The organism is Candidatus Dormiibacterota bacterium, assembly GCA_035635555.1.
Lineage (GTDB): Bacteria > Acidobacteriota > Polarisedimenticolia > Gp22-AA2 > Gp22-AA2 > Gp22-AA3.
In genome coordinates, this window is the sequence record DASQAT010000018.1 from 1 (window position 1) to 88631 (window position 88631).

The window sequence follows — 88631 nt, forward strand, 5'->3', positions numbered from 1 at the left end:
CCTGTGTACGCATAACGCTAATTGTACTGAACTGTATAACCCAGTAAGAGTAGCGTGCGTGCTGTATATCTCAATAAAGGTAGATCGGCCTATCACAAGAAAGGCTGCGAACGCGTCACGGGAATGACAGCCAGGCGAGCATCGGCTGGGAAAGAGGTGCGCCCCACGGCCCTCGGCTTCACTGAAATACCCCAAGTCGTGACAGATCGCTGGGGTCAATATACCGCGAGCGGGGGACGAAGGAGCAATGGATCGAGGTCACGCGGCTGCTTCGGAACAGCGGGCGGCCCCGGGCGGCTACCTCATTCCTGCGACTTTGTTGAAGTAGGCGACGAAGGTCTTCATCCCGCCGCTCGCCTGGCGCCAGTCGTAGTTCTCGTTCGGCGCGTGGTAGCCGTGCTCGGGAAGGCTCAGGCCGATGAACACGATCGGGGCCTTCAGGTGCTTCTGCATGGTGACGACGGCGCCGATCGAGCCGCCCTCGCGGATGAAGGCGGGGGTCCTGCCGAAGCCGAAGTTCACCGCATCGCGGGCGGCGTCGGCGTAGGGGCCGGCGAAGGGGCCGAGGTAGGGGGCGAGGCCCGACTCCTCGATGACCTCCACATCCTTATTGATCTTCTTGACGGCGGTCTTCAGGAGGCCGAAGACCTTCTTGGGGTCCTGCTTCGGCACGAGGCGCATGCTGACCTTGGCCTCGGCCCAGGGCGGGACGACGGTCTTGACGCCGGGGCCGGTGTAGCCGCCGGCGATGCCGTGCACCTCGAAGGTGGGGCTGGCCCAGATGCGCAGCATGACGTCGCGAGGGTTGGTCGTGCGCAGCGACTTCAGCTCGTGGGCGGTCATGAACTTCTTCAGATTGAATCCGGACGCCAGGAACGACTTGACCTCGGCCGCGTTCGGCTTGACGACGTCTTTGTAGAAGCCGGGGATGAAGACCTTGCCGGTCGTGGCGTCGTACAGCTTCGAGATGACCTGCGCCAGCTCGCCGACGGGGTTGCGGGCGGCGCCGCCGGTGAGGCCGGAGTGGGCGTCCTTGCCGCCGGTGCGCAGCTGCAGCCGGGCCGGCTTCAGGCCGCGCAGGCCGTACGGGATCGCCGGGCGGTCGGTCGACAGCCAGATGGTGTCGGACACGAGGACCGAGTCGGTCGAAAGCAGAGGCAGGCGCTTCGTGACGAACTCCTCGAAGTGGGGGCTGCCGATCTCCTCTTCCAGCTCCCAGACGAAGCGGATGTTCAGCGGAATGCGGTTCTCGGCGGCGTACTTCGCGGCGAAGAGAGCGGTGATCCCGGGGCCCTTGTCATCCGTCGATCCGCGGCCGAAGTAGCGGCCGTCCTCCTTGCGGAAACGGAACGGATCCTGGCGCCACTCGGGCTCCTGCGCCGGCTGCACGTCCATGTGGTTGTAGACGGTCAGGGTCGGATGCGAGGCGCCGGTCCTGAAGTCTCCGACGACGACCGGGTTCCCGGAGGTCGGCACGACCTCGGCCGACGTCGCGCCGCACTCGCGCAACAGGGTGGCCGCGGCCTGGGCCCCGCGCTCGATGTCGGGCTTGTGGGCCGGGTCCATGCTGACGGTCGGGATCTCGACCATGTGGCCGAGGCGGTCCTCGAAGCGGCCGCGGATGCTCTGGACGTAGGTCTCGATCGTGCGGGGATCGGGGGTGGATCCGCTCATCGGTCGTGTCTCCTGTTGGGTCGGCGTCAGGCCAATACGGTGCGCAGAGTCCGGATGCGGCGGAGGGCCTCCTCGAGGTCGGGCATCTTCTTGGCGTAACACAGCCGGATCTGCTTCCGGCCGTCCTTCGGGTCGGGGTAGAACGACGAGCCGGGGATGACGGCGACCTTCGAGCGCTCGAGAATGACGCGCGCCGCCTCCTGGTCGTCCTTGAAGCCGATGTCCGAGAAATCGGCCAGCATGTAGTACGCCCCCTGCGGCGGGTACGGCGTCATCCCGGCCTCGCGGCAGGCGGCCACCGTCATGTCGCGCTTGACCTGGTAATCGCGGCGCATGTTCGTGTAGTACGACGCCGGAAGGTCGAACGCCGCGACCACACCGTGCTGCAGCGGGGATGGCGCGCACACATTGATCAGATCGTTGAGGATGGCGAGCTTCGCGGCAATCGGCCTGGGGGCTATGGTGTATCCCAGCCGCCAGCCGGTCATGGCGTACGTCTTGGAGAAGCCGCTGATGGTGATGGTGCGATCGGCCATCCCGGGAAGCGACCCGGGGCTGATGTGCTCGCGTCCGTCGTACAGGATGTACTCGTAGATCTCGTCGGTGATGCACAGGGCGTCGTGCTTCCTGCACAGGTCGGCGATGTGCGTCAGCTCGGCGCGCGTGAACACCTTGCCGCACGGGTTCGACGGCGTGTTCACCAGGATGAACTTGGTCTTGTTCGAGAACGCCGCCTCGAGAGCCGCAGCGTCGTACGACCAGTCGGGCGGCCTGAGCGTGACGTACTTGAGCGACGCCTGGCAGACCTTCAGGATGTTGAGGTGATAGCCGTAGAACGGCGAGAACAGGATCACTTCGTCGCCCGGGTCCACGAGCGCCAGGCAGGCGGCGACGAACGACCCCGTCGAACCGACGTTGACGATCACCTCCCCGTCGGCGTCGCACGGGACCTTGTTGTAGTCGCGGACTTTCTTCGCGATGCGGTGCCGCAGCTCGTCGATCCCGTCGAGCCGCGTGTAGATCGAGCGGTCCTCCTGGATCGCCTTGATCGCCGCCTGCTTGATCACCGGCTCGACCGGCTGGTCGCAGATCCCCTGGCCGAGATTGATCCCATCCACCCTGGTGCATTCCAGCGACATGCGGCGGATATCGGATTGCTGGAGCCCCTCGATCCGATCCGCGAACATCTTCTTCAAGGTCTGACCCCCGTGTGGACGCAGACGATCCCGCCGTTCATGGCGAGGTAGCCGACATTCGAGAAGCCCGCCTCCTCCATCGCGGTCTTGAACTCATGGGCGTCCGGAAACAGGGCGACCGAGTCGGTCAGGTAGCGATAGGCCGCCTCGCGCCCCGTGATGAGCCCGCCGATGCGCGGCAGGACGTTGAAGAAATAGTAGTTGTACACGGTCCACCACAGTTTCGACGGGGGGGTCGAGAACTCGAGTATACAGGCGCGGCCGCCCTGACGCAGCACCCGCAGCATCTCCTTCAGGCCGGCGCGGAAGTCGGGCACGTTCCTGATGCCGAAGGCGATCGTCACCGCGTCGAACGACCCGTCCCGAAAGGGGAGCGCCTCGGCGGGGGCGTTGACCAGCGTGACCGCGGCGGCGGCCGGCTTCTTCCGGGCGAGACCCAGCATCGTCCGGCTGAGGTCGGCCCCCACCACCCGCGCCGCCCGCCGCTGCCGCAGAATCTCGAGCGCCATGTCGCACGTTCCGCACGCCAGGTCGAGGACGACGGAACGAGGAGGCAGACCCGCCAGTTGCCGGATCGCCACCCGGCGCCAGTGCAGGTCGATGCCGAAGGAGATGACCCGGTTCGTCAGGTCGTACCTGGGTGCTATCGCGTCGAAGTTGTCGCGGATCTGGATGTTCCGCGGTGTCAGCGCATAGGGCGGCATGGGTGAGCGGGAATTATACCAGCAGACGGGGGGTGCTCAGTGCGCCGCGGAGGAGTCCCAGACGATCCGCCCGCCCGCGATCGTGGTGACCGCCTTGACGTCCTTGATGGCGCGCGGGTCGATGGAGAAGATGTCGGCGCTGAGGATCACCAGGTCGGCGAGCATGCCCGGTGCGATCGATCCCTTCTCCTTCTCCTGGAACTCGGCGTAAGCGGAGCCCTTGGTGTACGCCTCGACCGCCTCCTTCACGGTGATCTTCTGGTCCGGCACCCAGCCGTCCGGGTTCCTGCCGTCGAGCGTGGCGCGGGTGGCGGCCGCGTAGATCGTCTGCATCGGGTCGAGGGGGGCGACGCTCCAGTCGGTGCCGAACGCCAGGCGCACGCCGCGGTCGAGGAAGGTGCGGAAGGCGTAGGTCGTCCTGATCCGCTCGGGACCGATGCGCTTCTCGGCCCAGCGGCCGTCGTCGATGGCGTGGTACGGCTGCATCGAGGCGATCACGTGCAGGGCCGCGAAGCGCTCGAAGTCCTTCGGCGCCACATGCTGCGCGTGCTCGATACGGAAACGACGGTCGCGCTCGCCGTTCGACCGCGCCACGTCGGCATAGAGATCGAGGATCATCGAGATCCCCCGGTCGCCGATGGCGTGGACGCAGAGCTGCAGTCCGGCGGCGTCGGCCTTCGTCATGCGATCGCGCATCGCATCGAGCGGCTGCATCTCGTCCGACAGGAGCCCGCGCGTCGAGGGTGCGTCGAGGTACGGCTCGAAGAAGCAGGCCGTCGTCGATCCGAGCGAGCCGTCGGCATAGCCCTTCAGGGCGCCGAGCCGCAGCCAGGAGGATCCGAAGGCGCGGCGCAGACCGATCTTCGCCTGGTCCCTCCAGTCGGTCAGCGACGGGGCGGCGTAGATCCGCGTCGTCAGCTCGCCGCGCTCGAGGAGATCGGCGTACACCGAGATGTCGTCGTACTCGGGATTCATGTCCTGCACGGACGTGACACCGAGCGAGGCGGCGTGCGCGAGCGCCCGGCGCGCCGCCCGCAGGCGTTGCTCGCGCGAGAAGGGGGGAATGACCTTCGCGACGAGCGACATCGCCGCGTCCTTGAACAGCCCGTTCGGCTCGCCCCGCGCGTCCCGGACGATCTCGCCGCCGGCGGGATCGGGCGTCTTCGCAGTCACGCCGGAGAGCCTCAGGGCGACGGAGTTCGCCAGCGCCATGTGGCCGTCGTAACGGCTGAGGAAGACCGGTGTCGTAGGGGTCACGCGGTCGATGAGGGCGCGGTCGGGCAGCTTCGCCGGCGTCCAGTTCTGGTCGTCCCAGTTCCCCCCGAGGAGCCATTCCCCCTTCGGAGTGCGCGCGGCCCGCTCGGCGATCCGCTTCACGAACTCTTCCGTATCTTTCGTGTTCTTGAGGTCGAGGTTGTCGAGATCCATGCCGCCGCTGACGAAGTGCACGTGCGCGTCGTTGAACCCCGGGACGACCCGCCGTCCCCCCGCGTCGATGACATGGGTGGCGGGACCGCGCCACGCGGACACCTCGTCGCTCGCCCCCGCGGCCACGATGCGCTCGCCCAGGATGGCGACCGCCTCCGCCTCCGGATGGGCGGGATCACCCGTGAAGATCTTCGCGCCGGTGACGATCAGATCGGCCGCCGGCCGGGCCTGGAGGAGAGGGGTGGCCGGCAGAGACAGGCTCACGACCAGGAGAATCAGGGGAGGGCCGGCCCACATTCAGGCCGCCTGACCCGGATTTCCGCCGGGGCCGCGGCCGCCCGGCGACCCGGGACCGCCGCCGTGCCCGCCGCGCCGGCGGCGCCGCCTCCTTCGTCCCGGCCCGGCCGCTCCGCCCCCCTGCGCGTCCTGGCGCTGGCCGCCGGACGCGGGTGGGTGCGCGGCGCGGCCGGCGGAGGACGACCCGCCCTCCCCGTCCGCGTAGACGCGCGGCGAGTCGACGGCGTCCGCGTCTCCCGCCGCGGCCGACTCGTCCAGAACACCGCGTGCCGCCTCCTCTTCGAAGTGGGTCTTCAGGAGATAGCCGACGATCGCGAGCCTGTCGGCGTCGTCCAGGATTCCGCGCGCCATCGCCTCGTACTCGGCGCGCTCGTCCGGGGTGAGCCGCGCCGCCAGCTCCTTGAGCGTCTCCACGATCCGCCTCACTTTCCGGCGCGCCACTTCCTCATCGGAGGGCACGTCGATTTCGTAGGCCTTCAGATGGTTGGCCCGCACCAGCCGGTTGAAGTTCATGAGATCGAAGGCCGAGACGAGCGAGATCACGCGGCCGGTCTTGCCGATGCGGCCGGTGCGCCCCGCCCGGTGGATGTACTGGTCCGACGAGTCGGGGGTCGAGTAGATGAAGACGTGCGACAGGTCCTCGATGTCGATGCCGCGCGCCGCCACGTCGGTGGCGACCAGGTGCTTGAGCGCCTTGCTCTTGAAACGCCGCATGACCTGCTCGCGCTTCTTCTGCGGCAGGTCGGAGGAGATCATGGCGACGGGAAGACCGCGCAGGGCCAGGTACGAGTGCACGAGGCGCGTTTCGGCCTTGGTGTTGCAGAAGATCATCGAAGAGGCCGGCGTCTCGTATTCGATCAGACGATAGAGCGCCGCCGCCTTGTCCATGCGCGACAGGATGCAGAACAGGTGCTGCACGCCCGTGACGTAGAGGGCGTCCTGCGACAGCATCAGCCGATCCGGCTCGCGCTGATATTTGATGGCGATCGCCTCGATCGACGACGGGATGGTGGCCGAGAACATCAGGGTCTGCCGATCCTTCGGCACCTGGTCGAGGATCTGCTTGACCTCCTTCTCGAACCCCATGTCCAGCATCCGATCGGCCTCGTCCAGGACGAGGAAGCGCGTGGCGTCGAGACGGAGCGTCCTCTGGCCCAGGTGATCCAGGATGCGCCCGGGCGTCCCGACGACGACGTGCGCCCCCTGCTTGAGCCCGTCGATCTGCCGGGTCATCGAGTCACCGCCGTAGATCGCCAGGACCCTCACGCCCGAGCCCTGGCCGAGGCGGCCGAGCTCGTCCGCCACCTGCACGCTCAGCTCGCGCGTCGGGCAGAGGACGAGCGCCTGGACGCGCGGCATCGACGCGTCGACCTTCTCGACGATCGGAATGCCGAAGGCGGTCGTCTTGCCCGTGCCGGTGCGCGACTCGACGATCAGATCGCGGCCGGAGCGGGCGAGCGGGATGGAGCGTGCCTGCACCTCGGTCGCCTGGCCGTACCCCATCGCCTCGAGAGACTTCAGGACCGGAGCGGGGAGATCGAGCGACGTGAAGGGCACCGGCACGGCCGGAAAGGCCGATCGCTCCTGGCCCTCGAGACGCACCGGCGGCGCGGGCGGCGGCTCGCGCGGCGAGCCGCGCGGCCGGATCGCGACCACCCTCATCTGGCGGAGTTTCCCGGACTTCTTCGAAGGCTGATCCATCAGATGCCGAGCACCCCTCCGATGATCTGGCCGGTCGTCATCATGCAGACTCCCCGGGACGCCCAGCCCGCGACCAGGCGCTCTCCCTCGTCGGGCTTGATGGCCCGCGTCGCGTCCTGCACCAGGGCGACGCGGTAACGCTTCCTCACGAGGAGCCCCTCGATGGCGTACCGGTCGCACACGTCCAGGGCCACACCGTATACCACGATGCGGTCGGGACGCACAGCCTCGAGGACGGTGTCCACGTTCGGGTTGCTGAACACGTCGAAGCGCTGCTTGCGGAACAGGACTTCGCCCCCCCGGTCGAGGTGCCGCTTCACGCGCTGCTTCAGCGCCACCTTGTCCTCCGGACTGCTGTCGATGAAGAGGGGATCCTTCGGGCGAGTGGCCTCGACCTTCTCCTGACCCGGCGTGCCGGCGAGGCAGTGCGGCGGGAAGGTCTCCCGGAAGTCGGGCTGGTCCGAGATCTCACTGTCGTTCGCGGCATGGTAATCGACCGACCCGAGGAGCGGGAGGCGTTTCTCGCGCGCGAAGCCGGTCAGGGCCAAGAGATTCGGCAGGATCGCCTCGGCCCCCTGGATGTAGAGGTCCCCGTCCGGCATGATGAAATCACGCTGCGTGTCGACATCCCAGAAGACCGTTCGCGTCATGGCAGGGTCGGATTCTATTCTGGACGGGGGTCCCGGTCAAAATGAGGACGCCCGCCGTCCATCCCCGGATGCCCGGGAGGGTGAGACGGACGGCGGGCGATGGGGCATCGACGAAGAAGGATGGCCGGCTCTCCGTCAAGAGTCACGCCGCTTGCTGGGGGCGGCGAGACCGACCCCACTTCTCGATCTCCGAGGGGCCGCCTACTGCAATGTGCGTGCCTCGTGCCGCCCCGCGACGCGCAGTCGGGGTTCAGGCGCTGGCGTATCAACGAGATGCGCGAGTGGCGGAGTGACGATCGGTAGGATCTCGTACGAGTCTCAAGCGCCGTTTGAGACGGCTGCGGTCGCGGACCCACACCCACGGTCATGGCAAAGCGGGCGCCGGCGCGACGGTTCGTGGAAAGTCTCAAGCAGAAGACATCAAGGCGGGGGTTGAGACGAACGGAACTGGCTTACAGCACTACCGGGTAGATCTTGCGGTGGACGTGGGCGCGGTCGAGGGCCTTGCCGCTGCCGAAATCCCAATGGACGAGTGCTACGAACTGCTCCTCGACAAAGCAGCGCGCCATGATCATCGACAGGTCCTCGAGCGAGGGGACCGGCAGGCGTCGCGTCAGGCCCGCGAGGGCGTTCTGGCCCGGCAGGATGGAGACGAGCGCGGGGCGCTCGTCGAACAGGGTCGCCTCGAACTCCGGGAGATCGCGGCGCGTGTACGACGTCATGCCAGCCAGCGACAGGGCGGCGCGGCTCTCCCGGCCCTCGGTCCTTGGCGTCAGGCGGAAGCCGGTGTGCAGCGCGAAGTCGTCGAGCGGGTCGGGGCGCGGATCGGCCGGACGAGCGGCCGCGACGATAGGGAGCCGGAGCGGATGGCCGTCCCGTTCCACCGTGATCGTGGTCTTCTCCCCGATCGTCTGGTCGAGGACCGCGTCGAGCGCCTCGAAGACGTCGCCCGTGGCGACATCGCCCACGGTCACGACGCGGTCGCCGACCCGGACGCCGGCCTCGGCGGCGGGGCTGTCGGGGTAGACGCGTCGCACGCGCGCGCCGGCGTTCCTGTCCCAGCCCTTCCCTTCGCTCGCGGCCAGGAGCGGGTCGTCCATGAGCATTCCGATCCAGGGCCACTCCGCCTGCGGCGTTCCGAGCATCCGTTTCATGGCGCGCCGGGCATGGCGCGCCGGGATGAACAGGCCGGCGGCGTGCCGGTCGGTCCGCTGCGTCGCCTCCTCGGTGTAGGTGACGAGCAGGCTCGGGATGCCGACGAGGTGTCCGGCCGTGTCGAGGATGGCGCCGCCGGAATTACCCGGACCGATCGGCGCGTCGACTTCCGACCAGAACTCGAGCGGCCTGGCGCCGACTCTGACCCTGCGGTGCGTCCCCATCCTGGCCCAGGCGATCTGGGGGCCGCGATCTCCGAGATTGCCGAGGACGTACAGCCGCGTCCCGGGCGCCGGCAGGCCGTCCTCGGAGAACGGCACGGATCGAAGGCGGCCGCCGGAGGTCTTCAAGAGAGCCAGGTCGGAGGATTCGTCCACCGAGACGACGCTGGCGCTCAGGTCGCGGCCGTCCGCCGTCGCGATGTCCACGCGCGTGGCGCCCGCGACGACGTGAGCGTTGGTCAGGATGAGACCATCCTCCGAGACGACCACTCCCGATCCGGCGCCGAGTCCTTCCACCTGCTCGCGCAGGAAGCGGCCGCCGCGAAACACCGGCACTTTCACGACCTCGTGGACGCGCACGCTCACGACGGCGCCGAAGGCCGCCGTCACCGCCTCAGGGATCGACTCGACCCCCGGGGCGGACGGTGCGACGGTCATCGATGACGCGGCGAGAAGAGCGACGGAAGCGGACGTCAGGATGCGCATGCCGGTCGGGAATATAATTCCCGCTCCACCTCGATGCCCGTCCGATGGGAGGCTTGATGCGCTTTCCCGGCCTGCCGGTTCTCGTGGCGCTGGCGCTCGGTCCCGGTGTCGTCCTTTCGACTCCCCGGCCGGAGCGCATGGCGTCAGAGCCAGCGCCAGGAGCGGATCGGCCGGGGCGTCAGGGTTCCGCCGCGGCGGGCGCCATCGAGCTCGCAAGGCTTGGTGAGTTTCTGGACTGGGCCCATCCCGCGGGTGACGGCTGCGGGTCGCCTGCAGACCTCGCGATCGTCGAGACCTGGGACGGCGGCGTGCGCGCCAGTTACCGGATCGTCTGCGGCCCCTCGATCCGCGCGCTGGAGGGGGTCTTCCAGGTGCGCGAGCAGGTGCGCGACAAGGAGAGGGTCTGGCAGGTCTCCGGGGGCTTCGAGGCCGACGCTCCCCGGATCGATGCCGCGCTCGGGCCGCCCCGGGGCACCCCGGGCGCCGTGTCCGGGGCTGCCGGCGCCGGGCGCCCCGTTCCTCCTCCCGCCGGGCTCGCGCCGCCGCCCGCGAACACCGGCGCCCTGCCGCCGGATTCGCCGCTGCGCTTCGTCGCACCGCCGGAGGCGACGATCGAGACCCCGCCCGAGTTCCCCGAGGAGGCGGGCCGGGCGAGGCTCATCGGCGAGGCGCATGTCGAGCTGCTCGTGCAGATTTCCCCCGAGGGAGCGCCGCTAAGGGCGCGACCGCTGCGCGGACCCGATCCGGATCTCGGAATGCGACGCGCGGCGATCGACGCCGTGCTGCGCTGGCGGTTCGAGCCGGCGCTTCTCAGAGGCTCGCCGCTGACCTATTACAGGCCGGTCGAGCTGACCTTCGGCGGCCTTCCCCCGGAATCGCGGGACTGGGTGCACCGCGCCCTGTTTCACGTCGAGGCCATCGTCTCGGACGACGAGCTGGTGGTGCAGGAGGCCCTGCGCCGTGTGAAGGCGGGCGAGCCGTTCGCCTCGGTGGCGGAGCAGGCGATCGGGACCGGGCCGGAGCGCGGCGGCGACTGGGGGTTCGTGTCCGCGGCAGCCTTCCCCGCCGCCGTGCGCAAGGCGCTGCACGAGGCGCGCGTCGATGGCCTGGCCGGGCCGGTGGCCGCCGAGGGACGCTTCTATCTTCTTCTGAAGCGCGGCGAGCTGTACTACGCCTTCGATCCGCGGCCGGGTGGCGGGATGTCGTACGACATTCTGCACCGGAGGAACGCTCCGGAGGGGGAGTCTCTCAAGCAGGCCGTGGAGGGGGATATCGCGGATTACCTGGCCGAAAACCGGCGGCAGGCCTACCTGAACGAGGCGGCGCGCACGATGGGGATCAAGCAGGTGGAGACGGAGATCGGACAGCTCGAGATCCGCACCGACGTCCTGGACGAGGAGGAGACCAGGATCCTGGGCCAGGTGGTCGAGGCGACCGTCCGCGCCCACCAGCAATTCTGGGGACCGCTCGTGACCCTGCGCCCTTTCAGCCAGAAGGTGCAGGTGTACGCCTGGGCGCGCAAGGCCGATCACGATCGGATGCACCGCCTGTGGCTCGCGTCCGGCGGGAAGGGGGCATCCGGAGAGACGAGGCCCGCCGGGAGCGCCGGCGGCACCCCGTCCGGCTCCGAAGTATGGAGCTTCACCGGCGAGTACATTCCTGCGTCGCGCATCCTGTCGGTGCCGTGCGAGAGGATGTCGGGACACCTGCCGGTGCCGATCGTCATCCACGAAGCGATCCACATGCTCGACTACGAGAGGACGTACGGGCAGGGGGACCAGCCGTCGAAGTGGTTCGAGGAAGGGCTCGCGACCTACTTCGGGTTCTCGCAGATCGGGTCGCGGTTGAACATCGAGCCCGGGGCCATCCGCCGGTCCGGCACGATCCAGGCGGGGACGGTGCGGGTCCAGTTCGATCCGCGCACCCCCCTGCGGGAGTATATAAAGAGGATAGAAGGGGGCGAGCCGGTCCCCCTGCGCACTCTGCTCACCTCGAAGGCGGGCGACACGCTGTGGAGCGGGGACCGGGCGGTCCTGGCCTACGGCGCCTCGTGGACGCTCGTCCACTTCCTGATCCACGGTGCGAAGGGGGCGCACCGCCCCGCGTTCGAGGATTACGCCCGCGCGGAGGCGCAGGGAAAGGGGGGCTATGACACTTTCGTCCGTCTGTTCGGCCCCGACCTGGTCCCGCTCGAGGAGCAGTGGCACGAGTACGAGGACGATCTCTAGACCCGGGGGTCGGCGATGCACGAGGACCCGCAAGACGATTCCGGCGAGGACACCGAGCCCCCCTCGGAGGGATACGTCTGGGGATTCGCACGCCAGGAGCGCGAGCTGCCCGCGAAGGACTACCGCGCCCACATCCGTCTCCTCGACGAGGTCGAGGAGGAGGAGCTGGAACGGCTCGACCTGTCGCGCGCCGACGACTACATCCTCTGGGCGGCCGCGCAGGCGTTCGAGGAGATCGATCGCGACCAGGACGCCATCGCACTCCTGAAACGAATCGCCGACTCGACGGCGCGCCACCCCGCCCTCAACTATGCCGACATCTTTCTGCGCCTGTCGGAGCACCTGAAGGACCGCGGCGACTACGATGAAGCGGTCGCGGCGCTGGACAAGGCGGAAGGGATCGAACCGGACCTGCACGTCCCCTGCGACGAACGCCGGGCGGAGATCCTGGTCCTGCGCGGCCGGACCGGCGAGGGGCTGGCTCTGTTCCGGGAGACGGCGCGCGCCGCTCCCGGCGATCCCTGGGTGCCGCTGCGCGCCGGCTGGGCGCTCCTGGCCTCGGGGCGCTACGCCGAGATCCCGTCCTGGATCGAGGAGAGCGAGCGCGCCCTCAAGGACGTGAACGATGAAGAGGAGACCCGACTGGCGGCCGGCGAGATCGACCGTCTGCGGCAGGAGGCGGAGGGCCGGCTGGCCCGGCGCGAGCGCCTCGAGGCGTCAGGGGTGGGCCCGGTCGCGGGCCTCGAGCGGCTGAAGGACGAGATCCTGTCGGATCTCGACGCCGAGGAATCCCGGCTGACCGGAAATCCGCCCCGCACGGAAGACGCCCGCGCCCGGGCGGGCGAGCGCCTGGCCGCGCTGCACGCCCGCGCCTCGAAGGGGTGGGACGACGCGGTGGAGGCGCGTGACGAGACGCTCATCGCGGAATTCGACACTCTGCAATGGGACGTCGCCGGGCTGGCCGGTCGCTTCGCGATTCCGCTGCCGGGGGTCGATTAGGACCGGGTGTCGTCCCACCTACTGGTTGCGCTCCAGCTCCGAGTCGATGATCTCGGCGAAGGAGTTGACGTCGCGGGCGCCCACCATCGGGATGCCGTTGATGAAGAAGGTCGGGGTGCCGGTCACGCCGTACTTCTGACCATCGTCGAAGTCCTTCTGCACCTCATCCTTGAACTTGCCGCTCTCCAGGCAGGTCTTGAATTTGTCCTTGTCGATTCCGGAGATGGCGGCGGCGGTCTCGACCAGCTCCGGCTGCGTGAGCTTGGCCTGGTTGGCGAACATCGCGTTGTGCATCTCCCAGAACTTGCCCTGGTCCTTGGCGCACTCCGAGGCCTGGGCGGCGATGTTGGCGTTCGGGTGGAACTGCAGCGGATAGTCGCGATACACGAGGCGCACCTTGTCCCCGTATTTCTTCAGGACCTCCTCCACCGTCGTCTCGGCACGGCTGCAGTACGGGCACTGGTAATCCGAAAACTCGACGATCGTGACGGGGGCCTTGGCGGGGCCCTTCGCGGCATCGTTATCCACGGCGATCTCGATCCGCGGCGGCTCGAGCAGCGTCTTGACCCCGTACTTCTTGCGCAGCCCCTTCATGTAGTCACGCTGCGCGTCCGCGAGCTTCTGGTTCTTGAGCATGGCGGCGATCTGGGGCGCGAGCTGCTCCTTCGTCTGGGTCCCGAATTGCGGCTTGTGCTGTTCGTAGAAGCTGTCGATGTCGGCCTGCGGCGGGTCGGTCACCTTGTCCGTGACATCGGTCTTGAGCAGGTCGTCCTTGCCCACCTTCTTGGCGGCCGCCTCCTTCATCAGGACTTCGTTGTTCACCATCGCCTCGAGCGCTTGCCGGCGGGCATCGTACTCCTCCTGACGCACCCGGGTGAGAGCGCTGGCCGCCTGGACGTCGAGCTCCTGCAGCGTGATGGTCTTGTCGCCGATCATCGCCACGGGCGTGGTCGGGCTCAGCGAGGCGGCGGTCGCGGTTGTCTTCTTCGCGTCCTTGCCGCTCTCCTTGCTGGGATCGCCCGTGGCTGCGGTGCACGCGAAGGCCGCGCTGGCGCACACGACGGCGGCGAATGAAATGAGCCGTTTGCTGCGGGGTTGCATGACGCCTCCTTATAGACGTTATGGTTGTCCTGGAATCGGCGAAGATTCTACTCCCGGAAGGCCCGCCGGTAAAGTACAATGCCCTCCATCCAGAGCCATAGCCCAGGGAGGAGTGCGCGCCGATGAAGTACCGTCAGCCCGGCTACCGGGACCAGGACTACAAGGAAGAACGGGAAAAGCGGAAGCAGGATGACAAGGGTCCGCGCGGCCCGCGCGAGCCGCGCGGGATGGCGCGCGAGGCCCGCCTGGTCACGCGCTGCTATCAGTGCGGCCATCAGGAGCAGGCTCTCGACAGCGTTCCGACCGATGCTCTCTGCCCGAAGTGCCGTGCGGCCCGGCACTCCTGCCGCAACTGCGTGCACTTCGATCCGGGCGCGCGCTTCGAGTGCCGCCAGCCGATCCCGAAGCGCGTTCCCTCCAAGACCGCCGCCAACACCTGCGAGTTCTTCAAGCCCGAGACCGTCCTCGACGCCACCGGCCGCCGCATCGTCAGCCCGGGACCGGCCGCGCCAGCGGGTGAGAGAGTCAGCCCGGGGCGCGCCGCGTTCGAGGCGTTGTTCAAGAAGAAGTAATTCACCTGTCAGGTCAACACCCGAGATTACGCGCTGTGACGTCTCCGCGCGACGTGCGGGCCGCGAGTCGCGTCGGCGGCCCGAATGCGCTCCCGCGATGTGACCCTGCGACGTAACCTTCCTGCCGGGTGCTGGAGCGTCTCGCCGACGGCTCCCGATGCTCTAATCGCCACGATCGGAAAGGAGTCCATCATGCTCAATCGTCCTTCGGGTGGCATCGGCCTGACCGTCGTCACTTCGTGTGTGGTTGCGCTCGGCTTCCTGTCGGCAGATGCGGCACGCGCCGACTGTCCTGCCGGGCAGTCGAATCCGATCACGAGCGGCCGGGGCGACCTGCGGCCGCCGATCATCCTGGGCAATCTCGGGGCGGCGCCGCGGGCGTATTTCTATCTCCTGGGCTCGGGGAACATCAACAACAGCGGCTCATTGCCGGCGTCGGCCTGGCTGCACAACGTGGGCGACCTCGACGGAGACGGCCGCCCCGATTTCCGCATCGACGCTCCCGGAGACGGACCGGGTGGCTGGGGCGATCCACGGACCAACGGCTGCCCGTCGACGCTCGACCCGTCGCATCCGCCGCTCGTGATCGTCATCACGCACGAGAGGGAGGACCGGGACGGTGACGGCAAGTTCGACATCTTCGAAGACATCAATCACAACGGCGTGCTCGACCCGGGGGAGGATCGGGACGGGGACGGCCGCCTGACTCCGCCGGGCGGGTGCGAAGGGGCCCTGCGCGAGGACGTCGACTGCGACGGCCACGCGGACATGTTCTGGGAGGACGACAACGGCAACCACCAGCTCGATCCGGGCGAGGACCGGGATGGTGACGGCCGGCTCGATTACATCGACGAGGACGCCAACCACAACGGCGTGCTCGATCCGGGTGAGGACAGGAACGAAAACGGCCGTCTCGACACGTTCGATCCCAGTTTCCCGAACATCCACCCGTACATCGAGGACAGAAACGGGAATTTCACCCTCGATGACCGCTCCATCCCACGCAGCGACGATCCGGTGCCGCTCTACCCGTACGGCGAGCTGAGCCCGGCGCCGGGCGGGATCATCGTCGTCACGGTCGCATGGGACGGCACGGCGTACGACCTGTCGAACATCACGACGCCCACCCGCATCGTGCCTGGCGTGCAGGGGCGGTTCCTGGATGCGACGTCTCTCGATCGTCTGACCCCCGCGGTGTCGGGCGTCAGCAGGAAATCCGATGCGACCTGGCGGATGAGGTTCGACGTGCGCGGCACCGACCTGGCCGACGACCTGGGCGGCACGCGCGACATCTTCGATCGCTATTCGATCTCGGCGTTGACGCGACTGTCTCCGATGGACGCCCTTCTGGAGCGCTTCCTCTTCCTGGAGACCGGGACATCGCTCCTGACGATGCCGGCTGCCGGGAACGGCAGGGCGGGCGGATTCGCGTCGATCCTGCCGCGCGATCCGACGCGGCCCTTCCCGGTCCTCGGTCCGGTCGACGCCGGGCCGCTCGCCCCGGAGCAGGACGCACAGTTCGAAGCGGACGCGGCGCGCATCTTCCGGATCGACAACCTTCTCGATCAGGATGGCGACGGCGTGCCTCTCCCGCACGACATCTGCCCGGGAGTCGCGAATCCGGCGCAGGACGACGCCAACCACGACGGCCTTGGGGACGCCTGCGATCCTGCCCTGCTGTCACCCGGCTCCGTCGTGGATCGGTGGACGCAGGTCGCGGGTCCCGCGAGCCCGGGACCGCGCGACGGCGCTGCGGCTGCATTCGACGCGCGGCGCGGCGTGGCCGTCCTGTTCGGCGGATCGTCCGACGCCTCGACCTGGGAATTCAACGGCTCGACGTGGAGGCGAGTCGCAACTGCGGCGGCCCCCGCCCCCCGGCGCGGCCACGGCATGGTGTTCGACGCGGCGCGCGGCCGGGTCGTGCTGTTCGGCGGCGAACGTCGGTCCGACGGGACGCTCCTGAACGACCTCTGGACCTACGATGGGACTACCTGGCGCCTGGTGACGACCGCGGTCGCCCCTTCGCCGCGCGCCGAGTTCGGCCTCGCCTTCGATTCGACCCGGGGCCGCACGGTCATGTTCGGGGGCCGTTCGGCGCACGGAGCGCTGGGGGACACGTGGATGTTCGACGGCTCGGCGTGGCGGCTTCTGCCTTCGCCGCAATCGCCGGCAGCGCGCTTCCAGGCTCAGATGGCTTTCGACGGATTCCGCCAGGTCACGGTCCTGAACGGCGGCATCGATCCCGCGGCCGCGATCCCGCAGCTCAACGATACCTGGGAGTTCGACGGCGCTGCCTGGCAGCCTGCCGACACGCGCGGCAACGTCCCGCCGACCTGGAACGGCGTCCTGACCTTCGACCCGCCACGCCGCCGAATGGTCCTCTCAGGAGGCGTCACACGCGACCCGGCCCGCCTGTCCACGGGACTGGCGGTGATCCAGACGGCTGCCGCCCGTCTGTACGACGGCGTCTCATGGAGCGCCCTCGCCACTCTGGCCACGCTGCCGGCGCGCGCCGGACACGCGGCGGCGCAGGACCTCGTGCGCGGCGTCCTGCTGGTCCACGGAGGGCACGCCTCCGGTGCGCTGGCCGACTCGTGGACGCTCCGACAGGGGGGGGACGCGGACGGCGACGGTGTCGCCGACGCGAGCGACAACTGTCCTCTCGTGGCGAACCCCGCCCAGGATGATTTCGACGGCGACCGCAGCGGCGACGCTTGCGACAACTGTCCCAGCACGTTCAATCCCACGCAGCGCGATCTCGATCGGGACGGCCAGGGGGACGCCTGCGACGACGACCTCGACGGCGACGGCGTTCCGAACGGCAGCGACGCCTGCCCGGCCGCCTACGTCGCCGGCCGGCCTGCGGCCCAGATCGGGCAGGGTGGCGGGCCGGACAGCGACGGCGACGGGATCCCGGACGACTGCGACGTCTGCCCGCGCGATCCGGCGAACGATGCCGATCACGACGGCGTGTGCGGCGACCGCGACAACTGTCCCCTCGCCTTCAACCCGCTGCAGTCCGACGCCAATGGAGACGGCGCGGGAGACGCCTGCCAGCCCGTGGTCCGCATCGCCTCCGTCACCCTCATGCGTGACGGAACCCTGAACGCCCTGGTCGCCGCCGGCGATCCGGACGGCGACACGCTGCGAGGAACGGTCGAGGTGTTCGCGACCACGCGTCTCCTGAACGTCATCCCGCGCCTGTCGGAGGCCTGCTCCCTGGCCTTCCAGCCTGACGGAGTCGCGGGCGAAGGGATCGTCTACGCCGTCAACCCGGGGGCGCCGCCGTTCCTCGCCGACGTCGATTCGAACGTCGGGTGCTCGGACGGCCAGGCCGACTTCCTGATCGCCATCGGCACCTGCGCCGAGGCGCTGGTATCCGGCCTCTTCTCATCCGAGGCGGTCCTCGATCGCACGGCGCCATTCCAGGTCTGCGTGAGGCGCGTCTCCGACCCGGGGCACCTGTCCGAGTACACGCTCTTCAGCTACGACAGCGGCTCGGCGGCCCTCGGCCCGGTCGGACCGGCGGTCGTGTCGATGCCGTACGACCGCTCCCGCCTGCCGCGGTCGATCGATCTCACGTCCCTGCCCGGGCCCGGCACGTACATCCTCCGGATCACCGCGGACGACGGCGAAACACCCGCAGCCTCGGACCAGCGAGCCTTCCCATGGAGCGGGGAGAGGGTGCTGTACCTCAACCGTCCGCCGCGCCCCTAGGGGGGCACGGCGCCGTAGTTCGTTGAAGCGGCCTGGTGGTAGGATGAAGAGGTGTCCGCGTCCCTCCGTCCTGCCGCATCTCTTCTGGTCATCGCCTCGTTTCTCGTCGGGCAGACGGGCTGTCTGACGACCAGCGTGCCGCCGGTCGGTGCGGAGGGTCCCGCCTTCAAGCCGGCGAACGACGAGCGCCGGTTGTGGGACCAGGCGAAGGAGGAGGAGCGCAAGCTCCGCGACAAGGCGACGCTGTATCAGGACCCGCTCCTGGAGGACTACCTGAATCAGGTCGCGGGCCGCCTGGCGCCGCCCGAGGTGAAGGGGCAGGAGGCGATCCGTCTGCGGGTCCACGCGATCAAGGATCCGACCCTCAACGCCTTCACCTTTCCCACCGGCTCGATCTACGTGCACACGGGGCTCCTGGCGCGTCTGGAGAACGAGGCGCAGCTGGCGGTGGTCCTGGGCCACGAGGAGACGCACGCGACCCATCGCCACGCCCTCGAGTTCCAGCGCAGCGCGCGCAACAAGGCGATCGGGTTCTCCATCGCTTCGCTCGCCGCCAGCATCGTGATCGCCGAGCAGGCGGGGAAGAAGGCCGAGCGGGGGAACTGGGGCGGCGCCTACGTCCTGAGCCAGGTCGGCAACATCATCGCCGGGCTCGGTCTGCAGCTCGCGTACATGGCGGCGGTCAACGGCTTCGGCCGCGAGCTGGAGCGCGAGGCGGATGAGGTCGGCCTGGAGCGCACCGTGGCGGCGGGGTACGACCCGCGCCAGGGGCCGCGCGTCTTCGAGCTCCTGAAGGACGACCGCGGGGACGACTCCAGGATGGAGATCTTCTTCTTCGGAAGCCATCCCCGGCTGGATGAGAGGATCGCCGACATGAAGGAGATCCTGTCGACGCGCTACAGCGGCGTCGGCGGCGACGACCGCACGAAGGATACGCACGATTTCCAGATGCGCATGCGGGTCCTGGTGCGGGACGACGCGGCCGAGAACCTGCGCCTTGGGCGGCTCGGCAGCGCCGAGGCGGAGATCGGCAGGGTCCTCGACCTGACCCCGAACGATCCGGTCGCCCACTATCTGACGGGACAGGTCGCCGAGACGCGCGCGGCGGACGCGCAGGACCGTGCCGCAGCCGACAGCCAGCTGGACAAGGCCCTCGAGGCCTACGAGCAGGCGAGCCGCCTCGACCCGCGCTATGCCGATCCCTACCGCGCCATCGGCATCATCCGGTACAAGGCCGGCGAGAAGGACGAGGCGCTCACGGCGTTCCGCCGCTACCTGGAGCTGAAGCCGGACGCGCAGGACGCCCAGCAGGTCCGGGACTACATCCTCGAGCTCGAGCCGCGCTGAACCGTCGGCCGGAGGGCCTCCCCCCATGGACCTCGGACTCGAAGGCCAGGCGGTCCTCCTCACCGGCGCCAGCCGGGGGATCGGCCTGGCCGCGGCGCGCGCCTTCGCCCTGGAGGGAAGCCGCATAGCGCTGGTCGCGCGGGACGCAGCGAACCTGCGCGAGGCCGCGCGCGAAGTGCGGGAGATCCGTCGTCCCGGCTCCCCTCCGGCCACGGCGGCACCCGAGGTGATGGCGGTCGCGGCGGACGCGACGCGCGAGGAGGACGCGGCGCGCGCGGTGCGCGAGACGATCGCCCGCTTCGGGCGGGTCGATGTCCTGGTCACGCTGGTCGGCGGCTCGCGCGGCGACCCGGGGGTCGAGGCGCCGGAGGCCGACTGGGACGCGGTCGTCTCCGCCAACCTGCGTGCGGCCGTGACCATGACGAGGCTGGTCCTCCCCTCGATGAAAGAGCGGCGGAGCGGCGCCGTCGTCCACGTCACGTCGATCTTCGGGAGAGAGTGGGGAGGGGCCGCGTCCTACATGGCGGCCAAGGCGGGACTCATCGCCTACAGCAAGGCGTGCGCCCGGGAGCTGGCCCCCCACGGTATCAGGGTCAACAACGTCGCGCCGGGCTCGACCCTGTTCCCGGGCGGCTCGTGGGATCGCCGTCGCAAGGCCGACCCCGAAGGGATCGCGGCGTTCGTGGCGCGCGAGCTGCCCCTCGGGCGCTTCGGCCACCCGGACGAGGTGGCGGCCGCCATCCTGTTCCTGGCATCGAAGGCCGCTTCGCTGATCATCGGCGCCTGCCTGAACGTGGACGGCGGGCAGAGCCGCTCATTGATCTAGGGGGCTCTTTGCGAGGCATGAGACGAGGGTCCCTCGCCGTTCCGCTGGCGGTCCTGCTCCTGGCGACGACCGCGCGGGGCGAGGCCCGCGTCGAGCTCCCTCCTCACGACGACCGCTCCGTCTACGATCTCGCCGGCGTCGTCACTCAGGAAGACCGGCGGACCATGGAGCGGAGTCACCGCGACCTGCTCGAGAAGACGGGGGTCGCGATCGCCGTCGTCACCTTCCCCCGCCTGGAGGGGGAGGCGCTGGAGGATCTTCTGGCGCGGGCAGGGCCGGAGTGGGGGATCGGAAGGCAGCCCGAGGATCGCGGCATCGTCGTCGCCCTGGCGATGGAGGAGCATGGGGTCATCATCGCGACCGGTCACGGCGTCGAGGAGTTCCTTCCGGACACTCGCGTCCGCACGATCATCGATCGGTACATCCTTCCCCGGCTGCAGAGAAGCGACGTCTCGCACGCGATGCTGCATGCGAGCGCCGCCCTGGTCGCCGCCGCCTCCCAGCGGTATCAAAAGGAGATCGAGGCCCCCGCGGCCACCTCGGACTCGCGGAGGATGCCGGCGCGAAGCTGGTCCGCCTCGCTCGTCGTCATTCTGTTCTTCGTAGCGCTGGCGCTGCGCCCGATGGTTCTGCGTCTGTTCGAGAGGCGCTCTCAGTAGACGCCCTCGACGATCTTGCGGTTGGTGTCACCCCTGCCCAGACGCCAGATATAGGCGTCCACGATGAAGTGGTGGATGTTGATCACCGCGACGGACACCAGCCTTCCGTCGAAATAGTCGAACCCCATCGCGGCGTAAGTCTTCGGCAGAAGGATGAACAGGATGCATCCGAGCCCGAGGCTGATCCCGTAGAACCAGAGCGTGTGGAACAGCCTGCCATGCGTATTTCCGGGAAGCGACACCTGATCTTTGACGTCGAAGATGATGACGATCGCCAGGTACTGGAGCCCGTGAAAAATGGTCGCCCAGAGGAAGGCGCTCAGGGGGTCCAGCACGAAAAACCAGATGGCGTTGCTGAACACGGTCAGCAGGCTGATCAGGGGCATCGGCCCGCTTCTGGCCCGCCACACTTTGATGAACAGAAGGAAAGGCGCGACCACGCTGAGAGCCACGAGCGCCGTCCTGAGGGAGGGGAGCAGTCCGCTGATGGAAGGAAGGAGCTCGCCGATGGGCACCGGGAGACGGGAGCCGAGGAGGTTGCCGCCCATGTAGAACAACGGGATCATGCACACCCACCGAAGCAGCTTCTTGTCGGTGCTCTCGAGGTTGCACCCCGAGCGATAGCTGTACATGACCGCCAGTCCTTAGGCCTGGGCCGCGTAGTGGTACGGAGACCAGGTCAGATAAAGAGTGTCCAGAATCCTGCCCACGCGTCCCACGTAGACGACGCAGAGCGTCATGAGGATGATGACGATCGGCGGAACCACTTTCGACAGGAAGGGCATGGACCCGGCGGCGCCCGGCTTCGTGTACAGCCGCACGGTGGACGCCGCGAAGTGGGCCCCGTTGCTGAACAGGACGATCCCCGCCATGGCGGCCCCCGTCCCGAGAAGCTCCGACCGCATCGGGGTGAGGACGACGATCGCCGTGACGAACAGGCTCAAGCCGCCGCCGATCAGCAGGTAATCGAGCAGAGGATGGACAAAACAGCGTCCCGTCAGCGTCGTGAGAAGGCCTGGCGGGACGTGTTTCGGATTCTTCCGCTATCCGCGTCGCAGGGGGGGCTGGGGGCGCCCGCCTTTCTGACGCCTGTCGGCCAGCACGGCCAGGGACTCGAAGATGATCTGCAGCGCCAGGAAGAGAGTGACCCCGGACGGGTCGAGGGGAGGGGAGACCTCCACGATGTCCATGGCGCGCACCGGCAGGTGGCGTATCAGACCGCGTGTCAGCTCCAGAAGCTGCCGGCTCGACAGTCCCCCCGCGACCGGCGCCCCGGTGCCGGGGGCGCACGACGGGTCGGCCACGTCGATGTCGAGACTCAGGTAGATGTTGCCGACTCCGGCCAGTCTCTCGTGCGCGAGATCCACGATGGCGTCGACACCGGACCTCTCGATCACGCGCGCCGGCACGAAGCGGATCCCCTTCTCCTTCATGAAGTCGAGCTCGACCTGGTTGTAGGAGCGGGTCCCCAGGATCAGGAGGTGTTCCGGCTTCAGGCGGCTGCCGTCGAGCGCGCGCCGCATCGGACAGGCGCTCGACAGGGGCGATCCGTCGTACGTGTCGAACAGATCGGGATGGGCGTCGAGCAGGACCAGCCCGAACCCCTCCGGAAACTGGCGTCCGAATCCCCGGACCAGGGGGATGCTGACCGAATGGTCCCCGCCGATCGACAGGAGGAAGGTATCCCGTCCGGCCATGGCGCCGAGCTTGAGGATCTGGGCCGCCGCCTCTTCGACGCGCGAGAAGTACACCTGGCGCGCGCCGTCCCCCTGCAGGCCGTCGCCGGGCGCGACGTCGCCGGCGTCGCGGACCCGCAGGAGGCCCGGGTCGACCACATACCCTTCTTCGGAGATGGCCGGCGAGGTGGCGGAGATGTCGCGCAGCCGGCGGGGCGCTTCGGCCGCCCCGGCGCGCCAGCAGGCGGCGCCGTCGAACGGCACCCCCAGGATGACGACGTCGTGCGGGTACTCGAGGTCGGGAAGCGCCAGGCCCCCCCAGGGGTGACGGGTGATCATCGTCCGGATTCTACCAGCAGGGTAAGATGAGCGGTGACCGGAATCGGCGCCGATCTCTGGATCGGCGCGCGCGGGGAAAGGACATGGGTCAGGGCCCAGGAGCGGCTCCCGGTGATCGACGCGGGGCCGCGGCGTTCGCGTTCGGCCTCATCCTGGGGTCGAGCCTCGCGGCGTGCGACGCCCCTTCGCGCGCCCCCGCGTCCACCCCCGCGCGTGAGGCCGGTGCGGTCGAAGCGAGAGTCGAGTTCGCGGACCTCGATAAGATCCATGCGACCCTCCAAGGGCTGCGCGGACGGCCCCTGTTCGTCAACTTCTGGGCGACCTGGTGCGTGCCGTGCGTCGACGAGCTGCCCGCCCTGGCGGACCTGGCGCGCGAGGACGCCGTCGCGGGCGCCGGGTTTCTCGGCATCTCTCTCGACGCCTGGATCACGGGGAACGGCGCCGAGACGGAGGACAAGGTCAGGCAGGCCCTGGCCGGGTCCGGCGTTGGGTATCCCAACCTGATCTACCGGGGCGATCAGGACCCGTTGATCGAGGGGCTGGATCTTCCCGGCCCTATTCCGTATTCGGTCCTGTACGACGGGCAAGGGAAGCGGGTGGCGAGCTGGACGGGCCCGGCCGCCATAGAGGAGGTGCGACGGGCGATCGCCGCGGGGTTGCCGCGGACCCGGCCGACGGCTGCGGACCCGCCTCCGGCCGCGTCGGATCACCGGTGACGACCGCCTCGGAGGGCAAGGCGCGCGTCTGGGCTCTCAATCCGACACCTCCGGGCAGCGACCGGCGCGGCCGGTAGTGGGCGCGCCGCGCCGCCACGGTCGTGATCTCCAGCTCCGGGTAGCGCAGGGCGGTCAGCTTCCCGCCGTACACGCAGCCGGTGTCGATGTTCAGCGTCCTGCCGATCCATTCCGGCTCCACGACCGGCGTGTGCCCGTACACCACCAGGGCCTTCCCTGTATAGCCGGCGGCCCACTTCACCCTGACCGGAAGCCCGAATCGGTCGAGGCCGCCCGTTGTCTGGCCATGGATGGCGAAATGACGCGCTTCCGGGGACGTCTGTCCGAGATACTCGTCGGTGATCCCTGCGTGCGCCACGGCGAGGCGGCCGCGGTCCAGGACCAGGTGCGACGGCAGGCGCAGGAGAAACTCCTCGAACTCGTCGAGAAATCGCCGACGCGCGGCCGCGGGCAAGGCCTCGATCTGGCGGATCGTCCTGAACGTGCCGGGGCTCACGCTCCGGGTGCCGTCGTGGAGACAGCCGAGGAGCGCGATCTCGTGATTGCCCGGGACGCAGAAGGCGCTGCCCGCCGCGGTCATGCGCATGACGATGCGCGCCGCCCGCACGACGTGAGGTCCGCGGTCCACGAGGTCGCCGACGAACACGGCCCGCCGTCCCCCGGGGTGGCGGAACGGGGCGCCGGGCGCCGACCGGCGGTAGCCGAGCCGGAGGAGAAGCCGCTCGAGCTCGTCGGCGCAGCCGTGGATGTCGCCGATGACGTCGAACGGCCCCAGTTCCTTCCGGCGATTGCACGGTGCGGAGGTCGAAACTGCCACCTGGGTGCGGCGGGCCGCGGCGGCTCCGCGCACGACGTGCACTACCGCGAATCCCTCCGAGCGCAGCCGCGGGAGGCCTCGGGCGAGACGGCGCGCCTGGTCGACGATCACGGCGCGGCCGACGCGGCGCGCGCGCCTCCTGTCGTTGGCGACGCAGGTCTCGACCGGCAGGTCCAGGACGATCGCGATGGCCGGCACGTGACGACGCGCGGACAGGGCGACGAGCGCCCGGCGGGCCCGCGGTTCCACGCTCGTGGCATCGAACACGGTCAACAGGCCGCGCCGCAGGCGCTGTTCCGCCATCCGATGGGCCAGGAGGAAGGCCCCGGGGCTCACGCCCTGGTCGGCCTCGTCGCCCGCGAGCAGGAGGCGGCAGGCATCGGTGCTGACGATCTCGGCGGGGCGGAAGCTGCGCCGGCAGAAGCTGGACTTGCCGGACCCGGCGGGGCCGACCATGACGACGAGGCAGGGAGACGGGACCCTCAGAATCCTGGTCCGCGGCATGACGACTCCGCGAGCGACAGCGGCGCTCCTTGCTGCGCGCTCTCAGTACGCCAGCAGGTCCTTGATGGCCTGCGCGATCTGCTCGACGCTCGGAAGAACCGCGGCCTCGAGGTTCGGAGCGAACGGCACGAAGGAATCCCTCGCCCCGACCCTGCGCACGGGCGCGTCGAGATACTCGAAACCCCGGTCGGCGAGCACGGCCGCAATCTCGCCACCCATCCCCGCGAACAGCGGAGCCTCGTGCGCCACGAGGGCGCGACCGGTTTTGGCCAGCGAGGCCAGCACCGTTTCGGTGTCCAGCGGTGCGACCGTCCTCAGATCGATCACCTCGACCGAGGGTTCCCCGCCCGCCCCGGCGGCCACCTGGCTGATCGCCTGCTGCACCATGTGCACCGCGCGTCCCCAGGCGATCACGGTCAGGTCGTCCCCCGGCCGGATGATCCGCGCCTTGCCGAAGGGAATGACGTAATCGCGCCCCGGCTCCGGCGTCTTGGTGTACACCTGGCGGTACAGACCCTTGTGCTCGAAGAACAGGATCGGGTCGTCCATCCGGCAGGCGGCCTTGATGAGACCCTTGGCGTCGGCCGCGTTGCTGGGGTACGCCAGGTACCAGCCGGGCGTGTGGGCGTAGAGCGTCTCGGGCGACTGCGAGTGGAACGGGCCGCCCCGGATGTATCCGCCCACCGCCACGCGCACGACCATCGGGCAGGTCCAGCCCGAGGCGCTGCGCCAGCGGAGCGTCGAAATCTCGTTGCGCATTTGCATGTAGCCGGGGTAGGAGTAGTCGCCGAACTGGATCTCGACGACGGGCTTGTAGCCGCCGATCGCCATCCCCTGCGCAGCGCCGACGATGGTCGCCTCGGCGAGGGGGGAGTTCACCACGCGGCCCGGGAACGCCTCGGTCAGCCCTCGCGTCACGCCGAACACGCCCCCCTTGGGATCCTGGATGTCCTCGCCCCACATGACGATCTTCGGGTTGGCCTCCATCTCCTCGCGCAGCCCGTGATTGATCGCCTCGACCATCGTGATCGGCTTCTCGGACACGAAATCCGGCCCGGTCTCCTGCGTGATGACCCGATCCGCGCTGTAGATGTCGGCCGCCGCGGTCGATGCATCCGGGTAGGGAAGGGCGTCGATCCTCCGCGCCGCCTCCTCCACTTCGGCCTTGATGCGCGCCCGCCACTCCTCCACCTCCCGGTCGGTCAGGAGCCCCATCTCGCGTACGCGCAGCTCGCTGTGGGCCAGCGGGTCCTTGCGGCGCGCCTCCTCCATGTTCTTCGGGTCGCGGTACTTCGTCTGGTCGTCCGAGGACGAGTGGGAGTCGAGCCGGACGACCATCGCCTCGACGAACAGGGGACCCCGGCCCTCGCGCAGGTCCTGCACGAGCGGCTTCAGAGTGTTGTACATCTCGGTGAAACGGGTGCCGTCGACGCGCACCGATTTCATGCCGAATCCGGCCGCCACCTGGTAGATCTGCGAGTGCGTCTGCTGCTCCTGCGGCACGCTGATGGCGTAGCCGTTGTTCTGGATCAGGAACAGGACCGGCAGCCGGTCGTGCTGCGCCTTGTTGACCGCCTCGAAGAATTCCCCTTCGGACGTCGATCCCTCGCCACCCGAGACGTACACGATCTCGTCCTTCTGGTCCGCCTTGACCGCCATTCCCATCCCGACGGCGATCAGGAACTGCGTGCCGGTGCAGGCGGTCGGCGAGACGACGCGCAGGGCGCGGGAGGAGAAGTGCTCCGACATGTTCCGGCCGAGGGAATTGGTGTCCCCCTCGCGCGACAGCATCCCCTGGAAGATCTCGTCGAGCGGCATCCCCAGCCCGACCATGAGCGCCTTCTCGCGATAATAGGGGAAGAACCAGTCCCGTCCGGGCTGCAACAGCATGGAGACCGCGATCTGCACCTTCTCGTGCCCGCGCGCCGAGGCGTAGAACGAGCACTTGCCGGCGCGCACGAAGATGCGGCACTGCTCCTCGACGAAGTAGGCCCTGAGCATTTTCTCGTAGAGCTTGAGGAACAGGTCGGGGTTCACGCCGGGGGCCGCGGTCTTCGGGCGCGGGCGCTCCGCGGGCAATTTCCGCACAGCCATCTCGTACCTCCGAAACCCGGGATCGACCCGATCCTACATCTTCATACCGTGGAACGCCAGCCGGGGTGACGCCGCGGGTGCCAGGACGGGACTGGGAGGTCTTTCCCCCCGCTTCCTGACGGACGGTTGACGGCCGCGCCACGCTCGCGTGTCCCCTTCGTGGAAAGCCTTGCCGGTCGCGGGCTTGAACCTTGCCCGCGAACGATGCGGCCCATATATTCCGAGCGGTTCGCGGAGCAGGCTCGCATGTTCGAAAAGAAGAAGCGAAAATCGAAGAAGCAGGTCGACCGCGCAGACGGGCAGGTCGACGGCCAGGATGCCGCCGCGGCCGGAGAGGAATCGGCCGCCGGGGCGGCTCCCTCGGGCCCGCCGACGGGCGAGCCGGGCTCGCGCATCGGCCGTTACACCATCGAGTCGACGCTCGGCCAGGGGGGCATGGGCAAGGTCTACCTTGCCCGCGACCCCGTGATCGGCCGGAACGTCGCCCTCAAGGTCATCACCATCAGGCCGGATCTGTCCGACGAAGAGGCCGGGCAGTACCGCGAGCGGTTCCTGCGCGAGGCGCAGGCGGCGGGCGCCCTCATCCACCCGAACATCGTGGCGGTGCACGACATCGGGCAGGACCCCGCGACGCGGTGCCCCTACATCGTCATGGAGCACGTCCCGGGCCAGGATCTCAAGAAAGTGATCCTGTCCCGCGCGCCGCTGACCGGAGGGGACGCGGTCGCCATCGTCCAGCAGATCGCCGCGGCGCTCGATTACGCCCACCGGAGCGGCATCGTGCACCGGGACATCAAGCCCGCCAACGTCCTGATCACGGAGCAGGGGCGGGTGAAGATCACCGATTTCGGTGTGGCGCGGCTGGCGGGATCGGATCTGACGCGCTCCGATCAGTTCGTCGGCTCGCCCGGATTCATGTCGCCCGAGCAGCTCAAGGGAGGGCAGGTCGACGGCCGCTCCGATCTCTTCGCGCTGGGAGTCATTCTCCACCAGCTCCTGACTGGCAAGGCGCCGTTCGAGGGGGAGAGCGTCTCCGAGGTCCTGTACCGGATCTCCACGCAGCCGGCCGAGCCGCCCAGCGAGTCGAACAGCGATGTGTCGCCCGATTTCGATCCGATCCTCGAGAAGGCGCTCGCCAAGGATCCGGCGCAGCGCTACCAGACAGGCCAGGAGATGATTGCCGCGCTGGCGCCCCTGGCGCGGCAGGAGGCGCCGGACGCGGAGACGGGGAGCAACACCGCCGAGGAGGGCCAGGACCAGCCGTTCGTGGCGTCCCCCTGGTTCACCCTCACCAGCCAGTGGCGCCTGGGGGCGCTGGTGGCGTTCCTGGTGCTCGCCCTGATCGGCGTGAACTGGGGCATCGTCACCCTGTTCCACGGCCCGCTCGGGAACAGCGTCCTGCTCGACGAAAACCCCGGGAAGCGTTCGGTCTCGGAGAAGGCGCCCGTGACGGCGCGGGGTTCGGTCAGCATCGCGGGGACCTCGGTGCCGGTGGCGCCGGAACGCGCCGGAGGGTGGATCGGCAACCCGCGCCAGGCGATCGGCGCGGCGCGGGACGACCTGAAGACGGCGCGCCAGGAGATTGAGACGGCGGAGACGCTCCAGCCCGACAGGCCGATCAAGGCGATCTGCGCCATGACCTACGCGGGGCCGTCCGAGATGGGCCGCGTCGTCCAGGCGGCACGGCAGGCGCGCGCCGCCAAGTCGCAGAACGCCAGCCTCGTCCCGCTGGATCGCCCGAACGGAAGGATCAGGCTCGAGGTGAAGCACCGGATGAAGGGCGGGCGTCTGGTCGTGCTGGTGGACGGCAAGACGGTCCTGTCGAAGCCGTTCGAGGCTCAGAAGGGCAAGTCGGGGACCGTCACGCACGTCCTGTCCGTCCCCGCGGGCAGGCACGGCGTCGAGGTCCGGCTCCTCGAGGACAAGGGCGGGTTGCTCGTGAAGTCCAGGATCACCGGAACCGTCACGAAGAACGAGGTCGCGCTGCTCACGGGCGAGCAGCGCTCAACCGGGAAGAACAATCTCAGGCTCGACTGGCAGGACTCCCACTGATGGAGAGGACGATGAGGACACCGATGGATCGCGCCAAGGACCAGAACGCAAAGGTGCGCCGCTCGACCGGCGCGTGGCTGATTCGCAAGGAGCTGCCGGTCGGCCGCCCCAAGCCTCCGGCGCGCCCTCCCTCCCCCGGCGGGATCAACACACCCGGCGGCACCACCGGCGGCGGCATGATCTGCCCAGGAACGGATCGAACTCGTGGCACCGCCGCCGCGGGGGCCGTCGTGGCCGCGCGCGAGATCGGCAGGCGCCTGGCGGAGGGTGAGGCCGGAGCGCGCGCTCTCCTCGTGTCCGGCGCGGGCGCCGTCGACGAGACGGCCCTGGAGTCGCCGGCGCAGAGGGTCCTGAGCAAGCCGTCGGCCCTGGGCGGGAAATCGATCTACCTCACGGTGATCGAAGGAGATCTGAAGGGGAAGTCGTTCGACATCACCGGCATCGGAACGTACACGATCGGGCGCAAGGAATGCGACATCGTCCTGGACGACGACAAGGTGTCGCGCAAGCACGCTTCGGTCGTGATCATCCGCGAGCGGCAGTACGCCGTCCAGGACCTCGCCAGCAGGAACGGCACGTTCGTGAACGGCGTCCGTCTGACGCGCCGCAACGTGCAGCACAACGACCTGATCCGCGTCGGTAACACGACGCTGCGTTTCACGGTGTTCGACGGTCCGGTCCCGGTCGAGGCATGAGCGGAACCGGCCGCGACGCGGCGGAGTTGTCGGAATGAAGATCAAGGGGATCGAGACCCTGTCTCCGGACCAGCTGCGTCACGAGATCGAGAGAGGCGGCCGGTTCGTGATCTTCCAGTACTGCATCTCGATCGTCGTCCTCACCTTCAAGAGGGTCTCCGACATCCAGTTCATCAAGGGGGACGAGAGCGCGTTCCGCAAGGGCGCCGCCTACTCCCTCATTTCTCTCCTGTGCGGCTGGTGGGGCATTCCCTGGGGCCCCATCTGGACCGTCTCCACCCTCATCACCAACTGCCGTGGCGGCCGGGACGTGACGGCCGACGTCGTGCGGGCCCTCTCCTCGAAGGCCGCCTGACACCCGCCCACGAGAGCCGCGGCGGGCTCGCAGCGCGGTGCGGCTCATGCTCGCTCGCGAGGCGTAACGGGCGCTCGGGTCGGACGCATGGCGCGGCGAGAAATCGCCACACCGCGCTGCGAGCCCGCCGCGGCTCGTCGGGCCCGAGGTCGACCCACCGCGCGGAGGTCCCGCCCGTCGTTCCAAGCAAAAAGGGATCCGCAGCCAAGTCACTGCTCGCGACTGACGATCGCTGCCCTTCCGGGCTAGCTCGGAAGGAGTGGTCATTCGCATCGGTCCGCAACCGTGGGGGCGCTCGGGACGTGCGTGGCGGGCGCGCAGCGGGGTGTGGCGATTTCGAGCCGCGCCATGCGTGTGACATGGCAGCCCCTTATCCCGCGCGAGGGAGCATGAGCCACACCCCGCTGCGCGCCCGCCACGCGGTCCGGCTGAAGGTCTCCTGCGCGATACGGACCCTTGCACAGGCCGCCCCGCTCCTGTAGCCTTGGCGCTCCATGGCTGAAGCGAAGCGCGAGAACCGGCTGGCGCGGGAGACCAGCCCGTACCTGAGGCAGCACGCCCACAATCCGGTCGACTGGTACTCCTGGGGCGAGGAGGCGCTGCGGCGCGCCCGGGAGGAGGACCGGCCGATCTTCCTGTCCATCGGGTACTCCTCGTGTCACTGGTGCCACGTGATGGAGCGCGAGTCGTTCGAGGACGACAGCGTCGCCCTCCTGATGAACGAGCTGTTCGTGAACATCAAGGTGGATCGGGAGGAGAGGCCGGATCTCGACGAGATCTACATGGCCGCCACCCAGATGCTCACCGGACAGGGGGGCTGGCCGAACTCCGTGTTCCTCACGCCCGAGCTGAAGCCGTTCTTTGCCGGCACTTATTTCCCGCCGGCCTCGCGCTGGGGCCGGCCCGGCTTCGCGGACGTCCTGCGATCCGCCGCCGACGCCTATCGATCGAAGAAGGACGACGTGAGGCGCATGGCGGACGAGGTGGCGGCGCAGATCGCGCGCCTCTCCGAGATGACCCCCTCGGCGCAGCGGCTCACGCCGTCGGTCCTCAACCGGGCGTTCGGCGACCTGGCGGGACGGTTCGACAACGAGGAAGGGGGATTCGGCGGGGCGCCGAAATTTCCGCACAGCATGGACGTCTCCTTCCTGTTGCGCTACCACCGCCGCGCCGGCAACCCCGAAGCGCTGCGCATGGCCGTCCTCAGTCTCGAGAAGATGGCCCGCGGCGGCATTCACGATCAGCTCGGCGGCGGATTTCACCGCTACGCGGTGGACGCGAAGTGGCTCGTGCCGCATTTCGAAAAGATGCTGTATGACAACGCGCTCCTGTCGCGCGTCTACCTGGAGGCGGCGCAGGCGGTAGGACGCCTGGGGGTCTCGGCCGCGCTGCCGTCGGGCGGACCCGCGACCGCGGCGTTCTTCAAGGAGGTGGCGCGCGACACGTTCGAGTGGGTGCTGCGGGAGATGACCTCGCCCGAGGGCGGGTTCTACTCGAGTCTCGACGCCGACAGCGAGGGGGAGGAGGGGAAGTACTACGTCTGGACACCGCAGGAGATCGCGCAGGTGCTCGGCCAGCAGGAGGCCGCCCTGTTCTGCAACGTCTACGGGATCGTCCCGGGAGGGAACTTCGAGCAGGGCCGGAGCATCCCGCACCTGGCGCGGTCGATGGCGCAGGTCGGCTCCGACCTGCGCATGGAGGAGGGGGAGCTCCGGCTGCGCATGGCGTCGGCCCGCGCGAGACTCCTCAAGAGCCGGGAAGGACGCGTTCGTCCGGGGCGCGACGAGAAGATCCTGGCCGACTGGAACGGCCTGATGATCTCGGCGCTGGCGTTCGGATCGCGCGTTTTGGACGAACCACGCTGGGCCGACGCGGCGGGACGGGCCGCCCGACTGGTGCTCGATCGCATGGTGCGTGACGGCCGCCTGCTGCATTCCTTCATGGATCGGGAGGCGCGCCATCCCGCCTACCTGACCGATCACGCGTTTCTCCTGGCGGCGTTCCTCGATCTCTACGAGACGACGTTCGACGCCGCCTGGGTCGACGAGGCGCGCCTCATGGCCTCCCGCCTGGTCGATCGGTTCTGGGACGAACGCGGCGGCGGTTTCTATTTCACGGCGAGCGATCACGAGACGCTGATCGCGCGGACACGTGAAGGCAACGACGGCGCCGTTCCCGCCGGCGCCTCGGTCGCCGCCCTGGCCCTCCAGCGCCTGAGCGCTCTGACCGGCGACGCGTCGCTCCTGACGAAAGCCGGCGAGACGCTCCGCCTTTACCGCGACCGGATGGAGCGCTTCCCGTCCGCCTTCGGAATGATGCTGTGCGCCGCCGACCAGCACCTCGCCGGGACGCGCACGATCGTTCTCGCCGGACCCCGTCACGATCCCGGCGTGCGCGCGTTCCTGCAGGCGCTCCGTGACTCCTACGATCCGAACAGCGTTCTCGCCCTCGCCGATCCCGCGGTCGCGGGGGCGGAGCGGGCGCTCCCCGTTCTGGCTGGCAAGTCTCCCATCGAGGGACGATCCGCCGCGTACCTGTGCGAGGCCGGCACGTGTCGCGCGCCGGTGCTGTCGCCCGCCGAGCTGGAAATCTGATCTCCCCCGGACGCTTGGGGTCTTTACCCTAATCGCGTTCGGGGGGATTGACACCGACGAGATCCCCCCCCTAGAGTTTCTCAATCAGCACAGTCGTCCCCTTCAATTGGCGTCGGGCGGTCTGTGGCCGGGAAGGGCTGGCCCCATGGGTCAGGGCCTCGCTTTTGCAAGTCAGGTTTGCAAGCAGACCGTCCTGTCGTAGCACCTGTGAGGGGAGTGTGTATGGCGCGCGGCACTATTGCGAAGGTCGTTCGGGATCGCGGTTTCGGCTTCATCCGCGGGAACGACGGCAAGGAAGTGTTCTTTCACCGCTCGGGTCTCGTCGGGATGAACTTCGACGACCTCGAGCAGGGAACGATGGTCGATTTCGAGGTCGAAAAGGGCCCCAAGGGACTGCGCGCCGCGAACGTGCGCGGCGCCACGGGCGCCTGATCCGCGGAAGCGGAGTCGATCCGCTCAACGGCCGGCCAGGCGGCGTGTGAAGTCGCTGTAAGGCGCCTGGTCGCGCGTCACGCGAGCGAGGTTGAAGCCTCCCAGCGCGATTCGATACACGGCGAAGCGGCCCCCCCCGCTTCGCCTGTCCTTGCCCCCCGCCGGTCCCGCCACCAGCAGGATCGTCCGCTCATCGAGAACGACCGGCTCGGAGGCACCGTACGGCAGCGTGAGCGGGTCGGTGATCTGCCGCAGTCCGGCGCGCGCCCCCTCGCGACTCACCTGAAAGATCTGCGAGACACGACCCTCGGGCTCGCGGCCGAAGACGAAAGAACCGTCCGGGAGAGGCACCGGTCCGTGGTCCGCGAAGTCTCCGGTCCCGCCCGAATCCGGCGGGACGTGCGGCCGGGTCTCGGTGAGACAGACGGCGCCCGAATCGGGATCCGGGGCCTCCACGTCGGGAATCAGCCACACCCGCGGCGCACCCGTGCGGTCCGAGACGAAGACGACGGTGCGGCCGTCCGCGGTGCCCCAAGGCTCCGCGTCGTCCGCGGCGTGGCGCGTCAGCCGGCGCAGGTCGCCGCCATCGAGACGTATCGTGTAGAGATCGCGCCGGGAGTCTTTCGGCGCGCCGGCGTCGATGCCTGCGAATACGATACGGTTCCGACCCAGGGGAGCGGGCGCCGAGACCTCGGAGGGACCCGAGTCGGATGTCAGGCGCCGGACCCCGCCTCGAGGTGGAGCCAGATAGATCGCCGGGGTGCCGTCCCGGTCGGAGACGAAGACGACGCCGCCGTCGGGAAGGCGGGCCGGCATCGTGTCGGCGTGCGGGCTCGCCGACTCGGCGATCGCGACGGGCCGCGCGTTCCCCCGGTCGATCTCCTCGTAGATACGGTACGAGCCGCCCCGGTCCGAAACCAGAAGGACGCGAGCGTCCAGGCCGGGTGCGCTGGACGGTGCGCCACAGGCGGCGAGGAGAAGGAAGAGGGCCGACTGGTACCGGACGAGGAGGACGCGCGGCGCGGTCACCCCCCGTCGCCGGGCGCGGCAGCCCGCGAGGCGACAGTCCCCTTGATGACCAGACGGCGCAGGGCGCCCATCGGGATCGCCCCGTACGAAAGCACCGCGTCGTGGTAAGCGCGCAGGTCGAAGGCCGCGCCGCGCTCCGCCTGCGCGTCCCGGCGCAGCCGGCGCCAGGCCTGCCAGCCGACGAAGTACGTCGGGAGCTGGGTCGAGGACAGCTTGGCCCGCCGCAGCTTCCCCTCGGCCTCCGGTTTCTCCTGGAAGGTGTCCTTGATCATCAGATCGAGAGCCTCCTGATCGGTCATCCCGAGCGTATGCAGCTTCACGTCCAGGATGGCGTTCGCCAGGACCCGCAGCTCCTCCTTCCGGAACGTCAGCGCCATGCGCGGGTCGCCGCCGTCGTGGAAGCCCTGCTCCAGCATGGTCTCCTCGGCATACTGGGCCCAGCCTTCGATGTAGGCGTTGTTCCCGTAAACGCTGCGCAGGAGCCTGCGCCACTCCGGCTGCACGCGGTTGGCGTACTCGAGCTGCGTGTAGTGTCCCGGCAGCGCCTCGTGCAGCGACAGGAGCAGGAGCTTGTAGCGGTTGTACTCGCGCAGCTTCGCCTCGGCCTTCTCGGCGGGCCACGCGCCCGGGATCGGCGTGACGTAGTAGAGCGACTTCAAGGCCGGCTCGAGGGGCGGGGCGGCGTTCAGCCCGGCGACGCTGTAGATGCCCCGCAGGAACGGCGGGGTCTCGATAATCGACAAATTGTCATGCCGGGTCATCGTCAGGATCGCGTGCGATTCCAGGAATCCGGCGATCTCCTGGACGTCACGGCCGATCGCCTGGGAGAGCTGGTCGCGCGCCGGGTGCTCGCGCCCGATGCGATCGAGGGTCTCGCGCACGATGGTGTTCGCGCGCGCCTCCTGATCCTTCAGGGTCTTGTGACCGTCGTGTCCGGCATACCACTGGTCATGCAGCGGCGCCGCGAGCGCCAGCATCTCGGAACGGACGCGCCGCACGCCGTCCTCCGCCTCCTTCAGGACCGCTCCGGGGTCGAGGTCCTCCTGGAAGTAGGCGGCAAACTTCTCGCGGTAGAGCGCTCCGCCGAGCCGCCAGTCTCCGGTCGATCGCTTCTTGAGATCATCCGACAGGAATCGCCCCAGGCGGTCGACCGCCCGCAGCGCTTCCGCGCTCTTCGTCTCGAACTGCGCCCGGAGGGGAGAGCCCTTCTCGAACAGGGCCGGCAGGGCGTTCTGGATCACGTCCCGGTTGCCGTCGTTCTCCTCGATCGCGACCTCCGTGTAGATCGGGGCGCTGCTCTTGAGAGCCGCGATCGCCCCGTCGACGAAGGCGGGCAGCTTCTCGAGGCGGGCCAGGATGTCGGCCCCCCGGTCCGCCGCCGGGGCGTACTCGAACACGACCGGGAAGAACAGCGCCGTGCCGATCGACTCGACCGCGGTGGTGGGGTTCGTCTCCATCGACCGCACCCGCTCGAGATCGAGGAGGGCCAGGCGGCACTGCGCCGCGATGATGCCGCGGTCGATGCGCTCCTGCTCCGGCAGGGACTCCGCCGGAAACTCGCGGTCGAGCGCCTCGAGCGTGCCCCGGTAGTACCGCACTTTCCCGGCCGTGCCCTCCGCCGAGACGTCGTCCAGCTCACGGTCGAGATCGATCTCCCGGCCCGTCTCCGGGTCGCGGTGCCGGTGGAGGCCGGCGAGGGTGGCGGACGGAGGGGACAGGGCGAGCGAGTCGCCCGTGAACCGCGAGGCGAATTCGGCGAAGGAGGCCGCCGTCGCCCCGTTCCCGCCGCGCGTGCCCGGCACAGGCCGCTGCGCGCAAGCCGTCGCGACAAGGGTCAGGACGGCGAGCACCACGAGGCGGTGCGGGCGCCACGCGCCGGGGTTCCTGGAGCCGAAGACACTGCATGCGATCGTCATCGGAAGCCTCCGTTCGAATCGCGTATCTTAGCATCCGGAAATGCCCTCGTGTTCGGGGCCGGCGGGGCGGCGGCCCGCCCCGCCACTCGAGGACGTGAAGACAGAGCGCCAGGCGCGTTGACGAAGGCGACGAGCGCCGCTAGGATGGAGCCGGCCCGTGGAGGGGGAACACCTTGAGTGACGAGAAGAGGCTCGGCCACGCCGTTCGCATCCTGCGGGAGGCGTACGAGCGGCAGATGGCGGGACGGCTCGACGAGGCGGTCCGCCTGTACCAGGCCTCGATCGCCGAGTGCCCGACCGCCGAGGCCCACACGTTTCTGGGCTGGACCTACAGCCAGAAGGGGCGCTACGAGGACGCGATCGAGCAGTGCAAGATCGCCATCACGCTCGATCCCGGATTCGGCAACCCTTACAACGACATCGGCTCCTACCTGATCCACATGGGGCAGGTCGATCAGGCGATCCCGTGGCTGGAGCTGGCCAAGAAGGCGCCGCGCTACGAGCCGCGTCACTTTCCCTACCTGAATCTGTATCGCGCCTACTCGAAATTGGGAGAGCTCGACAAGGCGCAGCGCGAGCTGCAGCAGGCGCTGTTCATCCAGCAGTCGCTGGAGCAGCAGTCGGGTGTCGTGGAAGAGGACGCCGGCACGGGGCCGGTCAACTGAGTCGGCCGCGGGCGGGGTTCAGGGGAAGACACCCAGCTCCATGTAGCTGCGCGCCACCTTGCCGATGGCCACGGCGAAGGCGGCCGTGCGCAGGTCCTCGACGCGCGGGTCCTTGTCGAGGGCCTCGCGGATTTCCCGGTAGGCGTTCTGCATCGTCCCCTCCAGGCCGGAGTTGACCAGGTCCACCTCGTCGGCCCCCCTCAGCAGGTCGCGCCTCTGCTTGTCCGGCACCGGCTTCCCCGTGACCTGCTCGATGGTGGAGACGAGCTTGTCCCGGTAGATCTCGTCCAGACGCTTTTCCATGCGCCCGTAACGGATGTGGGACAGGTTCTTCGTCCACTCGAAGTAGGAGACGGTGACGCCACCGGCGTTCAGGTAGATGTCGGGGACGATCAGGACACCGCGCTTGATCAGCTTCTCGTCGGCCCCGACCGTCGTGGGGCCGTTGGCCGCCTCGGCGATCATCTTCGTCTTGATCCGGTCGACGTTGTCGAGCGCTATCTGATTCTCCAGGGCGGCGGGGACCAGGAGGTCGCACTCGATCTCCAGGACGTCGCGCGGCCCTCCCAAATCCCGGACGCCAGGGAACCCCTTCAGGCCGCCGGTCTTGTCGCGGTATTCCGACAGGTTCGCGATGTTCAGTCCGTCGGCGCTGAAGACACCGCCGGCCACGTCGCCGATCGCGATGATGCGGCAGCCGTCCTCCTCGGACAGGAACTTCGCGACGTGGTACCCGACGTTCCCGAACCCCTGGATCGCCACGCGCTTCCCTTCGAGGCCCCCGGTCAGACCGTGCTTCTTCATGTCGGCCTTGATCTTGAACGCCTCGCGGATGCCGTACTGCACGCCGCGACCGGTGGCTTCCTTGCGTCCGCGGATGCCCCCCTGCGTCACCGGCTTGCCGGTCACGCAGGCGAGCGAGTCGACCTGCCCCGACGTCAACGCCTCGTAGGTGTCGGCGATCCAGGCCATCTCCTGCTCGCCGGTCCCCAGGTCCGGCGCCGGCACGTTGATTCCGGGGCCGATGAAGTTCTTGCGCACGAGCTCGGCCGTGTAGCGGCGTGTGATGTGCTCCACCTGCTCGCGGGTGTATTTCTTGGGGCTGAAGCAGATGCCCCCCTTGGATCCTCCGAACGGCACGTCGACGATGGCGCACTTGTAGGTCATGAGCGCCGCGAGCGCCATGACCTCCTCCTGCGTCACCATCTCGCTGTAGCGGATGCCGCCCTTGGTCGGCTTGCGGTGCTGCGAATGTTCGGCGCGCCAGCCCTGGAAGAGCTCGTAGCGGTCCCCGATGCGCACCGGGAACTGCATGTAGTAGACCGCGTTGCAGGCCTTGATCTGGTCGAGCAGCCCTTTCGGGACGTCCAGGGTCGCGGCGGCTTTGTCGAACTGCCGCGACACGATGTTCCAGAGATTGAGATCCTCGCCTCCGCCCCTGCGGGAATTGTCCATCGCGTGCCTCCGCCCTCCGAAGTTCCGGCGCGGGGCGTATCCTTGCACAGGCGGCCTCCCGGGAACAAGGAGCACAAGACCCCATCGCGAGAGAGACCGCGCAGGCGGCGGTCGTGGCGGCTTCGCTATAATGTCGTCGTCTCGTCAGCCGGGCCCATAGCTCAGTCTGGTAAGAGCAGCTGACTCATAATCAGTTGGTCCCTGGTTCGAATCCAGGTGGGCCCACCTCAGAACCCCTGCGGGTGCAGGACTCTCGTCATGGCGGGGGAGGGCATGAGCAGGACAGGCGGTCTCTCCGAGGTCGCGTCAATCCGCCGCCTCATCCTCAAGCGTCCGCAGGACGCCTTCGTGGACGAGCGCCGGATCGAGGCGCAGTGGCGGGACCTCCGCTTCACCGCCCGCCCCGATCTCCGCAAGGCGGCCGCGGAGCACGAGCGTTTCGCCGAGCTCCTCTGCGGGTCCGGGGCCGAGATCCTGTTTCTGCCGCGCGACGACGAGACCGGCCTGGATTCGATCTACGTCCGCGACGCCGTCGTCGTGTCGGAGCGGGGCGCGATCCTGTGCAACATGGGGAAGGCGCAACGCCGCCACGAGCCCAGGGCCGCCGCCCGCTATTTCGAAGCGGCGGGAATCCCGATCGCGGGTCGCATCGAGGATGAAGGCAGGCTGGAAGGGGGAGATGTGGTCTTCCTCGACGCGAGGACGGTGGCGGTCGGTCAGGGATACCGGACGAATGGAGAGGGGATCCGCCAGCTCCGGGAGATCCTGGGGGGCGGGGTGGACGATCTGATCCCGGTGCCCCTGCCGCACTGGAGCGGTCCGGACGACGTACTCCATCTCATGTCGCTGCTGAGCCCGATCGACATCGATCTCGTCCTCGCGTACTCCCGGCTCCTGCCGGCTCCGTTCCGGCAGTGGCTGCTGACCCGCGGCACCGAGATTCTCGAAGTCCCCGACGAGGAGTTCGCCTCGATGGGCTGCAACGTCCTGGCCACGGCACCCGGCCGGTGCATCATGCTGCAGGGAAACCCCCGGACCAGGCGCCTGCTCGAGACAGCCGGGTGCGAGGTCACCGTGTACGAGGGGAGGGAGATCTCCCTGAAGGGATCGGGGGGGCCGACCTGCCTGACGCGGCCCCTCGTGAGAGAGTGAGAGAGAGCGCCGCGCGCCTCAGCGCAGCTGCTTCGTCTTCCAGTCCTTGAGGATCTGCCGCGAGGCGTTGTAGCCCGGCGCCCCGGTGACGCCCCCTCCGGGATGGACCCCGGCGCCGCACAGGTAGAGACCGCGCACGGGGGTGCGGTAGCGGGCCCAGCCTGGCACGGGGCGACCGAGGAAGAGCTGGCCCAGGTTCAGGTCGCCGTGGAAGATATTCCCCTCCGTCAACCCGAAGCGGCTCTCGAGGTCGACCGGCGACAGGATATCGCGCTCCAGAATCGACCGCTTGAAGCCGGGCGCGACCTCGTCGATGGTGTCGGTCACCCGGTCGGCGAGCCGGTCGCGCTCGGTCGCCCAGTCGCCGTTATTAAGATGATAGGGGGCGTACTGCACGAAGGCGGTCAGGACGGCCCGGCCCTCTGGGGCCAGGGTCGGGTCGATGTGGGTCGGCACCACGCAATCGACGTACGGCTCGCTCGAGGACATGCCGTGCTTGCACTCGTCCCAGGCCCGCTCGTGGTAATCGACGCCGTGGCACACCGTGAAGTCGGACTTCTCGGCGGGCGACAGGATTCCCTTCGGCCATTGGGTCAGGACGGGTGCCGTGGACAAGGCGAAGTTGATCTTGGCGCACGGGCCCGCCATCTTGATCCGCCGGACGTCCTCGAGGAAGCGCCCCTCGACCTGGCGCTCCTCCAGGAGCTTCAGGAAGGTGCGCTTGGGATCGGCGTTGCTGGCTACGGCCCGGGCGCGGATCTCCTCCCCTGACGCCAGTACGACACCCGTGGCCCGGCCGTTGGCCACCGTGATCCGCGCCACTTCGGCGCCGGTCCGTATGACGGCCCCGAACGAGCGGGCGGCCTTCGCGAGCGCCTCGCTGATCGTCCCCATCCCGCCGTGCACGTGCCCCATGTAACCCTGGGACACCTCGTCCCCTCCCGACATGCTGTGGAACATCAGGCCGGAGGCGGAGCAGGGGGTCATCGGTCCGTTGTGCGCCCCGAGGACGTTGGAGCAGCCGATCAGGTTCTTCACCTCGTCGGTCTCGAAGCGCGCGTCCACGAGGTCCACGACGCTGGCGGTCAGGAACTGCATCAGACGCCCCGCGTCCTCCTCGGTCAGCCTGCGCATGCGCAGGCCGAGACGGGCCAGGTCCTTGAGCGACGCCAGTCCGTGGTCGAGCGCCGGGGGCGGCTCCAGGAAGAACACCTCCAGATACGCCGCCAGCCTCTTGATCTCGGCGTCGAACTCGAGATAGGCGCGGGCGTCGCGCGCCGAGATCGCTTCGATCCCGGCCGCGGTCCTGCGGGCGTCCTGGTACATGAACAGCGGCCGGCCGCTGCGGCTGGGAACGAACAGGAGCGGGTCGCACGGCGTCATCCTCAGGCCGTACTTCGAAAGGCCCAGCTCGCGGATGACCTCCGGACGCATCATGCTGGCGATGTAGGCGGCGGTCGAGGCGCGGAATCCGGGCGCGATCTCCTCGGTGACGCAGGCGCCGCCGACCAGGCCGCGGCGCTCCAGGACGCAGACCTGGAGGCCGGCGCGGGCGAGGAACCCCGCGGTCACCAGACCGTTGTGTCCGCCGCCGATGACGACGACGTCGAACGCGTGGGGGGTGCCCGTGCCCGTCATTCTCAGGCCATGATCGGGTCGTCTTTGTACATCGATCGGAGGAGCTGTCCTCTGGCGAAGCGCTCGAAGGACAGGGGTGTGATGTCCAGGCTCGGCGTCCCGCTCAGGATCAGCTCCGCGATGAGGCGGCCGGTCACCGGGGCCTCCTTGAAACCGTGCCCCGAGAAGCCGTAGCAGAGGATCAGCCCCTCGACCCCGGGCGCGGTTCCCATCACCGGGTGGAAGTCGGGTGTCCCCTCGAGAAGTCCCGCCCACCCGCCCCTCGGCGTGCCGCTCGCCAGGCGCGGCATGGCGCGGGCCAGCCGGACCGAGACATCCTCGATGTAGCGATCGGAGGGTTGCGTGGGATAGGCGTCGGGGTCGAGGCTGCCCTTGAAGTAGGAGCTGCCTTCGGCGACGACCGTGTGGCCGGTCCCCTCGGGCCGGAAGGACAGGCCGTTGACGAAATCGTAGACGCTCGGCGTGTCGATAGGATACGTGTCGGGCGCCTGCACACGGATGACCGCCTCCTCGATCAGCTCGAGCCTGAGGGGAAGCTCGAGGCCGACCCACCGTCCGACCCGGTCGGCCCAGGGTCCGGCCGCGTTGACGACCGTGCGGGTCGCGATGGTCTCGTGAGGCGTGACGACGCCCGCGATCCGGCCGTTGTCCAGGACGAGACCGGTCGCCGGCGTGTTCTGGAGTATCGTCGCGCCCCTCTCCTTCGCGCGGCCGGCGAAGGCGACGGTCGAGCCGTAACCGTCGCCGTATCCGGCGTTCTCCTCGAACCCGAACCTGACGGCGCCCTCGGTGTTCAAGCCCGGCACGCGCTCCCGCGCCTCGGTCTCGTCGATCAGGCGCGTGGGCACGCCGTGCCTCCGCCCGAGGGCGATATTGTGCTCGAGCGCCTCCACGTCCTTGTCCGTGACCATGTAGACGAGACCGCACTGCACCCAGCCGGAGTGTCCGCCCACGACGGCGTCGAACGTCGCGAAGAAGTCGCGCCCCTGCCGGGCGATCTCGGTGACGAGATCGGTCGAGTAGTGCTGCCGGATCATCCCGCCGGTGCGACCGCTGCAGCCGGACGCCAGGGTGTCCTTCTCGAGGACCACGACGTCCGTTCCGGCGCTTCGGGTCAGGTGATAGGCGATGGACGCCCCCTGGATCCCGCCGCCGATGATGACCACGTCCGCCGTGCGCGCCATGCCGTCCGCTCCGTGGGATTCGGAGAGGATACCATGCGTTTTGCTATGTCAATCAGGGTTTCAGGATGTGGCCCTCGGACCGGGCCACGCAGGCGGCGACGGTCACGTCTCCCGTCACATTCAGGACCGTGCGGCACATGTCGAGGATTCGATCGACACCGAGGATGATGCCGATCGCGTGCGCCGGGATTCCGATGGTCACCAGCAGCGCCATGACGAGGGGAAGCGATCCGCCGGGCACGCCGGCCGTGCCGATGCCGGAGAGGATCGACAGCAGGACCACGGTGACCTGCGCGCCGACCGACAGGTGGATGCCGTAGAACTGCGCCAGGAACAGGACGGTGACGCCCTCGTAGAGCGCGGTGCCGTTCTGGTTGAGGGTCGACCCCAGGGTCAGAACGAAACCGCCGATCGATCGGGGGATCCCCAGCTCCTCTTCGGCCACGCGCAGAGTCACGGGGAGCGTCGCGTTGCTGGAGGACGTGGAGAAGGCGGTGAGCACGACGTCCTCGATCCGCCTGAAGAACCGCCATGGTGAGAGGCGGGCCACGAACCGGATCAGGAGGGAGTAGGTCACCGCCTGGTGCAGCGCAAGACCGAGGAGGACGGTGACGACGTACAGACCGAGGAGGGTCACTGATTTGGGGCCGAGGCGCGCCGTGATGGTGAACAGGAGCGCCGCCACGCCGAGCGGCGCCAGACGCATGGCCAGTCCGATGACCTTCAGGACCACCTCGTAGACGGCCCGCAGCCAGGCCAGAAGCGGTTCGACGGCGGTGCGGTCGATGAGGGTCACCGCGACGCCGATCACCAGGGCGAACACCATGACCGCGATCATGTCGCCGCGAAAGGCGTTGACCATCGCTTCGACGGGGTTTTCGGGAATGAGATCGAGAGCGATCTGCAGGCCCGTCTTCGGCTGGGGAGGCTCCCTGACCGGGCCGGCCGATCGACCGATCGCCTCGAGCGCTCTGTGCGCCGGCTCCGAAAGCCCCACCCCTGGGCGGATGATGTTCGCCAGCCCGACGCCGATGAGCACCGACACGCTGCTCAGGGCGAGGGTGAATAGGAGGGTCTTGAGCCCGATGCGCCCCAGCCTGCGCACGTCCCCCAGCTCGGCCACACCGAGGATGATCGCCGAGAGGATCAGCGGGATGACGACCATGAAGATCAGTCGGAGGAAGATCTGGCCGAGGGGGTAGCTGATGTTGTCGATGGACCACTGCAGCCCGGCGCGTCCTTCGAAGGCATGATGCGCGATGAGCCCGAGAGTCCCGCCCGCCACCATCCCGATCAGGATCTGGGTGTGCAGGGGAAAGGCGCGGCGCGCCGGCCGGGGCGTGCCGGAAGGAGCGCGGGTTTCGTTGTCGTCTTTTTTCATGGGCGGCGGTTCCCCGGACGGGCCAGGAGCGCGCGCTGCGACGGGCGCGGGATGGTAACACGCGCGTGGTATAATCCCGCTTCTTCGGCGAAGCGATTCTCCCAGGGGCGTCCCGTGATGAAGAGTCCGCCAGTGACCCTGTCGATCGCGAGGTCGGCCTGGCCCGGCCGCCCCCGCGGTCTGTCCCGCGGGCGGACCGCCCCCGGGGTGCTTCCTTCGGGAGGCACCCCTTTTTTTGTGCCCGGTGGATCGAGATCATGAACGACGACATGAAGCGCCTGGTGCGCGTGCAGGACATCATCTCGGAAATCGAGGCGGTGCAGGAGAAGGTCGGCGCCATCCCCGTCGAGGTGGCCCGGCTCGAGAAGGAGCTGCTCGCCGCGCAGAAAGACATCGAGATCGAACGGGGGCGCGTCCAGGAGCTCGGCAAGGACCGCAGACGCTTGGAGATGGAGCTGATGGGGATCGAGACGAAGATCACCAAGTATCAGGCTCAGCTCCTCGACGTGAAGACAAACAAGGAGTACCAGGCGATGCTGCACGAGATCGAGGGGTGCAGGAAGGAGCGCGCCGCCCTCGATGAAAGGATCCTCCTGGAGATGGAGGAGAGCGAGACGCGCAACGTCGCCGTGCGCTCCCTGGAGGAAACGCTCGAGCGGCGGCGCCGCGAGACCTCGCAGGGAAAGGCGCGGCTCGACGCCGAGGCTCAGGAGCTGAAGGCGCGGGCCGCGTCCCTGGACGAGGAGCGGCGGGCGCTCGAGACCGGCATCTCCGCCGACTACCTGAAGCCGTTTCTCAAGGTGGCGGCCCAGCGCAAGGGCCTGGCCCTCGTGGCGGTCCGCGACGAGCGCTGCGGCGGGTGCCACGTGCGCGTCATGCCGAAGCTCATCCAGCAGGTCCGCCGGGCGACCGGTCTGATCGCCTGCGACTCCTGCAAGCGCTTCCTTTACGTTCCCGACGATCCGCTGCGGGCGACCGTCGCGGCCGCCGAGTCCCCCGCCCAGTGACTCGCCGTCGACGGCCCGCCGCCACCCGCAAGCGCGCGACCGCCCGGACGTCCGGCGGCGGCCTCGTCGCCCACATCGACGGCGGAGCACGCGGCAACCCCGGCCCGGCGGGGTACGGGGTCCACGTCGAGGACGAGCAGGGGCGGGTGGTGGCGCAGCTGTACGGTTACCTCGGAACCGCGACCAACAACACGGCGGAGTATGCGGCCCTGCTGGCTCTTCTGGAGTACGCCCGGGCCCACGAAGCCGCGGCGCTGCGGGTCCTGTCGGACTCGGAACTCCTCGTCAGGCAGATGCGGGGCGAGTACCGCGTCAAGCATCCCGGGCTTCAAGTGCTGCACGCCGCCGCCTGCCGGCTGATGACGTCCGTCCCCTCCGTCGTTCTCGAGCACGTCCCGCGCGAGCGGAACGTCGAGGCCGATGCGCTGGCGAACCGCGCCATGGACCTGCGCGACAGCTCGGGTCCGCTTCCAGAGGCGCTGCGGGATCTGCCGCCCCTTCCGTTCCAGCCTCGCCTCGCCTGATCGACGCCCGGAAGCGCCGGCGGATTGACAGGCGGCCGGGGGCCGCTATATTTGTTGTCTATGGCGCCGGGCGCGATAGCGGATCGATTGCAGGGGATCCGCGAGCGGATCGCGGCCGCGGCGGGCCGCGCCGGGCGCGATCCGGAATCGGTCACGCTCGTGGGCGTGGGCAAGACCGTCCCGCCGGATCGAATCCTGGAAGCCGTCCAGGCCGGTCTGGCGGATCTCGGCGAGAACCGGGTGCAGGAGGCGCGCGACAAGGCGCCCCTCCTTCCGGGAACGGTCCGCTGGCACCTGGTCGGGCACCTGCAGGCGAACAAGGCGAATCACGCCGCCCGGCTGTTCCAGGTCGTGCACTCGATCGATTCGGTCGAGACCCTCGAGCGGCTTGAGCGCGCCGCGGAGCGGGAGGGCCGGCGGATGACGGCGATGGCGCAGGTCAATCTGGCCGGTGAGGCGACCAAGTCCGGGGCGCGGACCGAGGACCTGGATCGGATCCTCGAGACGGCGGCCGGCCTGAGGAGTGTAGCGCTCACCGGGCTGATGATCCTGCCGCCCTACGATCCGGATCCGGGCAGGAGCCGGCCCTTCTTCCGGAGACTGCGCGAGCTCCTCCACGAGACGCAGGGGCGGCACCCGGGGCTTTCCCTGCGGCACCTGTCGATGGGGATGACGGAGGATTTCGAGGTGGCCATCGAGGAAGGGGCGACGATGGTGCGTGTCGGACGCGCCCTGTTCGGAGAAAGGAGAGAGGCATGAAGATCACTCCGATCGACATCAACAGCCACCGCTTCGCGAAGAGGATGCGGGGCTTCGACCCGGAGGAGGTGAGGTCCTTCCTCAACCTCGTGTCGGGCGAGTTCGAGAAGCTCGTGATCGAGAACAATGCCCTGAAAGAGGACCTGTCCCAGATCAAGGCCGGCATCGCCGACTACAAGGAGCGCGAGCGGATCCTGAAGGACACGCTCGTGACCGCCCAGAAGCTGGCCGAGGACATGAAGGAGGAGGCCCGCAAGGAGGCGCAGCTCATCATCAAGGAAGCCGAGATCAGGGGCGGGCAGCTCCTCGACCAGGCGGCGCGCAAGGCGGGCCAGATCGAAGGGATGATCCAGAATCTGCGCGTCGAGCGCGACGCCTTCGAGCAGCGCGTCCGCTCCGCCGTCGAGCAGCATCTGCGACTCCTCGACATGCACAAGAAGGAAGAGGAGGTCGAGGATCGACTGCGGTTCATGAAGAAGCCGCCCGCCGGAGAAGCCCGCTGATAGAAGCCGATCTGGCCATCGTCGACGCCAACGAGCTCGTGACCGTGGGCGGGGGCGCCCCAAGGCGGGGCGCCGCCCAGGGGGACCTCGGAATCGTCGAGCACGGCTGCGTCGCGTCCCGCGACGGAGTCGTCGTGTTCGTGGGGGATGAGCGCGATTACCGGCGCCAGGTCCGGCTCGAGAGGAGCGGCGTCGAGATCGACGCAACCGGCCGCACCGTCCTGCCGGGCTTCGTCGATCCGCATACCCACCTGCCGTTCGCCGGCAGCCGCGAGCGCGAGTTCTCGCTGCGTCTGCAGGGCGCGCGCTACGAGGCGATCGCGGCGCAGGGGGGCGGAATCCTGTCCACCGTCGAGGCCACGCGGCGGACTTCGTACGACGCTCTCGTCGATCTCGGAAAGACACGCCTGAACCGCATGCTCCTGCACGGCACGACCACGGTCGAAGCCAAGAGCGGCTACGGCCTGACGCTGGACGACGAGCTCAAGCAGCTGCGGGTGCTGAAGGCGCTCGACGGCATCCACCCGGTCGATATCGTGCCGACGTTCCTGGGGGCCCACGCGGTGCCGAAGGAGTACAGGAGCGACCGCGACGCCTACGTGCGCGAGATCATCGATCGGATGATCCCGGAGGTGGCGCGTCAGAGCCTCGCCCGCTTCTGCGACGTCTTCGTCGAGGAGATCGCCTTCACCTCCGGGGAAGCGGAGGCGATCCTCACGGCTGCGGCGAAGTGCGGGCTCGGTCTGCGGGTGCATGCCGACCAGCTGTCCGATTCGGGCGGGGCCCACCTGGCGGCGCGTCTTCGGGCCGCCTCCGCCGACCACCTCGAGCACGCGGGCGAGGCGGGGATCCGCGCCCTCGCGGGCTCGTCCACCGCGGCCGTCCTCCTCCCCGGCGCCGCCTTCTTCCTGCGCGTGCCCGGCTCGGGTCTCGGCCGCAGGCTGGTGGATGCCCAGGTGCCGGTGGCGGTGGCGACCGATTTCAACCCGGGGACCTGCCCGACGGAAGCGATGCCGGCGATCCTGCCGCTCGCCTGTCTGAACTTCGGTCTGTCGGCGGCCGAGGCGATCGTGGCGGCGACGCTGAACGCGGCCTACGCTCTTGGATTGGCGCAGACAGCCGGGAGCCTGGAGGTCGGGAAGACGGCCGACGCGCAGGTTCTGGATGTCCCGAACCACCTCCATCTGGTCTACCATTTCGGGGTGAACCACTGCCGCACCGTCGTGAAGAACGGGCGGGTGGTGGTCGAGGACGGCGCGATCGCGGGCGGAGCGACGGGCACCCCTGCCGGGAACGCCGCGATGGACAAGACTTCCGGCGGATTCCGACCTTGACAGCCCGGGGACAGGACCGTAAATTTCCATGCCGACGGCGGGTCGGGCACTGGCCAGATGGCTCGCGCGTCTGGTGCATCGGTTGCGAGGAGACGGAGCGATGTTGTCCAGAATGACGCTGGAGCAGTTCACGGAGGCGCTCGCCGCCGCGACGCCGACGCCGGGTGGCGGCAGCGCCTCGGCCCAGGCGGGAGCGATGGCGGCCGCCCTCGTCCAGATGACGTGCGATCTGACGATCGGGCGGGAGGCTTACCGGGCGCACGACGAGGCCGTGCGGGAGATCCGCGCGCGGTCCGAGGGGCTGCGCCGGGATCTCCTGGCTCTGGTCGACCGGGACGCCCAGGCGTACGACGAGGTGGTGCGCGCCCTGCGCCTGCCGAAGACTACCGACGCCGAGAAGCGGGCCCGTTCCGAGGCGCTCGCGCGGGCGAACCTGTTCGCCATCGAGACCCCGCTCGCCACCGCCGACGCCTGCGCCGCGCTCCTGGAGATGGCCGCCGAGCTGGCGAGCAAGGGGAACGTCAACGTCGTCAGCGACGTAGGCACGGCGGCTCTTCTGGCCTACGCCGGCCTGCGCGGCGGCATTCTCACGATCCGCGTCAACCTCAAGGGCGTCGTGGACGGGGCCCGCGCCGGGCAGCTGCGCGAGCGGGTGCGGCGTCTCGAGGTCGAATCCGAGAGACTCCGCGAGGCGGCCCTGACGGCGGCCTACGTCCGCAGCAACGGTCGCTGAGTCACCGTCCGCCGCACGGTCCTGTCCTCCCCTCCTGGCGCATTGGCGTTATGACAATGCCCCATAGTCATTCGAGAGAAAGGACTGACTGCTCAGGGAGTTGTCCGATTGCTGTAAGCGCATTTCTCATCGTAAAACCGTTTCTCATCGCACAAGAATCAAGTTGACAACCCCACCCTCGCACCGTATCAGATAGGCCAACTCTGGATTATTGCCGGTTCCGGCAGAGGCAGCCGTCGCCCGGGAACGGCGGACAGAAGAAGGCTCGAGGGGCAAGTCTTTCTGCTATCAGATGATGATTCAAAGCTGTCTTCGTTGAACAGGCGCCACCGTGACCTGCCGGGCGCCTCTTCCCATTTCGGGAGGTTTTCGATGAACTGCAGTACGTTCCGTAACGGGATCCGTGGCGTCGTCGTCGCGGGCGTGTGCCTTTCGCTGCTGCTTATCGTCCCGGCCGCCATCAACTGGGCGGGCCGCGACGGGCACCAGGTGCAGTCGCAAAGTGCCGCATCACAGGCGGATGCCGCGGCGACCCAGAGATGGTTCCGCATGCATCCCCGCATGACGGCCCAACCCCGTCCGGGCGGCTTGACGCCGTTCGGTCGCGATTTCAAGGCGGACCCGCGAGGCAACGCGCGCGGTCTCGTCGCTACGACCGTCGGCTATCTCGATCTGAAGAACCCGTCCGCGGTGCTCGACCGGCTGCCGGCCGAATTCAAGGGCGCGGGACCGGGATTCCGGAACCATCCCAAGGGCAGCCTGCAGGACGGCGTGAACATCATCCAGATCGACGAGGCGTCCGTGAAGAGCCAGGGCTACGGCCAGATCGCCTCCGAGGTGGGCCGCTACGGCCGCATCCTGGGACAGGTCCCGGACCGCGGCATTCTGGTGAAGGGAACGGCCGGGCAGCTGGCGCGCCTCGCCGCGCAGTCGTTCGTCGAGGGGACGGCGGCGTATCGCGCGGCGTTCAAGCTCGATCCCGCGATCGGGCAGATGCCCCTGATCCAGGCGAGCCGTGCCAAGAGCACCGTCCTGGACCTGCAGGTGAAGCTGTGGAACGGAGAGGACGCCCAGGAGGCCAAGGGTCGCCTGGCGCATCTGGTGGGTGATGCGAACGTCAGCGACTACAGCATGGACGGGCACCTGCTGCGCGTGAAGGCGTCCCGGGCCGACCTTGCGAAACTGGCGGGCGACGACGCCGTCGAATTCCTCACCGAGGTGCCGGAGTACATCCTGACCAACTCCGAGGTGCCGACGATCATCATGATCGGCAACACGGAGGAGAGCTACAACATCTCGCGGCCGTTCCAGGATATCGGGATCGACGGCGGCGGCAGCGGCGCGCTGCTGTGCACGCAGGCCCCGGCCAGGACCTGCGCCACGAACAACGACTGCACCAACAACACCCAGTGCGTTGCGGCCGGCAACCCGACGGCCTGCTGCACGGGGGCAGGCGCCGGCACCTGCACCGGCCCGGGGCCGGGGGGCGTGTGCACGCTGCAGAAATACAACAACGATACCGCCGCGGTTCCCCCGCAGATCGTGGCGGTGACCGACAACGGTATCTCGACCGATGCCGTGCACTTTTCGCAGACGCTGACGCAGGTCAGCGACCTGACGCACGGGATCGGTCCGGCCCATCGCAAGGTGCACGCGATCCAGAACGTCGAGGACAACGGGACGTCCTGCGACTCCCTGCTCTCGGGGGCCAACACACACGGCAACGTCGTGGCCGGCATCATCGCAGGCGCGCCGGGCGACTTCGGACTGAGCTACTCCAAGGCGGTGGACCCGGCGGACGGTGTGCCGCTGCAGAACATCAGCCTGGACGCCCTGGCGCGGGGCGCGCGCATCATCATGCAGGACGCGGCGCTCCCCAGCCGCTGCATCGCGACCGAGCTGACCGAGGTCGGCGGCAACGTGAACCCCGGCAATCTGCTGGACCGCCTGAACGCGGCGATCTGCCCGAAGAGCGGCGGCACCGGAGCGTGCGCCGGAGTGACGGGCGGCGGCGAGGAGGTCCACCTGCAGGTCCTGCCGTTCGGCGTGCCGAACTGGGACAACGCCCTGAACAACACCGAGAACGGGATGTACAGCCTGGAGGCGCAGCAGATCGACACCTTCCTGGTGAACAACCGGGACTACATGGTGTTCAGCCCGGTTGGAAGCCAGGGCACCGACCCGGGTGATCCGAACACCAACCTCATCTGGCCCGACATGTTCGACGGCACGGCCCTCGACGACGATCCCAACAAGCCACGGGACATGCAGATCCCGCCGCCGGCGACCGCCAAGAACAGCGTCACGGTCGGCGCCACCTTCTCCGACATCTGGACGGTGAACGGCACCCTCAACCAGGAGGAGAACGACTACAACATCACCTCGCACGGCCCGGCCACCGCTGCGTCGCTGCGCACGGCACCCCTTCTGATGACGGTGGGTATCGACGGCACGGGCGTGTTCGCCTACCCGCTGTTCCAGGCGGCGGCGACCAACCGCAGCCATGACAACGACAACGTGGCCCCGGTGGAGAACGAGATCGACGACGGGAACTGGGGGACCTCGTTCTCGGCGGGATTCGCGACGGCGGCCGGTGCCGTGGTCCGCGACTACTTCGCGCAGGGCTTCTACCCGACGGCGACGCGGCAGGCGGGCGACCGCATGCCCAGGGTGTCCGGCAGCCTGGTGCGCGCCGCCCTGGTGGCGAGCGCCAACAGCCTCGACCAGGAGTCCATTTCGAACAGCCAGCAGGCCACGGCCACCGACAAGCTGATCGCCAACAGCCGAGGGGCCGACCTCGGCAGCGTGTCAGGCGTTCCGGTCGGCGTCATGGGCAACAACACACAGGGGTACGGGCGGCCGGTCCTGGACCAGGTCCTGCCGATCACGAACTACCCTTCGACGCGCGGCATCGGCTCGCCTGACACCATCGAGTATCCGGCGGCCGGTCTCCTCGTCTACGACATGCTGGGGACGGGCGAGGCGCCGATCAACAACTCGACGAATATCCTGACCGAGAAATCGTTCGTCGTGGACGGCGTCAACACGGTCGTCCTGGGCGGAACGCGCTTCATCGAGAACGGACAGCTGCGTATCGCCCTCTCCTGGCCCGACCCGCCGAGCACGGTCCTGGGGACGACGGCCAACCTCGGCAGCGGCGCCCTGGTCAACGACCTCGACCTCGAGGTCGAGTCTCCCGGTCCGGACAACAACATCGCGACCACTGGCGACAACATCGTCTACGACGGCAACGTCTATGTCCAGGGCCAGCCGATTCTCTTCGGTCAGTGGTCGAAAGGACACCCTGTGTCGCAGGCGTCTGTGCACGACAAATACAACACCATCGAGGCGGTGCACCTGGCCACCCTGCAGAACCGGTTCCTGCCGAACTCCGGCAACCAGATCCCGACCGGGACCTGGAAAGTCCGCGTGAAGCGGGGCGCGGGCGGGTTCATTGCCGGGCAGATCACGGCGATCAACGGCACCCCGGATGGCCACAATGAAGACACCAACGGCAACGGCCGGCTGGATACGGGAGAGGACACGGACGGCGACGGCCTCCTGGACGCTGGCGGACAGCCGTTCGCGCTGGTGATCGCAGGTCCGGTGCTCGGGACGGCCGGCCAGACGCAGAATTGGAACGGCTCGTCGCACTCCCTGCCGGGGAGCACCGTGCGCCTCGACAAGTACCAGTACTCCTGCTCCGACAGCCTGACGGCCACGATCCTGGATCCCCTCGCCGCGTCGGTGAGCGGCAATGTCGTCTTCCAGGTGGTGAACGCGGCCGGCACCGTGCTGGACGAGGAGAAAGGGATCGCCTTCACGGAAACCTACAGCACCAGCCACGACTTCCGCTCGGCGCCGCTGCCGACGAGGCTGGGGTCGCCTGCGGTGAAGTACAACGGGGTGATCGAGGGGGACAACGGGCAATCCGTGTTCATCCGGTACACCACCTCGCCGCGCAACGCCGAAGCGAGCGCCCGCTTCCAGTGCACCCCGAACATCATCCAGGGAGCGATCGACATCAACGGGCGTACCAACCAGCCGTCGTTCATCGGCGGCGGCTGCGACGGCGACCAGTACCTGGACGCGAACGAGCGGGTGACCTACTCGATCGCCATCCAGAACTTCGAGCGGGCCGACGACCTGAACGACGTCGTGGCCACCCTGACGCCATCCGGCCCCGGGGCGGGTGCCATCCGGGTCCTGGACTCGCCGAAGGGCATCGGGCGGATCCCCGGGGGCCAGAGGACGGGGATCACGTTCTCCCTGTTCGTCGACCCGACGGCGGCCAACGCACTCTCGGTGGCGAACCGCAAGGTCGACCTGGTCCTTTCGCTCGACGGAAACGCCCGCGGCGTGCGGATCTCGCGCACGACCTACACGTTCAACAACGTCATCAACGCCGACAGCGAGACGCTGCACTATTCAACCGACTTCCCGGGCGGCGGCCGCGAGGTGCGCGACTTCAACCGCAATCTCCAGATCGATGCGGCCGACAAGATCGATCCCTTCAAGGGGCTGTTCTTCCCCGACGAGGACATCACCTTCTCGAGCATGTTCGTGGTCGGGACCGCGAGCGGCAAGGTGAGCAACACGCTCGGTGAAGACCTGAACGACAACAACGTTCTCGACGCGGGAGAGGACACCATCCCGAACGGGCGGCTGGACCGCGGCATCCTGGCATCGGCGACCGGTCCGACCCTCCATGTGGACAAGGTGCCGTGGGACTTCGATTACAACGACGGCGGCTGGGTCCCGTTCCGCTCCAGCTTCAGCAAGCGGGGCAACGCCAGCCCGAATCCGCTGTGGGAATATAAGGGAGGCGGAGTGTGCAGCAGCCTCAGCACGACGCCCGGCAAGCAGTGTTTCGCGGTCGCCGACTGCCCGGGCGGGACCTGTAACTTCCACACCGGCGTCTGCGGCTTCCAGACGGCCCGCTTCGACACGGGCCAGACCGGCGTCCCCTGGTTCCAGAACGGCGGCGCCGGCATCTGGCACACGGGCGACGGCGACCTGACGACTCCGCTGTCCAACACGAACACGTGCGACAACTACACGATTCCGACCGATCTATCGACGCCCAATTTCGAGGAAATCATCTTCGACCTCCTGGAGTCGCCGATCGTCGCGAAGGTGAACCAGGTCAACGACGCACGCGGCTTCCCCTATACCGTGGAGTTCCAGCGCCTCGGATTCAACCTGAATATCCAGACGTATTACTACGCCGGTGGTGGCGTCGATCTGGACAACGACATCGACAGCGACCAGCGGAACTGTCTCATCTGCTCGTATTTCTACGGATCTGTCCGGTTCGAGGACATCTACGAGCTGGCGCAATTCAATCAGTACCAGAACCCCATCGATCCGCTCTTTGGAAATCCGAGGACCTTCGGGCCGCTGACCGATCCGGACGGATCGTTCGCCCAGAACAAGACGATCACCGGAGACGAGACCGGCTTCACCGGGTTCACGCAGAACACCAACCCGGACAGCACGAGCCCGATCCCTCTCGGCGGAGCCGACTTCACCCCGTTCCCGCGTCCGTTAGCGCCGGCGATCGGGGCGCCGGGCTGCACCTGCAACATCGACCCCAACCAGGCGTGCTGCCAGAAGAACACGGATGCCGGCCCCGCCCGCAGCTTCGACATGAGCCTGCTCGAGTACGAGGACGGCGTCATTCAGATGAGCCTCGGCAAGGGACAGTTCGAGCCCACCGGTTCCTTCTCGCCCGGCCCGGCCAAGAACCGCTGGCAGATCGGCATGGGGTTCATCGTCCAGGAGAACGCCGGCGGCTTCGCCGACTATGGGATCGGTTTCGACGACCTGGTCCTGGAGTGGGACGAGGTGCACCCCGTCGACGAGGGGGCCTTCGTGCCGGCCCACACCCCCGCCTGCAACCGCTTCGGCACGCCCGGGAACCCGGCGGGCCAGCAGTGCGCCACGCTGGTGGTCGACCGGCTGAACCTTTACGAGTGCAACGACACCGTGGAGGTGACGGTGGACGACCCGCGCCGCTCCGGCCTGACGAGCGTGCCGGTGTTCGGCGTGACCGACTCCGACAACATCGAAGTGCAGACCGGAGTGGTCGCGGCGAAGCACCCGCGCAAGTCGTTCAGTCTTCCGGCCGTGCCGGGGAGCCCGGGCCTGTTCAGAGGCAACGTCACGCTCGGCGCCCTGTTCGACAACTCCAACCTGCTGTTCACCGGCTTCAGCGACTCGAACATGACGTTCTACTACCTGGACCCCGAGTGCGACGGCGACGGCGACGGCACCGCGGGGGAGGACTCCTTCGGCGACCTCGACAACGATCATATCGTCCCCTCGTCCGACAACTGCCCGTTCGAATACAACCCCGGCCAGGAGGACGGCATCTGCTCCGGCGGCCCCACGCCCGGGTTGCCCTGCTCGACGTCCGCGGTGTGCGGCGCGGGGACCTGCATGATCGACGGAGACAACATCGGCACGCTGTGCGACAACTGTCCGGGAGTGTCCAATCCCACGCAGAAGGATTCGGACGCGGACGGAGTCGGCGACGCCTGCGATTTCGACGACATCGACTTCGACGGCATCGTGAACTCGATCGACAACTGCCCCGACGTCTACAACCCGGCGCAGGTGCCGGCGGGCGGGTCCTCGACCCGCGGGGCGGCGTGCAACGGCAACACCGACACCGACGGCGACGGCGTCCAGGATCGCCTCGACAACTGCGTGCGAACGGCGAACATCGGACAGGTCGACCACGACTTGGACACCATCGGCGACGCCTGCGACGGCGACTGCCTGAACCCCCGCCCCTCGAACCTGGCGGTCGGCTCGTGCAACCTGATCAGCGAGACCTTCTGCACGGCCGACACCAACGCCGCGTGCCCCGTGGGACAGACCTGCTGCCCGCAGGTCGGCCACTGCAGCATCAGCACGAGCATCCTGTGCACGGCCGGCGCCACGCAGTGCACGGGGAGCCAGACCTGCGATGGTCTCGCTTCGCAGACCTGCCAGAAGCAGGGACTGGTCAATGACGGCTCCTGCGGCACGGTGCAGGACGACGCCGACGGCGACGGAGTGCCGGACAACGTCGACGACTGCCCCAACAGGGCGAACCCGGCGATCATCCCGGGAACGTTCCGGCAGCTCGACACCGATCAGGACGGCCGCGGCGATATCTGCGACCCGCCCCAGACACTGGACGACGACAACAACGGCATCCCGGACGACGCGGTCTCCTTCACCACCACCGTCTCCTGCAGGAGGGTGCCTCTGCCTCAGCTGGTCGTCCTGCCGCTTACCCCCAGAGACCTCAACGGCGACCACGACATCTTCGCGGACGCCGGCGAAGTCGTGCGGATGGGCGTCGAGGTCACCAACAACAGCGCCATTGCCGTGAGCGGCGTCACCCTCATCCTCGGCACCTCCGACTCCGACATCTCGTGCGTCACCAAGGGGACGATCCTGATCCCGTCCATCCCGGCCGGTGGCAAGGTGAACACCGTCACCGATCCGGGCATCAACACGCCGCCGGGAGCCGGTGAGTTCGAGTTCATCGTGTCTCCGACGGCCAGCACGACGGACGGGACCAATCCGGCGAAGGGAGACTTCTTCGTCACCCTGACGAGCAACGAGGCGGTGGGCCTCGGAGGGAAGTCGACCTTCTCCATCCTCCTCGATATCGACGCCCCGACCGCCGGTCTGCCCGCCAGGGTGAACGGACCGGATAACATCCCGGGCAACGCAGATGACGGGACCATCAAGGAGACGTTCGACCTCGATCGCGACCACGACGGCCTGTTCACCATCGACAGCCGCTGCGAGGTCGTCACCCAGGCGGGGGATACCGACCCGACCGGTCCGACGTACTGCAACCTGAACTCGACGGGGGTGAAGAACGACACGATCGGCGTGTGGGTCGGCACGGCCCCGGGCGGCCTCAACGTGCTCTCCGCCGTCGGCTGCGCCGGATTCAACGTTCCGCCCGACGACCCGGCGTGCGAAATCGATCCGGACAACGACATGGACTGGCACATCCACTGCCCGCCCGGGCCCTTCCAGGCTGCCTGCCCGAATCTGTCGCAGCATCAGACGCCGGTGAACGACGCCCAGTCCTTCGCCGGGGACAACTCGCTGCACTGGGGCTACCATCTGGACCTTGCGAACAAGCTGTTGGACACTACGCGCTTCCGCCAGATGGCGGCGTTCATGACGAACCCGATCAACCTGACGCCGCTGCCGATTCCCGGCCGGATCCCACCGGATCTCGAGCTGTCGTTCTACCATATCGCCGCGATGATGGATAACAACTGGTACAACCTGCCTCCGGGCTACGCGAACGACTACGGCGACGTGCAGATCCAGACCGACAGGAACCAGAACCCGGGGATCGACGACTGGAGCCCGTGGGACAAGCTCGCGCCGTTCCAGAACGTGTACGACCACATCCCTTACCTCTGGTCCCAGTTCGGAGGGGGGCTGTCCTATTGCGACCTGACGCCGACCGATACCGGCACGGCGCCGCCGGCTCCGCGCGGCGTGCACGAGACCATGTGCTACCCGAGCGGCATCTGGTCGAGCTGCGGCAACCCGCGCGACCAGACGACCACGTTCCAGTGTCAGAACGGCACTCCGGGGAACCAGGCGCCTTCCTCCGGCAGCCTGTGGGTGCAGACGAAGTTCAGTCTGGCCAGCTTCCTCGGCCAGCGGGTGCGAATTCGCTGGATCGCGATGTCCTGGGAGTTCGATAACACCGACTCGTCGTACGACGAGGTCGGCTCCTGGATCGGGACGCAGGGAGACGAAGGGTGGTACGTGGACGACATCGTCATCACCGGCGCCCTGCAGGCGCAGGCACCCCCCCTGGCCGACGTCAAGACACCGGCCAACGGGGTCTGCCCGACCAAGGCCTGCGACGCGACGCAGGGGGACAGCGGCTTCAACCTCAGCCTGAACCTGGCCCAGGCGGTGGAGGACAACATCGTAGTGTTGGGCGAGAAGGTTGTGGTCTCGGCGGCCAACACGACGAACCCCGGCGGCTGCATCGGCGGCGGCGCGCAGTTCCGCTTCTTCAAGAACAACCTCCTGGTGCAGGACTGGTCGGAGATCCCGACGTTCACGGACAACCCGACGATCGATGCGTCGTACCGCGTTCAGGTGCGCTGCAGCATCGACACGACCTGCACCTCGAGCGCCACGGCCTCAGGGGTGAACAGCCGGTCGATCCAGGTGTTCTCGGGAGACGGCGCCGACATCCCTCTGTCGGTGACCTACAACCGCACGGTCGTCCCGCCGCTCACGACGTTGAGCTGGCCGGCGAGAGTGCAGCCACCGTCCCTGTCGGGCTTCGACGTCTTCACCGGCAACAGGGTGGACGACGGCTTATCATCGACGCAGTTGTTGCCGGACAACAACCTGTCGACCCTGACACCCCTGGGGCCGGGCTTCTGCAATCTGGCGAACGGGGCGCCCGGGAGCACGGTGACGGCGACGTCGACCGTCGATCCACAGATGAATACGGTGTTCTACTACCTCGTCGGCCACAACCCGGTGGTCGCGGGCGGCCAGGCGGCTCTCGGGAGGCGGGGTGACGGAACGCTCAGGCCGCTCGCCCCGGTCTGTCCGTAGGGTAACGAACTCCTGTCCCGCCGGGGACAGGGACTGAAACTACAGGGGGCCCCGATCGGGGCCCCCTTTTTTTCCTGGAATCGATCGACTCGGTCGCGAACGGCGCCGCGCAGCGCTTAAAAGAGCGGGGCGCTCAGCGACTCGTCGAGGCTCCACTTGTAGGTGTACACCGGGGTCTCGATCGGGACGGTGTAGCGGACCTGGATGTCGATCCGCGTCGAGCTCCGGTTCACGATGACGTCCTTGGCGCCGACGGGGAGCTCGAGCTCCCGGGCCTTGAGCAGTATGGCGTGCTTGACCACCTCGTCGTCGTGGCGCGGGAGCGCCGCGAAGCGGGCCTGCTCTTCGATCGAGTCGCGGAACTCGTAGACGTTGATCAGGATCGGCACGATCTTCACTCCAAGGTAGATGAAGACCGCCAGGACCACGATGCCGAAGAGTGTCCCGAGTCGTCCCTCGCCCCGTTCATCCCGCAGAAACACGGCGGATGCCCCCTTTCGCGGCGTCGAGCGTTGCCTCCAGGCCAATATAGGAACCGGCGCGCGCTCTTGCAAGGACACGATTACGGTTCTGTGATCGAACGCGGGCGGGTGAAGGTGTTTCGGGTTGTCAGCGGATCAGACGGCCGCTGCGGTCCCAGCGTGTCCCGGTGAAGAAGGCACCGGCGCTCGTCAGGAGGCGGGAGGCCTTGGTCGGGGAGGGGTGCCGGCCGGCGGCCCGGACGCCGTCGCGATCGGCGCGCACGAAGGACCAGTAGATCAGGAGCCCCCGGCCGATGATGTGATCGCGCGGGACGAGACCCCACTCACGGCTGTCCAGGCTGTTGTCGCGGTTGTCGCCCATGACGAAATACTGGCCTTCGGGAATCGTGAGCGGGCCGAAGTTGTCGAGCTCGGGCGGGACCGAGCCGGGATCCTTGTGGTTGCTGTACGGCTCGATGATCGGCACGTAGCCTTCCTGGCCCGGCTTCTGGATGTAGACGACGCGGTCGACGATCTTCACCGTCTCGCCCGGAAGCGCGATGGCGCGCTTGACGTAATCCTGGGTCTCGTCGTGCGGGTAGCGGAACACGATGACGTCCCCCCGGCGCACCTCGGCGAGCGGCATGAAGGCGCGCTCGAGCGGGGAGGCCAGGGAGGCGAGGGCGAACTTGTTCACCAGGATGTAGTCCCCGACCAGGAGGGTGTCCTCCATGGACGGGCTGGGGATGGTGAACGGCTGGACGAGGAAGGTCCGGACGAACAGCGCGAAGATGATGGCGACGAGCCCCGCCTGCGTGTACTCGAAGAAGAACCGTCTGGGCTTCAATGAAATCGTCATCATCCGACCCCGGATAGAGTATGCAGCGATCGACCGCCGGTTTCCATGTGGAAATGCCCGTGCGGCGCCGGCTCTAGTCGACCTTGAGCAGCGCCAGGAAGGCCTCCTGGGGGATGTCCACGCGCCCGACCTTCTTCATCCGCTTCTTCCCTTCCTTTTGTTTCTCGAGAAGCTTGCGCTTGCGCGTGATGTCGCCGCCGTAGCACTTCGCCAGGACGTTCTTGCGCATGGCCGCGACGTTCTCACGGGCGACGATCTTGCTGCCGATCGCCGCCTGGATGGCCACCTCGAACAGCTGCCGCGGGATCACCTGCCGCAGCTTCTGGACCAGGGCGCGCCCTTTCTGGGGGGCGCGCTCCTTGTGCACGATGAGCGACAGGGCGTCCACCGGCTCTCCGTTGACCAGGATGTCGAGCTTCACGAGGTCCGACTCCCACCAGCCGGTGTGGTGGTAATCCAACGAGGCGTAGCCGCGCGACAACGTCTTGAGCCGGTCGTAGAAATCGAGCACGACCTCGTTGAACGGCAGGTCGTAGGTGATCAGCACGCGGTTCGTGGTGACGTACTTCAGCTCCTTCTGGACGCCCCTCTTGTCCTGGCACAGCGCCAGGATTCCGCCGACGTGCTCGGGCGGCGTCAGGATGAGGGCGGTGATCACCGGCTCCTCCCAGCGTTCGATTCTCTGAGGCGGCGGGAGCTTGGCCGGGTTGCTCACCTCCAGCTCCTGGCCGTCGGTCGTGGTGACGCGGTAGCGCACCGAGGGCGCGGTCGTGATCAGCTCCATCCCGAAGTGGCGCTCCAGCCGCGCCTGCACGATCTCCATGTGCAGGAGCCCGAGGAAGCCGCAGCGGTAGCCGAACCCGAGCGCCTCGCTGGTCTCCGGCTCCACCGTGAAGGACGAATCATTGAGCCGCAGCTTGTCGAGCGTATCGCGGAGATTCTCGTAGCTCGACTCGCCGATCGGGAACAGACCGGCGAACACCATCGGGCGCATCTCCTGGAAGCCGGGGAACGCCGCGTCGGTGGGATGGCGGGCGTCGGTGACCGTGTCGCCGATCTTCACCTCGGCCGAGTTCCGGATGTTGGCTATCAGGACGCCGACCTCGCCGACCGACAGCGATTCGGCCGGCGTCATCTTGGGTGTCAGGAGACCCAGCTCCTCCAGGTCGTAGTCGCGCCCCGTCGCCATCAGCCGGATGCGCATCTTGCGCTTGAGCGTCCCGTCGATGACGCGCGCCAGGATGACGACACCGCGGTAGGGGTCGAACCACGAGTCGAACACCAGCGCCTTCGCCGGCCTCTGCGGATCCCCCGCCGGCGGCGGGACCTCCCGCACCACCGCCTCCAGGATCTCGCGCACGCCCGTCCCCTCCTTGGCGGAAGCGAGAATGGCGTGCTGCGCGGAGAGACCGATGATGTTCTCGATCTGGTCCTTGACCTTGTCCGGCTCGGCCGAGGGCAGATCGATCTTGTTGATCACCGGCAGGACCGTCAGGTGGTGATCGACCGCCATGTACGAGTTGGCGAGGGTCTGCGCCTCGACTCCCTGCGAGGCGTCCACCACCAGCACGGCCCCCTCGCAGGCCGACAGGGAGCGCGACACCTCGTAGGCGAAGTCGACGTGCCCCGGAGTGTCGATGAGGTTCACGCGGTAGGTGTTCCCGTCCGCCGCGCGGTATTCGAGCGCCACAGCGTGCGCCTTGATGGTGATGCCGCGCTCGCGCTCCAGGTCCATGCCGTCCAGGACCTGGTCCGACATCTCCCGCTGCGTCAAGGCGCCCGTCAGCTCGAGAATGCGATCCGACAGGGTGGTCTTGCCGTGGTCGATGTGGGCGATGATGCAGAAGTTCCGGATGAGCCGTGGGTCCATCGTTTCGGCCAGGTTCCTAGAACTCGAGCCCGGGATCGGCGTTGACCGCGAGGTCGGCGATCTCGCCGCGCAGCAGGAGCCGCCTGCCGACCTCGGCGATCATGGCGGCGTTATCGGAGGCGAGCGACGGGCTGACGGCGTAGCTCTCGAGCCCCGCCTTCCGGGCCTCCTCCGCGACGCGGGACCTCAGGAGAGAATTGCACGCCACACCCCCCGACAGGCCGATCGAAAGCGCCCTCTCGCGGATCGCGACCGTCATCACGCGCTTCACCATGAACTCCACCACCGCGGACTGGAACGAGGCCAGCAGATCGCGCGTCTCCTGGTCCGGCTCGCCGGCTGGAAAGGGGCGGTCGAGCCCGCGGGCCCGGGCGTGGCGCAGCACCGCGGTCTTGAAGCCGCTGAACGAGAAATCGAGGCTGCCGTCGCTCATCTTCGGGGGGGACAGCGGGACCGACAGGCGGTCTCCCGTTTTGGCCAGGCGATCGACGACCGGTCCGCCCGGGTAGCCGAGACCGACGAGCTTGGCGACCTTGTCGAACGCCTCACCCGAGGCGTCATCGCGGGTGCGCGCCAGGCGCACGACGCTCTCCTCGTCGACGGACAGGTACAGCGCCGTGTGTCCTCCCGAGGCGATGAGGCTGATTGCGGGGAAGGGCGCTTCCGGATGCTCCAGCCAGACCGAGCGCAGGTGCCCCTCGAGGTGGTTGACCGCCAGCAGCGGAAGGCGACGCACGTAGGCGATCCCCTTGGCCGCCTGCAGGCCGACCAGGAGCGACCCGACCAGACCGGGGCCGCGGGTGACCGCCACGGCGTCGAGGTCGTCCAGGGAGAGCCCCGCGCGCCGGAGCGCAAGGTCGATGACCGCGTCGATCCGCTCGAGGTGGTGGCGCGAGGCCAGCTCCGGGACGACGCCTCCGTACTCGCGATGGATGTCGGCCTGCGAGGCGATGACGTTCGACAGGATGACGCGTCCCCGCAGGACCGCCGCCGCGGTCTCGTCGCAGGAGGTCTCGATTCCGAGGATCAGGGGGTTCGCGACGGACGTCACGCCGGCCGTCACCGCCCGGCCGGGCGGAGGGAGGGCGCCCCGGACGTCGCGGCGGACCCGCAGATCGCCAGGAGACCCGGCTCGTAGGGCGGGCGCACGACACCCCGCTCGGTGATGATGGCGGCGATCAGTCGATGAGGCGTGACGTCGAAGGCCGGATGGATCACCGGCACCCCTTCCGGGACAATACGCCGGCCGGCGATGTGCTCGACCTCGTGCGCCGCCCGCTCTTCGATCGGGATATCGGCCCCCGTGGCCGCCCCCGCGTCGATGGTCGTGGTCGGGGCCGCGACGTAGAACGGCACGCCGTGCGCCTGGGCCAGAACCGCCACCTGGTACGTTCCGATCTTGTTGGCCGTGTCGCCATTCCGCGCGATGCGGTCGGCGCCGACCAGGCAGAGATCGATCTCCGTCTTCTGGAACAGGTGCCCCGCCATCCCGTCGGTCAGAACGGTGACCGGGATGCCGTCGCGGTGCAGCTCCCAGGCCGTGAGGCGCGCGCCCTGCAGGAACGGCCGCGTCTCGTCGGCATAGACCGCCACCTTCTTGCCGGACTCGACGGCCGACCGGACGACTCCAAGCGCCGTGCCGTAGCCGGCCGTCGCCAGAGCGCCGGCGTTGCAATGGGTCAGAACGCGGCACACATCCGGCAGGAGAGTCGCTCCGTGCCGGCCCATGGCGCGGTTCGCCTCGATGTCCTCACGCCGGATCGCGATCGCTTCCTCCCGCAGGACGGCGGCGAGGCGCGGGAAAGGATCGGCGACGTGCTCCATGAAACGGCGCCGCATCCTGTCGACCGCCCAGAACAGGTTCACCGCCGTGGGCCGGGTCGATTCCAGGAGCCGCGCGACGATCTCGAACCGGGCGCGGCGGTCGTCCGCGGGCGCGTCGCCCGCCCTCCCGATGCCGAGCGCGATCCCCATCGCCGCGGCCACGCCGATGGCCGGCGCGCCGCGGATCACCATGTCCCGGATGGCCGCGGCCACCTCTTCGGCGGTCCGGAGCGTGAGATAGATCTCCTGCTCGGGGAGACGGCGCTGATCGAGCATGACGACGCCGTCGTCCGTCCACTCGATGGTGCTGAACATAGGGACCTCATGTTACTGGAAACGCCCACCGGGGCGCAATTGACGCCGAATCGGCCAATATTCAGCGCGGACAATGGCAGACTCGCCGCAACAGGCATGCAGGGGCATGCCGGTCGCCAAGGGGTCGGGATACGTTGAGTCGGCCGTTCAAAACTCGTTGACAGGACAGCAACTTGAACGTATCTCAACGCGAAAAGGTGCAATTCTGGACGAGTGTCTTATGACGCCCGAACGCAGCCTCTCATGCCCGGTCCGGGACGGGTGGGGGAGTGTCTTCATCTGGAGGGTCTGATGCGCAGGCTCGTTAGCCTGAGGTCGCTGTTGCTCGCAGCCTATGCCGCCTTCGTCCTGGCGGCCGCTTTCATCTTCGGGATCGAAGCGAACCTCGCCGGTCGCAACTCCGCCCCGGGGGTCGGGGCCCCTGGAGTGAAGCAGAAAGGCGGCGGCTTCGAGGAACGGTTCAGCCCGTCGAGCTCGTACGATTTCTGGCAGCGCACGACCCTGCCCACCCTGCAGGGAAGAGTCCCGGGGCTGTCCCCCTTGGGCGACCGGTTCAAGACACTCGACGTCCCCGGCAATCGGCGCGGCCTCGTCCTGACCCCTCTCGGGTTCTTCAATCTCAAGGACGCGCGGTCCTTCGACAGCCTGCCGCGCGGTCTGCAGCGCGCCGCGACGCACCGGCGCGCAGGGCGCGGCGGGCTGGCCCCGGGCGCGAACATCATCCAGGTCTCCGAGCAGGCCGTGCGGGATCTCGGAGTGGATGCGATCGGCCGCGCGCTGGGCGAGTCGGGCCGCGTCTTCGCCTCGCTGCCCGAGCGCGCGTTCCTGGTCCGCTCGCGCGACGCGGCGGCGCTCGATCGCCTGGCGGATCTGCCGTTCGTCGAGGCGATGGCGCCGTACCATCCCGCCCTCAAGATTGACCGCAACCTCGGGCGCACGCCGATGATCCAGGCGAGCCGGGCGCGCTCCACGACGCTCGAGCTGATGGTGAGCGCCTGGCCGGGAGCCGTGACCGACGAGACCGAGCAGATGCGCCGCGCCGTCGAGAGCCTGGTGGGCAAGCAGGCCGTGAGCGACTACTCCGGCGACGGCAGGGTGTTGCGCGTCGAGGCCGACGCTCAGAAGATCGCCGCCATCGCCGCCCTCGACCCCGTCGGCACGATTCAGGAGGTCCCCGAGCTGATGCTCGCCAACTCCGAGGCACCCAGCCTCACGATGACCGGCAGCGTGGAAGATACCCTGGGCGCGAGGCCGTACTCGGACATCGGGCTGGACGGCGGCGGGGTCGGCGCGTTCCTCTGCACGAACAACCCTGCCCTGGTCTGCACCATCGACGCCAACTGCAGCGCAGGGGGGCTCTGCCGATTGCAGCGCCTGAACAACGGCACGGCGCCGGTTCCGCCGCAAATCGTCGCGGTCACCGACAACGGGCTGAGCCTCGACTCGGCGCAGTTCTCACAGACGGCCACCCAGGTGACCGACCTGACCCACCCGATCGGCCCGGCGCATCGCAAGGTGCAGGCCATTCAGCCCATCGCCGACAACGGCGACACCTGCGACGGCGTCCTGTTCGGGAGCGGCACGCACGGGAACGTGGTGTCGGGCGCCATCGGCGGCTTTCCCTCCGAGGTCGGCGCCTTCGCGAACAAGTCGATCCTGAACGGCCGCCCCATCATCACCGGCATCAACATGGACGGGATCGCCCGCGGCGCGCGCATCCTCATGCAGGACTCGGCGGGTCCGTTGCGCTGTCTGTACAACGAGCTCATCGAGCTGGGCGGCAACGTCACTCCCGGCAATCTGGAGACCCGCCTCGAGCAGGCGCGTGACGGCGGCAACAATGTCCACCTGCACGTCATGCCGTTCGGGGCTCCCATCAACTTCGACAGCATCCTGTTCAATCCCTCGAACGGCACTTATCCCGCCGAGTCGAGCCAGATCGACACCTTCCTGGTGAACAACCGGGATTACATGGTCTTCGTGCCGGTCGGCAATCAGGGGGCGGCCCCCTCCCAGGTCAGCCGCCGCCTCTATCCCGACCTGTTCGACGGCACGAACGCGGACAACGATCCGAACGTCCCCGTCGGTCTCGAGATCTCGCCGCCGGCTACGGCCAAGAACATCGTCTCAGTCGGCAGCCATCGCTACGACATGCAGACCTTCTCGGGCACGCGCAACCTCGAGGAGGAGGGATCGGCCTGGTCGTCGCGCGGGCCGGCGACGCCGCTGTCCCTGCGGACGGCGCCGATCGTGATGGCCGCAGGCGAAGACTTCAGCGGGTTGTTCAACGCCCCCGGGACGGTCGGCGTGGCGGTGTTCCGCAGCCGCGACAACGACAACATCAACCCGGTCGAGGCGCAGCTCGACGAGAACAACCTGGGGACCTCGTACGCCTCCGCCTACGCGACCGGCGCCGGTGCGGTCGTGCGCGACTACTTCGCCCAGGGCTTCTACCCGACCGGCAGCCGGAAGACGGGCGACCGGATGGCGAATCTCTCGGGGTCCCTGGTGAAGGCTGCCCTGGTCGCCAGCGCCAACTTCCTGGAAGGGATCGGCGTCACCGATTATCCGACTACCAACGACAAGCTGGTCGGCCAGTCGCGCGCGGTCAACCTCACGGTGTCGGGCGTCGGCGTCATCGGCAACCAGGAGCAGGGGTACGGCCGCATCCAGCTCTCGAGCGTCCTGCCGATCCCGAACTGGCCGCCGTCGAAGGCGATCGGGCTGCCGAATACGCCGGAGTATCCGGCCTCCGGCGTGCTGATCTTCGACGATATGGGGACCGGTGAGCCCCCGATCAACAACTTGACGAACACCACCGCCACGCATCTCTTCACCGTCAACGCGCCGAGCACGACCGGTCTGCCCGGCGGCGGCCGTGCCGTCTCGATCGGCAGCCTGCGCGTGGCTCTCGCCTGGCCCGACCCGCCGGACGTGGCGGATGGCGCCGGCACGCTGGTGAACGATCTCGATCTCGAGCTGGAGTCTCCGGGACGTGACAACTGCCTGTTCGCCGGCGACATCGCGCCCGGGGGCGCAGTCTGCGGTGCGAACAGCGCCAACGACAACGTCCTGTACGACGGCAACGTCTACCAGACCGGCGGCGGCCCGCGCGTCGGTCAGTGGTCCCTGGGCCGCACCCCCCTCGATGCCGATCCGGGGGACATCCGCAATCCGGTCGAGGCGATCCACCTGTCCGCCGTGCGCGTCAACACGGTGGGACAGCCGGCCGAGTCGCAGATTCCGATCGGGACCTGGCGCGTCCGCGTGAAGCACGGCGCCGGGGGCGCCACGGCGGGACAGATCACCGCGATCAACGGTCCGAATGAGGACACGAACGGCAACTTCCGGCTGGACGCCGGTGAGGACCTGGACCACGACGGTCTCCTGGACGCGGGGGGGCAGCCGTACGCGCTGGTCATCGCCGGTCCGGTCCTGGGGACCGGCACGCAGAGCTGGGCCGGGACGTCCCACACCTTCCTGGCCAGCCAGATCGATCTCGACAAGGGAACCTACGGCTGCGCCGACGACGTCGAGGTCCAGGTGTTCGACCCCGACGGCACGACCGCGAGCGTCGCCTCGGCCACGACCCTGACGGTGCAGGACACGCTCGGGAACATCCTCGATACCGAGCGCGGCTTCGCGTTCACCGAGACTCCGACCGGCAGCCACGGGTTCCGCTCGATGAAGGTCCCCGTTCGGCTGGTGTCGCCGAACGCGGTGGCGAACAACGGTCTCCTGGAGGCCGACACCGGCCGGTTCATCGTCGTCGACTACGCGGACCCTGGCCAACCGGCCGGCCAGGCGCGCGCGACGGTGCGCTGCGATCCCGATCTGTTCCTGAGTCCGCTCGCGATCCGCGACCAGACCGACCAACCGGCCCTGATCACGGGCGGCTGCGACCACGACCAGTTCCCGGACGCGGACGAGATCCTCGGGTACACCATCGCCCTTTTGAACTCGAACCGCGGGGACGACTACTCGGAGGTGACCGCCACACTGACCCCCTCGGGGACGGGGGCGGCGGCGATCAAGGTCCTCGACTCCCCCAAGGGAATCGGCCGCCTTCCCGGCGGGCAGACGACGGCCATCGGTTTCTCCTTGAAGGTCGACGGCGCGGTGCTCAACGCGCTGCCGGTGGCCAGCCGCAAGGTGACGCTGACCCTGCAGCTCGATTCGAGCAACCGCTCGAAGATCATCGGCCGTCAGACGTTCGCCTTCACCTACGCCATGAACTCCGACAAGGAGGTGCTGCACTACTCGACCGATTATCCGGCCGGGAACCAGTTCGGCACCGGGCGCGAGGTGCGCGATCTGAACCGGAACCTCCAGATCGACCTCCCCGACGCGATCAATCCGTTCACCGGCATCCAGACGCCGGACGAGGACATCACCTTCTCCTCGCTGTTCACGAGCGACGGCGGCGTGGTGCGCAACACGCTGGGAGAGGACCTGAACAACAACGGGACGCTGGACCCGAGCACCGAGAACGACGTGATCCCGAACGGCATGCTGGACAGGGGGATCCTGTTCGCGCCGAGCGGCCAGGACACGCGCGACAAGGTCCCCTTCGCGCTCGACCTGAACGACGGCGGCTTCTTCACGACGCGGCACCCGGTCAGCATTCCCGGCAACCTTCCGGGCGGGTCGATCTGGGAGTACCAGCAGAGCGGTCTGTGCGGGTTCCAGACGGCGATCGGGGACAACAACCCCGCCCCTCTGTTCCAGAACTTCGGCGCGGGGATCTGGCACACCGGGGACGGCGATCCGACCACGCCGGACGCCACGGCCACCGGATGCGACAACTACGCCATGCCGCACGATCTCGCGACACCGCCGCAGGCCGAGAGGATCCTGGACATCCTGGAGTCGCCGATCATCGCCCAGGTGCACCAGCTCCCCGACGCTCGAGGGTTCCCCTACACCGTGGAGTTCCAGCGTCTGGCGATGAACGTCAACATCCAGACCCCGGATGCCTATGCGGGCGGGTTCATCAACCTCGACAGCAACCTGGAGAACGACGACCGGAACTGCCTCCTCTGTCAGACCGTCTTCTACCAGCGTTTCGGGGGGGTGTATTACAACGTCGCCCACTGGGCGACCTACAACTACGGCATCGATCCGTATTACTACGACGTCGATCCTCAGCGGACGTTCGGAGCGCTCGTGGATCCGGACAGCTCTCTCGCCAACAGCCGCACGATCACGGGGGACGAAACCGGATTCTCCGGGTTCACCGCCAACACCAATCCGGACAGCACGACCCCGATGCCCCCCGCGGCGCCCGATTTCCTGCCCTACCCGCGCGCCATCGACCCGCTGCCGTTGTCGTACCAGGCCGACCACCGCCCGGCCGACCGGCGCCCCGCGGGGCCGGTGCGCAACTTCGACTGGTCGCTGATCAATTACCAGGAGGGCCTGACCTACGCGGAGACCGGCCCCGGAGCGTTCGAGGCCGGCGGCTTCTTCAACCCCGGCCCGGCCGGCACCCGCTGGCAGTTCGAGATCGGCTTCTTCGTCATCGAGAGCAACGCCGGGACGACCGACTACGGGCTGGCGGTCGACGATCCCGTCCTGGAGTGGGACGAGGTCCACCCGCTCGACGAGAGCCAGTTCGCGCCCCCCCACACGCCCGCGTGCCAGCGCTTCGGACAGGCTGGCGAGGCGGCCGGCCAGCAGTGCGCGACGATCGTCGTGGACCGGACCGTGCTGTACCAGTGCGACGAGGCGATCGAGGTGACGGTCAACGATCCCAAGAGACCCCTCGACCAATTCGTCAGCGTGCAGGCCGCGACCGAGAGCGACTCGACCCAGATCACGACGGGGGTCGACAAGGTCAGCGTGCCGATCAAGAGCTTCCAGCTTCCCGCGGTGGCGCCCGGGCTCTTCCGCGGCACGATCACCGTGTCGGCCCAGTTCAACAATCCCGGGACGATCTTCCTGACCCCGTCCACGGATCAGAACCTGACCGTCTACTACAGCGACCCGCTGTGCGACGCCGACGCCGACGGCCAGCTGGCGGAGAGGACCTTCGAAAACGTGGACGGCGACGGCATCGCGGCGCCCCCTGTCGGCACCGACAACTGCCCTCAGGTGTACAACCCCGGCCAGGAGAACGGCGCCTGCGTCGGCGGCGCGACCCCCGGCAAGCCCTGCTCGTCCTCCACGGTGTGCGGCACCGGCACCTGCGTGGGGGACGCGGACGGCTTCGGCACCCTGTGCGACAACTGCCCGACGGCGACCAACCCGACCCAGATCGACAGCGACGGCGACGGCGTGGGGGACGACTGCGACCTGGACGACGTCGACTTCGACGGTATCGCGAACCAGCTCGACAACTGCCCCGACGTGTACAACCCGTTCCAGGTGCCCGGCCAGGGCTCGACCACCCGCGGGGACGCCTGCAACTCCTCGAGCGACCGGGACGGCGACGGCATCCAGGACAGGAACGACAACTGCGTGCGCGTGCCCAACCTGACTCAGACCAACACCGACAACGACGCGCTCGGGGACGCGTGCGACGGGGACTGCCAGGGGGCGCTGAAGACCACACTGGCCTCGGGGAACTGCAGCCGATCCAACTCCATCATCTGCACCGCCGACACGGGGGCGGGCGGTTGTCCGATCACGGGAACGTGCAGCAACATCGCGAGGGTCTGCACCCAGAGCAGCCAATGTCCCACCGGAGGCACCTGCCTCAACATCTCGCAGGAGGTGTGCGTCAAGTTCGAGGTCACCAACGCGGGCTTCTGCTCCACCGTCAACGATGACGAGGACGTGGACAAGGTGCCCGACTCCGTCGATGACTGCCCCAACACCTACAACCCGGCGGTGCTCGCCAACACGAACCGCCAGAGGGACACGGATTCGGACGGTCTGGGCGACGAGTGCGATCCGGTCGGCACGTGGGACGACGACAACAACGGCGTGCCGGACGACATGCTGAGCTACAACGTGGTGGTCGCCTGCCGCGCCGTGCCCCTCGCCAAGATCCTCGTCATGTCGACGCAGGTCGGCGACGTGGACGGCGACCATGACGGGTTCGCGGACAGCGGCGAGAAGGTGCGGATCTACATGTCGGTCAAGAACGCCGGAACGTTCGACCTGACCAACGTGAGCCTGAATCTCAACAGCTCCGATCCCGACGTGGCGTGCATCACGCGGCCGACGATCTTCCGGGCGCTGTTCCGGGCGGGGGAGACGCTGAGCCTCGGCTCGATCGGGGCCGACCGGATCGCCGGGACCGCCGACGACACGGGCGACTACTACGAGGTGGTCACGAAGCAGACGATGCAGAGCACGAGCGCCGCGAATCCGGCGACGCTCGACATGACCCTGACCCTGACATCGGCGGAAGTCCTCGGGACGACGGCCCGGGTGCCGGTGCTCATCCTGGCCGACCTCGACCTGCCACCCGCGGCGAACCCCGTCAAGATCCCGGGTCCGGACGGGTTGATGGGGACCAGCGACGATGGTCTGTATTCCGAAGACTTCGACACGGACCGCGACAGCGATGGCGTCGTGACCATCGCCGACCAGCCGCGTGGGACCCCCGGGGTCCTGAACGACACTCTGGGCAACACCGTGCGCACGACGCAGGGCGGTCTCGGCGGCCTCGCCGGCATCGGCTGCGGCGGATTCAACGTGCCGCCGGCGGATCCCGGCTGCATCATCGATCCCGACAACGAGATGGACTGGCACATCCATTGTCCGGTGGGAGCCTGCCCGAACGCCACAGGCCACATCACCCCGGCGGACGGCGCCCTGGCCCACAGCGGCACCAACTCGCTGCACTGGGGTTACCATACCGACACGTCGAACCGGCTCAACGGTGACACCGTCAAGTTCAGGCAGCTGGCCGCCTTCGTGACGGAGCCGATGATCCTCACCCCCCTCCCCGGCTGCTGCACCGAGGTCTTTCCGGCCTCGGGCGATTTCCGCCCCGATCTGCAGCTGTCGTTCTTCCATATCGCCAGCATGATCAGCAACGATTCCGGGGTCAACGCGCCGCCGGGCACGGCGTTCGACTACGGCGACGTGCAGATCCACGTCGATCAGGGAGGGACCTCCGGCTGGGGGACCTGGGACAAGCTGGCGCCGTTCGAGAACGTCTATGACCACGTGCCGCAGATCTGGAGCGATTTCGGCACGTCCACGACCTACTGCCAGCTGACCCCGACCGATACGGGCACGGCCCCGCCCGCCCCGCGCGGCGTCCACGAGACGATGTGCTGGAACCAGGGCGTCTGGTCGAACTGCGGCTGGCAGTGGGACCAGACGACGACCAAGGAGTGCGATGGACCCGGTCAGACCGGGAACACCGGCTCGGGGAACTGGGTCCAGACAAAGTTCGACCTGGGCCGGTACCTGGGTCAGAGGGTCCAGATCCGCTGGATCGCCCAGTCCTGGGAGTTCAACCCCACGGGCCAGTCGTACGAGCAGGAAGCCGGTTCCTGGGACAACCAGCTCGACGACGACGGGTGGTGGGTGGACGACATCAAGATCACCGGCCTCATCCAGACCCAGATCAGCCTGCTCGTGGACAACCGTCCGCCTCAGTCCGGAGCCTGCCCCGCGACCTGCAGCCAGGCTGTCGGAGATCACGGCACCACCGCGGTGCTCGTGGTCCGCGACGCCAACGCCGACGGGGTCATCGAGCGCGGGGAGAAGCTGACGCTCGACGCCTCCGCCTCCTCGTTGCCGGGCGGTTGCGTGGGCGGAGTCGCGCAGTACCGCTTCGCGCGGGACGGCAAGGTCGTGCAGGACTGGACGACCAACAACGCCTTTATCGACGCGCCGGTTGTGGACGCGAACTACCAGCTGTTCGTGCGCTGCAGCGCCGACTTCCAGTGCACCGGCACCACGGGGGCCTCGTCACTCGCCCGGGTCTACACCGGTGACGGAGCGGACCTGGCGCTCGGCCTGACGCACCTTCCGGCCGGCTCCGCCACTCTCACCTGGCAGGCGCGGCCGCAGCCGTCGTCGGTGAACGGCTACGACCTCTTCCGAGGTCTCCTGACCGGAAACGTGTCCGACACGACGCTCGCGACCCTCACCTGTCTGCGCCCGGACCTGCCGCAGCAGGCGGTCGGCAGCAGCGTCCTGGCCACCGACACCGCGACCCCGGGGCTCGGGCAGTCCTTCTACTACCTCGTGGGGCACAGCGCCAACGCCGCCGGCGGGAGGGACGCCCTCGGCCGCAAGAGCGACAACACCATCCTCGTGTCGACGGTGAGCTGCCCGCCGTAGCGCGGACACGCTCCTGGAACGGGCGGGCGTCTCCGCTTCTGTGGTAGCGTTTCCGCGTGAGCGACCGCAAGGAACGCACCCTGCCCGGGCTCCTCGAGGAGTGGGCCGAAGGCCCGCTGCGCGAATCGCTCGCGCGCCTGCCGGAGCGCAGCCCGAAGTTCGAGACGGACAGCGGGATCCCGGTCGAACGGCTGTACACGCCGCTCGATGTCGGGACGATCGACTACCCGGAGGACCTCGGGTTCCCGGGCGCCTACCCGTTCACCCGCGGCGTGCAGCCGACCCTGTACCGGAGCCGCTTCTGGACCATGCGGCAGTACGCCGGCTTCGGCGACGCCGCCGGGACCAACAGGCGCCTGCGCTACCTCCTCGGCCAGGGGCAGACGGGTCTGTCGGTCGCCTTCGACCTTCCGACCCAGATGGGATACGACTCCGACCATGCGATGGCGCAGGGGGAGGTCGGGCGGGCCGGTGTCTCGATCGACACGATCGACGACATGCAGGACCTCCTGGCCGGGCTGCCGCTCGACCGCGTCTCCACCTCGATGACGATCAACGCCACCGCGGCGATCCTCCTGGCGCTCTATGTGGCGGTCGCCCGGAGGCAGAGCATCCCGCTCGGGGCGCTGTCGGGGACCGTGCAGAATGACGTCCTGAAGGAGTACATCGCGCGCGGCACCTATATCTTCCCGCCGCAGGCCTCCCTGCGCATCGCCACCGACCTGTTCGCCTACTGCCGGAACGAGCTGCCGCGCTGGAACGCGATCAGCATCAGCGGCTACCACATCCGCGAGGCCGGCTCGACGGCGGTGCAGGAGATCGCCTTCACCTTCGCGAACGGCATCGCCTATCTCGAGGCCGCGCGCGCCGCCGCGCTTCCGATCGAGGAGATCGCCGGGCAGGTCTCGTTCTTCTTCAACGCGCACAACAATTTCTTCGAGGAGATCGCCAAGTTCCGCGCGGCGCGCCGCGTCTGGGCCCGCATCATGACGCGGCGCTTCAAGGTGAATGACCCGCGCGCGCTCCAGATGCGCTTCCACGCGCAGACAGGCGGTTCGACGCTCACGGCGCAGCAGCCGGAGAACAATGTCGTCCGCGTCGCCGTGCAGGCGCTGGCGGCGGTCCTGGGAGGGACGCAGAGCCTGCACACGAACGGCATGGACGAGGCGCTCGGCCTGCCCACGGAGAAGGCCGCGACCGTCGCCCTGCGCACGCAGCAGATCCTGGCGCACGAGAGCGGCGCCGCCGACACCGTCGATCCCCTGGGCGGCTCGTACTACCTCGAGACCCTGACCTCCGCCATCGAGGAGCGCGTGTGGGCGTATCTCCAGAAAATCGACGACCTGGGCGGAACGCTCCGCGCGATCGAGACCGGCTTCCAGCAGAAGGAAATCCAGGAGGCCGCCTTCCGGCACCAGCGCCAGGTCGACGGCGGCGCCCGCGTCATCGTCGGCGTCAACCGGTTCAAGGACGAGGCGGCGGAGCAGGGCGGCCCTCCGATCCCGATCCAGAAGATCGACCCCCGCCTGGAGCAGGAGCAGCGCGCGCGCCTCGCGGCGTTCAAGGGACGCCGCGACCCCCGGGCCGTCGAGACCGCGCTGGCGGCCGTGGGCGAGGCGGCCCGCTCGGGCTCCAACCTGCTGCCGCTCATCGTGCGGGCGGTCGAGGATCGAGCCACGCTGGGTGAGATCTCCGACGCTCTGCGGGGCGTCTTCGGGCTGTATCGCCCCGCCGCCGGGGTCTGAGCGGTGCCCCGGCTGCTCGATGTCTCCGACCTGTCGACCCACTTCCGAGGCGCCGGCGGCGAGGTGCGTGCCGTCGACAGGGTGTCGTTCCACGTCGACGAAGGGGAGACGCTCGGGCTCGTCGGGGAATCGGGCTGCGGCAAGAGCGTCGCCGCGCTGTCGCTCGTCCGTCTCGTGCCCCCGCCCGGCCGCATCGTCTCCGGCCGCATCGTCTACAAGGGCCAGGATCTGATGTCCCTCCCGGAGCGGGGCATGCGGCGCGTACGCGGGCGCGAGATTGCCCTCGTCTTCCAGGAGCCCTCCACGGCCCTCAACCCGGTGTTCACGGTCGGCTACCAGATCGCCGAGGGGCTGATCGTCCACGGCATGATGAAGAAGAAGGAGGCCCTGCGCGAGGCGGTCCGTCTGATGGAGGTGGTGCGCATCCCGGACGCGGCGCGCCGCGCCACCGAGTACCCGCACCAGATGTCGGGCGGAATGCGGCAGAGGGTCATGATCGCCATGGCGCTGGCATGCCGCCCGGCCCTCCTCGTCGCCGACGAGCCGACGACCGCACTGGACGTGACGATCCAGGCGGAGATCCTCGATCTCCTGCTCACCCTCAAGCGGGACTTCCACCTGTCGCTGCTCCTGATCACCCACAACATGGGCGTGATCGCCGAGACCGCGGACCGGGTCGCGGTCATGTACGCCGGCCGGATCGTCGAGATGGCGACCACGCGCGACCTGTTCCTTTCGCCGAAGCACCCGTACACGGCCGGTCTGCTCCGTTCGATCCCGCGCCTGGGCGAGGCGGCGGCGGGGACGGGTGGCCGGAAGAAGCGTCTGTCCGCCATCGACGGCACCGTGCCGGATCTGGAGCGCCTGCCGGCAGGGTGCGCCTTCCACCCGCGCTGCCCGGACGTGATGGACGAGTGCCGGGTCGGGACCCCTTCTCTTCTGCCGATCGGCGCCGCCGGACGCACCGTGGCCTGCTACAAGCACCACGACATGGAAGGGCGCCCGCGGTGAGCGCGGTCGAGACGGTCCGCCCGCTGCTTCAGGTGGACTCCCTGAAGAAGTACTTCCCGATCAGGCGGGGGATCTTCTCCGGTGTCTCGGGATGGGTGAGGGCCGTGGACGGAGTGTCCCTGCACCTGGCACCCGGCGAGACCCTGGCGCTGGTGGGGGAGTCGGGGAGCGGCAAGACGACGACCGGCCGCTGCATCCTGCGCCTCGTGGAGCCGACGTCCGGCTCGGTGACCTTCGACGGGGTCGACCTGCTCTCCCTGGCGCCGCGCGCCATGCGGCGCATGCGCCGCCAGATCCAGGTCGTGTTCCAGGACCCCTACGCCTCCCTCAACCCGCGCATGCGCGTCAGGACCATCGTCCGCGAGCCGCTCGACATCCACAGGATCGGCGCGAACCGGAAGGAGCGGGACGAGATGGTGGCGGCCCTCCTGCAGCGGGTCGGGCTGGACCCGGCCATGCGGGACCGCTACCCGCACGAATTCTCGGGGGGCCAGAGACAGCGCATCGGCGTGGCGCGCGCCCTGGCCCTGAAGCCCCGGCTCATCGTCGCGGACGAGCCGGTCTCGGCTCTGGACGTCTCGGTGCAGGCCCAGGTCATCAACCTGCTGATCGGGCTTCAGGAAGACTTCGGCATCGCCTACCTGTTCATCGCGCACGACCTGGCGGTCGTCGAGCGGATCGCCGACCGTGTGGCGGTGATGTACCTCGGCCAGATCGTCGAGGTCGCGACGCGCGACGAGATTTTCAGAAACCCGCTTCACCCTTATACTAGGGCGCTCCTGCAGGCGATTCCGATCCCCGACCCGGCCAGGGCCAGGGAGCGGCAGGTCCTGCACGGCGACCTTCCGTCGCCGTCGCAGCCGCCGCCCGGCTGCCGGTTCCACACGCGCTGTCCGAGCGCGGTGGAGGCGTGCCCGCGGATCGAGCCGCCCCTCGTGGAGGTGAGCCCGGGCCACCTGGTGGCCTGCCACCTCCATCCGGGGCCCGCCGGCGGCGCGTAGTGGCCCGGGGAAGGGCGGCGTGATGCGCCGCGGATGAAACTTCCCGGCGGGGTCGAGCGTATAGAGATTCAAGCAGCGGGACGAGGACCGGCAGTCGAGCTGGGGGAAGGAGTCCGTTCCTTCCCCCGTTTTCGTGAGCAGCGACGGACACCGAGGTGATCTGATGACACGACGCGTGACGCGCCCGACCTTGACCCTTCTCATGATCCTGGCCCTGCTGCCGCCCCTGGCGGGGGCCGGACCGCTCGCGCAGGAGACGCCCCCCGCGACGCCGGGCGCGGCCCCGCCGCCCGAGGCCCCGGCCGCGCCGGCCTTCGTCCTGTCGCTGCAGGACGCCGTCAAGACGGCGCTCGAGAACAATCTCGACATCGTGGTGCGCGCCTACGATCCGCTCCGGAGCGAGGCCCAGGTCATCGTCGCAGAGTCGATCTTCGACCCGCTCCTGAACGGCACCGCGACCAGCAGCAGCACGCAGCGCCCGTCGCCGACGGCCTTCGTGTCCTCCAGCAAGACGCATGATTTCATCGCCTCGTTCATCGACCCGCTCCAGACCGGCGGCAAGTACCAGATCGACCTCGAGGCGTTCGACAACGCGGCGCAGTCGACGTTCAGCGGGAACACGACCGAATTCGATACCTCCTGGAGGGTCAGCATCACGCAGCCTCTCCTCAGGAATTTCGGCCCGAAGGCGAGCAAGACCTTCGTCGTGGAAGCCCGCAACACGCTCGGCATCAGCCAGTCCCTGTTCCGCTCGACGGTCATCGACACGCTGTCCGCGGCCGAGAAGGCCTACTGGGACCTGAATTTCACTCTGATCAATCTCAAGACCAGCCTGGCGGCGCTGCAGCTGGCGCAGGACTTCCTGGATCAGAACCGGATCAAGGTGCGGGTCGGGACGCTGGCCCCTATCGAGATCACCCAGGCCGAGGCCCAGGTGGCCGATCGGGAGGAGGCGGTGATCATCGCCGAGAGCCAGGTGAAAACCGCCGAGGACGGCCTGCGCCGGGTCATGAACGTGCCGAAGGACTCACCGGTGTGGTCGCAGCCGCTCCTTCCGAGCGACCCGCTGCCGCTGGTCGAACAATCGCCCGACATGGAGAGCGCCGTGTCGACCGCGCTGCAGCACCGCCCGGATCTTGAGCAGGCCCGATTGGATCTGAAGTCCAAGGAGGCGGACCTGGCCTTCCGCAGGAACCAGAGACGCTGGGGCCTGAACCTGAACGGTTCGTACGGCAAGGTCGGCATCGACGTCGACAACTATGGCAATTCCATCGACGATCTGCGCCGCGGCGCCAACAAAGACTGGCAGGTGACCATGGCCCTGGGGATCCCGATCGGCAACCGCCAGGCGATCGCCAGCTTCACCGACTCGGAGTACGCCCTGACGCAGGCGGGAAAGGGTCTTGAGACGCTGGAGCTCGCGGCCCGCGTCCAGGTGCGCGACGCCGTGCGAGCCGTCCAGACGACGCTGAAGCGCGTCAAGGCGGCCCAGGTGAACGTGCGCCTGCAGAAGGAGAAGCTGTCCGCCGAGCAGAAGAAGTTCGAGAACGGCATGAGCACCTCCTTCCAGGTCCTGCAGTTCCAGAACGATCTGTTCACCGCCCAGGTCCGTGAGAACCTCGCCATGGTCGATTACAACAAGGCGCAGGTGGAGCTGGAGCGGGTCCAGGGGACGCTTCTCGAGGCCAGACACGTCGCGGTGCCGGCCAACGATTCCCGCCGGACCCTGCCCTATCGCCCGAGGACCAGAGTCGAGGGAGCGCCCGGCGGAGAGCGCCAGCCGGCGGGGGCCACGTCGTCGGCGGGACTGGAGGGGGCCGTCCCGTCCGCCGGGGGGCTGCCGAACCAGTTCGTGCTGGAGGGAAAACGCCTGGTCGCCGGGTGGGCCGACCCCTCCCAGGGGGGATCCTCGGCCCCATGAAAGGGCTCCCCGGGGGGCTTCCCGTCATCCTCCTGGGATGCCTCCTTCCGGCCGGCTGCGGACAGGGAAGCCGGCCGAACATCGTTCTGGTGGTCATCGACACCGCCCGGGCCGACCGCTTCTCCTTCGACGGCTATGCGCGCCAGACCTCGCCCCAAATCGCCGCGCTGGCCTCGGAAGGGGCGATCTACGGGCAGGCGATAACACCCGCACCCTGGACCCTGCCGGCCCATTCCAGCCTGTTCACGGGGCTGTTTCCCTCCTCCCACGGGGCCGACTCCGGTCATCTCCATCTGGATGAGAAGTTCCGCACCCTGGCCGAGTCTCTCCATGACGCGGGGTATCGCACCCTGGGGTACGTGGCCAATCCCTGGGCCGGTCGGCAGTATGGACTCGACCAGGGGTTCGACGAGTACGAGGAGTTCTGGAGGAAGACGGAAAAGGACAGGATGGAGAGAGACGACGCCGGGGCCGCCGAGCTGAACGGGAGGGTGGAGCGCTTCCTCGCCTGGCGGCAGGACAACCCCGCGGCGCGCGATCAGCCTTTTTTCGTCTTCATCAATTACCTCGAGCCGCATCTTCCCTACAACCCCCCCGAGCCCTGGAGGTCCCGGTTTCTCTCCCCGGGGACGGATGGAGCGGCCGTCGAACGGCTGCGACACTTCAAGCATCCGGACGAGGTCAAGTACGTCCTCGGCCTGGGGGGGCTCAAGGAAGGGGATCTGAACGTCCTCTCCGATCTGTACGACGGAGAGATCTCCTACATCGACGAGAAGGTCGGGGAGCTGGCGGCATTCCTGAGGGCGCGGGGACTCCTGGACCGGACCGTCCTGGTCATCACGTCCGACCACGGCGAGGCGATCGGCGACCACGGGTTCCTGGACCACAAGATGAGCGTCTTCCAGGAACTCTTGAATGTCCCCCTGGTCGTGCGCTACCCGGCGGCGGTCGAATCCGGCCAGCGGATCGCGGAGCCGGTCATGCTGCAGGATGTCTACGCGACGCTCCTGGGGCTGGCCGGCGTGCCGGTCGAGAACGCGCCGGACGGCGGGGATCGCCGGGAGTCGATCGTCCTTCCCGGCATCCGCGGCCTGCGCCGCGGGGGGCTCCGGTCGGTGCCCGAAAGGGGGGGGGAGGCGCCCCCCGCCGAGGGTCCCGTGCTGGTGAGCGAGTTCGCACGGCCGATCCAGTTCCTCGAGATCATCCAGGAGCGCTTTCCCGAGGTCCGCATCGTGCCGTGGGATCGGGCGCTCGTTGCCTGCCGGTTTGGAACCGAGAAGCTGCACTGGGCCTCCGATGGCCGGCACCGGCTCTACGACCTGGCCCGCGATCCCCTGGAGACGACCGACCTCGCCGCCGAGCGCCCCGACCGGGTCAGGGCGCTCGCGGCGCAGGTCGAATCCTGGCTTCGTCGTCCCGCCGCGCGGCCGCCCTACCGACTGCCACCCCCCTGAGAGTCGCGTCCCCGCGTCCCCGCGGGCGCGCCGGGCCGCAGCGCGCCGCGGCTCATGTTCGCTCGCGCGGGGTAAGTGTGCCCCTCTCACGCGCATGGCGCGGCTCAAAATCGCCGCGACGCGCTGCGGCCCGGCGCGCTCACTCCCGCGGTTTCACAGCGTTGAACAAGCGGACGACCGCGCACCGGATCTCTCTCGAATGAGAGATCGTTTCGGATCGTGTGCCGCACCCTGGTCCGCGATCGTGGACGTCGTCATCGGCGTGGAGGACCGGGGAGCGAGGCAGGCGGAGAGGGGGTAAGGCGATTTTGAGCCGCGCCATGCGCGCGAGTTGGGCACGCCTTATGCCGCGCGAGCGAATATGAGCCGCACCCCCTCTCCGCCTGCCTCGCTCCCTCGGGGGGGCGCGGCGAAGGCCGGGCGGTTGCGCGCCTGACGGCCGGGGTGCTAGCATGACGGCTTCCTTACGTTGGAGCCACGCTGCGTGATGGCGGGCCGGCCTTTGTGAAAAATATCACGATGTGCGGGGACCCCGGATCGGAGGGGGAGACCGCGTGATCGACTACGTCCCGATCGGTCTGCAGCTCGTGGCCGCAGCACTCCTGGGGGCGGCGATCCTGGGGCTCTCGACCCTCGTCGGCAATCCTCGGACGAGCCGCACCGACCTGAGCCCCTACGAGTGCGGCGTCGATCCGCTGGAGCCCTCCGGCAAGCGCTACACCGTCCGCTTCTACATGGTGGGAATGCTGTTCATCCTGTTCGACATCGAGGCCGCCTTCCTGTATCCCTGGGCGACCGTGTTCCGCGATCTGGGGATGCGCGGATTCCTCGAGATGGCGGTGTTCATCGGGGTTCTCCTGGTCGGATTCCTGTACTGCTGGCGCCGCGGCGCCCTCGACTGGGACTGAAGCGGAGAGAGGACGAAACGTGGAAGGTCCCTACATCGCCCCCCTGCCTCCGCGCCAGGTCGTCGATCTCCTGAGGGAGCGTTTCCCCGGTGCTCTCGAGGACGTGGCCGAGTTCCGCGGCGAGATCACCGTCGTCATCGCGAAGGATGCGTTGCTCGATGTCGCCCGTTTCCTCCGGGACGACCCCGGGACTGCGTTCGACATGCTCTCGGTCGTCACCGGCACGCACTACCTGGAGCGCGACCACGATTACGAAGTGCTGTACCACCTCTACTCGCTGCCCAGGAATCACCGGTTGCGCCTCAAGGTGCGTCTTGACGAAGGGGAGACGGTGCCGAGCGTCGTTTCGATCTGGCCGGGGGCGAACTGGCCGGAGCGCGAGGTGTACGACCTGGTCGGCGTGCGGTTCAGCGGTCATCCCGATCTGCGGCGCATCATCATGCCCGAGGACTACCCCGACCATCCGCTGCGCAAGGACTTCGACGTGGAGGGGGGGCCCCGGGATGCCCGGCCCCGGGGCCGCGTCGCCTCGCCCGGTTTCCGCGACATGGAGAGCGTCTAGATGGACGACCTGCGCGTCACGTCCCCGCCGTCGCTCCATCCCGAGGCGCCCGCGGGCGAGGACGCCGTGCATGGCGAGTCCATGGTGGTCAACATGGGACCGTCGCATCCGTCCACCCACGGTGTTCTCCGGCTGGTTCTGACGCTCGACGGCGAGGTGGTCAAGGCGGTGCAGCCGCACCTGGGCTATCTCCACCGGGGCATGGAGAAGATCGCCGAGGGGATGACCTACAACCAGTTCGTCCCGTACACCGACAGGCTCGACTACCTGGCGCCGCTGTCCAACAACGTCGCCTACATCCTGGCGGTGGAGAAGCTCCTCGGGATCACCGTCCCGCCGCGAGCCCAGGTGATCCGCGTGATGTGCTGCGAGATCGCGCGCATCTCGGCGCACCTCCTCTGGCTCGGGACCGGGGCGCTCGACCTCGGGGCCGCCACCGTCTTCTTTCACACCTTCCGCGAGCGTGAGACCCTGTACAACATCATCGAGGCGCTCACGGGGGCGCGGCTGACGACGTCGTACACGCGCGTCGGCGGGCTGTCGCGCGACCTGCCGGCCGGCTGGACCGGGCAGGTCCGCTCGTTCGTCGATACGTTCCCCAAGTTCCTCGACGAGCTCGACTCCCTGCTGACGCGCAATCGCATCTGGATGAAGCGCACGCAGGGGGTGGGCCGGATCAGCGCCCCGGACGCGGTCGCCCTCAGCCTGACCGGCCCGAACCTGCGCGGAACCGGAGTGGCGTACGACGTGCGCAAGACCGAGCCGTACAGCGGTTACGAGACCTACGAGTTCGACGTGCCGGTCGGCAGCGAGGGGGACGCCTACGATCGCTACCTGGTTCGTTTCGAGGAGATGCGCCAGAGCGTCAGGATCCTGGACCAGGCGCTGCGGCGGCTGCCCGACGGTCCGGTCGCCGTGGACGATCCGAAGATCACCCTCCCGAAGAAGGAACGCGTCCTCACGAGCATGGAGGAGCTGATCGAGCAGTTCATGCTCGTCACCGAGGGGATCAAGGGGCCGGTGGGAGAGGTGTACCACGCCATCGAGGCGCCCAAGGGGGAGCTCGGATTCTACATCCGGAGCGAGGGGGACAAGTCCCCCTACCGCCTGCACATCCGCTCCCCGTCCTTCATCAACCTTCAGGCGATCGAGACGATGGCGGTCGGAGGCCTGCTGTCCGACCTGATCGCCGTGGTGGCGAGCCTCGACCCCGTGATGGGGGAGGTGGACCGGTGACGATCCCCGTCCGCCCCGAGACCGATCACAAGATTGACGATCTCTTGAGCCGCTTCCCGATGCGGGGCTCGGCTCTTCTTCCCGCTCTGTACCTGGTGCAGGAGGAGAAGGGGCACGTGTCGGACGAGTCGATGGAGTACGTCGCCTCCAAGATCGGCGTCTCGCCCGCATTCGTCGCCGGGGTGGTGTCGTTCTACACGATGTTCCATCGGCGGCCGGTCGGGCGGCACCACATCCAGGTCTGCCGCACGCTGCCGTGCGCCCTGAGCGGTTCGGACACCTTGATGGCTCACCTGAAGGCGCGTCTCGGGATCGGGGACGGGGAGAAGCGCGCCGACGGGAAGGTCTCGCTCGCGTCGGTCGAGTGTCTGGGCGCGTGCGACCGCGCGCCGTTCATCCAGATCAACGAGAGGGAGCATGGGCCGGTCGACGGGACGAAGATGGACGAGATCCTGAAGGGGCTGGAGTAGAGACGATGCCCTTCGAGCCGATCCTGACGCGCAACATCCGCAAGCCGGGCTCGGAGACGATCGACGTCTACATGGCGTCGGGGGGCTACCAGGGGCTGAGGCGGGCGCTGAAGGAATTCACCCCGGAGAAGCTGATCGAGGAGGTGAAGGCGTCGGGGTTGCGGGGGCGCGGCGGCGCGGGGTTCCCGACCGGGATGAAGTGGGGCTTCCTTCCGAAGACGAAGGACAAGCCCCGCTACCTGTGCGTCAACGCCGACGAGAGCGAGCCCGGGACGTTCAAGGACCGGCTCCTGATCGAGAGGGATCCGCACCTCGTGCTCGAGGGGATCATCCTCTCGGCCTACGCCATCGAATCGAGCCTGGCGTTCTTCTACATCCGTGGCGAGTTCCACCAGGGGTGCCGCACGTTCGAGAAGGCGGTGCAGGAGGCCTACGCAAAGGGGTTCCTGGGGAAGAACATCCTCGGGAGCGGCTTCGACCTCGATATCATTATATATAGGGGGGCCGGGGCGTACATCTGCGGCGAGGAGACCGCGCTCCTCGAATCCCTCGAGGGGAAGCGCGGCTATCCCCGCATCAAGCCGCCGTTCCCGGCGATCGTCGGTCTGTACGGCTGCCCGACCATCATCAATAACGTCGAAACGCTCGCGAACGTCACGCTCATCGCGGAGCGCGGCGCCGCCTGGTTCGCCTCGATCGGCCGGCCCCCGAAGAACACCGGACCGAAGCTCTTCTGCCTGTCGGGGCACGTGAAGCGCCCGGGCGTGTTCGAGGCGCCCCTCGGAGTGCCGTTCCTGGAGCTCCTCAACGAGTATGCGGGCGGCATGAAGCATCCCGACCGTCCGCTGAAGGCCGCCGTTCCGGGGGGCTCGTCGATGAAGATCCTGCCGGCGGCGAAGTGCGACGTCCTGATGGATTTCGACTCGCTCGCCGCCGCCGGAACGATGCTGGGGTCGGCGGGCGGCTTCGTCATGGACAGCGGCACGTGCATCGTCTGGGCGCTCCACAACGTCGCCCGCTTCTACGCGCACGAATCGTGCGGCCAGTGCACGCCGTGCCGCGAGGGGACCGGCTGGCTGGTCAAGATACTCGCGCGCCTCGAGCGCGGCGACGGGCACCCCGGGGACGTGGATCTCCTGGCCGGGATCGCCGGGAAGATCGAGGGGAACACCGTGTGCCCCTTCGGCGAGGCGATCGCCTGGCCGGTCGAGTCGTACGTCAGGGTGTTCCGCGACGAGTTCGAGGAGCACGCCAGGGCCAAGGCGTGTCCTGGGAAAGCCGCCGCCGCCCGCTGAGGAGAGCGATGTCCGAGATCAGTCCGCCGCCCCACCAGCCCAATGTCCCGGCCCCGGCCCCGGCGCCGCCGGTCGACCGGGCGCCTGCGGCCGCGGCGGCCCTGCCGCAGGCCGGGCCCGACGAGGTGGCGCTCCTGATCGACGACCGCCCGGTGGTGGCGAAGAAGGGGGCGACCGTCCTGCAGGCGGCGGAGAAGGCCGGCGTGCTCGTGCCGCACTACTGCTACCACCCCGGTCTGAGCATTGCCGGCAACTGCCGCATGTGCCTGGTCGAGATCGAGAAGATGCCGAAGTTGCAGATCGCCTGCGCCACGGCGGCCGCCCCCGGGATGGTCGTGCGCACCGCCAACGATCGCGTCCGGGGAGTGCGCGCCGGCATCCAGGAGTTCCTGCTGATCAATCACCCGCTCGACTGCCCCATCTGCGACCAGGCCGGCGAATGCAGGTTGCAGGCCTACGAATCGGCCTACGGTCAGGGGTACAGCCGCTTCGAGGAGGAGAAGGTCCACTCCCCGAAGCGCTACGACATCGGCCGGGACGTGAAGTTCGACGCCGAGCGCTGCATCAAGTGCACACGCTGCATCCGTTTCTGCGACGAAGTGAGCCTGAGCCACGAGCTGGGACTCTTTCAGCGAGGCGACCACGCGATCATCGGCACGTTCCCCGGCCGGCCGCTCGATAATCCCTACTCGGGCTGCACGGTGGACGTCTGCCCCGTCGGCGCCCTGACCTGGAAGCCGTTCCGCTTCAAGTCGCGCGTCTGGTTCCTGAAGAACATCCCCACCGTGTGCGCCGGCTGCGCGCGCGGCTGCAACGTCGACCTGGCGACCTTCCGCGACCGCATCCACCGCATGACGCCGCGCGCCAATCCCGACGTGAACCGCTACTGGATGTGCGACGAGGGAAGGGAGTCGTACGCGGAGCTGTACGAAAGACCGCGGTTCGAGAGCCCGGTGGAGCGCCCGGCTCCCGGCGACAGGGTCGAGCCGCGGGACGCGTCGGCCCCGGAGCCGGAGTCGCCGTGGGACCCCGCGCTCGACCGCGCCGCCGCGCTCCTGCGCGCGGTGGCGGAGAGGCACGGACCGAAGGGCCTGGCCGCGATCGTTTCCGCGCGGCTCACGATAGAAGACCTCTACGTGGCGAAGCGCGTCCTGGGGGATCTGCTCGGGGTGCCGCGCCTGGCGGTTCCGCCGCACGAGGCGGGGGAGGACGATCACCTCCTGCTGCGCCGCGACAAGACGCCGAACGCCCGCGGCGCCGACACGGTGGGTATCGGCGCGCCTTCGGCCGGCCGCGTCAAGGAGATCCTGGAGGACGCGGTCCTCGGCCACGTGCGCGGCCTGGTCGTCGTGGGGGAGGACCTCACCGGACTCCCGGGATACTCGGAGAGCCTGTACGAGAAGCTGGAGGCCCTGGTCGTCATCGACTGGTGGAAGAGCCCGACGGTCGATCGCGCCCACGTGGCGTTGCCGGCGTGCGGCTACGGGGAGTTCGAGGGGACGATGATCAATTTCCAGGGACGGGTGCAGCGCCTGCGCGCCGGTCTCAGGCCGCAGGGCGAGGCGGACCCGGTCTGGCGCATCCTGCGCGACCTGGGCTACCGCTTCGGCTTGAGCAGCGAGTACCCCACGCCCCGCGCGGTCTTCGAGGACGCGGCGGCGAAGATTGCCGCGCTTTCGGGGCTGTCGTACCGGGCGCTGGGCGATCTCGGCGCGCCGCTCGCTGCGGCGCGGGAGCGCACCGTCGGCGCGCCCGCTCCGGGCGCCTGAGATGGATCCCAACCTCAGTCAGCTCCTGGTCGAGAGCGCGGTCAAGATCGCCATCTTCTTCTTCGTCGTCATGACGGCGGTCGCCTACATGACCCTCGTGGAGCGGCGGGTGTCCGCCTGGATCCAGGACCGCCAGGGGCCGAACCGTGTCGGGCCGTTCGGTCTCCTGCAGCCGCTCGCCGACGGGATCAAGTTCCTGTTCAAGGAGGAGATCACGCCGCCGCACGTGTACCGGCCGGTCTACCTGCTCGCCCCCCTGCTGATCTTCGTCCCGGCGCTCGTGACCTTCTCGGTGATCCCGATCGGTCCCGCGGTCGAGCTGCACGGCCGCATGGTGCGCCTCCAGATAGCCGACGTGGACAACGGTGTTCTGGTCATCCTGGCGCTGTCCGCGATGGGGGTGTACGGCGTGGCGCTGGCGGGCTGGTCGTCGAACAGCAAGTACTCTCTCATGGGCGGGCTGCGCTCGTCGGCGCAGCTCATCTCCTACGAGCTGGCGATGGGGCTGTCGATCGTCGGGGTGCTGATGGCCGCCGGGTCGCTCCGTCTCAACGACATCATCGAGCGCCAGGCGGAGCACGGCTGGAACATCCTCTGGCAGTTCCCCGGCTTCCTCATCTTCCTCACGGCGGCCTTCGCCGAGACCAACCGGCTGCCGTTCGACCTGCCGGAGGCCGATACCGAGCTGGTCGCGGGATACCATACCGAGTACTCGGGCATGCGCTTCTCGATGTTCTACATGGCCGAGTACGTCAACATGATCACCGCCTCGGCGCTGGCGACGACGCTCTACTGCGGCGGGTATCACGTGCCGGGGCTGTATCGGCTGGGCCTGCCGCCGCTCGTCGCAGCACTCGTGCAGGTCCTGGCGTTCTGCGTCAAAGTCGGATTCTTCCTGTTCGTGTACGTCTGGGTGCGCTGGACGCTGCCCCGATTCCGCTACGACCAGCTCATGAACCTGGGATGGAAGGTTCTGCTGCCGACGGCGCTCGTGCACATCCTGTGGGTGTCATTCGTGGTCCTGATGGACTGGAGCTGAGCGTGCCGGTCTATCTCCTCCTCGAGCTGATCCTCGTCCTGGTGCTGTTCGCCCTCGTCCGGGTGTACGCCCCGGAGCGGACGCTCCTCGCGGGCGCGATTCTGGGGGCCGGCGCCACGGCGCTCCTCGCGGTCAACTACCGGGCCCTCTTGAGCCTGGAGTTCTGGGTGGGTCTCATCGGGTTCGTCGCCATCCTGTCGGCGCTCATGGTCGTCATCCACCCGAACCCGATGGTGTCGATCCTCTTCCTGATCGTGAACCTGTTCTGCATCGCGCTGTTCTACCTGATCCTGCAGGCGCAGTTCCTGGCCGCCCTGCAGATCATCATCTACGCCGGCGCCATCATGGTCCTGTTCGTGTTCGTCGTCATGCTCTTGAATCTCAAGGCCGAGGTCGGGCTGCGTGTCGCGGCCGGACCGCAGCGGTGGGGGGCTCTGCTGCTCGGCGCCGCGTTCGTGGCTCTCCTGTTCAACGCCATCCGCGGACGCCTGGACCAGGCCTACGTCGAGCCCGGGATGTTCGACCCCGCGTTCGGCGCGGCACGGGGCCTGGGAGGCCTGCTCTTCTCGAAATACCTGTTCGCGTTCGAGGCGGCTTCGGTCCTGCTGATCGCCGCCATGATCGGGGCGGTCATCATGGCCAAGCGCCAGGTGAGGAGATGAGGATCGAGTTCTTCCTGCTCATCGCCGCGCTCCTGTTCGCGATCGGCTGCGTCGGCGTGCTGATCAGGCGCAACGCCATCGTCATCCTGATGTGCATCGAGCTGATGCTCAACGCGGTCAACCTGACGTTCGTCGCCTTCGCGCACGACAACCAGTCGATGACCGGGCAGGTGTTCGTCTTCTTCGTCATGACGGTGGCCGCGGCCGAGGCCGCCGTCGGGCTGGCCATCATCATCGCCCTGTTCCGCAGGCGCCTCACGACAGACGTGGAGGACGCCAGCCTGATGCGCTGGTGACATGATGCTGCAGCTGCTCTGGCTCGTGCCGCTCCTCCCCTTCGCCGGCTTCGCCGTGAACGGTCTTTTCGGCGCCCGTTTCCTGTCACGCCGCGTCGTGGGCCTCATCGCCTGCGCGGCGGTCCTCGCGTCGTTCGTCATCTCCGCCGGGGCGTTCGTGGAGCTGCACGATCGCCCGGCCGCGACCCCGTTCTTCACCCAGGATCTCTTCGAGTGGATGCCGATGGGGCAGGCCGCCGAGGGCGGCGACCTCACCGTGCGCTGGTCGTATCTGCTCGACCCGCTGTCGGCGGTGATGCTGCTGGTGGTGACGGGGGTGGGGTTCCTGATCCACGTGTACTCGGTCGGCTACATGGAGCACGAGCCGCAGGCGGCGTTCGCGCGGTTCTTCGCGTACTTGAACCTGTTCATGGCGATGATGCTGACCCTGGTCCTGGGGGCGTCCCTGCCGGTGGTGTTCGTGGGCTGGGAGGGGGTGGGTCTGTGCTCGTATCTTTTGATCGGGTTCTACTACGACCGGATGTTCGACGAGAAGACGA

At 68.4% G+C, this 88631-nt stretch carries 61 protein-coding genes, 1 tRNA gene and 1 pseudogene; 39 read left to right on the forward strand and 24 right to left on the reverse strand.

Annotated features, from left to right (window positions below):
• Nucleotides 1-297: 297 nt before the first annotated feature.
• From VEW47_05005 to VEW47_05035, 7 genes are all read right to left on the reverse strand, one after another.
• Nucleotides 298-1674: a M20/M25/M40 family metallo-hydrolase gene (locus tag VEW47_05005; protein ID HYS04534.1), complete on the reverse strand. Its 1377-nt coding sequence runs from the start codon at nucleotides 1672-1674 to the stop codon at nucleotides 298-300.
• Between the two features lie 26 nt (nucleotides 1675-1700).
• Entirely contained in the window at nucleotides 1701-2861 is a 1161-nt protein-coding gene (locus VEW47_05010) for an aminotransferase class I/II-fold pyridoxal phosphate-dependent enzyme (protein HYS04535.1), read from the reverse strand.
• A 5-nt stretch (nucleotides 2862-2866) separates the two neighbouring features.
• Nucleotides 2867-3574 (reverse strand): bifunctional demethylmenaquinone methyltransferase/2-methoxy-6-polyprenyl-1,4-benzoquinol methylase UbiE, encoded by a 708-nt coding sequence (ubiE, locus tag VEW47_05015; protein ID HYS04536.1) that lies wholly within the window; start codon nucleotides 3572-3574, stop codon nucleotides 2867-2869.
• 36 nt (nucleotides 3575-3610) lie between these two features.
• The gene (locus VEW47_05020; protein ID HYS04537.1) at nucleotides 3611-5299 is read right to left on the reverse strand and encodes an amidohydrolase; all 1689 of its coding nucleotides are present in this window, start codon (nucleotides 5297-5299) and stop codon (nucleotides 3611-3613) included.
• On the reverse strand, nucleotides 5300-6961 hold the full coding sequence (locus VEW47_05025) for a DEAD/DEAH box helicase (protein ID HYS04538.1): 1662 nt from the start codon (nucleotides 6959-6961) through the stop codon (nucleotides 5300-5302).
• Between the two features lie 38 nt (nucleotides 6962-6999).
• Nucleotides 7000-7650 (reverse strand): isochorismatase family cysteine hydrolase, encoded by a 651-nt coding sequence (locus VEW47_05030; GenBank protein ID HYS04539.1) that lies wholly within the window; start codon nucleotides 7648-7650, stop codon nucleotides 7000-7002.
• A gap of 452 nt (nucleotides 7651-8102) precedes the next feature.
• Nucleotides 8103-9512, reverse strand: coding sequence for a S1C family serine protease (locus VEW47_05035; GenBank protein HYS04540.1), 1410 nt, complete (start codon nucleotides 9510-9512; stop codon nucleotides 8103-8105).
• A gap of 56 nt (nucleotides 9513-9568) precedes the next feature.
• Between VEW47_05035 and VEW47_05040 the strand changes: the two genes are divergently transcribed.
• Together VEW47_05040 and VEW47_05045 are read left to right on the forward strand one after the other, a co-directional pair.
• On the forward strand, nucleotides 9569-11740 hold the full coding sequence (locus VEW47_05040) for an energy transducer TonB (protein HYS04541.1): 2172 nt from the start codon (nucleotides 9569-9571) through the stop codon (nucleotides 11738-11740).
• A gap of 15 nt (nucleotides 11741-11755) precedes the next feature.
• Nucleotides 11756-12739, forward strand: a complete 984-nt coding sequence (locus tag VEW47_05045; GenBank protein HYS04542.1) for a tetratricopeptide repeat protein — start codon at nucleotides 11756-11758, stop codon at nucleotides 12737-12739.
• A gap of 18 nt (nucleotides 12740-12757) precedes the next feature.
• Here the strand turns inward: VEW47_05045 and VEW47_05050 are convergent, their stop codons facing one another.
• A complete protein-coding gene (locus tag VEW47_05050) occupies nucleotides 12758-13840 on the reverse strand; it encodes a thioredoxin domain-containing protein (GenBank protein ID HYS04543.1) in 1083 nt (360 codons plus the stop codon).
• A 122-nt stretch (nucleotides 13841-13962) separates the two neighbouring features.
• Here VEW47_05050 and VEW47_05055 point away from each other — a divergent pair, with 122 nt between their 5' ends.
• From VEW47_05055 to VEW47_05075, 5 genes are all read left to right on the forward strand, one after another.
• Entirely contained in the window at nucleotides 13963-14412 is a 450-nt protein-coding gene (locus tag VEW47_05055) for a hypothetical protein (protein HYS04544.1), read from the forward strand.
• A 192-nt stretch (nucleotides 14413-14604) separates the two neighbouring features.
• The gene (locus VEW47_05060) at nucleotides 14605-18129 is read left to right on the forward strand and encodes a thrombospondin type 3 repeat-containing protein (GenBank protein HYS04545.1); all 3525 of its coding nucleotides are present in this window, start codon (nucleotides 14605-14607) and stop codon (nucleotides 18127-18129) included.
• Between the two features lie 51 nt (nucleotides 18130-18180).
• Nucleotides 18181-19476, forward strand: coding sequence for a tetratricopeptide repeat protein (locus VEW47_05065; protein ID HYS04546.1), 1296 nt, complete (start codon nucleotides 18181-18183; stop codon nucleotides 19474-19476).
• A gap of 25 nt (nucleotides 19477-19501) precedes the next feature.
• Complete coding sequence (locus tag VEW47_05070; protein ID HYS04547.1) at nucleotides 19502-20302, forward strand: SDR family oxidoreductase; 801 nt, start codon at nucleotides 19502-19504, stop codon at nucleotides 20300-20302.
• 17 nt (nucleotides 20303-20319) lie between these two features.
• A complete protein-coding gene (locus VEW47_05075; GenBank protein ID HYS04548.1) occupies nucleotides 20320-20961 on the forward strand; it encodes a TPM domain-containing protein in 642 nt (213 codons plus the stop codon).
• Here VEW47_05075 and VEW47_05080 read toward each other — a convergent pair.
• The 3 genes from VEW47_05080 to VEW47_05090 form a co-directional block, all read right to left on the reverse strand.
• Nucleotides 20955-21593, reverse strand: a complete 639-nt coding sequence (locus VEW47_05080) for a hypothetical protein (protein HYS04549.1) — start codon at nucleotides 21591-21593, stop codon at nucleotides 20955-20957. The genes VEW47_05075 and VEW47_05080 overlap by 7 nt on opposite strands.
• Before the next feature lie 12 nt (nucleotides 21594-21605).
• Nucleotides 21606-21905: a hypothetical protein gene (locus VEW47_05085; GenBank protein HYS04550.1), complete on the reverse strand. Its 300-nt coding sequence runs from the start codon at nucleotides 21903-21905 to the stop codon at nucleotides 21606-21608.
• A gap of 99 nt (nucleotides 21906-22004) precedes the next feature.
• Nucleotides 22005-22976 carry an arginase family protein gene (locus tag VEW47_05090; GenBank protein ID HYS04551.1) on the reverse strand — a complete coding sequence of 324 codons (972 nt, stop codon included), beginning with the start codon at nucleotides 22974-22976 and terminating at the stop codon, nucleotides 22005-22007.
• An 83-nt stretch (nucleotides 22977-23059) separates the two neighbouring features.
• Here VEW47_05090 and VEW47_05095 point away from each other — a divergent pair, with 83 nt between their 5' ends.
• Nucleotides 23060-23692 (forward strand): TlpA family protein disulfide reductase, encoded by a 633-nt coding sequence (locus VEW47_05095; GenBank protein ID HYS04552.1) that lies wholly within the window; start codon nucleotides 23060-23062, stop codon nucleotides 23690-23692.
• A gap of 211 nt (nucleotides 23693-23903) precedes the next feature.
• Here the strand turns inward: VEW47_05095 and VEW47_05100 are convergent.
• Nucleotides 23904-25031: pseudogene (locus VEW47_05100) on the reverse strand (AAA family ATPase).
• A 42-nt stretch (nucleotides 25032-25073) separates the two neighbouring features.
• On the reverse strand, nucleotides 25074-27125 hold the full coding sequence (locus VEW47_05105) for a dehydrogenase E1 component subunit alpha/beta (protein ID HYS04553.1): 2052 nt from the start codon (nucleotides 27123-27125) through the stop codon (nucleotides 25074-25076).
• A 246-nt stretch (nucleotides 27126-27371) separates the two neighbouring features.
• Between VEW47_05105 and VEW47_05110 the strand changes: the two genes are divergently transcribed.
• The 5 genes from VEW47_05110 (at nucleotide 27372) to VEW47_05130 (ending at nucleotide 33253) form a co-directional block, all read left to right on the forward strand.
• Nucleotides 27372-29177, forward strand: a complete 1806-nt coding sequence (locus VEW47_05110) for a serine/threonine-protein kinase (protein ID HYS04554.1) — start codon at nucleotides 27372-27374, stop codon at nucleotides 29175-29177.
• Between the two features lie 11 nt (nucleotides 29178-29188).
• Nucleotides 29189-29872 carry an FHA domain-containing protein gene (locus VEW47_05115; GenBank protein ID HYS04555.1) on the forward strand — a complete coding sequence of 228 codons (684 nt, stop codon included), beginning with the start codon at nucleotides 29189-29191 and terminating at the stop codon, nucleotides 29870-29872.
• A gap of 34 nt (nucleotides 29873-29906) precedes the next feature.
• Nucleotides 29907-30227 carry a hypothetical protein gene (locus VEW47_05120; GenBank protein ID HYS04556.1) on the forward strand — a complete coding sequence of 107 codons (321 nt, stop codon included), beginning with the start codon at nucleotides 29907-29909 and terminating at the stop codon, nucleotides 30225-30227.
• Nucleotides 30228-30721: 494 nt separating this feature from the next.
• Complete coding sequence (locus tag VEW47_05125; GenBank protein ID HYS04557.1) at nucleotides 30722-32821, forward strand: thioredoxin domain-containing protein; 2100 nt, start codon at nucleotides 30722-30724, stop codon at nucleotides 32819-32821.
• 222 nt (nucleotides 32822-33043) lie between these two features.
• On the forward strand, nucleotides 33044-33253 hold the full coding sequence (locus tag VEW47_05130; GenBank protein ID HYS04558.1) for a cold shock domain-containing protein: 210 nt from the start codon (nucleotides 33044-33046) through the stop codon (nucleotides 33251-33253).
• A gap of 24 nt (nucleotides 33254-33277) precedes the next feature.
• Here VEW47_05130 and VEW47_05135 read toward each other — a convergent pair whose 3' ends face one another.
• Complete coding sequence (locus VEW47_05135) at nucleotides 33278-34282, reverse strand: hypothetical protein (GenBank protein HYS04559.1); 1005 nt, start codon at nucleotides 34280-34282, stop codon at nucleotides 33278-33280.
• The gene (locus VEW47_05140; protein HYS04560.1) at nucleotides 34279-36198 is read right to left on the reverse strand and encodes a DUF885 domain-containing protein; all 1920 of its coding nucleotides are present in this window, start codon (nucleotides 36196-36198) and stop codon (nucleotides 34279-34281) included. The genes VEW47_05135 and VEW47_05140 overlap by 4 nt, the downstream gene beginning before the upstream one ends.
• 173 nt (nucleotides 36199-36371) lie before the next feature.
• Between VEW47_05140 and VEW47_05145 the strand changes: the two genes are divergently transcribed.
• Entirely contained in the window at nucleotides 36372-36863 is a 492-nt protein-coding gene (locus VEW47_05145; GenBank protein HYS04561.1) for a tetratricopeptide repeat protein, read from the forward strand.
• Nucleotides 36864-36881: 18 nt separating this feature from the next.
• On the opposite strand, the gene VEW47_05150 is transcribed toward VEW47_05145, so the two are convergent.
• Entirely contained in the window at nucleotides 36882-38318 is a 1437-nt protein-coding gene (locus VEW47_05150) for a Glu/Leu/Phe/Val dehydrogenase (GenBank protein ID HYS04562.1), read from the reverse strand.
• 150 nt (nucleotides 38319-38468) lie between these two features.
• On the opposite strand from VEW47_05150, the gene VEW47_05155 reads away from it, so the two are divergent.
• Together VEW47_05155 and VEW47_05160 are read left to right on the forward strand one after the other, a co-directional pair.
• Nucleotides 38469-38543 (forward strand) — tRNA-Ile (locus VEW47_05155).
• A 48-nt stretch (nucleotides 38544-38591) separates the two neighbouring features.
• Nucleotides 38592-39470, forward strand: coding sequence for an arginine deiminase family protein (locus tag VEW47_05160; protein HYS04563.1), 879 nt, complete (start codon nucleotides 38592-38594; stop codon nucleotides 39468-39470).
• A gap of 18 nt (nucleotides 39471-39488) precedes the next feature.
• On the opposite strand, the gene VEW47_05165 is transcribed toward VEW47_05160, so the two are convergent.
• The 3 genes from VEW47_05165 to VEW47_05175 are packed head-to-tail and all read right to left on the reverse strand — an operon-like array spanning nucleotide 39489 to nucleotide 43673.
• On the reverse strand, nucleotides 39489-41108 hold the full coding sequence (locus VEW47_05165; GenBank protein HYS04564.1) for an NAD(P)/FAD-dependent oxidoreductase: 1620 nt from the start codon (nucleotides 41106-41108) through the stop codon (nucleotides 39489-39491).
• Between the two features lie 2 nt (nucleotides 41109-41110).
• Nucleotides 41111-42292 carry an FAD-dependent oxidoreductase gene (locus VEW47_05170; GenBank protein ID HYS04565.1) on the reverse strand — a complete coding sequence of 394 codons (1182 nt, stop codon included), beginning with the start codon at nucleotides 42290-42292 and terminating at the stop codon, nucleotides 41111-41113.
• Between the two features lie 52 nt (nucleotides 42293-42344).
• Nucleotides 42345-43673, reverse strand: coding sequence for a dicarboxylate/amino acid:cation symporter (locus VEW47_05175; GenBank protein HYS04566.1), 1329 nt, complete (start codon nucleotides 43671-43673; stop codon nucleotides 42345-42347).
• A 257-nt stretch (nucleotides 43674-43930) separates the two neighbouring features.
• Here VEW47_05175 and VEW47_05180 point away from each other — a divergent pair, with 257 nt between their 5' ends.
• The 7 genes from VEW47_05180 (at nucleotide 43931) to VEW47_05210 (ending at nucleotide 58145) form a co-directional block, all read left to right on the forward strand.
• Complete coding sequence (locus tag VEW47_05180; GenBank protein HYS04567.1) at nucleotides 43931-44680, forward strand: C4-type zinc ribbon domain-containing protein; 750 nt, start codon at nucleotides 43931-43933, stop codon at nucleotides 44678-44680.
• On the forward strand, nucleotides 44677-45204 hold the full coding sequence (locus tag VEW47_05185; protein HYS04568.1) for a ribonuclease HI family protein: 528 nt from the start codon (nucleotides 44677-44679) through the stop codon (nucleotides 45202-45204). Before VEW47_05180 ends, VEW47_05185 begins: the two co-directional genes overlap by 4 nt.
• A gap of 87 nt (nucleotides 45205-45291) precedes the next feature.
• The gene (locus tag VEW47_05190; protein ID HYS04569.1) at nucleotides 45292-45963 is read left to right on the forward strand and encodes a YggS family pyridoxal phosphate-dependent enzyme; all 672 of its coding nucleotides are present in this window, start codon (nucleotides 45292-45294) and stop codon (nucleotides 45961-45963) included.
• Nucleotides 45960-46466 carry a DivIVA domain-containing protein gene (locus VEW47_05195; protein ID HYS04570.1) on the forward strand — a complete coding sequence of 169 codons (507 nt, stop codon included), beginning with the start codon at nucleotides 45960-45962 and terminating at the stop codon, nucleotides 46464-46466. The genes VEW47_05190 and VEW47_05195 overlap by 4 nt, the downstream gene beginning before the upstream one ends.
• Nucleotides 46467-46510: 44 nt before the next feature.
• Nucleotides 46511-47800, forward strand: coding sequence for an imidazolonepropionase (gene hutI, locus VEW47_05200; GenBank protein HYS04571.1), 1290 nt, complete (start codon nucleotides 46511-46513; stop codon nucleotides 47798-47800).
• A 100-nt stretch (nucleotides 47801-47900) separates the two neighbouring features.
• A complete protein-coding gene (locus VEW47_05205; GenBank protein ID HYS04572.1) occupies nucleotides 47901-48533 on the forward strand; it encodes a cyclodeaminase/cyclohydrolase family protein in 633 nt (210 codons plus the stop codon).
• A gap of 372 nt (nucleotides 48534-48905) precedes the next feature.
• Nucleotides 48906-58145 (forward strand): thrombospondin type 3 repeat-containing protein, encoded by a 9240-nt coding sequence (locus VEW47_05210; protein ID HYS04573.1) that lies wholly within the window; start codon nucleotides 48906-48908, stop codon nucleotides 58143-58145.
• A gap of 116 nt (nucleotides 58146-58261) precedes the next feature.
• Here the strand turns inward: VEW47_05210 and VEW47_05215 are convergent, their stop codons facing one another.
• The 5 genes from VEW47_05215 to mtnA form a co-directional block, all read right to left on the reverse strand.
• Nucleotides 58262-58627: a hypothetical protein gene (locus tag VEW47_05215; protein HYS04574.1), complete on the reverse strand. Its 366-nt coding sequence runs from the start codon at nucleotides 58625-58627 to the stop codon at nucleotides 58262-58264.
• Nucleotides 58628-58754: 127 nt separating this feature from the next.
• The gene (gene lepB, locus VEW47_05220) at nucleotides 58755-59453 is read right to left on the reverse strand and encodes a signal peptidase I (protein ID HYS04575.1); all 699 of its coding nucleotides are present in this window, start codon (nucleotides 59451-59453) and stop codon (nucleotides 58755-58757) included.
• A gap of 85 nt (nucleotides 59454-59538) precedes the next feature.
• Entirely contained in the window at nucleotides 59539-61335 is a 1797-nt protein-coding gene (gene lepA, locus VEW47_05225) for a translation elongation factor 4 (protein ID HYS04576.1), read from the reverse strand.
• Between the two features lie 16 nt (nucleotides 61336-61351).
• Nucleotides 61352-62386 carry a tRNA (adenosine(37)-N6)-threonylcarbamoyltransferase complex transferase subunit TsaD gene (gene tsaD / locus VEW47_05230; GenBank protein ID HYS04577.1) on the reverse strand — a complete coding sequence of 345 codons (1035 nt, stop codon included), beginning with the start codon at nucleotides 62384-62386 and terminating at the stop codon, nucleotides 61352-61354.
• A gap of 8 nt (nucleotides 62387-62394) precedes the next feature.
• Nucleotides 62395-63474 (reverse strand): S-methyl-5-thioribose-1-phosphate isomerase, encoded by a 1080-nt coding sequence (gene mtnA / locus VEW47_05235; GenBank protein ID HYS04578.1) that lies wholly within the window; start codon nucleotides 63472-63474, stop codon nucleotides 62395-62397.
• Between the two features lie 291 nt (nucleotides 63475-63765).
• On the opposite strand from mtnA, the gene VEW47_05240 reads away from it, so the two are divergent.
• The 16 genes from VEW47_05240 to VEW47_05315 all read left to right on the forward strand — a co-directional run.
• Nucleotides 63766-72723, forward strand: coding sequence for a thrombospondin type 3 repeat-containing protein (locus VEW47_05240; GenBank protein HYS04579.1), 8958 nt, complete (start codon nucleotides 63766-63768; stop codon nucleotides 72721-72723).
• Between the two features lie 56 nt (nucleotides 72724-72779).
• Entirely contained in the window at nucleotides 72780-74468 is a 1689-nt protein-coding gene (locus VEW47_05245) for a methylmalonyl-CoA mutase family protein (protein HYS04580.1), read from the forward strand.
• A 3-nt stretch (nucleotides 74469-74471) separates the two neighbouring features.
• Nucleotides 74472-75479 (forward strand): ABC transporter ATP-binding protein, encoded by a 1008-nt coding sequence (locus VEW47_05250; protein HYS04581.1) that lies wholly within the window; start codon nucleotides 74472-74474, stop codon nucleotides 75477-75479.
• Nucleotides 75476-76480 (forward strand): dipeptide ABC transporter ATP-binding protein, encoded by a 1005-nt coding sequence (locus VEW47_05255; GenBank protein HYS04582.1) that lies wholly within the window; start codon nucleotides 75476-75478, stop codon nucleotides 76478-76480. Before VEW47_05250 ends, VEW47_05255 begins: the two co-directional genes overlap by 4 nt.
• A gap of 163 nt (nucleotides 76481-76643) precedes the next feature.
• Nucleotides 76644-78401: a TolC family protein gene (locus VEW47_05260; protein HYS04583.1), complete on the forward strand. Its 1758-nt coding sequence runs from the start codon at nucleotides 76644-76646 to the stop codon at nucleotides 78399-78401.
• Nucleotides 78398-79855 (forward strand): sulfatase, encoded by a 1458-nt coding sequence (locus VEW47_05265; GenBank protein HYS04584.1) that lies wholly within the window; start codon nucleotides 78398-78400, stop codon nucleotides 79853-79855. Before VEW47_05260 ends, VEW47_05265 begins: the two co-directional genes overlap by 4 nt.
• Nucleotides 79856-80409: 554 nt before the next feature.
• Nucleotides 80410-80763 (forward strand): NADH-quinone oxidoreductase subunit A, encoded by a 354-nt coding sequence (locus VEW47_05270; GenBank protein HYS04585.1) that lies wholly within the window; start codon nucleotides 80410-80412, stop codon nucleotides 80761-80763.
• A gap of 19 nt (nucleotides 80764-80782) precedes the next feature.
• On the forward strand, nucleotides 80783-81325 hold the full coding sequence (locus VEW47_05275; GenBank protein ID HYS04586.1) for an NADH-quinone oxidoreductase subunit C: 543 nt from the start codon (nucleotides 80783-80785) through the stop codon (nucleotides 81323-81325).
• Nucleotides 81326-82561, forward strand: a complete 1236-nt coding sequence (gene nuoD, locus VEW47_05280) for an NADH dehydrogenase (quinone) subunit D (GenBank protein HYS04587.1) — start codon at nucleotides 81326-81328, stop codon at nucleotides 82559-82561.
• The gene (locus VEW47_05285; protein ID HYS04588.1) at nucleotides 82558-83031 is read left to right on the forward strand and encodes an NAD(P)H-dependent oxidoreductase subunit E; all 474 of its coding nucleotides are present in this window, start codon (nucleotides 82558-82560) and stop codon (nucleotides 83029-83031) included. Before nuoD ends, VEW47_05285 begins: the two co-directional genes overlap by 4 nt.
• Nucleotides 83032-83036: 5 nt before the next feature.
• Entirely contained in the window at nucleotides 83037-84326 is a 1290-nt protein-coding gene (nuoF, locus tag VEW47_05290; GenBank protein HYS04589.1) for an NADH-quinone oxidoreductase subunit NuoF, read from the forward strand.
• An 8-nt stretch (nucleotides 84327-84334) separates the two neighbouring features.
• Nucleotides 84335-86095 carry a 2Fe-2S iron-sulfur cluster-binding protein gene (locus VEW47_05295; protein HYS04590.1) on the forward strand — a complete coding sequence of 587 codons (1761 nt, stop codon included), beginning with the start codon at nucleotides 84335-84337 and terminating at the stop codon, nucleotides 86093-86095.
• Nucleotide 86096: 1 nt separating this feature from the next.
• Nucleotides 86097-87134, forward strand: a complete 1038-nt coding sequence (gene nuoH, locus VEW47_05300; GenBank protein ID HYS04591.1) for an NADH-quinone oxidoreductase subunit NuoH — start codon at nucleotides 86097-86099, stop codon at nucleotides 87132-87134.
• A gap of 2 nt (nucleotides 87135-87136) precedes the next feature.
• On the forward strand, nucleotides 87137-87796 hold the full coding sequence (locus VEW47_05305; protein HYS04592.1) for an NADH-quinone oxidoreductase subunit J: 660 nt from the start codon (nucleotides 87137-87139) through the stop codon (nucleotides 87794-87796).
• A complete protein-coding gene (gene nuoK / locus VEW47_05310; protein ID HYS04593.1) occupies nucleotides 87793-88092 on the forward strand; it encodes an NADH-quinone oxidoreductase subunit NuoK in 300 nt (99 codons plus the stop codon). Before VEW47_05305 ends, nuoK begins: the two co-directional genes overlap by 4 nt.
• 1 nt (nucleotide 88093) lies before the next feature.
• Nucleotides 88094-88631, forward strand: a 538-nt coding sequence (locus tag VEW47_05315; protein HYS04594.1) for an NADH-quinone oxidoreductase subunit L, incomplete at its 3' end; no start/stop codon positions are given.

What these genes read in the sequence shown, in the direction of transcription:
- VEW47_05005 (HYS04534.1), bottom strand. Translation starts at nt 1,674, where the DNA reads ATGAGCGGATCCACCCCCGATCCCCGCACGATCGAGACCTACGTCCAG.
- VEW47_05010 (HYS04535.1), bottom strand. Translation starts at nt 2,861, where the DNA reads ATGTTCGCGGATCGGATCGAGGGGCTCCAGCAATCCGATATCCGCCGC.
- ubiE (HYS04536.1), bottom strand. Translation starts at nt 3,574, where the DNA reads ATGCCGCCCTATGCGCTGACACCGCGGAACATCCAGATCCGCGACAAC.
- VEW47_05020 (HYS04537.1), bottom strand. Translation starts at nt 5,299, where the DNA reads ATGTGGGCCGGCCCTCCCCTGATTCTCCTGGTCGTGAGCCTGTCTCTG.
- VEW47_05025 (HYS04538.1), bottom strand. Translation starts at nt 6,961, where the DNA reads ATGAGGGTGGTCGCGATCCGGCCGCGCGGCTCGCCGCGCGAGCCGCCG.
- VEW47_05030 (HYS04539.1), bottom strand. Translation starts at nt 7,650, where the DNA reads ATGACGCGAACGGTCTTCTGGGATGTCGACACGCAGCGTGATTTCATC.
- VEW47_05035 (HYS04540.1), bottom strand. Translation starts at nt 9,512, where the DNA reads ATGCGCATCCTGACGTCCGCTTCCGTCGCTCTTCTCGCCGCGTCATCG.
- VEW47_05040 (HYS04541.1), top strand. Translation starts at nt 9,569, where the DNA reads ATGCGCTTTCCCGGCCTGCCGGTTCTCGTGGCGCTGGCGCTCGGTCCC.
- VEW47_05045 (HYS04542.1), top strand. Translation starts at nt 11,756, where the DNA reads ATGCACGAGGACCCGCAAGACGATTCCGGCGAGGACACCGAGCCCCCC.
- VEW47_05050 (HYS04543.1), bottom strand. Translation starts at nt 13,840, where the DNA reads ATGCAACCCCGCAGCAAACGGCTCATTTCATTCGCCGCCGTCGTGTGC.
- VEW47_05055 (HYS04544.1), top strand. Translation starts at nt 13,963, where the DNA reads ATGAAGTACCGTCAGCCCGGCTACCGGGACCAGGACTACAAGGAAGAA.
- VEW47_05060 (HYS04545.1), top strand. Translation starts at nt 14,605, where the DNA reads ATGCTCAATCGTCCTTCGGGTGGCATCGGCCTGACCGTCGTCACTTCG.
- VEW47_05070 (HYS04547.1), top strand. Translation starts at nt 19,502, where the DNA reads ATGGACCTCGGACTCGAAGGCCAGGCGGTCCTCCTCACCGGCGCCAGC.
- VEW47_05075 (HYS04548.1), top strand. Translation starts at nt 20,320, where the DNA reads ATGAGACGAGGGTCCCTCGCCGTTCCGCTGGCGGTCCTGCTCCTGGCG.
- VEW47_05080 (HYS04549.1), bottom strand. Translation starts at nt 21,593, where the DNA reads ATGTACAGCTATCGCTCGGGGTGCAACCTCGAGAGCACCGACAAGAAG.
- VEW47_05090 (HYS04551.1), bottom strand. Translation starts at nt 22,976, where the DNA reads ATGATCACCCGTCACCCCTGGGGGGGCCTGGCGCTTCCCGACCTCGAG.
- VEW47_05095 (HYS04552.1), top strand. Translation starts at nt 23,060, where the DNA reads ATGGGTCAGGGCCCAGGAGCGGCTCCCGGTGATCGACGCGGGGCCGCG.
- VEW47_05105 (HYS04553.1), bottom strand. Translation starts at nt 27,125, where the DNA reads ATGGCTGTGCGGAAATTGCCCGCGGAGCGCCCGCGCCCGAAGACCGCG.
- VEW47_05110 (HYS04554.1), top strand. Translation starts at nt 27,372, where the DNA reads ATGTTCGAAAAGAAGAAGCGAAAATCGAAGAAGCAGGTCGACCGCGCA.
- VEW47_05115 (HYS04555.1), top strand. Translation starts at nt 29,189, where the DNA reads ATGAGGACACCGATGGATCGCGCCAAGGACCAGAACGCAAAGGTGCGC.
- VEW47_05120 (HYS04556.1), top strand. Translation starts at nt 29,907, where the DNA reads ATGAAGATCAAGGGGATCGAGACCCTGTCTCCGGACCAGCTGCGTCAC.
- VEW47_05125 (HYS04557.1), top strand. Translation starts at nt 30,722, where the DNA reads ATGGCTGAAGCGAAGCGCGAGAACCGGCTGGCGCGGGAGACCAGCCCG.
- VEW47_05130 (HYS04558.1), top strand. Translation starts at nt 33,044, where the DNA reads ATGGCGCGCGGCACTATTGCGAAGGTCGTTCGGGATCGCGGTTTCGGC.
- VEW47_05140 (HYS04560.1), bottom strand. Translation starts at nt 36,198, where the DNA reads ATGACGATCGCATGCAGTGTCTTCGGCTCCAGGAACCCCGGCGCGTGG.
- VEW47_05150 (HYS04562.1), bottom strand. Translation starts at nt 38,318, where the DNA reads ATGGACAATTCCCGCAGGGGCGGAGGCGAGGATCTCAATCTCTGGAAC.
- VEW47_05160 (HYS04563.1), top strand. Translation starts at nt 38,592, where the DNA reads ATGAGCAGGACAGGCGGTCTCTCCGAGGTCGCGTCAATCCGCCGCCTC.
- VEW47_05165 (HYS04564.1), bottom strand. Translation starts at nt 41,108, where the DNA reads ATGACGGGCACGGGCACCCCCCACGCGTTCGACGTCGTCGTCATCGGC.
- VEW47_05170 (HYS04565.1), bottom strand. Translation starts at nt 42,292, where the DNA reads ATGGCGCGCACGGCGGACGTGGTCATCATCGGCGGCGGGATCCAGGGG.
- VEW47_05175 (HYS04566.1), bottom strand. Translation starts at nt 43,673, where the DNA reads ATGAAAAAAGACGACAACGAAACCCGCGCTCCTTCCGGCACGCCCCGG.
- VEW47_05180 (HYS04567.1), top strand. Translation starts at nt 43,931, where the DNA reads ATGAACGACGACATGAAGCGCCTGGTGCGCGTGCAGGACATCATCTCG.
- VEW47_05195 (HYS04570.1), top strand. Translation starts at nt 45,960, where the DNA reads ATGAAGATCACTCCGATCGACATCAACAGCCACCGCTTCGCGAAGAGG.
- VEW47_05205 (HYS04572.1), top strand. Translation starts at nt 47,901, where the DNA reads ATGTTGTCCAGAATGACGCTGGAGCAGTTCACGGAGGCGCTCGCCGCC.
- VEW47_05210 (HYS04573.1), top strand. Translation starts at nt 48,906, where the DNA reads ATGAACTGCAGTACGTTCCGTAACGGGATCCGTGGCGTCGTCGTCGCG.
- lepA (HYS04576.1), bottom strand. Translation starts at nt 61,335, where the DNA reads ATGGACCCACGGCTCATCCGGAACTTCTGCATCATCGCCCACATCGAC.
- mtnA (HYS04578.1), bottom strand. Translation starts at nt 63,474, where the DNA reads ATGTTCAGCACCATCGAGTGGACGGACGACGGCGTCGTCATGCTCGAT.
- VEW47_05240 (HYS04579.1), top strand. Translation starts at nt 63,766, where the DNA reads ATGCGCAGGCTCGTTAGCCTGAGGTCGCTGTTGCTCGCAGCCTATGCC.
- VEW47_05260 (HYS04583.1), top strand. Translation starts at nt 76,644, where the DNA reads ATGACACGACGCGTGACGCGCCCGACCTTGACCCTTCTCATGATCCTG.
- VEW47_05265 (HYS04584.1), top strand. Translation starts at nt 78,398, where the DNA reads ATGAAAGGGCTCCCCGGGGGGCTTCCCGTCATCCTCCTGGGATGCCTC.
- nuoD (HYS04587.1), top strand. Translation starts at nt 81,326, where the DNA reads ATGGACGACCTGCGCGTCACGTCCCCGCCGTCGCTCCATCCCGAGGCG.
- nuoF (HYS04589.1), top strand. Translation starts at nt 83,037, where the DNA reads ATGCCCTTCGAGCCGATCCTGACGCGCAACATCCGCAAGCCGGGCTCG.
- VEW47_05295 (HYS04590.1), top strand. Translation starts at nt 84,335, where the DNA reads ATGTCCGAGATCAGTCCGCCGCCCCACCAGCCCAATGTCCCGGCCCCG.
- nuoH (HYS04591.1), top strand. Translation starts at nt 86,097, where the DNA reads ATGGATCCCAACCTCAGTCAGCTCCTGGTCGAGAGCGCGGTCAAGATC.
- nuoK (HYS04593.1), top strand. Translation starts at nt 87,793, where the DNA reads ATGAGGATCGAGTTCTTCCTGCTCATCGCCGCGCTCCTGTTCGCGATC.